The organism is Kineosporia sp. A_224, assembly GCF_002198655.1.
Taxonomy (GTDB): domain Bacteria; phylum Actinomycetota; class Actinomycetes; order Actinomycetales; family Kineosporiaceae; genus R-H-3.
The window spans coordinates 56,985-169,300 of record NZ_MWLN01000191.1 but is presented as its reverse complement, the minus strand read 5'-3'; the positions used below and the strand labels follow the sequence as shown (position 1 = coordinate 169,300).

Annotated in this window: 108 protein-coding genes (2 of these 108 cut by a window edge); 67 read left to right on the top strand and 41 right to left on the bottom strand. The window is 72.2% G+C overall.

What is annotated here, in order from left to right; all coding sequences use genetic code 11:
- Together EDJALFJO_RS21105 and EDJALFJO_RS21100 are read left to right on the top strand one after the other, a co-directional pair.
- Positions 1-1,347: the 3' portion of an ATP-binding cassette domain-containing protein gene (locus EDJALFJO_RS21105; protein ID WP_088288276.1), read on the top strand. The gene continues 390 nt to the left of window position 1, outside the view; the window shows 1,347 of its 1,737 coding nt (coding positions 391-1,737); the start codon falls outside the window, past its left edge; the stop codon is at positions 1,345-1,347.
- Positions 1,344-2,192: an ABC transporter ATP-binding protein gene (locus EDJALFJO_RS21100; protein WP_088288275.1), complete on the top strand. Its 849-nt coding sequence runs from the start codon at positions 1,344-1,346 to the stop codon at positions 2,190-2,192. The genes EDJALFJO_RS21105 and EDJALFJO_RS21100 overlap by 4 nt, the downstream gene beginning before the upstream one ends.
- 58 nt (positions 2,193-2,250) lie before the next feature.
- Here the strand turns inward: EDJALFJO_RS21100 and EDJALFJO_RS21095 are convergent, their stop codons facing one another.
- Positions 2,251-3,255 carry a serine hydrolase domain-containing protein gene (locus tag EDJALFJO_RS21095; RefSeq protein WP_088288274.1) on the bottom strand — a complete coding sequence of 335 codons (1,005 nt, stop codon included), beginning with the start codon at positions 3,253-3,255 and terminating at the stop codon, positions 2,251-2,253.
- Between the two features lie 86 nt (positions 3,256-3,341).
- Entirely contained in the window at positions 3,342-3,605 is a 264-nt protein-coding gene (locus tag EDJALFJO_RS21090; protein WP_198950511.1) for a hypothetical protein, read from the bottom strand.
- 242 nt (positions 3,606-3,847) lie between these two features.
- Here EDJALFJO_RS21090 and EDJALFJO_RS21085 point away from each other — a divergent pair, with 242 nt between their 5' ends.
- The 4 genes from EDJALFJO_RS21085 to EDJALFJO_RS21070 all read left to right on the top strand — a co-directional run bounded on the left by EDJALFJO_RS21085 (position 3,848) and on the right by EDJALFJO_RS21070 (position 8,529).
- Positions 3,848-4,573: a DUF4386 family protein gene (locus EDJALFJO_RS21085; protein ID WP_088288273.1), complete on the top strand. Its 726-nt coding sequence runs from the start codon at positions 3,848-3,850 to the stop codon at positions 4,571-4,573.
- A 362-nt stretch (positions 4,574-4,935) separates the two neighbouring features.
- A complete protein-coding gene (locus EDJALFJO_RS21080) occupies positions 4,936-7,557 on the top strand; it encodes a LuxR family transcriptional regulator (RefSeq protein WP_088288272.1) in 2,622 nt (873 codons plus the stop codon).
- A 162-nt stretch (positions 7,558-7,719) separates the two neighbouring features.
- Complete coding sequence (locus EDJALFJO_RS21075; RefSeq protein ID WP_088288271.1) at positions 7,720-7,971, top strand: DUF4242 domain-containing protein; 252 nt, start codon at positions 7,720-7,722, stop codon at positions 7,969-7,971.
- 3 nt (positions 7,972-7,974) lie between these two features.
- The gene (locus EDJALFJO_RS21070; protein WP_088288270.1) at positions 7,975-8,529 is read left to right on the top strand and encodes a hypothetical protein; all 555 of its coding nucleotides are present in this window, start codon (positions 7,975-7,977) and stop codon (positions 8,527-8,529) included.
- 224 nt (positions 8,530-8,753) lie between these two features.
- Here EDJALFJO_RS21070 and EDJALFJO_RS21065 read toward each other — a convergent pair whose 3' ends face one another.
- The 6 genes from EDJALFJO_RS21065 to EDJALFJO_RS21040 all read right to left on the bottom strand — a co-directional run bounded on the left by EDJALFJO_RS21065 (position 8,754) and on the right by EDJALFJO_RS21040 (position 14,852).
- Positions 8,754-9,380 (bottom strand): basic secretory protein-like protein, encoded by a 627-nt coding sequence (locus EDJALFJO_RS21065; RefSeq protein ID WP_088288269.1) that lies wholly within the window; start codon positions 9,378-9,380, stop codon positions 8,754-8,756.
- A gap of 63 nt (positions 9,381-9,443) precedes the next feature.
- A complete protein-coding gene (locus tag EDJALFJO_RS21060; RefSeq protein WP_088288268.1) occupies positions 9,444-10,352 on the bottom strand; it encodes a hypothetical protein in 909 nt (302 codons plus the stop codon).
- 159 nt (positions 10,353-10,511) lie between these two features.
- Complete coding sequence (locus tag EDJALFJO_RS21055; RefSeq protein WP_088288267.1) at positions 10,512-11,813, bottom strand: MFS transporter; 1,302 nt, start codon at positions 11,811-11,813, stop codon at positions 10,512-10,514.
- 71 nt (positions 11,814-11,884) lie between these two features.
- The gene (locus tag EDJALFJO_RS21050) at positions 11,885-12,904 is read right to left on the bottom strand and encodes an NAD(P)/FAD-dependent oxidoreductase (protein WP_088288266.1); all 1,020 of its coding nucleotides are present in this window, start codon (positions 12,902-12,904) and stop codon (positions 11,885-11,887) included.
- A complete protein-coding gene (locus EDJALFJO_RS21045) occupies positions 12,901-13,875 on the bottom strand; it encodes an NAD(P)-dependent alcohol dehydrogenase (protein ID WP_088288405.1) in 975 nt (324 codons plus the stop codon). The genes EDJALFJO_RS21050 and EDJALFJO_RS21045 overlap by 4 nt, the downstream gene beginning before the upstream one ends.
- 200 nt (positions 13,876-14,075) lie before the next feature.
- Positions 14,076-14,852 (bottom strand): HD domain-containing protein, encoded by a 777-nt coding sequence (locus EDJALFJO_RS21040; protein ID WP_158220511.1) that lies wholly within the window; start codon positions 14,850-14,852, stop codon positions 14,076-14,078.
- Between the two features lie 149 nt (positions 14,853-15,001).
- Between EDJALFJO_RS21040 and EDJALFJO_RS21035 the strand changes: the two genes are divergently transcribed.
- From EDJALFJO_RS21035 to EDJALFJO_RS21020, 4 genes are all read left to right on the top strand, one after another.
- Positions 15,002-17,767: a helix-turn-helix transcriptional regulator gene (locus tag EDJALFJO_RS21035; protein WP_088288264.1), complete on the top strand. Its 2,766-nt coding sequence runs from the start codon at positions 15,002-15,004 to the stop codon at positions 17,765-17,767.
- 115 nt (positions 17,768-17,882) lie between these two features.
- Positions 17,883-19,268 (top strand): alpha/beta hydrolase, encoded by a 1,386-nt coding sequence (locus EDJALFJO_RS21030; RefSeq protein WP_088288263.1) that lies wholly within the window; start codon positions 17,883-17,885, stop codon positions 19,266-19,268.
- Between the two features lie 4 nt (positions 19,269-19,272).
- The gene (locus EDJALFJO_RS21025) at positions 19,273-20,073 is read left to right on the top strand and encodes a CPBP family intramembrane glutamic endopeptidase (protein WP_088288262.1); all 801 of its coding nucleotides are present in this window, start codon (positions 19,273-19,275) and stop codon (positions 20,071-20,073) included.
- Positions 20,074-20,157: 84 nt separating this feature from the next.
- The gene (locus EDJALFJO_RS21020) at positions 20,158-21,624 is read left to right on the top strand and encodes an MFS transporter (protein WP_088288261.1); all 1,467 of its coding nucleotides are present in this window, start codon (positions 20,158-20,160) and stop codon (positions 21,622-21,624) included.
- 67 nt (positions 21,625-21,691) lie between these two features.
- Here EDJALFJO_RS21020 and EDJALFJO_RS21015 read toward each other — a convergent pair whose 3' ends face one another.
- Both EDJALFJO_RS21015 and EDJALFJO_RS21010 read right to left on the bottom strand, forming a co-directional pair.
- Positions 21,692-22,603 (bottom strand): VOC family protein, encoded by a 912-nt coding sequence (locus EDJALFJO_RS21015; protein WP_088288260.1) that lies wholly within the window; start codon positions 22,601-22,603, stop codon positions 21,692-21,694.
- Positions 22,604-22,663: 60 nt separating this feature from the next.
- Positions 22,664-23,440 (bottom strand): GntR family transcriptional regulator, encoded by a 777-nt coding sequence (locus tag EDJALFJO_RS21010; RefSeq protein ID WP_088288259.1) that lies wholly within the window; start codon positions 23,438-23,440, stop codon positions 22,664-22,666.
- Positions 23,441-23,540: 100 nt separating this feature from the next.
- Here EDJALFJO_RS21010 and EDJALFJO_RS21005 point away from each other — a divergent pair, with 100 nt between their 5' ends.
- The 9 genes from EDJALFJO_RS21005 to EDJALFJO_RS20965 all read left to right on the top strand — a co-directional run bounded on the left by EDJALFJO_RS21005 (position 23,541) and on the right by EDJALFJO_RS20965 (position 30,001).
- A complete protein-coding gene (locus tag EDJALFJO_RS21005; protein WP_088288258.1) occupies positions 23,541-23,906 on the top strand; it encodes a YciI family protein in 366 nt (121 codons plus the stop codon).
- Positions 23,907-23,986: 80 nt separating this feature from the next.
- Entirely contained in the window at positions 23,987-24,883 is an 897-nt protein-coding gene (locus EDJALFJO_RS21000; RefSeq protein ID WP_088288257.1) for an NAD(P)-dependent oxidoreductase, read from the top strand.
- Positions 24,880-25,776, top strand: a complete 897-nt coding sequence (locus EDJALFJO_RS20995; protein WP_198950506.1) for a fumarylacetoacetate hydrolase family protein — start codon at positions 24,880-24,882, stop codon at positions 25,774-25,776. The genes EDJALFJO_RS21000 and EDJALFJO_RS20995 overlap by 4 nt, the downstream gene beginning before the upstream one ends.
- A gap of 53 nt (positions 25,777-25,829) precedes the next feature.
- Complete coding sequence (locus EDJALFJO_RS20990) at positions 25,830-26,291, top strand: SRPBCC family protein (RefSeq protein ID WP_088288256.1); 462 nt, start codon at positions 25,830-25,832, stop codon at positions 26,289-26,291.
- 49 nt (positions 26,292-26,340) lie between these two features.
- The gene (locus EDJALFJO_RS20985; protein WP_088288255.1) at positions 26,341-26,748 is read left to right on the top strand and encodes a nuclear transport factor 2 family protein; all 408 of its coding nucleotides are present in this window, start codon (positions 26,341-26,343) and stop codon (positions 26,746-26,748) included.
- The gene (locus tag EDJALFJO_RS20980) at positions 26,745-27,488 is read left to right on the top strand and encodes an SDR family NAD(P)-dependent oxidoreductase (RefSeq protein ID WP_088288254.1); all 744 of its coding nucleotides are present in this window, start codon (positions 26,745-26,747) and stop codon (positions 27,486-27,488) included. Before EDJALFJO_RS20985 ends, EDJALFJO_RS20980 begins: the two co-directional genes overlap by 4 nt.
- Positions 27,489-27,501: 13 nt before the next feature.
- Positions 27,502-28,239 carry a class II aldolase/adducin family protein gene (locus tag EDJALFJO_RS20975; protein WP_198950505.1) on the top strand — a complete coding sequence of 246 codons (738 nt, stop codon included), beginning with the start codon at positions 27,502-27,504 and terminating at the stop codon, positions 28,237-28,239.
- A gap of 13 nt (positions 28,240-28,252) precedes the next feature.
- The gene (locus EDJALFJO_RS20970; protein WP_088288253.1) at positions 28,253-29,149 is read left to right on the top strand and encodes a VOC family protein; all 897 of its coding nucleotides are present in this window, start codon (positions 28,253-28,255) and stop codon (positions 29,147-29,149) included.
- A 255-nt stretch (positions 29,150-29,404) separates the two neighbouring features.
- On the top strand, positions 29,405-30,001 hold the full coding sequence (locus EDJALFJO_RS20965) for an HdeD family acid-resistance protein (protein WP_088288252.1): 597 nt from the start codon (positions 29,405-29,407) through the stop codon (positions 29,999-30,001).
- Between the two features lie 32 nt (positions 30,002-30,033).
- On the opposite strand, the gene EDJALFJO_RS20960 is transcribed toward EDJALFJO_RS20965, so the two are convergent.
- On the bottom strand, positions 30,034-31,155 hold the full coding sequence (locus EDJALFJO_RS20960) for a hypothetical protein (protein WP_088288251.1): 1,122 nt from the start codon (positions 31,153-31,155) through the stop codon (positions 30,034-30,036).
- Positions 31,156-31,253: 98 nt separating this feature from the next.
- Between EDJALFJO_RS20960 and EDJALFJO_RS20955 the strand changes: the two genes are divergently transcribed.
- Positions 31,254-32,516 carry an amidohydrolase gene (locus EDJALFJO_RS20955; protein WP_088288250.1) on the top strand — a complete coding sequence of 421 codons (1,263 nt, stop codon included), beginning with the start codon at positions 31,254-31,256 and terminating at the stop codon, positions 32,514-32,516.
- Positions 32,489-33,502, top strand: coding sequence for an FUSC family protein (locus EDJALFJO_RS20950; RefSeq protein ID WP_088288249.1), 1,014 nt, complete (start codon positions 32,489-32,491; stop codon positions 33,500-33,502). The genes EDJALFJO_RS20955 and EDJALFJO_RS20950 overlap by 28 nt, the downstream gene beginning before the upstream one ends.
- A gap of 14 nt (positions 33,503-33,516) precedes the next feature.
- Here the strand turns inward: EDJALFJO_RS20950 and EDJALFJO_RS20945 are convergent, their stop codons facing one another.
- From EDJALFJO_RS20945 to EDJALFJO_RS20910, 8 genes are all read right to left on the bottom strand, one after another.
- The gene (locus EDJALFJO_RS20945) at positions 33,517-35,205 is read right to left on the bottom strand and encodes an AarF/ABC1/UbiB kinase family protein (protein WP_088288248.1); all 1,689 of its coding nucleotides are present in this window, start codon (positions 35,203-35,205) and stop codon (positions 33,517-33,519) included.
- A gap of 62 nt (positions 35,206-35,267) precedes the next feature.
- Positions 35,268-36,326, bottom strand: a complete 1,059-nt coding sequence (locus tag EDJALFJO_RS20940) for an asparaginase (RefSeq protein WP_088288247.1) — start codon at positions 36,324-36,326, stop codon at positions 35,268-35,270.
- A 39-nt stretch (positions 36,327-36,365) separates the two neighbouring features.
- Positions 36,366-36,719 (bottom strand): SHOCT domain-containing protein, encoded by a 354-nt coding sequence (locus EDJALFJO_RS20935; RefSeq protein ID WP_198950504.1) that lies wholly within the window; start codon positions 36,717-36,719, stop codon positions 36,366-36,368.
- Between the two features lie 183 nt (positions 36,720-36,902).
- Positions 36,903-38,000 (bottom strand): mechanosensitive ion channel family protein, encoded by a 1,098-nt coding sequence (locus EDJALFJO_RS20930; protein WP_088288246.1) that lies wholly within the window; start codon positions 37,998-38,000, stop codon positions 36,903-36,905.
- 679 nt (positions 38,001-38,679) lie between these two features.
- On the bottom strand, positions 38,680-39,369 hold the full coding sequence (locus EDJALFJO_RS20925) for a gamma-glutamyl-gamma-aminobutyrate hydrolase family protein (protein WP_158220510.1): 690 nt from the start codon (positions 39,367-39,369) through the stop codon (positions 38,680-38,682).
- A 37-nt stretch (positions 39,370-39,406) separates the two neighbouring features.
- Entirely contained in the window at positions 39,407-40,072 is a 666-nt protein-coding gene (locus EDJALFJO_RS20920; protein ID WP_088288244.1) for a DsbA family protein, read from the bottom strand.
- A gap of 26 nt (positions 40,073-40,098) precedes the next feature.
- The gene (wrbA, locus tag EDJALFJO_RS20915) at positions 40,099-40,719 is read right to left on the bottom strand and encodes an NAD(P)H:quinone oxidoreductase (protein WP_088288243.1); all 621 of its coding nucleotides are present in this window, start codon (positions 40,717-40,719) and stop codon (positions 40,099-40,101) included.
- Between the two features lie 41 nt (positions 40,720-40,760).
- On the bottom strand, positions 40,761-42,239 hold the full coding sequence (locus EDJALFJO_RS20910; RefSeq protein WP_088288242.1) for an aldehyde dehydrogenase family protein: 1,479 nt from the start codon (positions 42,237-42,239) through the stop codon (positions 40,761-40,763).
- Positions 42,240-42,399: 160 nt separating this feature from the next.
- On the opposite strand from EDJALFJO_RS20910, the gene EDJALFJO_RS20905 reads away from it, so the two are divergent.
- The 12 genes from EDJALFJO_RS20905 to EDJALFJO_RS20850 all read left to right on the top strand — a co-directional run bounded on the left by EDJALFJO_RS20905 (position 42,400) and on the right by EDJALFJO_RS20850 (position 55,920).
- Positions 42,400-43,107: an IclR family transcriptional regulator gene (locus EDJALFJO_RS20905; protein ID WP_088288241.1), complete on the top strand. Its 708-nt coding sequence runs from the start codon at positions 42,400-42,402 to the stop codon at positions 43,105-43,107.
- A 270-nt stretch (positions 43,108-43,377) separates the two neighbouring features.
- On the top strand, positions 43,378-44,955 hold the full coding sequence (locus tag EDJALFJO_RS20900; RefSeq protein ID WP_088288240.1) for an acetolactate synthase large subunit: 1,578 nt from the start codon (positions 43,378-43,380) through the stop codon (positions 44,953-44,955).
- Complete coding sequence (locus tag EDJALFJO_RS20895) at positions 44,952-46,469, top strand: aldehyde dehydrogenase (protein ID WP_088288239.1); 1,518 nt, start codon at positions 44,952-44,954, stop codon at positions 46,467-46,469. Before EDJALFJO_RS20900 ends, EDJALFJO_RS20895 begins: the two co-directional genes overlap by 4 nt.
- Complete coding sequence (locus EDJALFJO_RS20890; protein WP_198950502.1) at positions 46,466-47,272, top strand: SDR family NAD(P)-dependent oxidoreductase; 807 nt, start codon at positions 46,466-46,468, stop codon at positions 47,270-47,272. Before EDJALFJO_RS20895 ends, EDJALFJO_RS20890 begins: the two co-directional genes overlap by 4 nt.
- Positions 47,273-47,290: 18 nt before the next feature.
- On the top strand, positions 47,291-48,316 hold the full coding sequence (locus EDJALFJO_RS20885; protein ID WP_088288237.1) for a glycosyl hydrolase: 1,026 nt from the start codon (positions 47,291-47,293) through the stop codon (positions 48,314-48,316).
- Between the two features lie 43 nt (positions 48,317-48,359).
- Complete coding sequence (locus EDJALFJO_RS20880) at positions 48,360-48,860, top strand: VOC family protein (RefSeq protein WP_088288236.1); 501 nt, start codon at positions 48,360-48,362, stop codon at positions 48,858-48,860.
- Between the two features lie 28 nt (positions 48,861-48,888).
- Positions 48,889-49,491: an amino acid synthesis family protein gene (locus EDJALFJO_RS20875; protein WP_088288235.1), complete on the top strand. Its 603-nt coding sequence runs from the start codon at positions 48,889-48,891 to the stop codon at positions 49,489-49,491.
- 2 nt (positions 49,492-49,493) lie between these two features.
- The gene (locus EDJALFJO_RS20870) at positions 49,494-50,363 is read left to right on the top strand and encodes an alpha/beta fold hydrolase (protein WP_198950501.1); all 870 of its coding nucleotides are present in this window, start codon (positions 49,494-49,496) and stop codon (positions 50,361-50,363) included.
- The gene (locus EDJALFJO_RS20865) at positions 50,360-51,973 is read left to right on the top strand and encodes a bifunctional 3-(3-hydroxy-phenyl)propionate/3-hydroxycinnamic acid hydroxylase (protein ID WP_088288234.1); all 1,614 of its coding nucleotides are present in this window, start codon (positions 50,360-50,362) and stop codon (positions 51,971-51,973) included. Before EDJALFJO_RS20870 ends, EDJALFJO_RS20865 begins: the two co-directional genes overlap by 4 nt.
- A complete protein-coding gene (locus EDJALFJO_RS20860) occupies positions 51,970-52,380 on the top strand; it encodes a carboxymuconolactone decarboxylase family protein (protein ID WP_088288233.1) in 411 nt (136 codons plus the stop codon). Before EDJALFJO_RS20865 ends, EDJALFJO_RS20860 begins: the two co-directional genes overlap by 4 nt.
- A 106-nt stretch (positions 52,381-52,486) precedes the next feature.
- The gene (locus EDJALFJO_RS20855) at positions 52,487-53,956 is read left to right on the top strand and encodes an APC family permease (RefSeq protein WP_088288232.1); all 1,470 of its coding nucleotides are present in this window, start codon (positions 52,487-52,489) and stop codon (positions 53,954-53,956) included.
- The gene (locus tag EDJALFJO_RS20850; RefSeq protein ID WP_198950500.1) at positions 53,953-55,920 is read left to right on the top strand and encodes a primary-amine oxidase; all 1,968 of its coding nucleotides are present in this window, start codon (positions 53,953-53,955) and stop codon (positions 55,918-55,920) included. The genes EDJALFJO_RS20855 and EDJALFJO_RS20850 overlap by 4 nt, the downstream gene beginning before the upstream one ends.
- Positions 55,921-56,615: 695 nt before the next feature.
- On the opposite strand, the gene EDJALFJO_RS20845 is transcribed toward EDJALFJO_RS20850, so the two are convergent.
- The 6 genes from EDJALFJO_RS20845 to EDJALFJO_RS20820 all read right to left on the bottom strand — a co-directional run bounded on the left by EDJALFJO_RS20845 (position 56,616) and on the right by EDJALFJO_RS20820 (position 63,901).
- Positions 56,616-57,803, bottom strand: a complete 1,188-nt coding sequence (locus EDJALFJO_RS20845; RefSeq protein WP_369812562.1) for an agmatine/peptidylarginine deiminase — start codon at positions 57,801-57,803, stop codon at positions 56,616-56,618.
- 79 nt (positions 57,804-57,882) lie between these two features.
- The gene (locus tag EDJALFJO_RS20840) at positions 57,883-58,536 is read right to left on the bottom strand and encodes a TetR/AcrR family transcriptional regulator (RefSeq protein ID WP_088288230.1); all 654 of its coding nucleotides are present in this window, start codon (positions 58,534-58,536) and stop codon (positions 57,883-57,885) included.
- A gap of 133 nt (positions 58,537-58,669) precedes the next feature.
- The gene (locus EDJALFJO_RS20835; RefSeq protein ID WP_088288229.1) at positions 58,670-60,496 is read right to left on the bottom strand and encodes an ABC transporter permease subunit; all 1,827 of its coding nucleotides are present in this window, start codon (positions 60,494-60,496) and stop codon (positions 58,670-58,672) included.
- Complete coding sequence (locus EDJALFJO_RS20830; RefSeq protein WP_088288228.1) at positions 60,493-61,668, bottom strand: spermidine/putrescine ABC transporter substrate-binding protein; 1,176 nt, start codon at positions 61,666-61,668, stop codon at positions 60,493-60,495. The genes EDJALFJO_RS20835 and EDJALFJO_RS20830 overlap by 4 nt, the downstream gene beginning before the upstream one ends.
- Positions 61,665-62,906, bottom strand: a complete 1,242-nt coding sequence (locus tag EDJALFJO_RS20825) for an ABC transporter ATP-binding protein (RefSeq protein WP_088288227.1) — start codon at positions 62,904-62,906, stop codon at positions 61,665-61,667. Before EDJALFJO_RS20825 ends, EDJALFJO_RS20830 begins: the two co-directional genes overlap by 4 nt.
- A complete protein-coding gene (locus tag EDJALFJO_RS20820) occupies positions 62,903-63,901 on the bottom strand; it encodes an agmatine/peptidylarginine deiminase (RefSeq protein WP_198950499.1) in 999 nt (332 codons plus the stop codon). The genes EDJALFJO_RS20825 and EDJALFJO_RS20820 overlap by 4 nt, the downstream gene beginning before the upstream one ends.
- Positions 63,902-64,153: 252 nt before the next feature.
- On the opposite strand from EDJALFJO_RS20820, the gene ureB reads away from it, so the two are divergent.
- Both ureB and EDJALFJO_RS20810 read left to right on the top strand, forming a co-directional pair.
- Complete coding sequence (ureB, locus tag EDJALFJO_RS20815; RefSeq protein WP_088288226.1) at positions 64,154-64,927, top strand: urease subunit beta; 774 nt, start codon at positions 64,154-64,156, stop codon at positions 64,925-64,927.
- Positions 64,924-66,618: an urease subunit alpha gene (locus EDJALFJO_RS20810; RefSeq protein ID WP_088288225.1), complete on the top strand. Its 1,695-nt coding sequence runs from the start codon at positions 64,924-64,926 to the stop codon at positions 66,616-66,618. The genes ureB and EDJALFJO_RS20810 overlap by 4 nt, the downstream gene beginning before the upstream one ends.
- A gap of 497 nt (positions 66,619-67,115) precedes the next feature.
- On the opposite strand, the gene EDJALFJO_RS20805 is transcribed toward EDJALFJO_RS20810, so the two are convergent.
- The 3 genes from EDJALFJO_RS20805 to EDJALFJO_RS20795 form a co-directional block, all read right to left on the bottom strand.
- Entirely contained in the window at positions 67,116-67,577 is a 462-nt protein-coding gene (locus EDJALFJO_RS20805) for a hypothetical protein (protein WP_088288224.1), read from the bottom strand.
- Positions 67,578-67,617: 40 nt separating this feature from the next.
- A complete protein-coding gene (locus EDJALFJO_RS20800; RefSeq protein ID WP_088288223.1) occupies positions 67,618-68,241 on the bottom strand; it encodes a winged helix-turn-helix domain-containing protein in 624 nt (207 codons plus the stop codon).
- A 143-nt stretch (positions 68,242-68,384) separates the two neighbouring features.
- Positions 68,385-68,732, bottom strand: coding sequence for a hypothetical protein (locus EDJALFJO_RS20795; protein WP_143448684.1), 348 nt, complete (start codon positions 68,730-68,732; stop codon positions 68,385-68,387).
- Positions 68,733-68,867: 135 nt separating this feature from the next.
- Here EDJALFJO_RS20795 and EDJALFJO_RS20790 point away from each other — a divergent pair, with 135 nt between their 5' ends.
- Positions 68,868-69,320 carry a hypothetical protein gene (locus EDJALFJO_RS20790; RefSeq protein WP_088288221.1) on the top strand — a complete coding sequence of 151 codons (453 nt, stop codon included), beginning with the start codon at positions 68,868-68,870 and terminating at the stop codon, positions 69,318-69,320.
- A gap of 1 nt (position 69,321) precedes the next feature.
- Here EDJALFJO_RS20790 and EDJALFJO_RS20785 read toward each other — a convergent pair whose 3' ends face one another.
- Positions 69,322-69,939 (bottom strand): mismatch-specific DNA-glycosylase, encoded by a 618-nt coding sequence (locus EDJALFJO_RS20785; RefSeq protein ID WP_158220509.1) that lies wholly within the window; start codon positions 69,937-69,939, stop codon positions 69,322-69,324.
- Between the two features lie 45 nt (positions 69,940-69,984).
- Between EDJALFJO_RS20785 and EDJALFJO_RS20780 the strand changes: the two genes are divergently transcribed.
- Genes EDJALFJO_RS20780 through EDJALFJO_RS20770 form a run of 3 tightly spaced genes read left to right on the top strand, consistent with a single transcriptional unit; the run spans position 69,985 to position 71,280 of the window.
- Positions 69,985-70,671 carry an RNA polymerase sigma factor gene (locus EDJALFJO_RS20780; RefSeq protein WP_198950498.1) on the top strand — a complete coding sequence of 229 codons (687 nt, stop codon included), beginning with the start codon at positions 69,985-69,987 and terminating at the stop codon, positions 70,669-70,671.
- Complete coding sequence (locus EDJALFJO_RS20775) at positions 70,668-70,940, top strand: hypothetical protein (RefSeq protein WP_088288219.1); 273 nt, start codon at positions 70,668-70,670, stop codon at positions 70,938-70,940. The genes EDJALFJO_RS20780 and EDJALFJO_RS20775 overlap by 4 nt, the downstream gene beginning before the upstream one ends.
- A 37-nt stretch (positions 70,941-70,977) precedes the next feature.
- Positions 70,978-71,280 (top strand): hypothetical protein, encoded by a 303-nt coding sequence (locus tag EDJALFJO_RS20770; RefSeq protein ID WP_088288218.1) that lies wholly within the window; start codon positions 70,978-70,980, stop codon positions 71,278-71,280.
- Between the two features lie 6 nt (positions 71,281-71,286).
- Here EDJALFJO_RS20770 and EDJALFJO_RS20765 read toward each other — a convergent pair whose 3' ends face one another.
- Entirely contained in the window at positions 71,287-71,973 is a 687-nt protein-coding gene (locus EDJALFJO_RS20765; RefSeq protein ID WP_088288217.1) for an MOSC domain-containing protein, read from the bottom strand.
- Between the two features lie 158 nt (positions 71,974-72,131).
- Here EDJALFJO_RS20765 and EDJALFJO_RS20760 point away from each other — a divergent pair, with 158 nt between their 5' ends.
- From EDJALFJO_RS20760 to EDJALFJO_RS20750, 3 genes are all read left to right on the top strand, one after another.
- A complete protein-coding gene (locus EDJALFJO_RS20760; RefSeq protein ID WP_088288216.1) occupies positions 72,132-73,028 on the top strand; it encodes an alpha/beta fold hydrolase in 897 nt (298 codons plus the stop codon).
- Between the two features lie 363 nt (positions 73,029-73,391).
- Entirely contained in the window at positions 73,392-73,868 is a 477-nt protein-coding gene (locus EDJALFJO_RS20755; RefSeq protein WP_088288215.1) for a hypothetical protein, read from the top strand.
- Positions 73,865-74,569 carry a Crp/Fnr family transcriptional regulator gene (locus EDJALFJO_RS20750; RefSeq protein WP_088288214.1) on the top strand — a complete coding sequence of 235 codons (705 nt, stop codon included), beginning with the start codon at positions 73,865-73,867 and terminating at the stop codon, positions 74,567-74,569. The genes EDJALFJO_RS20755 and EDJALFJO_RS20750 overlap by 4 nt, the downstream gene beginning before the upstream one ends.
- A 249-nt stretch (positions 74,570-74,818) precedes the next feature.
- Here the strand turns inward: EDJALFJO_RS20750 and EDJALFJO_RS20745 are convergent, their stop codons facing one another.
- The gene (locus EDJALFJO_RS20745; RefSeq protein WP_088288213.1) at positions 74,819-75,463 is read right to left on the bottom strand and encodes a TIGR03085 family metal-binding protein; all 645 of its coding nucleotides are present in this window, start codon (positions 75,461-75,463) and stop codon (positions 74,819-74,821) included.
- 133 nt (positions 75,464-75,596) lie between these two features.
- On the opposite strand from EDJALFJO_RS20745, the gene EDJALFJO_RS20740 reads away from it, so the two are divergent.
- From EDJALFJO_RS20740 to EDJALFJO_RS20705, 8 genes are all read left to right on the top strand, one after another.
- A complete protein-coding gene (locus EDJALFJO_RS20740; RefSeq protein ID WP_088288212.1) occupies positions 75,597-76,109 on the top strand; it encodes an SRPBCC family protein in 513 nt (170 codons plus the stop codon).
- Positions 76,106-77,005 (top strand): helix-turn-helix domain-containing protein, encoded by a 900-nt coding sequence (locus EDJALFJO_RS20735; protein WP_088288211.1) that lies wholly within the window; start codon positions 76,106-76,108, stop codon positions 77,003-77,005. Before EDJALFJO_RS20740 ends, EDJALFJO_RS20735 begins: the two co-directional genes overlap by 4 nt.
- Complete coding sequence (locus EDJALFJO_RS20730; RefSeq protein WP_088288210.1) at positions 77,002-77,457, top strand: SRPBCC domain-containing protein; 456 nt, start codon at positions 77,002-77,004, stop codon at positions 77,455-77,457. The genes EDJALFJO_RS20735 and EDJALFJO_RS20730 overlap by 4 nt, the downstream gene beginning before the upstream one ends.
- Positions 77,454-77,786 carry a hypothetical protein gene (locus tag EDJALFJO_RS35120; protein WP_198950497.1) on the top strand — a complete coding sequence of 111 codons (333 nt, stop codon included), beginning with the start codon at positions 77,454-77,456 and terminating at the stop codon, positions 77,784-77,786. Before EDJALFJO_RS20730 ends, EDJALFJO_RS35120 begins: the two co-directional genes overlap by 4 nt.
- Before the next feature lie 125 nt (positions 77,787-77,911).
- Positions 77,912-78,280, top strand: coding sequence for a helix-turn-helix transcriptional regulator (locus EDJALFJO_RS20720; protein ID WP_158220508.1), 369 nt, complete (start codon positions 77,912-77,914; stop codon positions 78,278-78,280).
- Entirely contained in the window at positions 78,277-78,570 is a 294-nt protein-coding gene (locus EDJALFJO_RS20715) for a hypothetical protein (protein WP_088288208.1), read from the top strand. The genes EDJALFJO_RS20720 and EDJALFJO_RS20715 overlap by 4 nt, the downstream gene beginning before the upstream one ends.
- A 107-nt stretch (positions 78,571-78,677) precedes the next feature.
- The gene (locus tag EDJALFJO_RS20710; RefSeq protein ID WP_088288207.1) at positions 78,678-79,298 is read left to right on the top strand and encodes a maleylpyruvate isomerase family mycothiol-dependent enzyme; all 621 of its coding nucleotides are present in this window, start codon (positions 78,678-78,680) and stop codon (positions 79,296-79,298) included.
- Positions 79,299-79,412: 114 nt separating this feature from the next.
- The gene (locus EDJALFJO_RS20705; RefSeq protein WP_088288206.1) at positions 79,413-79,841 is read left to right on the top strand and encodes a VOC family protein; all 429 of its coding nucleotides are present in this window, start codon (positions 79,413-79,415) and stop codon (positions 79,839-79,841) included.
- Between the two features lie 552 nt (positions 79,842-80,393).
- On the opposite strand, the gene EDJALFJO_RS20700 is transcribed toward EDJALFJO_RS20705, so the two are convergent.
- On the bottom strand, positions 80,394-81,296 hold the full coding sequence (locus tag EDJALFJO_RS20700; protein ID WP_088288205.1) for a nucleotidyl transferase AbiEii/AbiGii toxin family protein: 903 nt from the start codon (positions 81,294-81,296) through the stop codon (positions 80,394-80,396).
- A 22-nt stretch (positions 81,297-81,318) separates the two neighbouring features.
- Positions 81,319-81,963 (bottom strand): type IV toxin-antitoxin system AbiEi family antitoxin domain-containing protein, encoded by a 645-nt coding sequence (locus EDJALFJO_RS20695; RefSeq protein WP_198950496.1) that lies wholly within the window; start codon positions 81,961-81,963, stop codon positions 81,319-81,321.
- 148 nt (positions 81,964-82,111) lie between these two features.
- On the opposite strand from EDJALFJO_RS20695, the gene EDJALFJO_RS20690 reads away from it, so the two are divergent.
- The 9 genes from EDJALFJO_RS20690 to EDJALFJO_RS20650 all read left to right on the top strand — a co-directional run bounded on the left by EDJALFJO_RS20690 (position 82,112) and on the right by EDJALFJO_RS20650 (position 93,140).
- The gene (locus tag EDJALFJO_RS20690) at positions 82,112-83,482 is read left to right on the top strand and encodes a site-specific integrase (RefSeq protein WP_158220507.1); all 1,371 of its coding nucleotides are present in this window, start codon (positions 82,112-82,114) and stop codon (positions 83,480-83,482) included.
- A 514-nt stretch (positions 83,483-83,996) separates the two neighbouring features.
- On the top strand, positions 83,997-84,791 hold the full coding sequence (locus EDJALFJO_RS20685) for an SDR family oxidoreductase (protein WP_088288203.1): 795 nt from the start codon (positions 83,997-83,999) through the stop codon (positions 84,789-84,791).
- A 33-nt stretch (positions 84,792-84,824) separates the two neighbouring features.
- Positions 84,825-85,823, top strand: coding sequence for a Gfo/Idh/MocA family oxidoreductase (locus tag EDJALFJO_RS20680; protein WP_088288202.1), 999 nt, complete (start codon positions 84,825-84,827; stop codon positions 85,821-85,823).
- Positions 85,824-85,862: 39 nt separating this feature from the next.
- A complete protein-coding gene (locus EDJALFJO_RS20675; RefSeq protein WP_088288201.1) occupies positions 85,863-87,020 on the top strand; it encodes a Gfo/Idh/MocA family protein in 1,158 nt (385 codons plus the stop codon).
- A gap of 20 nt (positions 87,021-87,040) precedes the next feature.
- Entirely contained in the window at positions 87,041-88,480 is a 1,440-nt protein-coding gene (locus EDJALFJO_RS20670; RefSeq protein ID WP_088288396.1) for an aldehyde dehydrogenase family protein, read from the top strand.
- Positions 88,481-88,532: 52 nt separating this feature from the next.
- Positions 88,533-90,494, top strand: coding sequence for a 3D-(3,5/4)-trihydroxycyclohexane-1,2-dione acylhydrolase (decyclizing) (gene iolD / locus EDJALFJO_RS20665; protein WP_088288200.1), 1,962 nt, complete (start codon positions 88,533-88,535; stop codon positions 90,492-90,494).
- Entirely contained in the window at positions 90,491-91,285 is a 795-nt protein-coding gene (locus tag EDJALFJO_RS20660) for an aldolase/citrate lyase family protein (RefSeq protein ID WP_088288395.1), read from the top strand. Before iolD ends, EDJALFJO_RS20660 begins: the two co-directional genes overlap by 4 nt.
- Entirely contained in the window at positions 91,282-92,268 is a 987-nt protein-coding gene (locus EDJALFJO_RS20655) for an NAD(P)-dependent oxidoreductase (protein WP_088288199.1), read from the top strand. The genes EDJALFJO_RS20660 and EDJALFJO_RS20655 overlap by 4 nt, the downstream gene beginning before the upstream one ends.
- Positions 92,265-93,140, top strand: coding sequence for a TIM barrel protein (locus tag EDJALFJO_RS20650; protein WP_233149959.1), 876 nt, complete (start codon positions 92,265-92,267; stop codon positions 93,138-93,140). Before EDJALFJO_RS20655 ends, EDJALFJO_RS20650 begins: the two co-directional genes overlap by 4 nt.
- A gap of 20 nt (positions 93,141-93,160) precedes the next feature.
- On the opposite strand, the gene EDJALFJO_RS20645 is transcribed toward EDJALFJO_RS20650, so the two are convergent.
- On the bottom strand, positions 93,161-94,207 hold the full coding sequence (locus tag EDJALFJO_RS20645; RefSeq protein WP_088288197.1) for a LacI family DNA-binding transcriptional regulator: 1,047 nt from the start codon (positions 94,205-94,207) through the stop codon (positions 93,161-93,163).
- Positions 94,208-94,328: 121 nt separating this feature from the next.
- Here EDJALFJO_RS20645 and EDJALFJO_RS20640 point away from each other — a divergent pair, with 121 nt between their 5' ends.
- Positions 94,329-95,342 (top strand): Gfo/Idh/MocA family protein, encoded by a 1,014-nt coding sequence (locus EDJALFJO_RS20640; RefSeq protein ID WP_233149958.1) that lies wholly within the window; start codon positions 94,329-94,331, stop codon positions 95,340-95,342.
- A gap of 13 nt (positions 95,343-95,355) precedes the next feature.
- Here the strand turns inward: EDJALFJO_RS20640 and EDJALFJO_RS20635 are convergent, their stop codons facing one another.
- Complete coding sequence (locus EDJALFJO_RS20635) at positions 95,356-96,381, bottom strand: LacI family DNA-binding transcriptional regulator (RefSeq protein ID WP_088288195.1); 1,026 nt, start codon at positions 96,379-96,381, stop codon at positions 95,356-95,358.
- A gap of 358 nt (positions 96,382-96,739) precedes the next feature.
- On the opposite strand from EDJALFJO_RS20635, the gene EDJALFJO_RS20630 reads away from it, so the two are divergent.
- Genes EDJALFJO_RS20630 through EDJALFJO_RS20600 form a run of 7 tightly spaced genes read left to right on the top strand, consistent with a single transcriptional unit; the run spans position 96,740 to position 103,227 of the window.
- Positions 96,740-97,747: a substrate-binding domain-containing protein gene (locus EDJALFJO_RS20630; protein WP_088288194.1), complete on the top strand. Its 1,008-nt coding sequence runs from the start codon at positions 96,740-96,742 to the stop codon at positions 97,745-97,747.
- A gap of 33 nt (positions 97,748-97,780) precedes the next feature.
- Positions 97,781-98,818: an ABC transporter permease gene (locus EDJALFJO_RS20625; RefSeq protein ID WP_088288193.1), complete on the top strand. Its 1,038-nt coding sequence runs from the start codon at positions 97,781-97,783 to the stop codon at positions 98,816-98,818.
- A complete protein-coding gene (locus EDJALFJO_RS20620) occupies positions 98,815-99,735 on the top strand; it encodes an ATP-binding cassette domain-containing protein (RefSeq protein WP_088288192.1) in 921 nt (306 codons plus the stop codon). The genes EDJALFJO_RS20625 and EDJALFJO_RS20620 overlap by 4 nt, the downstream gene beginning before the upstream one ends.
- A complete protein-coding gene (locus EDJALFJO_RS20615) occupies positions 99,735-100,748 on the top strand; it encodes a Gfo/Idh/MocA family oxidoreductase (RefSeq protein WP_088288191.1) in 1,014 nt (337 codons plus the stop codon). The genes EDJALFJO_RS20620 and EDJALFJO_RS20615 overlap by 1 nt, the downstream gene beginning before the upstream one ends.
- 40 nt (positions 100,749-100,788) lie before the next feature.
- Positions 100,789-101,802: a Gfo/Idh/MocA family protein gene (locus EDJALFJO_RS20610; RefSeq protein WP_088288190.1), complete on the top strand. Its 1,014-nt coding sequence runs from the start codon at positions 100,789-100,791 to the stop codon at positions 101,800-101,802.
- 5 nt (positions 101,803-101,807) lie between these two features.
- Positions 101,808-102,896 (top strand): fatty acid desaturase, encoded by a 1,089-nt coding sequence (locus EDJALFJO_RS20605; RefSeq protein ID WP_088288189.1) that lies wholly within the window; start codon positions 101,808-101,810, stop codon positions 102,894-102,896.
- Positions 102,897-102,912: 16 nt separating this feature from the next.
- Positions 102,913-103,227 (top strand): MocE family 2Fe-2S type ferredoxin, encoded by a 315-nt coding sequence (locus tag EDJALFJO_RS20600; RefSeq protein WP_088288188.1) that lies wholly within the window; start codon positions 102,913-102,915, stop codon positions 103,225-103,227.
- Positions 103,228-103,243: 16 nt separating this feature from the next.
- On the opposite strand, the gene EDJALFJO_RS20595 is transcribed toward EDJALFJO_RS20600, so the two are convergent.
- From EDJALFJO_RS20595 to EDJALFJO_RS20575, 6 genes are all read right to left on the bottom strand, one after another.
- Positions 103,244-104,422: a phytanoyl-CoA dioxygenase family protein gene (locus EDJALFJO_RS20595; protein ID WP_088288187.1), complete on the bottom strand. Its 1,179-nt coding sequence runs from the start codon at positions 104,420-104,422 to the stop codon at positions 103,244-103,246.
- A gap of 651 nt (positions 104,423-105,073) precedes the next feature.
- Complete coding sequence (locus tag EDJALFJO_RS20590; RefSeq protein ID WP_088288186.1) at positions 105,074-106,351, bottom strand: amidohydrolase family protein; 1,278 nt, start codon at positions 106,349-106,351, stop codon at positions 105,074-105,076.
- Positions 106,352-106,634: 283 nt separating this feature from the next.
- Positions 106,635-108,749 (bottom strand): hypothetical protein, encoded by a 2,115-nt coding sequence (locus EDJALFJO_RS20585; RefSeq protein WP_158220506.1) that lies wholly within the window; start codon positions 108,747-108,749, stop codon positions 106,635-106,637.
- A gap of 32 nt (positions 108,750-108,781) precedes the next feature.
- Positions 108,782-110,836 (bottom strand): CehA/McbA family metallohydrolase, encoded by a 2,055-nt coding sequence (locus tag EDJALFJO_RS34485; protein WP_158220505.1) that lies wholly within the window; start codon positions 110,834-110,836, stop codon positions 108,782-108,784.
- A gap of 54 nt (positions 110,837-110,890) precedes the next feature.
- Positions 110,891-111,952, bottom strand: coding sequence for an aldose epimerase family protein (locus EDJALFJO_RS20580; protein WP_088288184.1), 1,062 nt, complete (start codon positions 111,950-111,952; stop codon positions 110,891-110,893).
- A protein-coding gene (locus EDJALFJO_RS20575) for an aspartate aminotransferase family protein (protein ID WP_198950494.1) crosses the window boundary here: on the bottom strand, positions 111,949-112,316 show its end. 907 nt of this gene lie beyond the right edge of the window; the window shows 368 of its 1,275 coding nt (coding positions 908-1,275); the start codon falls outside the window, past its right edge — the gene reads right to left on this strand; it ends in the stop codon at positions 111,949-111,951. Before EDJALFJO_RS20575 ends, EDJALFJO_RS20580 begins: the two co-directional genes overlap by 4 nt.

Genomic DNA, 112,316 nt, shown 5'->3' with positions numbered 1-112,316 from the left:
GTCGCGTTCCCCTCGCTCGTGCTCGCGCTCGTCGTCGCGGCCGTGCTCGGCGCCGGCGCCGGCTCCGCCGTCGTCGCGATCGGTCTCGCCGGCATCCCCGGCTTCGCCCGGCTCACGTACAACCTCGCCCAGGGTGTCGCCACGCGGGACTTCGTCACGACGGCGCACCTGCTCGGCGTGCCCGGGCCGCGCGTCCTCACCCGGCACGTGCTGCCGAACGTGTCCGGCCCGCTGCTCGTGCTCCTCACGTCGTCGTTCGCGCTGTCCCTGCTCGAGATCAGCAGTCTGTCGTTCGTCGGCCTGGGCGTCCAGAGCCCGCAGTACGACTGGGGCCGGCTCCTCAACGAGGCACTGCCGTCGATCTACACCGCGCCGTGGCTCGTGCTCGCGCCGTCGCTCATGCTCGTCCTCGCCGGGGCGGGCGCGATGCTCGCCGGCGACGGCGTCGCCCGGCTCGTCGACCCGCGCCAGGTGCACGGCGCACCGGCGGCCGCCCCTGCCCCGGCCGCCCGTCGTCCCCCGGACGCGGTGGTGCTGGGGGAGGACGACGACGCGGCGGACGACGCGGTGCTCGTCGTCGACGGTCTCGTCGTCGAGGCCGGCGGCCGGCGCCTCGTCGACGACGTCTCCTTCCGGGTGCGGCCCGGCGAGGTCGTCGGTCTCGTCGGCGAGTCCGGGTCCGGCAAGTCGACGATCGCCATGGCGGTCGCCGGACTGCTCGCCGACGGTCTCGTCGCCGACGCCCGCACGCTGCGGCTGCGCGACCTCGACCTGCTCGGACGGCCGCCCGCGCGGCGCCTCGCGACCGAGCTCGGCATCGTCTTCCAGGACCCGTCCGCGACCTTCAACCCCGCGCTGCGACTGGGGTCCCAGCTCACCGAGGTGCTCCGCGTGCACCTGCGCCGCCCGCGCGCGGTCGCCCGGGACGCCGTCGTCGCGGCGCTCACCGAGATCAAGGTCACCGAGCCGCGGCGCCGTCTGCACCAGCACCCGCACGAGCTGTCCGGCGGCATGCTCCAACGCGCGTCCATCGCCGCTGCGCTGACCACGGGCCCGGCCCTGCTCGTCGCCGACGAGCCGACGACGGCGCTCGACGTCACCGTCCAGGCGGAGGTGCTGCGCCAGCTGCGCCGGCTGCAGCGCGAGCACGGCACCGCGGTGCTCTTCATCTCCCACGACATCGGCGTCGTCGGCGCGCTCTGCGACACCGTCCTCGTGCTGCGCGACGGCCGGGTCATCGACCGCACGACCGGTGCGGCGCTGCGCGCCGGCGAGGCGAACCACCCGTGGACGGCCGCTCTGCTCGCCGCCCGGCCCGGCACCCGGCAGGACCGGGCCACGGCATGAGCCCCTTCACCCCCGCCGGCGCGACGTCCCCGGAGGCCACCGAGGTGCCCACGCCACCGCTCGTCCACGTCGAGGACCTCGTCGTCGTCCTCGGCCACGGCCGCTCCGCCCGCACCGTGCTCGACCACGTGGACCTCACCGTCGAGCGCGGCGGCGTCCACGGTCTCGTCGGGGAGTCCGGGTCCGGCAAGTCGACGCTCGCCAAGGCGCTCGTCGGCGTCCACCGGCCCGCCTCGGGCCGGATCAGCCTCGGCGGGATCCCGTTGCCGCGCCGCGGGATGCGCGGGCGGCGCGCCGCGGGCCTGCCGCGGGTGCAGCTCGTGCCGCAGGACCCGTGGTCGTCCCTCGACCCCCGGCGCACCGTCGCCGAGACGATCGCCGAGGCGGTGGACCCGGTGCGGGCCCGCGTCGCCCCGGCCCGGGCCCGGATCAGCGCGCTGCTCGAACAGGTCCGGCTCGACGCGGACGCCGCCGACCGCTACCCGCACCAGTTCTCCGGCGGCCAGCGGCAACGGATCGCCGTCGCCCGCGCGCTCGCGGGGGACCCCGACCTCCTCGTCGCCGACGAGATCACCTCGGCCCTGGACCTGACGACCCAGGCCGAGATCCTCGACCTGCTCGCCGACCTGCGCGCGCGTCTCGGCCTGACGATGCTGTTCATCTCGCACGACCTCGCGGTCGTCCGTGAGATCAGCGACGAGGTGACCGTCCTGCTGCACGGCCGTGTCGTGGAACGCGGGCCGACCGAGAGCGTCTTCGCCCGCCCGTCCGACGGGTACACCCGGCGGCTGCTCGCCGCCGACCCGGGGTCGCCCGGCTTCAGCCTCGAGGCCGGGCCGGTCTGACGTCCGGGACGCCGGAGCGCCCTCAGACCCTGAGGGCCGGTCTGTGCCGCGGTCGGAGTCAGCTGTCCGGGTGGTCGTTGAGGAGCCGGATGATCGGCCAGGCGCCGTCCGACCAGTTCGAGATGACGGTGCAGATGGTCGACGTCGTGGGCCGGTGCAGGCTCGTGAACGACACGCCCGCGTCGTACCCCTCGAGCCAGACGGCGTCGCTGCTCTCGTGGAGGTGGAACCCGAGGCCGTACCGCCTGGACTCCTCCGGCCAGTCGCTGCGCGGCCGGGTCATCTCGGCGACGCGCCGCGGCGGGACGATCCGTCCGGAGAACAGGGCGTCCCAGAAGGCGCTGAGGTCGGCAGCGGTCGAGTAGATGCCGCCGTCGCCGCTGCCGCGCACCGGCAGGTGCAGCACGTTCGTCCGCAGCCCGTCCGACGACAGGTAGCCGAGCGCGGCGCGACCGGGTAGCTCGTCGGAGCGGAGGAACGCGGTGTCGGCCATGCCCGCAGGCTCGGTCACGAGGGTGCGCACGAGATCGTGGAACGGCACGCCGCAGGCCCGTTCGGCCAGCAGGGCGAGCAGCACGTAACCGGCGTTGTTGTAGGCGAAGCGTGCATCGGCGGGAGACACGGGTTCGTGCCCGTCGAGGAGCGGGAGGTACTGCTCGGTGGTGGCGAGCCGGTGCACCGGCACCGGCATCACGTAGTCGCGCACGTCGGCGACTGCGTCCTCGTCCAGATAGTCACCGATCCCGGATCGATGGGCCAGCAGGTGCTCGACCGTCACGTCGTCGCCGATGAGCGGCAGGTCCTCGCCGAGCAGCGACCGGGCGGTCGTGGCGAGCCCGAGGGTGCCCTGCTCGACCAGGCTCATGACGGCCAGTGCCGTCAGGGTCTTCGTTCCGCTGGCTGTCGCGAAGACCGTCTCGACCGTGTTGGCGATGTCGTGGGCGCGGTCGGCGAGCCCGTACGCCGTGCAGAGCTCCGTTTCCCCCGAGCGGTCCACGCGGACCACTCCCGAGAACCCCGAGCGCGCTGCCACCGCGTCCACCGTTTCCTGAAGTGATCCCATCGCCCGCAAGGTACGCCTGCCCCGCCGTTCCGGGACAGTCGTTCTGCATGTGCTGGGCCGGGGCGCGCGACGGTCCGTGAGTGTTGCTAGGCGGTGGTTCTCAGGGGTTCGAGGGCGGCCAGGACGAGGTCGAGGCCGAAGGTGAACTCTTCTGCCGGGTCGTAGCCGGTTACGAGGAGCGTGGCGGCGGACTCGTTGAGGTAGGCGAACTGGTCCGGGGGGAGCTGGGGCAGGAAGACGTCCTGGGTCATGCCGGCGAGGTCGTCGGCGGTGTCGAAGGGCAGGCTGGCTTCTTGCAGGGCGTGCCCGTAGACGTAGCTGTCGAGCGGACAGTTGGCGAGTCGGCGCATGCTCAGCCCGTCGACCCCCTCGCGGCCGGCCGGACCGCCTCGACCACCACCCGCTGCTTGCTCAGCCCCGCGTCCGACGCGACCTGGCGTGGTCCGCTCACAGACGTCGTTCCCTCACGGGCAGAGGTCTCCTCGCTCCCTCGCACGGCTTGACAATCGTACGCCGTACGCCGATAGTACGGCGTACGACGTACGGCGTACGAAACGGCATGGGTCAATTGGGGAAGCAGGAGAGGCTTCGAATGAGTGCGGCAGTGGCAACGACAGGAACCACCCCGACCTGGGCGCTCACGGAGCGGGTGGTCGGCGCGACGGCGATCGCCCTGGCAGCGTCGGTGGCGATCCAGAACGCGGTGGTGATCTGGGCGGGAGCGCCCGCCTACGGGGACCCGATCAAGGAGGTGCTCGCATTCCACGCGGAGAACCGGTCCGCGGTCGCGGTCGCGGTCGGTCTGGAGGCGCTGAACCTGCCGCTGCTGCTCGGGTTCGTGGCCGGTCTCCACGGGCTCGTCGGGCGCCGCGGGGGTGCGGGCGCGGACTGGTCGCGCCTCGCGGTCGCCGCGGGCGCGGTTCTCTCGGCGGTCTTCGCGTTGTACGCCGTCCTGTGGGACGGAGCCGTGCTGTCCGCCGACGGGCTCGCCGAGCCGAGCCCGGCGTTCGAGCTCGCCTGGCAGCTGCACGCCGCAGCGTTCGCGCTGGCACTGCCGGCGCTCGGCACCACCTTCATCGGCGCTGCGGTGGCGGCGCACGCGAGCGGGCTGACGCCCCGGTGGCAGCGCCTGCTCGCAGTGGCCGGGGGCGGCATGCTCGTCGCCGCCGGGGCGGCCAACCTCGCGATCGCGGACGGCTCGGCGTTCCTGTTCGTCGGCATGCCCGGCTACGCCGCCTGGCTCGTGTGGCTGCTCGCGACCGGCGTGCGGCTGGTGCGCGCTCGAACCGCCGACCGCCCCGACAGCGCATCGGCGTAGGCGAGGAGGCACGAAGGCCCTGAGCAAGAGCTGTCCGAGCAGGTCTTGCAGCGACGCCACGACCCCGGAGGACCTCGCCGAGCGGATCCTCGTGGTGCTCGGGCTCCCGCCGCAGGACGCCCGCGACGTGGCCCGCCGTCCGCTGCCCGTGGGTGCCTGAGACTCTGAGGGCACACGCGGCGCGGCGTCGCCCGTGCCCGCGACCCGCGCCGGTGCGGCCTCGACGAGCTGTCCCGGAGTGTCGAACCGGTGTCCGGCCGGTGCACCGGCCTGCGATGCGTCGACGTGCCGCGCGGCACGTCCGGGGCAGGACCGGGAGCCTTCGAGGTATGTGCGGGCCCGCTGCTGCCTCCTAGCATCGGATGGTGCGGCTCCTCGAACGGGACCAGCAGGCCGCGGCGGTGGATGGCTACTTCGCCGAGGCCGCGGACGGTCATGGCCGGATCGTCTTCGTCGCCGGGGAGGCGGGGGTCGGCAAGACCGCGTTCGTGGGGCGCCTCGTGCAGCGGGTGGCAGAGGTGGCCCGGGTCGCCGTCGGTGGTTGTGACGGGTCGTCGACACCGGCGCCGCTGGGCCCGCTCGTCGAGATGCTGCCGCGGCTGCCCGCACAGGTGTGGCCTCCGGAGGCGACCGGGCACGAGGTCTTCGCCCGACTGGTCACGGCGCTGAGAGAGCCCGGTCTCCGCGAGCCGTTCCTCCTCGTGGTGGAGGACGCGCACTGGGCCGACGAGGCGACGCTCGACCTGGTTCGCCATCTCGCCCGCCGCGTCCACACGTGCCGGGCGCTGGTGCTGGTCACGTACCGCCCGGAGGACGTCGTCACAGGGCACCCGCTGCGGGTGGTGCTGGGCGACGCCGCGACCGCGCCGGGTGCCCGCCGGCTGGATCTTCCGGGGCTGTCGCGCTCGGCGGTCGAGCACCTGGCCCGCGAGTACGCCCTCGCCCACCCGGACGTCGCACCGGCGGACGTCGAGCGCCTGTACCGGGTGAGCGGGGGAAACCCGTTCTTCGTCACCGAGGTGCTCTCGGCCGGCACCGGTGCAGTCCCGCCGACGGTCCGGGACGCAGTCCTGGCCCGGGTGTCCAGGCTGACCGCGCCGGCGTGCGCCGCGCTGGACGTCGTGGCCCTGTGCGGGGCGCGCGCGGACATGGATCTGCTGGAGCAGGTTCTGGACGACGACCTGGAGGTGCTCGACGAGCCCTTGCAGCGCGGACTTCTCACCGCGGCGGCCGGTGAGGTGGCGTTCCGGCACGAGCTGGCCCGGTTGGCGGTCGCCGAGCCGATGCCGGCGTTCCGGCGGGTCGCGATCCACCGGCGGATCCTCGCCGCCCTGCTGGCGCGCACGGCAGACGGCGCGGTCGACCACGCGCGCGTCGCGCACCACGCCGAGGCGGCAGGCGACGCCGCAGCCGTCGTGGACCATGCTCCTGCGGCGGCCGCGCGAGCAGCCGACCTGGGTGCGCATCGCGAAGCGGTCCATCAGTACCGCCGCGCTCTGCGATTCGCCCATGGCCCGGCGGACGGGCGCCGGGCGGACCTGCTGTGGGTGCTGGGTTACGAGTGCTACCTCACCGACCAGGTCGAGGATGCGCTGGACGCGGTCCAGGAGGCTCTGGAGATCTGGGCGGCGTCCGGTGACACGGTCAGGGTCGGCGACGCCCATCGTTGCCTGTCCCGCCTCCACTGGTTCGCCGGACGCAATGCCGTGTCCGAACGGGAGGCGGACCTTGCCGTGCAGGCGCTCCAGGGGTCGGGCACCGTCGAGCTCGCCATGGCGTACAGCAACGTCGCACAGCTTCGGATGCTGTCGTCGGACGTGCACGGCACCAGGCTCTGGGGACGACGTGCCCTGGCGGCGCTGGATCCCGTGCCGGACGGGCGGAAACGGGTCGAGGTCCGGGTGCACGCGTTGAACAACCTCGGTACGGCCGAGGTTGTCTCCGGCGACTTCGACGCGGGGATCGGGATGCTCACCGCCAGTCTGGAGCAGGCCCGGGCGGCTGACCTGCACGAGCATGCCGCGCGCGCCTACTGCAACTTGGTGTCCTGTGCCGTGGCGCAGCGCCGGCACGCCGACGCCGCGGCGCGGTTGGAGGCAGGGCTGCAGTACTGCATCGATCGCGACCTGGATGCCTGGACGCTGTACCTCCAAGGCCTGCAGGCCCAGCTCATGCTCAACCGCGGGCAGACGACCGCGGCCCGGGTCGGCGCCGAGAAGGTGCTGCAGCGCATCGAGTCTGCACCGACCAGCCAGGTCGAGCCGCTGGTCGTCCAGGCGCTGGCCCTGGCCCGGACCGGTGACGACGGGTGGCGGCATCCGATGGACCGGGTGGTCCGGCTGGCCGAGGGGATCGGGGAGATCCAGCGTCTCGGGCCTGTCACCGCCGCCCGCTGCGAGATCGCCTGGTTGTCCGGTGAGACCGAGAGGGCGCGGAGGTTCGCTGCGGAGACCTGGCCGAAGGCGACAGCGGCCGACTGCCCGTGGAACCGGGGATCCGTCGCCACCTGGCTGGGGGACCCCTCGGCCGGCGACGACGCACCGCTCGCTCCGCCGTACGCCCTCGAGGTGGCCGGTCGCTGGGTCGAGGCCGCGCAGCTGTGGCAGGAGCTCGGATGTCCCCACGAGCACGCCCTGGCCCTGGCACGCAGCGGTGAACGCGCACCGATGACCGAGGCGGTCGAGCGCTTCGACTCGTTGGCGGCGACCGGTGCGGCCGCCCGGACCCGGGCGCTGCTGCGGGCCAGCGGCTGGTCCGCGCCCCGCACCCCGCGGGCCCGCGACCGCCGGCATCCCGACGGGCTGAGCGCCCGCGAGTCTCAGGTCCTCGCTCTCCTGGCCGAAGGGCTGCCGGACGCCGCCATCGCCGAGCGCCTCGTCCTGTCGCGCCGGACCGTCGAGCACCACGTCGCCGCCGTCCTGCGCAAGCTCGGCGTGCGGTCCCGTCGCGAGGCCGCCTCGCGCGCAGAACCCCGTCAGCCCTGAACTGTCGCGGCCCCGCAGAGCCCGTCGCGACCCTCGGTAGGTACCGCGGGGGTTGGGGATGGGTAGTCCTCACCGATGTGGCGCCGTCCCGGCCGTCGGTAGACCGGAGGCGTGCGACCAGCGGTGCGTCCGCGCCGCGGCGCCACGCGGAAGGAGAACGGGATGCCTCTGTTCATGGACGTCCATCACCTCGGCGACGGGGTGACGATGGACGATGTCGCCAAGGCCCACCAGGCCGATCTGGCCGCCCAGGCGGGCCACGACGTGCGGTACCTGCGCTACTGGGTCGACGAGTCCGGCGGTCAGGTCTTCTGCCTGGTCGAGGCACCGGACGCCGAGGCCGCGAACCTGGTGCACCGCGAGGCGCACGGTCTGGTCGCCGACGCGATCTACCAGGTGCAGGAAGGGGTCTGACGGATGCCCGCCCGCCGCACGATCACGTTCACCGGTGTCACAGCAGTCCTCGCGACCACCGCCGCCTTGACCGGTGGCCTGGTCCCCGGCGTCGCAGCCGTCGGGGGCTCCGACCCGCTCGGCCAGGTCCGGCAGGCCACCCGGGAGTACCGGGACGTCGACCGCGCCGTCGCCGCCGGCTACGTGCAGTTCTTCGGCTGCGTGCACGAGCCGTTGGCCGGGGCGATGGGCACGCACTTCGTCAACCAGGCGCTGGTTGGCGACGGAGCGATCGACGCCACCCGACCCGAGGCGCTGATGTACGACGTCCGCCCCGACGGCCGGCTCGAGCTGCTGGGCGCCGAGTACGTGGTCTTCAAGGAGGCATGGGACGCCGGGCACAGTGCACCGCCACGGCTCTTCGGGCAGTCCTTCGCCACCGTCACGACGCCGAACCGCTACGGACTGCCCGCCTTCTACGAGCTGCACGCGTGGGCGTGGAGAACGAACCCGACCGGGGCGAACAAGGACTGGAACCCCAGGGTGCTGTGCGTCAGCACCGAGGGGCACGCGACGTGACCGGGCGAGGAGCGACGGTCCGCAGCCACGCGGTCGGAAGACCCGAGGTTGCCGGTCCGTGATCCGCAGGACCGGGACGTCGGTGCAAGGGCACGCGATGACCTCGATGTCGCCCATCCGGGGGTAGTACCGCATCCGGTGGGTCGTGATCGAGGCTTCGATGAGTCAGAACGCCCGTCCGCCGGCCGCACCGCGTCCGGCCCGGCCGTGATGCCGCGTCGTCATCACACGGGTCTCCATCCCTTGACGGACGCGCGGACGTACCGGGACCACAGCGCCGCGATGTCGTCGCCGGTTCGCGCTGCCCAGAACTTGTCGGTGTACGTGCCGTTGCGCAGAGTCGTGTCGAGGTCCTGAACGATGCCGTCGCCGCCGACGGCGACGGCCCAGGCCAGGAACCGGGCGGTGGCCCGGTACCCGTCGGTGAGGGCGCTGCCGCGTTCGTAGTGGGTGATCGACCATCCGGCCGCGGCGTTGTCCCTGCCGAACCGGTACCGGGCGTAGTCGGCGACGCCCTCGACCCAGTGCCACCAATCGGCATACGTACCAGGGGAATAGCCTTGGATGAGGTGGGTGACCTCGTGGGTGACGACGTCGAGGTCGCGTGGGTGGGAGCGGGCATAGGCCGCGCTCACGGTGATGACGCCGCCACCGGTGGCTGCGGGGCCGTCGGTGTAGCCAGGATCGACGACGAGGCGGATCCGGGTCGTCGTCGCGGGATTGAAGAAGTCGGTGATGGCCGGGACGACGTCGGCGAGGGTGTCGAGGTAGCCGTTGACCGTGTCGGCGGACACCTTCGGGTCCAGGACGCGGACGGTGACGTCGGGTGCTCGACGTCCCTCGGACCTCATCGCCCACCTCGCACCGCTCGATGCCGTTCACGCTTGGATGAACCATGGTGCCACCGCATCGGTTCAGAAGATCTCGTGGCGGCCGTGGGGGTACCAGCCCTCGTATCCGCACGGAAAGTGGCCCGCCAGGTAGAAGCCCGCAAGCCGGTGATAGAACGCCGGCCGCTGGACGGGCGCGTACTCGTACTCGAGACACGCCCCCAGCAGGTCCCATGAGAGGTCGTCCACGGGCGAGCGGCGGAGACGTTCCTGTTCGACCACCGTCTCGCAGATCGGGATGACGATGCTCTGGATCACGGGTCTCCACCGGCGAACGAGCTCGTTCCATGTCCCGTAGTCCTGGGGGTGGTGCCTGCTCAAGGACGTGGTGAACGCGTTGCGCGCCTCCAGGTGCTGATTCGTCTTGTGGCGGTTGCGCGTGCCGTGCAGTGCATCCTTCCAAGACGTGACGGCGACGGCATCCCAGTCGCCGGGCAACGGCTCACCCACACAGGCGAGCAGGGGCGCCTCGGCCAGGGCATCCACGAACGCCTGCGCTGTCGGGGTTGACAGGCCTTCGCTCGCGCTCGACGACGCCGGGTGGAGCAGGTCACCTGCCGGCCCGTCGGTGGCGGTCTCCCGCGGGAGATCCCAGATGGCGGTGTCGGTCGCGAGCGCCGTGCGGAGGGCGCTGGCGAAGGCGTCCAGCGACGGGAAGGCGACTTCGGCGGTCGCGTCGTGCGGGTACCAGATCACCCTTCCCGCCGCGGCCCCGCGCGTGCCGAAGCCGTACGGGTCATGCCCGGCGGTAAGGACGATGAAGCCCATCTCCTCGGGCAGGAGGTCGCCACGCGACACCGCCGAGATCCTCCACAAGTCGGCTGTCGCGCGAAGCGCCTCGTCGGGGGTGAGGGGCTCAATCCCCAGGGCCGGGTTGCGAAGGGCCGACACCCGCCTCAGGAAAGTGTCGACCTCGGAGGGGATGCGCATCACGTCGGCAGTCTGACATGAGCGAGAACGCGCGCTGCTGGAGCGAAGGTGGCTGCTGCTCGGAGCCGCCACCGCGCTGATCACGAGGCGGATGGCTGATCACGGGTGCTCGACGAGACGCGCACCGGCATGCTGCACGCTCTGTGAGCTGCGGCGAGTGCGTCACGCAGAACCGGCTTCCAGGTGCGTCGCCGGGCGGGGCAGGTGCCGGACTGCCGGCACGCAGGCGACCGCCAGGGCGGCGGTCACGCCGACGACCGTCATGGCGAGCAGGGCGTGGTGCAGGCCGATCGACACGGTGACGAAGCCGATGAGCATGTTCCCGAGCGGGATCGCGCCGGCACTGGTGAGGTAGTCGTAGCTGGAGACCCGGGACAGGGCGCGGTCCGGGACGTGTTCCTGGAGCGAGGTTGCCCAGAGCGTGAAGGTGCCCGTGACGCAGACGCCGGCGAGAAGCTCGAGCCCGGCGATGCCCCACTCGCCGAGACCGCTGCCGATGAACGCGGCCTGGCAGGAGGCGCCGACGAGCATCAGGCTCGCGACCCGCAGCGCGAACCTCGGGCGCCAGCGCAGCAGGAGGAGGTCTCCCAGCACGCAGCCGACCCCGAACCCGGCGGTGATCAGCGCCCACGACCTCGCGCCGTTCAGCTCCTCCGCGGCGAGCACAGGCCCGAGCACGAAGATCGCGGGGAGGACGACCACGTGGTAGGCGGCCATGCCGCCGAGGAAGGAGATGACCCACGGGCGGCCCCGTACTTCTGACCATCCTTCCTTCAGGCTGGACGTGAAGCGAGGCGACGTCGCTGCGAGGTCCTCCTCGCGCACCGTGTCGCCGACGATCCGGGGGCGGAGGGGGATGAGGCAGGCGATCGACACCGCGAACGTCCCGGCGTCGAAGAGGAACGCGCCACCAGGTCCGACGACCGTCACCAGGAACCCCGCCAGTACCGGGCCGAGGATCGAACCGGTGGAGAAGCTGAGACCGCGCAGGGCGTTGGCGGGCTGCAGGTTGCCCGGGGACACCGTGGCCGGCAGCAGCCCGGTGAAGGCGGGTGCGAAGAAGGCGTCGGCGGCGCCGTACACGGCTGCCAGCAGGGCGAGGTGGACGACGTGGGCGTTGCCGCTGAGGAGAAGGCTGCCGGCGACGAGCTGGCAGACGAAGCGGGTCACGTCGGAGGCGACGAGGATCTTCTTGCGGTCGAACCGGTCGGCCCACACCCCGGCCGGCAGCGAGAGCAGCGCGAAGGGAAGGAACTGGGCGGCCGACACGATCGCCACGTCGCCGACGTCACCGCCGACGGCCAGGACGGCGAACGGCAGCACGACCATCATCACCCGGTCGCCGAGGATGGAGAGCACCTGGCCGGAGAAGAGCAGTCGGTACTGCGGCTCCTCGCGAAGGACTCGCGGGAACAGCGGGCGTCGAGAGCGTGCGCGGACCGGCAGCTCGGTGTTCGGGTTCATGACTCCACGCAATCTGACACCGATGTGTCGTGCTGGATACCCCTGGCGGGGAAGAGCGCGTCGCCGGTGGGTCAGAGGGCGACGTGGGTGGGGACCTGGAGCCCGAGCCGGAAGCTGGTGACGGCCTCGGTGGTGTCCTCGTCGACGAGGTCGTTGTTGATGGCGATCGCGGCTTCCGATCCCTCGCCGGCGGCAGTGATGACCTGGGCTCGGGGGTTGACGGCGTTGCCTGCGGCCCAGACGCCGGGGATGCTGGTGCGGCCGGTGGCGTCGGTGGCGACCCAGCCGCCCGGCTGGGTGGCGCAGCCGAGCCCGGTCAGGAGCTCGTCGTGGGGGACGAGCCGGGGGCGGACGAACACCGCGGTGCGGGGGACGACCTGTCCGGTGGCGAGCTCGACGCCGGTGAGGCGGTCGTCGTCGACGACGAGTCGGGTGACGGGGTCGTCGACGATGCCGACGGCGCGGGCGACGAGCTGCTGGCGCTGGTCGGCGGTGAGTGTCTGGCCGTTGGTGAAGTAGACGACGTCGTCGGACCACTGACGCACGACGTGGGCGTGGGTGAGGGCGTCGGTGGTGCCGCCGAGAACCCCGACGGGTCGGTCACGGACCTCGTAGCCGTGGCAGTAGGGGCAGTGGAGCAGGTCGCGTCCCCAGCGTCCGCGGACCCCGGGGATGTCCGGGAGGTCGTCGCGGAGTCCGGTGGTCACCAGGACGCGTCGGGCGTGCAGGGCGGTGCGGTCGGCCAGGGCCACGGCGAACACCGCGACGGCGTCCGTGCCGTCGGCGGGGGCCCGGCGGAGGTCGGTGGCGCGGCCGTGGACGAGGTGCCCGCCGTATCCGGTGACCTCTCGGCGTCCCCGGGCGAGCAGGTCGGAGGGCGGGAGGCCGTCGGAGCCGAGGAACCCGTGCATGTGGGCGGCCGGGGCGTTGCGCGGCTGCCCTGCGTCCACGACGGCGACGCGCCGCCGCGCGCGGGCCAGGACGAGCGCTGCGGACAGGCCCGCAGCCCCGCCACCGACGACGACCACGTCCAGGAGATCGTGCACCGGTCCGCTGTCGTGCCCGTCTGCAGACGTCCTGTCGCGGCTCATGGCGTGACCACGATCTTCCCGGACACCCGGCCGTGCTCCAACGCTCGGAGCGCGTCCGCGACGTCGCTCAGGGCGCCGGTCCGGTGTACGGCGGACCTGACCTGGCCGTTCTCGACCAGCTGCGCGAGCGTCTCGAGGTCGGCGGTGTTCGGCCGGGCGACCCAGAAGGTCGCGAAGGTCTGGCTGCTGAAGCGCGAGATGAGCGTCGGCCGGACCTGACGACCGAGACCGCCGGTGATCTCATCGCCGCCCTCACCGCCGACGAACACGAGCGTCCCTTGCGGGGCGAGCAGACTGCGGAGGGTCTTGAGCGGGCGGTTGCCGGCGATGTCGAGGACGAGGTCGTAGCGGACGCCGTGGGTGGTCAGGTCGCCCGCGGTGTAGTCGATGACGTGCTCGGCGCCGAGGGAGCGGACGAAGTCGAGCTTGGCGGTGCTCGCGACGCCGGTGACCGAGCCGCCGAGGGCGCGGGCGATCTGGACGGCGAACGACCCGACACCGCCGGAGGCGCCGATGACGAGCACGCTCTGCCCGGCCTGCACGCGGCCGTGGTCCCGGACGGCCTGCAGGGCGGTGGTCCCGGACGTCGGGACGGCGCCGGCCTCGACGTGGGAGGCGCGAGCAGGCTTGCGGGCAAGGGCGGCCGCGTCTGCGACCGCGTACTGGGCGAACGTGGACCGGCCGACGCCGAAGACCTCGTCGCCGGGGCTGAGGCCGGTCACGCCCGGGCCGACGGCCTCGACCACTCCGGACAGCTCGCTGCCCAGGCCCGCCTCCTTGGGACGTCGGACGCCGTACCCGGCCAGTCGCATCAGGTACGGGCGTCCGGTGAGGATGTGGATCGCGCCGCGGTCGATGCCGGCCGCGTGGACCCGGACGAGGACCTCGCCCTCGCCGGCCGCGGGCACGGAGATCTCGCGCACGGTGAGCACGTCCGGGGAGCCGTAGGCGTCGCGGACGACGGCCCGCATCGACGTGGCGGGGCGGGCGACGGGCGCGGGCCGGTCGGAGGTGGACTGCGCGGGGTGGCTGTCGGAGTGGGACATGGTCTGCTCCTCGGTGGGTGCGGCCCGGATCGGTCCGGATCGGTGCGTGCTGACGGGACCAGCGTCGTGGGGGTCTGCCAGGGCTCGCCCCGGTCGAATGACCGGGATGCGCGGCCGGCGCCGTGTCAGTCGCCGAACGGGGCGAGCCGGACAGCGAGGTCGAAGGCGCCGTAGCGGCGCAGGAACGCGGCTCGTCCGGCGGGGACGTGGGCGGCCTCGGTGCGGAAGACATCGGTGAACTCGCGCTTGAACCCCAGCCGCGGGTGGGCCGAGGTGACGGCGGCCAGGACGTCCGGCGGCAGCGACCAGGACCGCAGTCCGACGACGTCGAGGGCGGCGCCGGCCGACAGCAGGTGGGCGACCGGGCCGTGCGCGACGGTGATTCCGGGGGAGTGGTGCAGCGTGATCGCTGTCACCATCGTGTCGGTGGCGGACGACGACAGCCCCGCGCGTGCGGCGACGTCCCGCCCGGCCCGGACGCCGGCCATCGTGAAGTCGACGTGCGGTGTCGGTGCTGCGAGCCCGAGGTCGTGGAGCATGGCCGCGGCGAAGAGCAGGTCACGGTCGACGTCGAGTCCGTGCAACCGGCCGAGCGCCGTCCCGAACGCGTACGTGCGGTAGGAGTGGTTGAGCAGCACCGGGGAGAGCCGTCGGCTCGCGAGGTCTTCGGCCGCCCGGGCCAGCCGCGAGTCGGGGACCGGAGCGGCTGCGACATCGGTGCGTCGGCCACCGTCTCCTCGGCGGAGCAGGGCGGCGACCCGACCCGCCACCGTGATGACGAGGTCCTTCGCCAAGGGCAGGACCAGCCGCCGACGGTCCCGTCGGGTGAGGGCGCCACCGGTGCCCTCGAGCCAGAGGTGGGTGCCGAGCCGTGGCGTCGGGTCTGCCGACGTGGCGAACATGAAGACCTCCGAGCGTCGCGGCATCCCGCCGCGGGGACGGCGCCGGGCGGCGCCCGGGCCACCTTGACGGCAGTCGCGCGCGCATCGCCCCGGCAGAACGGCCGGGATGACTGATCGCGTGCAGACGCCGTGAGGCGTACGGTCGCCTCGTGCTGCACGGGCGGGACGCCGAGCAGGCGCGGCTGGCGGGTGTCCTGACGGATGCGATGGCCGGTCGCGCCGGGCTCCTGCTGGTCCACGGCGAGCCCGGGGCCGGCAAGACGTCCCTGCTGGACGCCCTCGTCGCCGACGCGGGTGCCGATGTGTGCGTCCTGCGGACCCAGGGCGTGGAGTCCGAGGCGCCGCTGGCGTTCGCGGCGCTCCATCGGTTGCTGCGCCCCGTCCTCGGCCAGCTGGACCGGGTCCCGCCGCCGCAGGCGCGTGCGCTCAGAACGTCGTTCGGGCTGGAGTTCCCTGACCCGGGCTCGGTGGACGTCGGGGTTCCGCAGCCGTTCCTCGTGGCGCTGGCGACGTTGTCGCTGCTCACGGAGGCTGCCGAGGCCGGCACCGTGCTGTGCGTCGTGGACGACGCGCAGTGGCTGGACCAGGCCACGTCCGACGCGCTGCTGATCGCCGGGCGGCGGCTCGGCGCGGACCGGGTCGCGATCGTGTTCGCCGCCAGGGACGGCGAGGGCCGCGTCTTCGCGCCGGACGATGTCCCGAGTCTGGCGCTCGCCCCGCTCACGCGGGCGGCCGCGCTCGCCGTCCTCGCTGACACGGTGGGTGACGTGGCCGACGACGTGGCCGACGTGCTCATGGCCCAGACCGGCGGCAACCCGCTCGCTCTCGTCGAGCTGCCGACCACCTTCTCGCCGGCGCAGCTCCGCGGCCAGACCTCCCTTCCGGACCGTCCGCAGCTGACTCCCGGTATGGAGCGGGTCTTCCTCGACCGGTGCCGCCGCCTTCCGGCCGAGGTGCAGACCCTGCTGCTCGTGGCCGCCGCGGACGACTCCGGGCAGGTCGCGACGGTACGCCGGGCAGCCGAGCTGCTCGGTGTGCCCGCGGCGGCTCTCGAGGTGGCCGAGCGGTCGGGCCTGCTCATGGTGGAGGCCGGCTCCGTACGCGTCCGGCACCCCCTGGTCCGCTCGGCGGTCTACCAGGCGGCCACGAGCGGCGAACGACGTCAGGCGCACGCCGCCCTCGCCGACGTGGCTGACCCGACCACCGATGCCGACCGGCAGGCGTGGCACCGCGCGGCATCGGTGGACGTCCCCGACGCCGCCGTCGTCACCGCTCTCGACGACGCTGCCGCCCGCGCCGAGCGGCGGGCCGGGTACGCCGCCGCAGCGGCCGCCCACGCCCGTGCCGCCGAGCTCACCGACGGCGACCATCCGCGCGCCGTCCGGCTCTTCGCCGCCGCACGCAACGCCTGGACCGCCGGTGAGACGACCTCCGCCCGAGCGCTCGTCACGTCTGCCCGGACGCACGCCGAGACCACTGCCGACATGCTGCTGCGGGCCGACATCGACCGCCTGCGCGGGCGGATCGAGGTCAACGTCGGATCGGCCGTCGACGCCCACCGCATCTTCTCCGTCTCCGCAGCCGACGTCGCCGGGCTCGACCCTGCCCGCGCTCTCGAGCTCGCTGTCGCCGCCGCCCTCCTGCGCAGCCACGGCGCCGACAGCGGCACCGTTCTCGACGTCCGCCGGCTCGCCGTCGCGGCCTCGACGGGCGACACCGCCCACGGGCGGTGCCTGGGCCACCTCCTGCTGAGCCTCCACCAGGCCGCCGCCCACGAGTGGGCGGAAGCGCTGGCGTCCCTGCACGCCGCCCTGATCGAGGCCGCCGACCTCGACGACCCCGACGTCCTGGCCCACCTGGGCAACCAGGCCCTCCATCTCGGCGACGACGAGGCGCACCGGCGCTGCTTCACCCGCATGCTCACCAGCGGCCGGGATGCGGGCGCCGTCATGGCCGTCCTGTACGCCATGCCCCGACTGGGGTTCAGCCAGTTCACGACCAGCCGCTGGAGCGAGCTGCGGCGGGACGCCGACGAAGGCGTGTCCCTCAGCGCGAGTGCCGGCAAGCGCCCGCTCGCAGCCGTCCCGCTCGGCCAGCTCGCACTGCTCGCCGCGGTCCAGGGGCGGCCCACCCCGGACCTCGACGCCCACCTGGCCGACGTCGACGCAGCCGCCGCCCAGCCGCTCGGTGTGCTCGCCGACCCGGTCCACGACCTCGGACGGTGGGCACGCGGCGTCCGCGCGACACTGACCGGCGACACCACCACGGCACTGCACCACTTCGCCGCGATGCGGGTCGGCACCCTGCAGCGGCTCGCGGCCCTCGACCGGATCGAGGCCGCCGTCCGTGCCGACGACCGGGTACAGGCTCTGGCCTGGACCGAGGAGCTCGCGGACTTCGCCACCGGCACCGGCTGGCCGTGGGTCGCCGCCGTCGTCGAGCACGCACGGGCCCTTCTCGCCGAGCCGCCGGACGTCGCCGAGCGCTTCGAAGGTGCCCTCGCCCACCACACCCGGACGCCACGCACGGACCCCCATCACTATGAACGCGCCCGGACCCAGCTCGCCTACGGGGAGTGGCTGCGTCGCTCGCAACGCCGGGTGGACGCCCGCACTCATCTACGGGCGGCGTTGGAGACCTTCGAGGACCTGCGCGCACAGCCCCTGGCCGCGCGGGCGGCTCAGGAGCTGCGCGCGTCCGGCGAGACGGCACGCAAACGCGACGTCTCCACCGCCCTGCACCTGACGCCCATGGAACGGCAGGTGGCCCAGCTCGCCCGGCAGGGCCTGTCGAACAAGGACATCGCCGCCCAGTGCTGGGTGTCGCACCGCACCGTCGCGTTCCACCTGCGCAACGTCTTCACCAAGGTCGGCGTCAGCTCCCGCGGCGAGCTGGCCCACCTCGACCTGGCGTAGGCCGTCCGGTCCCTGCGACCCCCCGAACCTGGTCATGTGACCGGGGCGACGGGACCCACCCCACCCCGACCGTGGAGCCATCCGCAGGAGCGGCCCACGATCGAGGAGCCACACCATGACCAGCCAGACGCACCCGTCCCGCCCCGGGCCACGAACCACTGCTTCGACCACCGCTCCGGACGCCGCGTCGCCGCGGGCGACGCGTCGGCTCGGCCGGATCGTCGCCGGCTCGCTGGTCACCGGCACGATGGCGGGGGCGGTCCTCGCCACGGCACCGCTCCTCCCCGGCCACGAAGAGGGTGTCACCGGCGGCCTCCTGCTCGGGTTCGCCGCCGGCTGGGCGATGCTCGTCGTCCTGTCGACCCGGTACACGTCCGCGCCGCAGCGATGGGCCACGGCGCCGGCGGCATTCCTGACGCTCGGGGCGCTGGCCCTGCTGGCGTTCGGCCCGTCGGCCCGCCCCGCGGTCGACTGGGCCTGGCCCCCCGCCGCCCTCCTGCTCGCCGCCTGGACGGCACCGCACGTCCGCCGCCTCCCGAGCCGGGCCGGCCGCCGGCTGCTCGCCCCGGTCGTCGTCACCCTCGCCGTCGCCTCCATCGGCGCGGGCTACCAGACCATCGCCTCGGCGGTCGACTCCCGGACCGCCTCGATGCCCGGGCAGATGGTCGACGTCGGCGGCCACCGCCTGCACCTGACCTGCACCGGGTCCGGCAGCCCCACCGTCGTCCTCGAACCGGGCGCCGGGGAGATGGCCGCCAGCCTCGGATGGATCACCCCCGCTGTCGCCCGGACGACCCGCGTCTGCGCCTACGACCGCCCCGGCCGCGGCGGGAGCGACCCCACCGACACCCCGCAGAACGGCGCCCGCGTCGCCGGCGACCTGCACACCGCCCTCCACCGCGCCGGCGTCCCGGGCCCGTATGTCCTGGCGGGTCACTCGTTCGGCGGCCTCTACGTGCTCGCCTTCGCCGCCCGATACCCCGACGAGGTCGCCGGCATGGTCCTCATCGACTCGACAGCGCCCATGGCTGGTACCGCCGCCGGCACCGCGGCCGGGAGCGACTACAGCGTGGGGCCGGTGCTGCGACGGGCGTCCGTGCTGCTCTCGACGATGTCCCGCCTTGGTATCGGCCGCCTGTACGCCGACCACGCGTTCGGTGACCTTCCCCCGCAGTCCCGGGCGGACGTCCGGGCCGGCGTCGCGACGACAACCACCCTGCGCAGCACGATCGACGAGTACCTCGCCGGCTCCGCCTCCATGCAGGACGCCGCCGCCCTGACGGACTTCGGCGACAAGCCGCTCGTCGTCCTCACCGCCGGCGCCGGCCACCCCGACAGCTGGTTCACCAGCCAGGACCACCTGGCCACGCTGTCGACCCACGCCGTCCACCGCGTCGTCCACGGCGCCACCCACGAGGACCTCGTCGCCGACGCGCGCTACGCCGCCGTGTCCGCACGAGCGATCACCGACCTCGTGACGTCGGTCCGGGCCGGGCGGTGACGCGATGACATCCCGGCGGACCCTGGAAGCGACCGCCTTCGTCGCCGTCTGGGTCGCCGCCGGTTACCTGCTCCCGGTGACCAGCAACGGCTACCTGCTCCTCGGAATCCCGCTGACCGCGGCGTTCCAGGTCCTCGTCCGACGCCGGCCCCTGCGAGAGCTCTACGCCGCCGGGACCGCCCGCTTCCGGCTCGACGGACGCGGCGTCCTCCTGGCGGTCGTGCTTGCGCTCGTCCCCGCCGCCTACGCCGTCCGCTCGCTGCGGGACGACGACTGGGCCACGACCTCCTGGTACGCGGCCGCCACCGCGGGAGCGGTGTGCGCGGCCTTCGCGATCCGCGCAGGGTCCGCACGCTCCGCGCTGCGGTCAGCGGCCCTGCCGGTCGCCGTCGGGGCCGGCGGCATGGCCCTCGTCTACGGTGCCATGCACCTGGTGAACGGGACACCGCTCCCGGTCACGGACGCACTGCTGGCACTGCCGACCTACGTCGCGCTGTACTTCCCCGCCACGTTCCTGCTCGAGGAAGTGAGCTTCCGCGGAGCGGTCGACGCCCACGTGCACCACGACGGCCAGACCCGCGGCTGGACGTCGGCCGCATTCGTCTCCGCACTCTGGGGCCTGTGGCACCTGCCGGTGTCCCACGCCCTGCCGTTCCCGCTGCAGCTCGTCGAGCTCGTCGTCGTGCACGTCGCGCTCGGAGTACCGCTGTCACTCGCCTGGCGTCGCTCGCACAACCTCGCCGGCCCGGCACTCGCCCACGCCGTCAACGACGCCGTCCGCAACGCCGTGATGCTCGGCCTCTAGCCCGACCGAGCCGCATTCCCTGGGCCGGTTGCCGTTCCCTCTCTCCCGCAATGCCCTTCCTCCACCCACGACCAAGGAGCAGCCATGTCCCTGCACGCCCACCACACGGCGCACGACGCCCCGACCGGCCAGACGAGGAAGCCCTGGACCGTGATGGCGATCGCGCTCGTCGCGCAGATCCTCGTCGTCCTCGACATCTCCGTCGTCAACACCGCCCTGCCGTCCATCGGACAGGCCCTGCGCCTCGGCCCGGGCAACCTGCAGGCCGTCGTCACCGCCTACCTCATGGTCTCCGGCGGCGGACTGCTCCTCGGCGGCCGGATCACCGACCTCGCGTCACGCCGCACCGTCTTCCTCGCCGGGCTGGCCCTGTTCACCCTGGCCTCCCTCGCGAGCGGCTTCGCCACCGACGCCACCTGGCTCGTCACGACCCGCGCCGCCCAGGGACTCGCCGCGGCCGTCCTCACGCCGTCAGCGCTCTCCCTCGTCATGACCACCTACGACGGCGACCAGCGACGCAAGGGCCTGGCCGCCTGGGGCATCGTCGGCAGCCTCGGCGTCGCCGCCGGCGTCCTCGTCGGCGGCGCGCTCACCACCTGGGTGAGCTGGCAGCTCATCTTCTGGGTCAACGTCCCCATCGGCGCCGTCGCCCTCCTCGCCGGCCTCCACGCCATCGCACGCGACACCGTCGCGGACCGCACCGGAGCGCATGGTTCCCTCGTGCAGCAGCTCGACCTGCCCGGTGCCGCACTGCTCGTCGCCGGCCTCGCCACCCTCGTCCACGCCCTGTCCGTCACCAGCACCCACGGCTGGACCTCCGCCCGGACCATCGCCGAGCTCGGCTGCGCCGCAGCGTTTCTCGCGGGTTTCGTCACCTGGGAGCGGCACGCCCGCCAGCCTCTGTTCCCGCCCCACGTGTGGGGCATCCGCACCCTCGTGTCCGGCACCACGGTCATGCTCGGCGTCACAGGCCTCCTCGTCGGCACCGTCTTCCTGACCTCGATCCTCCTGCAGGCCCGGCTCGGCTACAGCGCCCTCGCCGCAGGCGTCGCGTTCCTGCCCTTCGCGGTCGCGATCACCGTGGGCGCCGTCGCCGCCCGGCACGCCCTGGCGCACCTCGCCCCGCGCACCGTCGCGTCCACCGGCCTCCTCATCGCCGGTGCGGCCGCCGTCCTGCTGTCGAACGTGCCGGACGACGCCCGCTACGCCGCCGACCTGCTGCCCGGTCTGGTGGCACTGGGCCTGGGTGTCGGGATGGTCTTCGTGCCCGTCTCCGTCACCGCGATGACCGGCATCCCCGAGAGCCACGCCGGCCTCGCCTCGGGCTTCCTCATGACCGGCCACGAGGTCGGTGCCGCTCTCGGCGTCGCAGTCCTGTCCGCGGCCGCCAACACCGCCGGCAGCCTCGTCGACCCCGCGCGGGTCGTTGACGCCTTCGACCGCGGACTGGTTGTCGGCGGCGCCGTCGCCGCCGCGCTGGGTCTGCTCGCCTGGCTGGGGCTACCCGCCAGCACGGTCGCCGGTTCCGGCAGCGCCCATATGCACCACTGACCCACCCGCCCGCTGGTCCATCACCCCCGATCTCCCCGGTGCCGGCTCCGCGTGCCCTCGGGGGCGCTCAGGCCGGGACGCCGCTGTCGCTGCGGGGGAGCGGCGACCCGAGCTGCGGCTGCGTCACGGGTCGCGATGTCGGCCCGAGCCACATGTCGATCGAGCCCAGCTCGGCGGGGTCGAACGTGCGCGGGACCCAGGCGGCGTCCTCCTCGATCCTGCGGACGCCGAAGGAGTACTCGTAGGTGAAGCCCTCGGGGCCGAGGAAGTAGATGAAGATCGCGGTGGACTGCGGGTGGCGACCCGGGCCCATCTCGATCTCGACGCCGTTGTCCACGAGGAAGTGCCAGTTGCGGAAGATGTCGTCGATGCTCTGGACCTGGAAGTTCATGTGGCAGAGGCCGGGTCCGTCGCCACGGAAGACCGCGAGCTTGTGGTGCACCGGGTCGATCCGCATGAGGCAGGCGTTGTCGCCGATCCAGTCGGAGACCCGGGCGCCGAAGGTGTCGGACCAGAACCGGTACGCCTCGTGGACGTCGGGCGCGTCCAGGCACAGGTGGCCGAACTCGGTGATGCCGGCGCCGCGGCTGAACGTGACCGGCCGCGCCACGGACTCCTGCTGCGACACCAGCTCGAGCCGGTTGCCGAAGGGGTCGTCGAAGGCGATCCCGGACCGGACGCGTCGCGACCGTGCCGCGTCCGCGTCGAGCCGGGCCACGGTGAACCCGCGCTGCTCCAGCTCCGTCTCCGCGAGCGTGAGGGCGTCCTCGTCGGCGAGGGTGAACCCGGAGGCGATGACGCCGGACGGGCCCTCGACGAGGGCGAGGCTGTGATGTCGGTGGTCGGCGCGCAGATGGACGACGCCGGGCTCGGACTCGGGCATCCGTTCGAGACCGACGACGCGAGTGGCGAAGTCCGCCGCTGCAGCGAGGTTCGAGACCCCGGAACGGACGTAGGCGATGTCCTGAAGCTTGATCATGGCAACCTCCTCCAGAAACTGTACACAGTTTCGTGAGGAGCTCAATGGGCTGTCGCTGCGTCAGCTCGCGGGCGCCTGGGCCGCCGGCGCGACCGACGTGCCGGTCGCGAGCGCGACCGCGTGCGGGACGGCGGTCGGTCGGTAGTCGGGGGCGCAGTCGGCCATGACCCGCAGGGCGGTCCGTGCCAGGTGGTTGGCGAGTCCGGCCAGGGCTGCGCGGTCGTCGCCCGCGGTCAGCGCCTCGAGGATGGCTGCGTGCTCGCCCTCGCCGGCAGACTGCCAGCCGGACGGCTCGGACTGCTGGTAGATCCTGATGTAGCGGACGCTGCGGTCCTCCAGCGACTTCAGCTGGCGCAGAAGTGGCTGCGGCGCCCCGACGGTCATCGTCCGGTGGTACTGGTGATGCGCGGCGAACCATGCGGGGAAGTCCCCGGTCCGGGCCGCGCGCCGCATCGTGGCGAGGATCTTCGCTCCCTGGCGCCGTTCCTTCTCGCCGAGCGAGTCGATGGTCATCGACAGTGCCAGGGTCTCCAGGGTGATCCGGCAGGCGTAGTCGGAGTCGAGCTCGGCGGCGTCGAAGCCGGCGACCCGCATCCGCTGGTTCGGCTCGGACTCGACGAACCCCTCTTCCTGCAGCATCCGCAGCACCTCGCGCAGTGGTGTCCGGCTCACGCCGAGCTGGTCGGCCAGCGCCACCTGCGACAGGGTCGTCCCCGGCGGCAGTCGACCGTCGAGGACGCAGTCGCGCAGGTAGGCGTGCAGATAGGGGATCGCCTGCCGGACCTCGGGCAGGTCCACGCGGTCGATGCCGGGGATGCGGGGAGCCGTGCGCGCCATGGCCCCATCATGCCGCAGCGCAGGTAAGTGCATACAGATCCCACCCTTGACACCTCGCCGTAACTGCATACAGTTTGGCTCACGCCAAAGGAGGTGACCCGTGCCGGTCGATCGGGACGCGATGCTCAACGTCGACCTGTGGGTCATCCTCTGGTCGCCCGCTCCCGCGGTGGACGCCGCGGTCGTCGAGGCGGTCCTGGACGAGCACCTGGCCTGGATGCTCGACGGCGAGGCCGCGGGCCGCGTCGTGGCGTCCGGGCCGCTCACCGCAGGCCCGCTGGCGCGACCGGGGGCGGGGATGACCGTCCTGCGGGCCACGGACGAGGACGACGCTGCCGACTTCGCCCGTCAGGACCCGTTCTACCGCAAGGGGATCCGCACGTTCGACGTGCACCGGTGGCGCGTCATGGAAGGCAGCGTCACCGTCCGGGTCTCGTTCGGGACCGGCACGTACGGCATCGCCTGACGACGCCCGTCAGCACCGTCAGCTCCGCCACATCCGTCAGATCTGTGAGCACCGGCAACGACGCCGAGAGGAGACCATCGATGACCAGCGTGGGAGTCATCGGCCTGGGCAAGATGGGCCTGCCGATCGCCCGCAACCTCCTCGAGCGCGGGTTCCCGGTCACGGGCTACCGCCGGACCCCCGTCGACGAGCTGACGGCGCTCGGAGGAACCTTCGCCGGCTCGCCCGGTGAGGTCGCCGCAGCCTCGACCGTCATCATCTCGATCCTCCCTGACGTCGATGCCCTGCGCGAAGTGGTCCTGGGCCCGGACGGGACCGCGGCCCACCTGCGGCCGGGAACGGTGCACATCGAGATGAGCACGCTGGACGTCGACGCGAAGCAGGTCCTGCGGGACGTCGTTCGGGACAGGGGCGGGGACATGCTCGACTGCCCGATCAGCGGCACCCCCGCCATGGTCGCGCCGAGAGCGGCCACCACCTTCGCGTCCGGTGAACCGGCCTGCGTCGACGCGGTCCGGCAGGTCCTCGACGCGATCTCCGGCCCCTGGGTGTACGCGGGCGCGTTCGGCTCGGGCGCCCGACTCAAGTACGTGGCCAACCTCCTCGTCGCCGTCCACACGGTCGCCACCGCTGAGGCCCTGCTCCTGGCGCACCGCAGCGGCCTGGACCTCAAGCTGGTCCAGGACGCCGTCAGCGGCTCCATCGCCGGGTCGACGATCTGGGACCGGCGCGGCCCGTTGGTCGCCGGCCGCACCTGGACGCCGGCGCCCGGCCCGATCGGCACGCTGCACCTCATCCTCGAGCAGATCGAGGCCCAGGCCGGCGCGACCGGCACGACGCTGCCGGTCTTCGCCGCCGCCAAGGACCTCTTCGACAAGGCCGTGGCCGAGGGCTGGTCAGACCTCGACATCGCGGCCGTGCACGACCAGCTCTCCGGGCAGGACCCGTTCCAGCACGACGAGGAGGACACCCCGTGAGCCCTTGGTCGCTGGTGACGGTGCGACGCGACGGCGAGGACTTCCTCGCCGTCCGGCTCGCCGACGGCAGTCTCGTCCAGCCGCCCCCGCTCAAGGCCTGGACCAGGATGACCGACCTGCTCGACGACTGGCCCGCCGCGGAGCCCGTCCTGCGCGACCTGGACGTGGAGGCTCCTGCCGCGGTCGCAGGCGCCCAGGTCCTGGCGCCGCTGCTCTACCCCCGCAAGGTCCTCTGCGCCGGCGTCAACTACCGCGACCACATCGCGGAGATGGGTGCTCAGGCACCGGACTCCGGGTGGACCCCGTTCTTCTTCCTCAAGCCGCCCACCACCACCGTCATCGGCCCCTACGACGACGTCCCCGTCGGCGACGACGTCCGGGACGGCCTGGACTGGGAGGCCGAGCTCGCCGTGGTGATCGGGCGCGGCGGCCGGGGCATCGGCGTCGACGAGGCGATGAGCCACGTGGCGGGGTACTGCGTGTCCAACGACCTCACCGCCCGCGCCCGCCATCGCCGCACCAACGTGCCGGCCCCGGCCTTCGCCTACGACTGGTTCGCCTCCAAGGCACGCGACGCCTCACTGCCGCTGGGGCCCGGCATCACCCCGGCCTGGATGGTCGAGGACCCCCAGACGTTGCGCGTCCAGCTCTGGGTCAACGACGAGCCGCAGCAGGACGGCAACACCAGGGACATGATCTGCGACATCCCCACCCTGATCTCGGCCGCCAGCGCCGGAGTCACCCTCGAGCCCGGGGACGTCATCCCCACCGGCACTCCGGCCGGGGTCGGGGTGACGCGCGGGCTGACCCTCAAGCCCGGCGACGTCGTCCGCACCCGGATCGAGGGCCTGGGTGAGCTCTCCAACCGGATCGTCGCCCGGACCTCGCCCTGACGGTTGCCCCCGACCGCGCCCGCAGCACAGACCAGCACCCCCAGGAGAACGCCATGATCTTCGTCAGCCACGCACTGCCGGTCAACGCCCCCGACCAGCCCGCCCTCACCCGCGCCGACGTGTGGGAGGGACTGGTGCGCAAGGCGAACAACGCGCTGCCGTTCGTCCCGGCCATGACCGAGTGCCAGGTCGTCGAGCGGCTGTCCGCCACCGTCTTCGATCGCGACATCGTCTTCCGCGGCCAGTCCTTCCGGGAGCGGATCACGCTCGAGGAGCCGCACCGGGTCGTCTTCACCCGGACCGCCGGACCGGTCCTCGGCACCATCGCCAACGAGGTCGAGGGCGACGGCGACGACCTGCAGCTCCGCTTCAGCTTCGCGCTCACCGTGGAAGGCGTCCCCGGTGGGAGCGCGGAGGAGGCGGCGTACGCCGACGGCATGACCGCGGACTACCTCAAGGCCGTCGCCGCCACCCTCGACGCCATGCGCCGGATCGCGCGTGGCGAGGCCGCCTGACCACCCGAACGCCGCACCGCACGGAACCCGACCCCACTTGGAGGAAGCCATGTCCCACTGGATCGACGACTACTACGCCGACGTCGACGCGATGCGGCTCGACGCCTACATCGCCCGGCACAGCGACGACGCCGTCGTCGTCTTCGGCAACAACCCGCCCGCCGTGGGCAAGGAGGCGATCGCCGGCGCGATCGGCGGCTTCTGGTCGATGATCGGCGGCCTGAGCCACCACCAGCGCAACCTCTGGTTCGTCGACGACGGCAGCACCGCCGTCCTCGAGGTCGACGTCGACTACACCACGCACGGCGGGGCGCACGTCGTCGTCCCCTGCGTCTCCCTGCTCGACAAGAACGCCGACGGCCTCGTCACCAGCCTGCGGGTGCACATCGACCTCGCCCCGCTCTTCGCCCAGATCGGCGCCGAGCAGGCGGCCGCCGAGCGGGCGGTGGCGCAGTGAGCCTCGACCACGCAGGCCGGATCGCCGTCGTCACCGGCGCGGCGACCGGCATCGGCCGCGCGTACGCTGAACGACTCGCCGCCGACGGCGCCACGGTCGCCATCCTCGACCGCGACGACGCCGCGGCGGTCGTCTCGCAGATCGAGGCCGCCGGCGGCAAGGCGGCCTCGTTCCGCGTCGACCTCACCGACCCCGACGCCGTCCTGCGGGCCCGCGACGAGGTCCAGGCGAGCCTCGGGACCGCGTCGGTCCTCGTGAACAACGCCGGCATCTACCCCAACGAGCCGTTCGAGGGGATGCCCTTCGCGAACTGGCAGACGATCTTCGACGTCAACGTCAACACGATGTTCCACACCACCCAGGCGTTCGCTCCCGGCATGCGGGCCAACGGGTTCGGGCGCATCGTCAACATGACGTCGAACTCGGTCAACCTCGTCATCCCCGGGTTCACGCACTACATCGCCAGCAAGATGGCCGTCATCGGTCTCACCCGCGGTCTCGCGACCGAGCTCGCCGACGCGGGCATCACCGTGAACGCCGTCGGCCCGAGCCTGGTCCGCACCGCCACCACCGAGGCCGGCCCGGCTGTCTTCTTCGAGGTCGTCCCGCAGATGCAGGCGATCAAGCGGGTCCAGGTCCCCGCTGACCTCACCGGGACCGTCTCGTTCCTGGCATCGGAGGACGCCGGGTTCATCACCGGCCAGACGTTCTGGGTGGACGGCGGTCTGGCGCGCTCATGAGCCGGCCGCTGCAGTGACCACGACGACCGGTCCCGGTCCGGACCCGGCGGCACCCGTCGCCGCGAGCCTCGTCGACGCGGCACGGGCGATGGCAGGACTCGGGCTCGTGTCCGCGTTTGGCCACGTCTCGTGCCGCCTCGACACCGGGTCCGGTCGGCGTCGCACGATCCTCGTCACCGGGCCGGTCCCCCTGGCCACTGTCACCACCGACGACCTCGTCACCGTCGACGTCGACACCCGGACCCTGCCGGCCGGGGCGCCGCCCGAGACCTGGGCGCACCTGGCCGTCTACCGCCAGGCAGACGCGGTCGCCGCCGTCGCCCGCGCGATGCCGCCGTCGTCCTTCGCCGTCGGTGTGGATCCGGCGACGCGGCAGCTCCCCTGCCTCCACGGGCAGGCCGCATGGCTCGGTGGCGCGGTGAACGTCCACGACCACGCCGCGCTGCTGCGTGACCCTTCCGCCGCGGCCGACGCGGCACAGGCGTTCGGTGCCGCCGCCGCTCTCGTGCTGCGGGGCAACGGGGCTTTGACCACGGGTGCCACCCCGGCGGAAGCCGTCACCCGGATGTGGCTGCTCGAGTCCGCCTGCCGGCTCGCCCTCGACGCACCCGATGCCGCGATCCCCCTGACACAGGCCGAGATCGAGTCCTGGCAGCAGGCTGCGGGACCCTTGCTGCAGCGGCTCTGGGGTTATCTGCGGACCGCTGCCACCACCGACCACCATCCCGCTCGCACCCGACCGATGGCCTAGAGGAGAACCGACGATGATCACCGGGCTGCACCACTACGCGCTCGCCGTGCCCGACCTCGGCCTCGCAGACACCTTCCTGCAAGGGTTCGGCCTCGAGACCGGCGAGAGGTCCGGCGCCCTCGTCGGCCGCTGCCCCGGCCGCGACCAGGACCAGGTGCGGATGGTCGAGGGCCCCACGAAGCAACTGCACCACCTGTCGTTCTCGGTGGCCCCCGGCGGCCTGGACGCGCTCCGCGAGCGGCTCGAGCGCGCCGGCGTCGCCGCGACCGACCCGCCCGCCGGCGCTCCGGACGAGGGGGTCTGGGTCGTCGATCCGCACGGCACCGCGGTGCAGCTCCTCGAGACCGAACCCGCCCCTGCGCGCGCCGTCCCGGACGTCCTGCACAACGTCGGCGGCACCTACCAGCGGTTCGACACCCCCGCCTGGCGCAATGTCGACGACGTGCTGCCCCGGCGTCTCGGGCACTGCCTCGTGTTCACCCCGGACCAGGCCGCCTCCACGGCCTTCTACGTCGACGTCCTCGGCTTCGCCGTCAGCGACCGGATCACCGGCAAGGTCACCTTCCTCAACGCGGGCCCCGGCGACCACCACGTCTTCGGGTTCATCACCAGCAGCCACCCCGGCTTCCACCACGCCAGCTACGAGGTCCCTTCCATCGACGCGATCGGCGTGGGTGCGCGCCGGCTGCAGCAGACCGGCTGGGCCAAGGGCTGGGGCCTGGGGCGGCACACCATCGGATCGAACTACTTCCACTACACCCAGGACCCCTGGGGCAGCTGGATCGAGTGGTTCAGCGACATCGACCAGATCCGCGACTGCTGGGTCCCCAACGACTGGGACGTCCCGCCGCACCTGTGGGGGACGCCCCCGCCCGAGGACTTCCTCACCAACCGCGAGCCACAGCGGTAAGCCCGCCCTTGCGCCGTCTTGTCGGACCGTTGCGCGCGGCGTCCTGGACAACCAGGCGCAGTTCCATCGTCCGACGACTTGGTTCCGGCTGACCGTTCCGGGCGTGTTCTGCGAGAACCGCCGCAACGTCTCGGTGCTCGCCGTGACCGGCCTGCCCGAGATGCGTAGAGTGATCACTCCTGGTCGATTGATGCTCGCCCCGCGTCGTCAGTGCCGATCACGTCTGCGTCGGGTGCCCTGACATAGGTGGTTGCCATGACCGAACGAACACAGACAGCCGCTCCCGTGAATGCCCTCGCCGGGTTGGGTCGGCACTGGGGGCTGGTCCTGGCCGTCGGGCTGGTGAACGTCGGTGCCGGCGTCCTGGCCCTGACGTGGCCCGGGATCACTCTCGTCGTTGCGGCGGTCCTGTTCGGGATCCAGCTGATCGCGACCGGGCTGTTCCGTCTGATCGCCGCGTTCTCGGACGACGCGGTCGACGGAGGGGTACGGGCGCTGCTGGCAGTGCTCGGCATCCTGTCGCTGGTCGCTGGGGTGTACGCCGTCCGGCATCTACTGGTGACGTTGACGGTCCTGGTGCTGCTGCTGGGGATCTTCTGGTTCGTCAACGGCGTGGTGGAGGTCGTCATGGGCCTCGTCGCCCCGTCGCCGCCGGGGCGGGCCTGGCAGGTCGGCTCCGGGGTGCTCAGCGTCCTCGCGGGCGTCGTCGTCCTGGCCTACCCGGAGCTGACGCTCGTGGGGCTGGCCGTGATCCTCGGCGTGTGGCTGCTCGCCTACGGCATCGTCGGGATCCTCGTCGCTGTGCGCCTGAGGTCGTACCGGCACGACGCGCCGGCCCCCTTCGCCGCGTAGCGTTCCGGCACCGTGCGGCGCCGGGCCCGCGCTCAGCCCGCCGGCTTCGTGGTCCTGCCCATCCGGAGGTCACGGACCGGCCGGTAGCGGTCGTAGAGCACGACGATCAGAGAGATCAGCAGCACGAAGAACAGCGCGTGGTCGAGATGGAAGCGTGCGCTCAGCAAGCTGCCCGCGGCGACCGTGACGACGTTCAGCCCGCAGACGGCCAGGAAGGCACGCACCGTGCCCTCGATGCTGCGCCGACGCTGGGCGAGCGCCAGGCCGACCGCGGAGTTCACGACGAGCAGGACAGCGACGGCCACCAGGGTGTGCAGCGGGGTCATGGTCGAGCCCGGCAGGATCTGCGCGAAGTCCACGCACACCAACCCGACGAGGACCACTTTCAAGGCGAGGTTCGCATCGAGCATGCGCCAGTTCACGGCGCGGAACGCGCTGCGCTCGGCCGCGGTGCCGAGCTCGTGCGGCAGCGGCGGCGCCACGAGCGTCACAGCGTGGTCCGCCGGTGGCAGCCGGTACCTGGCGGCCCACCAGGCCGTGAGGCACAGGGCGGCGACGGCCGCTGCCAGGCTCGGCAGCACCCAGGTGTGGGCGGCGGCCTCGTCGGTGAAGTCGAGCTGGGCCACGTGGATCCACCACTCCTGCGGCAGCTTCACGAACACCCAGATCACCGCGACCAACGCGACGACCAGCCGACCGGGGAGGCGCGCCGGGTCCCACCTGAGCGCGATCGCCTCGTAGGCGATGAAGAAGTACTCGAAGGTGTTGGGGAACACCAGGAGCAGCCACCGCCAGGAGGCCGGTTCACCGGCGTCGTGGACGATCTCGAAGAGGGTGACGCCGGCGAGCCGGTAGAGCCAGAGGAACTGCGCGGAGACGACGGCAGCCGGGTTGGTCCAGTTCCGCAGGGTCGCCGCGTACGCCACCGACAGGTAGTAGACGTCGAGCGCCTTGTCGTAGCCCTGGTACTCGTTCTCGACCTGGGCCCAGAAGGGCGCGGAGAGCTGGGTCTGGAAGACCGTCTGGTCGACCCCGTCGATGACCAGGCACGCGACGATGGCCGGTAGCGGGAACACGGGGATGAGCAGCGGCACGAACAGCCTCAGCGCGACCACGAGCACGACGATCCCGACGTCCCAGACAGTGCTGTCCATGCGATGTCGCCTTCCGCCGGGAACGCAGTGATCAGGGTATCTGCATGAGCGGCCCTCCGACCCTTGTCGATCACCCGAGTTACGGGGACGATGAGACGATGGCGCAACGCAGCGATCCGGATGCCCTGCTCGCCCGCCTCCATGAGCTGTACATGGACCTGCACGCACATCCTGAGTTGTCCTTCGCCGAGCACCGCACCTCCGGGATTGCCGTCAAATGGTTGCAGGACAACGGGTATGGCGTCGTCGAGGGCATCGGCGGGACCGGCGCCGCGGGCGTGCTGACGACCGGCCCGGGCCCGGTCGTCCTGCTACGGGCCGACATGGATGGCCTGCCGGTGCTCGAGGACACCGGGCTCCCGTATGCGAGCCAGGAGCGGGGCACGGACCCCGACGGGCACGACGTGCCGGTGATGCACGCGTGCGGGCACGACCTGCACGTCACGTGCCTGCTCGGTGCGGCAGCACGACTTGCCGCCGACCGCTCGTGGCAGGGGACCGTCGTCGCGCTGCTGCAGCCGGCCGAGGAGCTCGCCCGCGGTGCCGGCGCGATGGTCGCCGACGGCCTCTACGACCGTGTGCCCCGGCCGGACGTCGTCCTGGGCCAGCACGTGGCGCCGCTGCCGGCCGGCGTGATCGGTCTGCGTCCCGGTGCGGCGTTCGCCGCCACCGACAGCTTCCGGGTGACGCTCCACGGCACCGGTGGGCACGGGTCACGGCCCGAGGCCACGGTCGACCCGGTCGTGATGGCCGCCGCGACCGTGCTGCGCCTGCAGACGCTCGTGTCGCGCGAGGTCGCCGGCGCCGACACCGCCGTCCTCACCGTCGGGGCGCTGCGGGCCGGCACGAAGTCGAACATCATCCCTGACCGCGCGGAGCTGCTCGTCAACGTCAGGAGCTACGACCCCGCCGTCCGCGAGCGGATCCTGGCCGGGATCACGCGGATCGTCGACGCCGAGGCGCAGGCGTCCGGCGCCCCGCGGCCGCCCACCATCAAGACGATCGAGTCCGCCCCTCCGGTCGTCAACGACGAGACGGCCAGCGCACGCATGCGCCTGGCGCTGGAGTCGGTGGTGGGGCAAGGGCACGTCGTCGACCCCGGTCCCGTCACCGGCAGCGAGGACGTCGGGGTGCTGGCGAGTGCTGCCGGCGTGCCGTGCGTGTTCTGGCTGCTCGGTGGCGCCGACCCCGCGCTCTTCGCGCAGGCCCGCGACCTGGACGCCATCCGCTCGGTGATGGCGTCGATCCCGTCCAACCACTCACCTGCCTACGCCCCGGTCCCGGTGCCGACCATCGGCATCGGGGTGGACGCGCTCGTCGCGACCGCGCGGGCATGGCTCTCCGCCAGCCGAAGCGGTTGAGCCGCTACGACCGCCGCCAGGTCGGTCGCTGGATCACCGGGCTGGTCATCAGCGCCCTGCCGCTGGCCGCGGTCGGCCTGAGCCAGTGGCATGCCAACGCGGGACTGGTCTACGCCGGGATCCTCCCCGCGGTGACGGCGCTCCTGGTCGATGCGCGGGTCGCTGCGGGCGTCGTCCTGCTCACGCCGGCACTGATGTTCGCCGGGCTGGTGCTCGGACCGACCCCCTGGGCAGGGGCTGTGCTGCTCGCGGCCGTCGGTGCGGCCACGGGCTGGGTCGCCCGATACGGTCTTGCGACGGCCGGCACGTACGTCGCTGTCGAGGTCGCTCTCGCCACCATCGCCCAGCCGGACGCGACGTTCCTGCTCGTGCGCTCGCCCACCACGCTGCGCAACGCCGTCGAGGTCGCGGCCTACGTCCTCGTCGCGGGCATGTGGGTGGTCGTCGTCGGCACGCTCCTGCTGCACGACATCCCGCGCCGGCGGCCCGACCCCGTCCCGGCCCGGGTCGCCCGCGAGTACGGCGCCGTCCTGGCGGTGCTCGCCGGCGGCTTCGGCTGGGCGGCCCTGTCGTGGCTGCCCGGCGGCAACTCGTGGTGGGTGCTGCTCACCCTGTTCGTGGTGCTCCAACCCACCACGAAGGCGACCCGGGACCGCGCCGTGCAACGCATCCTCGGCACGGTCGCCGGAGCCGCCGCAGCCTCGGTGCTCGCACTGGCCATCCAGTCGCCGCGCGCCACCGCCCCGTTGGGGGCGGTCCTGGCGCTGCTGACCCTGGCGGCCACCCTCTCAGCACCGTACTGGCTCTACACCACCGCCCTCACCATGACGATCATCGTCACGACGTTCGCTCCGCAGACGGTGGAGGGCGGTGGCCGGGAACGGATCCTGTTCACCGTCGTCGGAGCGGTCGCAACCGCCGCGGTGTCCACGGCCGCGCACTGGCTGCTCTCACGAGCCCGCCCCGTGGTGCCGGCGGCCGGCTGACTCAACGGAACCTGTCACCCGCCGGTGGACCGCCGCGCCCGGGTGACCAGGCTCTCGTGACCCGCACGGTGCGTCGTCAGGCGGCGCCACGTCAGGACGCCGACACCCGCCGCGAGCAGCCCTGGGACGGAGATCCCGCCGAGCATGGGCCCGACGCGCCGGGAGACGAGCTGCCCGGCCGCCAGCACCGAGGCCGAGGCGAGGAGCCCGTCGACGAGACGGTCGGCGGCGCCGTCCGCGTCGTGGACCCGGAGGTCGACCCCGAGCCTGCCCGTCTTGAGCTGCTCGAGGACCGACGCGAGATCGCCCGGGAGGTCCGAGAAGAAGTGCTCCCACTCGCGTGCGGTCCGGGCCATGTGGTGTGCGAGGCGCTTCGGGTCGAAGCGTGCCGAGGCCATGGCGCCGACGCGGGGTGCGAGAAGCTCGGTGACCCGGATGTCCGTGCCGACGTTCCTGCCGAGTCCTTGCAGGCGAAGCAGCACCCGGAAGAGCAGAGCCAGGTCGGCGGGGAGCACGAGATGGTGCTTGCGCATCAGCTCCATGCCGCTGGCGATGATGCCCGCCATGTCGAGGTGTGCCACGCCCGCCAGCAGGTAGCGGTCCATCCAGGCGCCGAGGTCCGCACCCAGCGCCCGCACGTCGGTGTCCGGCGGAGGGCTCGTCAGCTCCAGGCACACGTCGGTCAGCTGCTCGGTGTCCCTGGCGACCACCGCGATGACGAGCGACTCGAGCTGGTGGCGGCGCTGGGCGCTCAGGCGCCCCACGTCACCGAAGTCGAGGATGGCCAGGTGCGAGGCATCGGGCAGCAGGAAGTTCCCGGGGTGCGGGTCCGCGTGGTAGACCCCGTCGCGGAAGATCATGTCCAGGTAGATCTCCGCGGCCCGACGGACCAACGTGTCGGGGTCCCAGCCGGTCTCCTCGATGGCGGCCCGGTCGGAGAACGTCGCGCCGGTGACCAGGCCCATCGTCACCACGCGTCGGGAGCAGAGGTCCGGGTAGACCTTCGGCACGACCACGTCGGTCTCGGCGGCGAAGTTGGCCGCGAACGCCTGGAGGTTGTCCCGCTCGTCCCGCAGGTCGATCGCCGATCGCATCATCTGCCGGAACTCGCCCACCAGGATGCTCGGGCGGTACTGCGCGATCTCCGGGTCCTTGGCCTCCAGGTATCCGGCCAGCGCGACCATCAGCTGGAGGTCACCCTCGACCCGCTCGGCGGCGCCGTCGTGCAGGACCTTGACGACGACCGCCGTCCCGTCCTTGAGCCGTGCATGGTGCACCTGGGCCACCGAACCCGAGGCGAACGCCTCGACCTCGAACGAGCCGAACAGGTCGTCGGTCGGGCCGAGCTCGGCCTCGACGCACGCGTGGGCCCGGCCGGGCGGGTCGGCGGGAACCTGCGCCTGCAACAGCTCGAGCTCGTGCGCCACGTCGGCACCGACGACGTCGGGCCGCAGGCTCAGCATCTGACCGAACTTCACCCACGTCGTGCCCAGCTCGACGAGCGCGCCGCGCAGGCGCTCACCCGGGGACAGCAGGGCCAGGTCGCGGTCGGCGACGCGGCTGAGGGCCGTGGCGACCGGAGTCCCCTCGTCGAAGATCCCACGCCGACCGAGCAGGCCGGCCCACCCGTACCTCGCCAGCACGGCGGCGACCTCCGCGAGACGGTCGCGGTTGCGGAACATCGCCAGAGCCAACTCGTCCATGCGGCACCTTCGTCTCGACTCGCTGGATCCGTGGGACCTCGGTGCTCCGCACAGAGGTGGCGCTAGACCGTGATCTCGCCGCAGAGGTCCTGCTGCATCTCGCGACGGACGTCGTCCGGGTCCGCGTGACGGTCGAGCAGGACCATGAGCTTCGTGACAGCGGCCTCGAAGGTCATGTCGCCCGCGGAGATCGCGCCCGTCGACAGCAGCGCGGCACCGCTCGCGTACAGGCCGGCCTGGACCGTGCCGGCCCGGCACTGCGTGGTGACGACGACGGTGACGCCGCGGTCGACCGCCTGCTGGAGTCCGTCGAGGAACCACCGGTGGGTCGGCCCGTTGCCTGCGCCGTAGGCCTGCAGCACGACACCGCGCAGGCCGTCACGGGAGAGCGTCGCCGTCAGGGACGCCTCGTCGAAGGCGGGGTGCAGTTGGATGACGGCGACGTCGGTGGACATACCGCCCGGGCGGCGCAGAGGGCCGGTGCCGGGGGCGCGCACCAGGTCGGTCGCGTAGTCCAGCGACACCCCGGCGGTCGCGAGCGGCGCGAGGTTCGGCGACGCGAAGCCCCGGTAGCTGCTCGCATGCACCTTGGCCGCGCGGTTCCCGCGCAGCAGGACGTCGTTGAAGAAGATCGAGACCTCCGGCACCACCGGCGCACCCGTGAACCGTGCCGCGGCCACCTCGAGGGCGGTCGTGAGGTTCTCGCGACCGTCCGAACGGATCGAGGTGATCGGCCGTTGTGCCCCGGTCAGGACGATCGGGGTGGTGATGCCCTCGAGCAGGAAGCTCAGCGCGGAGGCGCTGTACGCCATCGTGTCGGTCCCGTGGAGCACGACCGAGCCGATGTGACCCGGGCTGTGCTCGACGAGCGCGTCGGCGATCGCCAGCCAGTCGGCGACGCCGATGGTCGCCGAGTCGATGGCCTCGTCGAACGCGGCCACGGTGAGTCCGACGGGCAGCTCGTGGGCCGTGGGCACGTACTTCATGAGGCTGTGCAGGTCGAGGGGGGCCAGGCCGCCGCCTGGTCCTTCCAGCATCCCGATCGTGCCACCTGTGTAGAGCACGAAAAGTCCCGGCCCATCAGCACCGAAGTGGCCGACGTCCTGCACCGTTGCGCCCATTGATCGACTGTAACGACAATGGTGCCGGCAGGGTACCCCTCAGGCGGGCGAAGACCGAACCTGTTCCGTGTCAAGGATTTTGGCCTTGAGCGACGCGAACTCCTCAGGTGTGAGCGTTCCCGCGGCCAGTAGCGCCTGCGCGCGGTCGATCTCGTCCACCGGCCCGGACCGGGCCGCGGCGTTGCGACGGGCCATGCCGGCCCCGTTGACGACGAGGTAGACCACCATGGAGATCACCGGGAGGACGAGGAAAGCCAGCACCCACAAGGCTTTCGTGCCGCCGGAGCTGCCTGGGTCCCGGAACATGTCGACCACGACGCTGAAGAAGAGCATCAGGTACGAGATCATGAAGAAGATCACGAGCAGGCTCCAGAGGAGCTCGGCCAGTCTCACGGCACCCTCCGTCGACGGTCACGACTGCGCGTTCCCGGGAGGGAGACGACCGCGACGGCCGACAGGCCCCGTCTGATCGGCGGCCCTCTCCGGTCGGAGAGTGACGACCAAGTGCCAGCCCCTGTTCGACTTTAGGCGCGAACGTCCGCCACGTCGACGGCCCCTTGGCACCCGAAACCCGTTTCAGGCAGCAGAAGTCCCTGGACCTGTGGGGAGGTCCGGCGCCCGCCCGCCGTCCCCGGACACGGAGCGCAGTGCATCTCCGCTGATCTGCACGCGCTTCGAGGCGAACTGCACGCCGTGCTCCGCGAACGACAGGTTGATCGCCTCCAGCAGTGACCGCTGGAGCGAGAACTGCCGCCCGGCAAGTGTTCTCACGAGCAGCCGCAACGTGATCCCTTCGGAGTCCAGCGCCTGCACCCCGAGGACCTCCGGCTGGCCGATGACGTCGGCGGCGAACGCCGGGCGCGCTGTGACCGTGTCCGCGGCTTCCAGCAACCACGTCCGGGCGGCGGCCACGTCGGTGCCGTGGACGACGGCGACGTCGACGAGAGCGACCGACCAGACCTGGGAGAAGTTGCCGACCTTGTCGATCTCGCCGTTGCGGACGTGCCACACCGTGCCGTTCACGTCGCGCAGCACCGTCTCCCGCAGAGTCATCTTCTCCACCACCCCGGTGGCCTCGCCGAGCCGGATCTCGTCGCCGATGCCGAAGTGGTCCTCGAGCAGGATGAGGACGCCGTTCAACAGGTCCTTGATGAGGCTCTGGGCGCCGAACGCCAGAGCGATCCCGATGAGTCCCGCGCCGGCGATGACGGGTTCGACGTCGAGGCCGAGGACGCCCAGGACGACGACCGCGACCACCGCCCAGACCAGAGCGGAGACCGAACTCGACACCGCGATCGCCACTGCGTTCGCGCGGGTCGAACGCCGGGCCTCGTCCTGGGTCGGCACCGCGAACGTCGTGGCGACGGCGACGGGGCCGTCCGCCTGAGGGGTGAGCGGGGTCGGCGCGCCGGTGGGCGGCGCCTTGATCAGCAACCGGTTGACCGTTCGGACGACGGTGCGGTGCACGACCCAGTTGAGCAGCCACCCCAGCAGGACGACACCCAGGACGGCGAGCGGCCGGCCCACCAGCCAGTCTGCGAGCCTGGCCCAGAAGCTGCTGTCGCCGGTGTGGTGGTACACCCAGGTACAGACGACACCCGTCTTCGGGCCGCAGACGCCAGGCGGGACTGCTTGGGCCGACCAGTGACTCGCCGCGAACGCCGAAATCGTCATGCGATCAGCATGCAGGAGGGGGCAAGGACCTCCAGGCGCTCATCGACCAGCCACACGTGCCGCTCGGATCGATGGGCACACTGAACCCCGGTCTCGTGGCTGGTCCGAAGCCGCGGCGCCGCTCGGCGCCTTTCGAGGGTGCGCCGCGCCCGTGGCTGCGAGCCAAGGCGTGCCGACCGTGCCCCGCTGTGAGGCATACAGGAGAGAGGTCGATCGATCTTCCGATTGTCTGTCGGACGGTCACTTTCGGACGGCTCCGAACGATCAGGTGCATCGCTGCTGATCAGAGGCTTGCCGCCGACTCCGGCCGTGGNTCATCGGGCGACGTGGACACCGCAAAACGACGAAGGGCCTTTGAACTGGAGGAATAGGTTGCGTTTCCCCAGTTCAGAGGCCCCTTTCGGTGGCCAGGGGCGGGGTCGAACCGCCGACCTTCCGATTTTCAGAAGACCACCGTCATCACGCCAAGCAGGCGTTGACCAGCGGTGTTGCCTTCCCTTGTCGGCTGCTTCGGATCTTCTGGGCGTCTCCTGGGCGGGACTGACCGCAACCCGCTGGTGATGGTCGTGGACCTCCGGACCGCTCGACGATCCATCGCCGGCACCCTCGGCTGGATCAGACTGCGTCCGTCGGCCTGTGGCACCGCGCTGTGGCGGGCGGCGCGCAGCCCGCAGAGATGTCAGGCGCGGCGGCCCGCCCAGGCGCGCGCCATGTCCACGAAGCGCCCGATCAGGCCGTCGTGACGGGCCTCCTCGGGGTGCCACTGGACGCCCACCACGGGAAGGTCGCCCTCGAGTTCGATGCCTTCGATCGCCCCGTCCTCGGCGGTGGCCACGGCCGAGAGCCGTGCACCCAGGCGGCCGATGGCCTGGTGGTGATGGCACAACGCGAGCACGGACGCCCCGGCCAGTGCGTGCACACGACTGCCGCCGGTCACGGAGACCTTGGTGGTGTCGAACCTGCCCTGTCCGCCGTGACGGTCGAAGGCGGGGTGGTCGCCGATGTGCTGGATCAGGTCCCCGCCGGCCCAGACGTTGAGGACCTGGGCGCCCCGGCAGACGGCGAGCACCGGCACGTCGAGCGCGATGGCTGCGCTCAATGCCTGGAGCTCTGCCTCGTCGCGGTCCGCGTGGGGGTCGTCGGTCCTCGGGTGCGGGCTCTGCCCGTACCGTCGCGGGTCGACGTCCGGGCCACCGGTCAGGACGAGGCCCTGGAGGCCTGCGACGAGGAGCGCATCGACGGGGGACCGGCCGGGGATGATGACCGGGATGCCGCCTGCGTCGGCGACCGCGTCGACGTACTCGACGGGGACCATCTCGGCCTCGCGGTCCCAGATGGCCCACTGCGCTCGTCCGCGATGCGCCGTCACGCCGATGATCGGACGGGTTCTGGTCACTGATGGCCTCTCAGGTGAGGTGACCGACGTGGCGCAGGAGCTCATGGCCGGCTCGGTCCGGATCTGTGCTGCCGATCCGGACCAGGTCCCCCGACCAAGAGTGGTCCGTCATCCCGGGGTTGTGCGTCGTGGTGCCGTCCGGCCAGAAGATCTGCGGGCTGCCCTGGATGGGCAGCTCCTTGCTCCGGCGGAACGCGTGCGCCACGTCGCTGCGCGGGTTGTCGTGCATCCACACCTCCACGACGCGGTCGACATCGAGGTCCGGATCGGTCTGCGCGGCGAGGCGCAGTGCGTGCCGGAGGCCGGCGAGCACGCTGACGTCGACGCCGTCCCGGAAGAACGCCAGCCGCAGGGCGTGGTCGACGTCCTCGGCCGCCCGCAGACCGTGCACCCGTTCCGCCGCGGCCACGAGTTCGAAGGCGGGCAGGAATGTGGACGGCCAGGAGCTGTCCGCGTAGCGGTTGAACAGCCCCGGTTCGTGGCCGGCCAGTGCAGCGGTCTCGGTAGTGACGATCGCGTGCGGTGTGCCGTGCCCGTTGACCCACTCCAGCGGCCAGGGGCGCGGCGCGAACGTGACGTCGAGCCCGTGCCGGTCCCGTGCCGCACGGAGCCGGTGGACGGCGATCAGGGCCCAGGGGCAGTGGATGTCGGACCAGACCTCGACGACGGCCGTCATCTCTCCAGCCTGCCCGACCCGGCCGGTCAGTGCGCCTCGGCGCCTGCGGACGCGAGCACCCGCGCGAAGCGGGCGAGACGGCGTCCCTGGTACCGCGCGCAGGCGAGCACCGTCTCGTCCGGCATCGTCGACGGGAAGCCCGCGGGCCACGACGTCCCGTACGGGTTGCCGCCCGCCGCGTACACGACGTCGTCGGTGTAGCCGAGCGGCAGGATGACGCAGCCCCAGTGGTAGAACACGTTCGTCAGCGACAGGATCGTCGACTCCTGCCCGCCGTGCTGCTCCGCGGACGACACGAACGTCGTCACCGGCTTGTCGGCGAGCTTGCCCTCGTGCCACAGCGGGCTCGCGGTGTCCAGGAACTGCTTGAGCTGCGCGGCCGGGGCACCGTAGCGGCTCGGGGTGCCGAAGGCGTAGCCGTCGGCCCACTCGAGGTCGCCCAGCGTGGCGACGGGCACGTCGTGGGTCTGCTCCACGTGGGCGGTCCACGCCGGGTTCGAGGCGATGGCGGACGGCGGTGCCAGCTCGGCGACGCGGCGCAGACGCACCTCGGCGCCGCTCTCCTGGGCGCCGGCCTGCACGGCCTCGGCGAGGCGGTGCACGGAGCCGGTCGAGCTGTAGTACGCGACGAGCAATCGGGGGGACATGCGCTTCTCCTGGGTGGCGGTGGACGGGGGTGCCCGCGGTGTCAGAGCACGACGGTGACGGTCTTCTCCTGCGTGTTCGCGTCGAGGCCGGCGCGGCCCAGCTCACGGCCCTGGCCGCTGAGCTTCGAGCCGCCCCACGGGAGCCGGGGGTCGAGCGGCGACCAGCCGTTGACGGCCACGGACCCTGCCTCGACCCGGCCCGCAACGTCGTGCGCCCGCGACAGGTCCGTCGTCCAGATGGTCGCGGCGAGTGCGTAGGCACTGTCGTTCGCCAGGTCGACGGCCTGCGCCTCGTCGTCGAACGGGATGACCGCCCCGACCGGCCCGAAGATCTCCTCGCGCGCGACGGTCATGGAGTTGGTGGCATCGGCGAGGAAGGTCGGCTGCACGAAGTAGCCCGGCCGGTCGGGGGCGGCGCCGCCGCAGGCGACGCGCGCGCCCTCGCTGCGGCCCAGCTCGATGTACTGCAGCACACGTCGTTGCTGCTTGCTGTTGATCAGGGCGCCCATCGTGGTGCCGGCATCGAACGGGTCGCCCAGGACGACCCCGGCGGCCAGCTCGACGAGGCGTGCGACGAACTCCTCGTAGACCTCTCGGGCGACGAGGATCCTGCTGCCGGCGGCGCAGACCTCGCCCTGGTTGGCGAAGATGCCGACCGCGACCCCCTGCGCGGCCTGCGCGAGGTCGGCGTCGGCGAAGACGATCTGGGGGCTCTTGCCGCCGAGCTCGAGGGTCGTCGGCGTGAAGCGCCGGGCCGCCGCCGCGGCAACGATCCGTCCCGTCTCGGGGCTCCCGGTGAACGAGATCTTGTCGACGCCGGGATGGTCGATGACCAGGTTGCCGGTCGTCGCGCCGCGCCCGGGCACGACGTTCAGGGTTCCGGCCGGCAGGCCTGCCTCGGCGGCAAGCTGTGCCAGCAGCAGGGAGGTCAGCGGTGCGTCCTCCGGCGGCTTGAGCACCACGGCACAGCCCGCAGCCAGGGCCGGCGCCAGCTTCCAGGCGCTGATCATGGTGGGTGAGTTCCAGGGCGTGATCGCGGCGACCACGCCGACCGGGCGGCGGACCGTGTAGCTGAGCGTCCGGCGGCCCATGTAGCCCGCGGTGGGGATCGACCGGCCCTCGAGCTTGTCCGCCCAGCCGGCGAAGTGCCGGAACGTGGCCACCGTCTGGGGCAGGTCGATGACGCGCGGCTCGAAGCCCGGCTTGCCGACGTCCAGCGACTCCAGGTCGGCGAAGTCGTCGGCGCGGGCCTCGACGAGGTCGGCGAGGCGGTTCAGGGCGCGCCCGCGTTCGGTGCCGTCGCTGCGTCCCCAGTCGCCGTCGACCGCGCGGCGCGCGGCGGTGACCGCGGCGTCCACCGTGGCGGCGTCGGCCTCCGTGACGGTCGTGATCGTCCCCTCGGTGACGGGGTCGATCACGTCGAAGGTCTGCGAGGTCGCCCGCTCCTGCCAGTCGCCGCCCACGAAGGGCAGGGCGGGCAGGGCGCGGGCGAGAGTCTGTGTGGCGACTCGATCGGCCATGAACGATAACCGTCCTTCCTGGGCGATAGTCGTACGATAGGCAGTGATCGTGGGGAAGGTCAACGGATCGGTGCGAGCGGACCGGCGGCGCGCGCCGGGACGACGTCCGGCTCCGTGACCGTGTTGGACCCCGCCAGTCGGGACGGGGGAGTATTCGGTCATGAGCGCGACCACCGGCGAGACCTCGCAGACGCTGGACCGCGGGCTGACGGTGCTGTCGCTGCTCGCCGGCAGCAGTGACGGGCTGACCGCGGCCGAACTGGCGGCCGAGCTGTCGACCGCACGGGCCGTCGTCTACCGCCTGCTGCGGACGCTCGAGGCGCACCGGCTGGTGGGTCGGGTCGGGTCCCGCTACGTGCTGGGCATCGGGATCGCGGAGCTCGCCAGCCGACTCCGGCCGCGACTGCAGGCGACGGCGTTGCCGATCCTGCGCCGGCTGAGCGAGGAGACGGGCAGCACGGCCCTGCTCAGCGTCGCGGACGGCGACCAGGCGCTCGTCCTGCTCGCCGAGGAGCCGCCGCAGAGCACGCTCCACCTCGCGGTCCGCGAAGGGGCCCGGCATCCGCTGGCTGTCGGGGCCGACGGCGTCGCGATCCTCTCCGGGCGACCCGCCCAGCCGGGCGAGGGGCCGGACGTCGCGCTCGCCCGGCGGCAGGGGTATGCGTTCAGCGTGGGGGCGCTGACGCCGGGGGCGCTCGGGGTCGCGGCGCCGATCCGCACGTCGGACTGGGCGACGGCCAGCATCGGCGTCGTCCGGCTCGGGGTCGAGCTGGACGGCGATGCGTTGCCCGAGGCGGTCACGGCGGCGGCCGACGAGGCCGTCCGTCGCCTCAAGGGCGTCTTCGGGGACGCGGCGCTCACTCCCTGACGCACCGCCCGGCGGCGCTCGTGCGCCGTCCTTGCGCTGTCCGTGCGCCATCGGCCACGCGAGCGCCCTCGCTGCCCTGTGCGGCGTCCTGCCGTGCGTCGGGGCGGGTCGCGCGAGAGGTGCGCCCCGAGCCGGGGTCCGCGGCCGTCGGGCCGGTGGCGCTGCGGGCGCGTCGACGACGATTCCCGACCGGGGGCTTCCGCTGCGCGTGATCGCCGTCTATCGTCCTGATTAACGAACAGTCTGTCCGTTAATCGTACTGGAGCCTTCATGGTCACGGCGGTCCGAAGTGGCGCGGAGGCGGTGGTCGACGCTGCCGTCGCGCGAGGTGTCAGCGTGTGCTTCGCCAACCCGGGCACCACCGAGATGCCGCTGGTCGCCGCCCTGGACAGCCGCCCGGGGCTGCGGGCCGTCCTCGGCCTCCAGGAGAACGTGTGCACCGGCGCGGCCGACGGGTACGCCCGGGTCAGCGGCCGGCCGGCCGCGACGTTGCTGCACCTCGGCCCCGGCCTCGCGAACGGCCTGGCGAACCTGCACAACGCCATGCGCGCGCACAGCCCGGTGGTGAACGTCGTCGGCGACCACATGACGTGGCACCGCGCCTTCGACACCCCGCTGACGTCGGACATCGCCGCGCTGGCCCGCACCGTCGGCCAGGTCCTGACGACCCGCAGCCGCCAGAGCGTCGCGCAGGACGTCGTCGACGCCGTCGACGAGGCGCGCACCGGACGGCGCGTCGTCACGCTGATCGTGCCGGCGGACCACCAGCAGGCGGAGCTCGCGGAGCCGCCGCATGGCGGCGACGTCGCCGACCGGCCGCTGCCCGCCGTCGACGGCGACCGGGTGCGGCAGGTCGCGGACGCGTTGCGGCGGGCCGGGTCCCGCGCCGTCCTGCTGCTGGGGGCCGGCGCGCTGTCCGCCGACGGCCAGCACGCGGCCGCCCGGATCGCGGCCCACCTGGGTGCGACCGTCTACAGCGAGACCTTCCCCGCCCGCACCGAACGCGGAGCGGGCCTGCCCGCCGTCGACCGGCTGCCCTACTTCCCGGAGCGCGCCGTCGAGGCGCTGGGCGGTGCCGAGGCCGTGGTCGTCGTCGGTGCCCGGCCGCCGGTGGCGTACTTCGGCTACGCCGGGACGCCGAGCGAGCTCGCCCCCGCCGGGTCGGTGCTCTGCCTCGCGGGCCCGCTGGAGGACGCGCGGACAGCTCTCCTCGAGCTGGCGGACCTGGTGACGCCGGCCCCCGTTCCCGGACGCCGGGCCGCGGGGCCCGTGGTCGACGGGCCTGCAGCGGCACCCCCGGACGACACGGTCCTGACCGCGCACTCGGCGGTGCACGTCGTCGCCGGCGCGCTTCCCGAGGGGGCCGTGGTCTCGGTCGAGGGCGGCACGCTCGGCTACCCCTTCTTCACCGCCGGCGCCACGGCCGCTCCGCACACCGTGCTCACGAACACCGGAGGTGCGATCGGCCAGGGGCTTCCGTGCGCGCTGGGCGCGGCGGTCGCGGCGCCCGACCGGACGATCGTGGCGCTCCAGTCGGACGGCAGTGGCCTCTACACCGCACAGGCGTTGTGGACGATGGCGCGGGAGCGGGCGCGCGTGGTGGTCCTCGTCTGCGCGAACCGGGTGTACGGCGTGCTGCGCGCCGAGCTGGGCCGCCATGGCCAGTCCGTGGCCGCGACCCAGGCGGCGGCGCTCACCAGCCTGGACGACCCGGCCGTCGACTGGGTCGCGCTCGCGACGTCGTTCGGCGTCCCCGCCTCCAGCGTGCGCACCGTCGGGCAGCTGCGGGCGGCGTTCGACGACGCTGTCCGGGCCGACGGGCCGGTCCTCGTGGAGGTGGTCCTGTGAGCGCGGGGCCGGCGGGCGCCGTCCCCGCGACGGTGCGCCGGTTCCTCGGCCGTGACCACGGCCTGTTCGTCGACGGCACCTGGCGTCCCGCCCTGTCCGGCCGGACGACGGACAGCGTGGACCCGGCCACCGGCCTCCCTCTCGCGCGCCTGGCCGTCGCGTCGACCGCCGACGTCGACCTGGCCGTGGACGCGGCGCGCCGGGCACTCGCGGACCCGCGCTGGCGCGACCTCTCCCCGTTGCAGCGCGGAGACCTGCTGTACCGGCTGGCCGAGCTCGTCGAGGCCCACGCCGACGAGCTGGCGGTGATCGAGTCGCTGGACAACGGCAAACCCGTCGCAGTGGCCAAGGCCGTCGACACCGGAACGACCGCCAAGCTGTTCCGGTACTTCGCGGGCTGGCCCAGCAAGCTCGAGGGCGCCACCATCCCGGTCTCCCCGCGCGGTGGCCTGCGCATCCTCAACTACACGGTGCATGAACCCGTCGGCGTGGTCGGCGCCATCGTGCCCTGGAACTTCCCGGTGTCGATGGCCGCGTGGAAGCTCGCTCCCGCGCTGGCCGCCGGCAACACCGTCGTCCTCAAGCCCGCGCTGGAGACCTCGCTGTCGACGCTGCGGCTGGCCGAGCTGGTCGCGGAGGCCGGCTTCCCGCCCGGCGTCGTCAACGTCGTCACCGGGGACGGCGCAGAGGTCGGGGGAGCGATCGCGGCCCACCCCGGTGTCGACAAGGTGGCCTTCACGGGGTCGACGCAGGTCGGCCGGTCGGTGACGACCGCGGCGCTCGGCAACATGAAGAAGGTCTCGCTGGAGCTCGGCGGAAAGTCCCCGCACGTCGTGCTGCCCGACGCGGATCCGGTCGTCGTCGCCGAGGCCGCGTGCGACGCCATCTTCTTCAACCAGGGGCAGACCTGTACGGCCGGCTCGCGACTCTACGTGCACAGCGACCTCTACGACGCGGTGATGTCCGCGGTGGTCGAGCAGGCGCGCCGGATCGTCGTCGGGCCCGGGCTCGACCCACGGACCCAGATGGGCCCGCTGGTGTCCCGGCGTCAGCTCGGCACGGTGAGCGACTACATCAGCAGCGGCCTCGAGCAGGGCGCGACCCTGGCGACCGGCGGTGGTCGCCCGTCCGGTCTCGACGGTGCCCTCGCGGGCGGGTACTTCCTGGAGCCGACGGTGCTCACCCGGACGACGCACGCGATGCGCGTGGTGCAGGAGGAGATCTTCGGGCCCGTCCTGGTGGCCATGCCGTGGGACGACCTCGACGACCTGGTGGTCAAGGCCAACGACACGCCCTACGGCCTCTCCGCCGGGATCTGGACGAACGACCTGACCCGGGCGCACCGGGTCGCCGCCGCGATCAAGGCGGGCACGGTGTGGGTCAACTGCTACAACCTCACCGACCCCGCATCGCCGTTCGGCGGCTACAAGCAGTCCGGCTGGGGGCGCGAGATGGGCCGCGCCGTCCTGGAGCAGTACACCGAGACCAAGAGCGTGTGGGTGAACCTGTCATGAGCGCAGTCGTGGACGCCTCGGAGCTGAAGGGCCAGGTGGCCGTCGTCACCGGCGGCGGGCAGGGCATCGGCCGCGCGGTGGCGCGCGCCCTGGCGCTGCGCGGCGCGGACGTCGTGATCGCAGCACGGCGGGCCGCGGTCCTGGAACGGACCGCCGCCGAGCTGCAGGCCGACGTGCCGGGCCGTGTCGTCCCCGTCGTGGCGGACACCACGGACGACGCGTCCGTCCTCGCCCTCGCGCAGGCGGCCGACGCGCTGGGCCGGGTGGCGGTCCTGGTGAACGGTGCCGCGGCGCCGGCGGGCCTGGTGCGCAACGACATCGCGACCGCCGACCCCGACGCCCTCCTCGCGGACCTGGACACCAAGGTCGTCGGCTACTTCCGCTGCATCAAGGCACTCGCACCGGCCATGCGACGGCACGGTTACGGCCGCGTCGTCAACATCGGAGGCCTGACGGGGCGGTCGAGCCACGCGCTGTCCGGGATGAGGAACGTTGCCGTCGTGCACCTGACGAAGGCGCTGTCCGACCAGCTCGGGCCTGACGGCATCACCGTCAACACGCTGCACCCCGGCGTCGTCGAGTCCGAGCACATCCACGAGCTCTACGCCAAGAACGCGGCGGCCGAGGGCATCACGCCCGAGCAGGTCGAGCAGAACTTCATCGCCCGCACGCCGATCCGCAGGGTGCTCACCGAGGACGAGGTCGCCGAGGCGGTCTGCTTCCTGGCCGGGCCGCGCTCGGGCGGCATCACCGGCGAGTCCATCGGCATCGACGGCGGCCTGAGCCGCGGCATCTTCCTCTAGGCATCGGGAGACGACGACATGCAGGGCACCCTCCTCGTCAGCACCGCCGGTCAGGGCGTGCTGCGCAGCAACGACGACGGCGCCACCTGGCACCGGATCCCGTTGGGTCAGGACCTCGAGTTCGACGCGGTCGTCCGCTGCCTCGCGGTGCACCCGACGACACCGGAGGTCGTGTACGCGGGGGCCGACGCCGGGCTGGCCCGCAGCGACGACGCCGGCACCACCTGGCGGCGGATCGGCTCCCCCTTCGACGACCAGCAGGTCTGGTCCCTGTCCGTGGACCCGCTGGACCCGGACTCCCTGCTCGTCGGGACAGGAGCGCCGTCCCGGGCCCGGATGTACCGCACCGACGACGGCGGCAGCACCTGGCACCGCCTGCCGCCCGAGCTGCCGGAGCACTGCGCCGGCGTCAGCAAGCCGCGGATCCTGACGATCTGCCACGACCCGCTCGTCCCCGGGCAGGCCTGGTTCGGCGTCGAGGAGGGCGGCCTGTGGCGCACCGGCGACCGGGGTGACAGCTGGACCCGCGTCGACGGCACCCGGCAAGACCTGCCGTCAGGGGTGCACGTCTCCGACGTCCACTGCGTCGTGATCCTCGACGGCCCGCCCAAGACCCTGGTCTGCGTCGTCGTCAACGGCTTCTACGTCAGCCAGGACGACGGCGCCACGTGGACCCGCACCGACACCCGGGCGACGTGGGGCATCTACTACACGCGGCTGGTGGCCCGCATCCCGGGCAGCAACGCCCTGCTCCTCGGCATCGGCGACGCGACGCCCGGCACCACGACCCGCATCTTCCGGTCCGACGACCTGGCCCGGACGTGGCAGGAGTCCACGTTCGACATGCCGGCCACGTCGACGGTGTGGGCGATCGGCACGCACCCGGCGGACCCCGGGCTCGTGCTCGCCGGCACCAAGTACGGCGACCTGTTCCGCTCCGTCGACGGCGGCCGCAGCTTCACCAAGGAGTGGCGCTCGTTCCCGGAGATCACCGACGTGGCGTGGACCCCCGCGGCCTGCGCCCCGCCGCCGGCCGGGCACTGACCCCGGCCGAGACAGCCGACGTTCCCCGATCCGAGGAGTGACCATGCCCGAAACCGACGGCTCCACCGGCACACGCGGCGCACCGGGTGCCGCACCGGTGATCGCCCGGACCCACATCTCCCTGCTGGTCCGCGACCCGGAGGCCTCCGCGGCGTGGTTCGAGGACGTGCTCGGGATGAAGGTGACCGCCCGCGGCCCGCAGTGGGTCTTCCTGTCCTTCGGCCGCAAGCACCACGACCTCGCCCTGATCCGCGCCGAGGACGGCGCCGAGCAGGGCGGGCTCGGCCTGCAGCACTACGGCCTCGAGATCGAGGGCGGGGTCGACGCCCTGCGCCGGCTGTACGGCATGTTGCTCACCAAGGGCGTCACCGTGGTCAAGACCACCGACCACGCCATCGGGCTCGGCGTGTACTTCGAGGACCCGGACGGCAACCGGTTCGAGTTCTTCGCCGAGACGGTCGTCGACGACGAGGAGGCGACGCGCCTGCTGGGTGAGCACCAGGCACCGAGCCGGACGATCGACCTCGACCCGCTGTACTCCTGACCCCGCCGCATCGCGAGGAGTGTCCACCATGTTCGACGCGAACGTCGGCCGGTACCACGTCCGCGCGTGGTTCACGCACGTGGAAGAGGTGCTGGCGACCGAGGCCGGGATGCCCGCCGACGGCCCGCCGTTGCGCCGGGTCGTCGTCGCGGCCGCCGTGCGCAACCCGTTCGCCGGGACGTTCGGCGAGGACCTCGCCGCCGTCGTGGACGGGTCCGACGTGCTGGGCCACGAGTTCGGCGCCCGCGCCGTGGCCGCCATGGGCGGGGCCGGCATCCAGAGCTACGGCAAAGCGTGCCTGGTCGGCGTCGCCGGCGAGTACGAACACGGCAACGCCTTCCTGACGCAGGTGTTCGCCGACCCCGTCCGGGAGGCCGTCGGCGGCGGGAAGGCATGGGTGCCCTCGACGGGCAAGGTCGGGTGCGCCGGCGCGACGCTGGACATCCCGCTCGCGCACAAGGACGCGCTCTACGTCCGGGCCAATTACGACACCGTCACCGTCTCGTTCGGCGGCGCACCGCGGCCGGACGAGGTCGTGCTCGCCTTCGCGTTCGCCTCCCGGGGCCGGCTGCACGCGCGGCTGGGCGGGCTGTCCGCCCAGGACGTCGTGGGCCGGGACGGGCTGCGGTAGCCGTGGACCACGCGCACGACACGGTGGCGCCGCGCAGCCGCACCCTGACGCTCGACGGGCTCGCGCACCGTGTCCTCGAGTGGGGGGAGCCGGGCGCCCCCGCCGTGCTCCTCCTGCACGGGCTGCGGTCGTACGCCCGCACCTGGGACGGCGTCGCCGCCGCCCTCGCCCCGGACCACCACGTGCTGGCCCACGACTTCCGCGGGCGGGGGGAGAGCGCCTGGGACCCCCGGCGCGAGTACTTCACACGGCGCTACGTCCGGGACGTCGAGCTGCTCGCCGATGCCCGGGGCCTGTCCCGGTTCGCCGTCGTCGGGCACTCGATGGGCGGTGCCGTCGGCTACGTGCTCGCGGCACGCCGTCCCGATCTCGTCACCGCGCTCGTGGTCGAGGACATCGGTCCGGGGTCGTCGGACGACACCGCCGGCGCGGAGCGGATCCGGCGGGAGGTGGGTGCGACCCCGGCCGCGTTCGACACCGAGGACGAGGTGCGCGCCTACTGGCGGCGGATCCGGCCGGACGTCACCGACGAGGCGCTCGCGTCCCGGGTGGCCAACACCGTGCGCCGCGGCGACGACGGGCGCTGGCACTGGACGCTCGACATGGCGGGGATCGCCGCCGCGCGGCTGGCCGCGGACCCGGACGGTCCGGTCGACCTGTGGCGGTGCGTCGACGAGCTGCGGTGCCCGACGCTGGTGCTGCGCGGCGGGCGGTCCGACTTCCTGCCGGTGCGGACCTGCGAGCGGATGGCGCAGCGGCAGCCCCGCCTGCGGTGGGCCGAGGTCCCCGGCGCCGGCCACTACGTGCACGACGACCGGCCGGACGAGTTCGTCGCCCGGGTCGTGGCCTTCCTCGCGGAGGTCACCCCGTGACGGCGCCCGCGACGCGGGTGTCGGTCGCCGTCGTCGGTGCCGGCCCGGTGGGCGTCACGGCCGCGAACCTGCTGGGCGTCTACGGGATCCGCACGATCGTCGTCGACCGTGAGTGCGACGTCGTGGACTACCCGCGCGCGGCGGGCGTCGACGACGAGAGCCTGCGGGTGTTCCAGGCCGTCGGCCTGCAGGACGAGATCATGCGGCAGACGATCCAGAACGTGCCGCTGCGGCTCTTCGGCGCCGCCGGGCAGTGCCTGGCCGACGTCCGGCCGTCGTCGCGCGAGTTCGGTTGGTACAAGCGCAACATCTTCATGCAGCCCTCGGCCGAACGCACCCTGCGCCACGGGCTGGAACGGTTCTCGTCCGTCGACCTGCTGCTCGGCCACGAGCTGACCGGCCTGCGGCAGGACGGCGCCGGCGTCCGGCTGGACGTCACCGACGCCGGCGGGTGGCGTCACGAGATCCTCGCCGACTACGTGATAGCGGCGGACGGCGGTCGCAGCACCGTACGGGACCTGCTCGGCGTCCGGCTCGAAGGCGAGACGCACAGCCGGCGCTGGGTGGTCATCGACTGCGCCGAGGACCCGTTGGACGCCCCCTGGACCGGTCTCCACGGCGACCCGCGCCGTCCGTACGTCTCGGCCCGGCTGCCCGACGGCCACCGCCGCTGGGAGTTCATGCTCTTCCCGGGCGAGGACGGCGACGAGATGCTCGCCCCCGACCAGGTGCGCGCGCTGCTGCGCCCTTTCGTCCCGGACGCCGAGGCCGTGCGGCCGATCCGGGCCCGCGTGTACACCCACCACTCCCGGCTCGCCGACCGCTTCGTCGTCGGCCGGGTGGCGCTCGCTGGCGACGCCGCGCACCTGATGCCGCCGTGGGCGGGGCAGGGCATGAACACCGGCCTGCGGGACGTCGGGAACCTGTGCTGGAAGCTCGCGGCGATCGTCCGGGGCGAGGCCTCGCCCGACCTGTTGGCGACGTACGAGGCGGAACGCCGCCCGCACGCCGGGGCGATGACCGACCTCTCCACGAACCTCGGGCGCCTGCTCGGCCAGACCCGCCCGGTGGTCGCGCGGGTGCGTGACGCCGCGTTCGGGGTCGTCGGGCTCGTGCCGCCGCTGAAGCGCTGGGTGGTCGAGATGCGGTTCAAGCCGGTCCCCGACTACCGCGCGGGGTTCGCGGTCGCCGTCGAGGACGCGCGCGTCCCGACCGCCGGGCGGATGATGCCGCAGCCCGCCGTGGAGGTCCGGCCAGGCTGCCCGGTGCCGCTCGACGACGTCCTGGGCACCTGGTTCGCCCTGGTCGGGTTCGGGTGCGACCCGCTCGCCGGGCTGGACGGCGAGGCGCTGGCGGCGGTGGACCGGTTCCGGCCCGACGTCGTCAAGGTGGTCGCCTCGCGGTCGGGCCGTGCCGGCGAACCGTGCGTGCGGCCGTCCACGCTGGTCGTCGAGGACGTCGACAACCAGTTGCGCCCCTGGTTCCACGCTCGGGGTGCCGGTGTGGTGCTGGTGCGCCCGGACCGCTACGTGGCGGCCTGCGGACGCGACGGCCCCGACCTCCCCCTCGCCGTGCTCGCCGACCGCTACCGACCGAAGGACGCCGGATGAACGCCTCCCCGCCGCACGATCCCGACGGCGCCGCCAAGCAGTACCTCGACGACATGGCCGCTCGTCGCGGCTACGTCCTGGAGTACCACAAGGTGATGGCGGCCAACGACTTCCCGGTCCTGCAGGCCGCCGACGCGCTGGTCCAGGCCGCCTACCTGTCGCAGCGGCTGCTGGACCGGCGGACCAAGGAGCTGCTCTTCATCCTCAGCCTGACCGTGATGCGGTCGGACAAGGCGCACATCCAGAGCCACATCCGGGTCGCGCTCGACCTCGGCGTCAGCCCGGCCGAGATCCTCGAGGCCATCGAGATCGCCCTGCCGGAGGCCGGGGTCGTTGCGTTCCAGCACGGCTTCGACGCCTGGCGCGAGGTGGTCGACGCCCCCCGGCTGGAGCCACGCACCAGCTGACCTCCCTGCCCCACCACGTCGGTCGTCCCGGCGACCGACGGCCTCGCTGTACCCCATCCCGTTCGATTATCGGACATAGCGTCCGGTACAGACATCGGAGCAGAGCATGACCACAGCGCCAGGTGCCACCCGCCGGAACGTCTCGCTGTCCGGCGTCCTCGCCCAGTCCGTCGGCTTCATGGGTCCCGTGTTCTCGGTAGCCACCCTGCTGCCGCTCATCGTCGGGCTGTCCGCCACGGGCCGCGGCGCCGGCATCGCCACCCCGGTGGCCCTCGCGGTCGCCGGCCTCGGCATGTTCGGCGCCGGCTGGGTGATCGCCCAGTACGCCCGGCGGATCCACCTCTGCGGTTCGTTGTACGAGTACGTCAGCGACACCTTCGGCCGGCGCGTCGGCGTCGTCGCAGGCTGGCTCTACTACGGCGCGATGCTGGTCCTGTCCTCGGCGACGATCCTGGTGCTGGGCGGGCTCACCGAGGACTTCCTCCTGGCGGCGTTCGGCATCGGGGTGCGCTGGTGGCTGCTGTCCCTGCTGTACGTCGCGGTGGTGGCGACCTTCGTGATGGTCGGCGTCCACGTGTCCGTGCGCGCCCAGCTGGCGCTCGTGCTGGTGTCCGCCGTCGTCGTCCTGCTGTTCTCGCTGTACGTCATCGCCAAGGGCGGCGCCGGCGGCGACAGCCTGTCCGCCCAGCCCTTCAACCCGTTCGCGGTCAGCGGCGCCGACCTGCTGTACGGCGTGCTGTACGGGATCAACATGTTCATCGGGTACGAGTCGGCGGCGAACCTCGCCGAGGAGACCGACGACCCGAAGCGGCACATCCCGCGCGCCGTCCTGTGGTCGCTGACGATCGTCGGCCTGTACTACCTGGTCACCGCGTACGCGCAGGCCGTCGGCTTCGGGCTGGACGCCGAGGCGTGGAAGGCCAGCGTCTTCCCGCTCCAGGCGCTCGCGTCGGGCAGCGAGTTCGGCTCCACGGCCTTCGGCAACCTGGTGGCCGTCATCATCATCCTGGACGTCGTCGCGGTCGCGATCGGTGTCGGGGTGGCCGGCTCCCGTGGCATGTTCGCGATGGCCCGGTCCGGCCGCCTGCCCCGGCCGCTGGCCTCCGTGCACCCGCGGTTCGGCACCCCCGTGGTCGCGGCCGCCGTCATGGCCGTCGTCGCGGTCTTCGCGGTCGTGCTCGTCGTGGCCACCGACGGCGTCTTCTCGCGCGCCACTGCCGACCCGGCGGTCCAGCAGCCGCAGTGGGCGCCGATGTTCTCCTGGATGGCGGGCTTCGCCGGGACAGGGCTCGCCCTGATGTACCTGGCGGTCTCCCTGGCCGGTGCGCGGGGCCTGTGGGGTCACGTCCCCACCGCGAAGCTCGTCGTGGCGGCGACGGCCGGCTCGCTCGTGACCGCGGGTGCCGTCTTCGGCGCCGTCTACAAGGCGCCGAGCCCCCTCGACACCGTGCCCTGGGCGCTGGCCGTCTGGATCCTGGTCGGGGTTGGATGGTCTGTCGTGGTCGACCGCAGGTCAGAGGCCGACGAGGTCCCCGCTGCCACGCTCGGTGCGCGTGTCGGTGGTGAGGCGTCGTGACGCCGGACACCGTGCGGTCCGCCGAGCCCCCGACGAAGCAGGAGAGCGCACCCGTGGTCGACGTCCACCACCCGTACGACCCGCTGAGCCCGGACGAGATCGTCGCGGCCGTGGCGGCGATCCGCTCGTCGCACCCCGAGGTCGCCGCCCCCCGGTTCCCGATCGTGCGGCTGTCCTACCCGGACAAGCAGGTCGTCCGCTCGTGGGACCGCGTCTCGCCGACGCCCCGAGCCGCGTTCGTCGTGGTGTACGACCGGGCGCGGGGCGCCACGTACGAGTCCGAGGTCGACCTGGCGACGGGCGAGGTCGTGCGCTGGGCGCACGTTCCCGGCGTGCAGCCCCCGATCATGATCGAAGAGATCATGGACCTGGAGAACATCGTCCGGTCCGACGCGGCGTCCGTCGAGGCGCTGGTGCGGCGCGGCGTGACCGATCTCGACCTGCTGCAGGTCGACCCCTGGTCCACCGGGACGCTGCCGGTGGACGGCGTCCCGGCGGGCCGGCGCGTCATCCGGGCGAGCGCGTACGTCCGTGAGTTCGCGGAGGACAACGGGTACGCCCGTCCGGTCGGCAACCTCGTATTCGTCATCGACTGCGACGCGAAGGAAGTGGTCGCCCTCGAGGAGGGTGACCCGATCCCGCTGCCGCCCGAGAGCGGCAACTACGACCTGGCGAGCGTCGGGCCGCTGCGGGACGACGTGCGCCCGCTGGAGATCACCCAGCCCGAGGGTCCGTCCTTCCATGTCACCGGCAACGTCATCGAGTGGCAGCGCTGGCGGATGCACGTGCACGTCGACGCCGTGGAGGGGCTCGTGCTCAGCGACGTCTCCTACCACGACCAGGGGCGCAGGCGGTCGATCCTGCACCGGGCGGCGATCAGCGAGATGGTGGTCCCGTACGGCGACACGAGCATGGACTTCTTCTTCCGCAACGTCTTCGACGCCGGCGAGTACAACCTCGGCAAGACCGTGGGGTCGCTCTCCCTGGGCTGCGACTGCCTGGGCGAGATCCGGTACTTCGACGCGGTCCTGGCTGACGAGTCGGGGACGCCGCAGACGATCCGGAACGCGATCTGCCTGCACGAGGAGGACTACGGGATCCTCTGGAAGCACTGGAACTTCCGCTACCAGGAGGCGGCGGAGGTGCGGCGCTCGCGGCGGCTCGTCGTGTCCGCGATCCACACCATCGGCAACTACGAGTACGGCTTCTTCTGGTACTTCTACCAGGACGGCACGATCCAGTTCGAGGCGAAGCTGACGGGCATCGTGCAGACCCGGGCGGTCGCGCCCGGCGAGACACCGCTCTTCGGCACCCTGGTCGCGCCGCAGCTCGACGCGCCCAACCACCAGCACATGTTCAACATGCGGCTGGACCTGGAGGTCGACGGACCGCACAACACGGTCTACGAGGTGGACGCCGTCGGCCTGCCGATCGGCCCGGGCAACGAGTACGGCAACGCGATCGTCGCCCGTCCCGTCGCGATCACCAACGAGCGGGAGTCGCGGCGGGAGCTCAACGCCGCGACCGCGAGGACGTGGAAGGTCGTGAACCCCGGCGTCCTCAACCGGCTCGGGCAGCCCGTCGGCTACAAGCTCGTGCCCTTCGTCGGCCCGACGCTGCTCGCCCACCCCGACAGCGACCTCGCCAAGCGTGCGGAGTTCGCCCGGCACCCGGTCTGGGTCACGCGGTACCACCCGGAGGAGTTGCACGCCGCGGGTGACTACCCGAACCAGCACCCCGGTGACGGCATCGGGCGCTGGGTCGAGGCGGAGCGCGACCTCCTCGACACCGACGTCGTCCTGTGGCACACCTTCGGGACGTCCCACCTGCCACGGCCCGAGGACTGGCCGATCATGCCCTGCGACTACGTGGGCTTCCACCTCAAGCCCGTGGGCTTCTTCGACAGGAACCCGTCGCTGGACGTGCCGCCGCCGGCGCCGAAGGGCGGGGCTGCCTGCCACTGACCTCCGGCGGCACGAGCTCTCCGCCCCCTGGGGAACCCCGCGACGACGGCGCCGGATCGCCTCCCGTCTGTTGTGGGTGAGGCGCACGATCGTCCGATACATGGTCGGACGATCACTTTCGGGCGGGTCCGAACGATCAGGTGCATCGCTGCTGATCAGAGGCTTGCCGCCGACTCCGGCCGTGGGCGCGGCGGCCGCCTACTTGGGCAGACAATGGGCAAAATCTTGGGCGTTCGGAGGCTCTCGGGTGTTCGGCTGACCACGGTTGTCATCGGGCGACGTGGACACCGCAAAACGACGAAGGGCCTTTGAACTGGAGGAATAGGTTGCGTTTCCCCAGTTCAGAGGCCCTTTTCGGTGGCCAGGGGCGGGGTCGAACCGCCGACCTTCCGATTTTCCGAAGACGATCACTACTACACGAAACGGGGTCTGAACTGCGGTGATGCGACCTGAGGTCGCTGCTCGGGCGTGTTCTGGGCGTGCACTGGGCGAGAACGGCCGCCGTCGGCCGGGGGCGGTCGGGGACATTCGGACTGCGCGCCGGCACTACCTCCTGTGGTGGCGTGCCGTCCCGCATGGCCGATCCCGGTGGGAGCCAGACCGCGCCCTTCGAGAGGCCGGAGCTTGCGCAGGCTCGTCGGCGGAAGGCAGTGAGCAGCGGGAGAGGGTTCAGACCCGATCGTCGGGCCGGCGGGTCAGGCGTGCGGCTGCTGTTGTGTTGAGCAGTGGATCCCGCCGCCGCCGGCGGCGATGCCGTCGATCCTGACCTGGGCGACCTGCCGGTCCGGGTAGAGCCTCTGGAGAGTGGCCGCGGCCGCGGCGTCGGCGCGAGCGTCGCCGAACCTCGGGGCGATGACGGCACCGTTGCACACGTAGAAGTTCACGTATCCCGCTGCGAAGTCGTCGGTGAGGATCTCGGGGCGCAGGTCCCGCGGTGCCGGGAGCTCCGCGACCTGCAGTCGCCGTCCTGCACGGTCGCGGGCGTCGGTGAGGATCCGGAGGTGCCGCCGGGTGACGTCGTGGTCGAAGGAGGCCGGGTCGTCGTCGCGGGCTGCGACGACGACGCCTGGCCGGACGAAGCGCGCGTAGAAGTCGGTGTGGCCGTCGGTGATGTCCTGCCCGGCGATGCCGGGCAGCCAGATGACGTGATCGATTCCGAGCGTGTCGGCGAGCTCGGCCTCGACGTCCGTCCGGGACCAACCGGGGTTGCGGTTGTCGTTGAGGACGCAGCTCTCGGTGATGATCGCGGTGCCGTGCCCGTCGACCTCGAGGGCGCCGCCTTCGAGGACCAGTTCGCTGCGGTGCCGTGGGCACCCGGCGGCCGACGCGACCCGAGCGGCGACCGCGGCGTCGGCGGTGTGGGCCTGCTTGTCCCCCCAGCCGTTGAAGTTGAAGTCGACGGCTGCGACGCCGGTGCGACCGGTGACGAACGTGGGTCCGCTGTCCCTGATCCACAGGTCGTCGAGCGGGGCGTCGAGCAGCGTGACCTTGCTGCCGAGGTAGTCATGGGCCAGGTCCCGTTCGTGCGGGCGCACGAGCGCGGTGACCGGCTCGTGCCGCGCGATCGCTCGGGCTACGGCGGCCAGGTCGGATCGGACCTGCTCCAGCAGGTCCGCGCCCCAGATCTCCGCGCTGGCTCCGAAGGCCATCCAGGTGCGGGAGTGCGCGCTGCCCTCGTCGGGCATCCGGGGGCGGTCGGCCGGGGTCGGTGCCTCAGGACGGCTCAGGCTGCTGTGTCCCTCACCCTCAGCGTCGCCGTCGTTGCCCCCGGGGGAACTCGAGGGGGTCGCGCAGGCGCTGAGGCTCCCCAGCGCGGGTGCAGTGAGGAGGGCACCGATGAGCGACCGCCTGGTGAGGGGGAGGTCGCTCCCGGGTCCGGGCATGAGGGGCTCGATCCGTCGGGCAGGTCACGGGGCCTGCGGGTGTCGGGTGCGCATGTCCGCGCCGGGTGGAGCGCTCGCGTCAGCGGGCGCTGCTTCGCGGTGGTTCTGGGTGCTTCGTCGGGCTGCGCCGGGCGCCGGCTCTGCGCGGGGCCGGTGGCGGCGGAAGCTCACGGGTGATGGCGAGCTCCAGCAGATGACGCAGGTGCGGCACGTCGATCGCGCCGGTGAGCCAGCGACCGGAGAGCCCTTCGACGAGGGCGACCAGGATCTCGGCGGTCTCGTGGGGGTGGCGTCCGTCGGGGTCGGAGGTCTTCTCGTGGTCCTGGACATGTTGGATGAGTGCGGCGATGTGGTCGACCCATTCGGCGGTGAGCCGGGCGACGTCCGGCCGCAGGGTGTCGTCGAAGACGGAGGCCCAGCGCAGCTCTCCCCAGGCGCTGGAGGTGGTGTGGACCTCGGGGGTGTCCTGGAGCTCGCCGAGGAGTCGTGCGGTGAGCTCTTCTCGTGGTGTGGCTGCCGGGTGGGCCGCTTCGGTGGAGTAGCGGTCTGCCCGGTCGTTGACGGCTGCCAGGGCTGCGGTGAGCAGGCCCTCGCGGTTGCCGTAGTAGTGGTAGATGAGGGGGACCGAGACGCCGGCCTCGGCGGCGACCTCCTGGACGCGCAGGCCGCGTACGCCGCGTCGGGCGATGACGGTGATGGTTGCGTCGAGGAGCTCGCTGCGGCGGTCGGTCACGGCAGCAGCGTACGGACGCCGCGGTGCGCTCGTGGGCGGGACCACCCCTGGGCGGCGTCGCCGCTCGTGCGCGTCGACGGGGGGCCGGGCAGAGGTCTCCGTCGGGGCAGCGGGCACGGTCCTCACCGGCGGATCAGCCGCCGAGGAGGCTGCGGAACGCCGCTGCGCCTTGGCGGCGGCGGCCGAGCAGGGCGACGACGAGGGCGGTGGAGAGGGCCACGAGGCAGGTGAGAAGCACACCTGCGGCGGCAGCGTCTCCCTTCAGGCCGGTACGCAGCGTGGAGTAGATGTAGACCGGCAGGGTCGTTGTGCCGACGTTGCCGAGCATGCTCGAGGTGACGACGTCGTCCAGGGACGTCGTCGAGGCGAGCATCGCGCCGGCGGCGACGGCGGGCAGCGTGAGCGGCAGGAGGACCTTGCGCAGGACGGCGCCGGGGGCCGCGCCGAGGTCGGCGGCGGCGTCGGGCAGTCGTGGGTCCAGACCTGCGAGACGGGCCCGGACGACGAACGCGACGACGGTCACGGAGATCACCGAGTGCGCGATGACCAGTCGTGCGGTGCCGTCGGAGGCGATGGTCCCTGCCGCGACGTACAGCACCAGCAGGCCGACGGCTGTGACGATCTCCGGGGTGGTGAACACCAGGACGAGCAGTCCGTTGAGGCCGGTGCGGGTCGCACGTCCGGCACGGACCAGAGCGATGCCGGCAAGGGTGCCGATCAGAACGGCCACGACGGTCGAGAGCGCAGCGACGCGCAGCGACACGGCGATCGAGGACAGCAGCGCGTCGTTGTGCGGGACGGCTGTGTACCAACGGGTCCCGAACCCCGTCCACACCGCGAGGGTGTTGCCGGTGTTGAACGACGAGCTGACGATCGTGAGGATCGGGAGCCACAGGAAGGCGACGAGCAGCACGGTGTAGCCGCGCAGCGCCACCCCCCACAGGTCACGTTCGCGTCGCTCGGACCCGCTGCCCGCGATGGGACGTTCCGGCGTCGTGGTCCGGGCGCGCAGGCGCGCGGTGATATCGAGCGGCCGCACGATGCGTAGGACCCGGATTGCCAGCGCGGACAGCACCCAGGCCAGCGCCAGCAGGGCGGCGACGACACCGACGAGGATGACGGCTGCGGCCGCGCCGAGAGCCCAGTCCTGCCCGGCGAGGAAGGAGTCGTAGACGAAGTTGCCGACGACGGTGGCGCGGACGCCGCCGAGCACGCTCGGGGTGACGTAGTCGCCCATGAGCGGGACGAAGACCAGCAGGGCGGCGGTGATCAGGCCGGGCCGGACGGCAGGCAGCGTCACCTGCCAGAAGACGCGCCAGGGTGTGGCGCCGAGGTCGCGGCCGGCGCGGCGCACGGCGGGGTCGAGCCGGTCCAGTGCGACGAAGATCGGCAGGATCGCCAGCGGCAGGTAGTTGTAGACGACCCCGAGCTGTGCGCCGCCGCGGGTGTCGAGGAGCCCGAACCCGTCGTGGACGCCGACGGCCGTCAGGGGGCCGCGGTCGTCGAGCAGGATGCGCCAGGCGTACGTGCGCAGCAGGAACGGCGTCCAGTACGGGACGACGACAGCGGCGACCACGAGGTAGCGCCAGCGGCCGTGGATCCGGGTCGCGATCGCGTAGGCGACCGGCAGGGCCAGCAGGACGCACAGGGTGGTGCCGACCACGGACAGGCGCAGGGTGTTGGCCAGGACGATCCGGAAGGTGTCGCTGAAGGCCTCCTGGTAGCGGTCGGTCGTGGGTCGGCTGAGGTCGACCGGGCTGGAACCGAACAGGGAGCTCTCGCCCAGGCTGTAGACGGCGACGAGCCCGGCCGGCAGGACGAAGAACGCGGCGAGCCAGACGAAGGCCGGCAGCCCGGCCAGGTTCCTGGTCGGCCGTGGGCGGCCCCGTCCGGGCAGGCCCGCGGTCCGCAGGCGTCCACCAGCGGTGCGGTGGGGGCCGCGGGCGGTGGTGGTTCTCATTTGGCCGCCAGCGCCTTGAGCCGTTCGAAGGTGGCCAGAGAGAGCTTGCGGGCCGCCGGGGTGACCGTCGCCGGTTCGAAGTGGTCGGCGGGAACGCCCTCGTCGAAGAAGATGATCTCCTTGTGCGGCATGTCGGCGGGGAGCAGGTCCTTCGAGGCGGTGACCCCGGTGAAGTAGCCGTGGAAGGTCGTCTCGGCGGCCGCGTTGGCGGGTTGGAGGACGTGCTCGACGAAGGCGTGCGCGGCGGCCGGGGACTTCGTGCCGTTCGGCAGCACCCAGTGGTCGACGTACAGGTCGCTCTTGGGGCCGCCGAGAGCGAACTTCAGCGTCTTCGGTCCGTCGATGAGCGCGCCACGGGCGTCGCCGGTGAAGGCCTGCGCGAGAACGACCGTGCCCTTGGCCAGGTCGGCACGCGGGTAGGAGTTGAACTGGGCCAGGTGCGGCAGCACCTTCTCGGTGAAGTACTTCTCGGCGGCCTGGTACTGGGCCGGGTCCGTTGTCTGGTCGGAGACCGCGTGACCCCAGAAGTAGGACGAGATGAACGAGGGCGCGCCGTCGATGACCGAGGTACGGCCGTCCACGGCCGCGTCGGCGAACCGGGCGTAGAAGTCGTCCCATGTCGTGATGGCGCCGGTGACGACGGCGCTGTCCCAGACGTACCCGGTGGAGCCGCCGGACTTCGGGATGGCGTAGGTGTTCGTGGGGTCCCAGGCCTTGGCGAGGAAGGTCTGCGACAGTCCCTCCATCGACGGCAGCCGGGTCTTGTCCCATGCGAGCAGGGCGCCGGCGCTGCTGAGCTGGGGGACGTAGGAACCGTCCATGACGACCAGGTCGTACCCGCTCGTGCCCTGGGTGACGCGCAGCTTGGCCACGGCCTGCTCGGCGGAGTCGTAGGTGTCGACCTGGACGGTGACGCCGGTCTTGTCCTGGAACGACTTGATGGCGTCCGGGGAGATGTAGTCCGCCCACGAGTAGACGTGCAGCGTCGATCCCCGGGAGACGGCCGTCGGGTAGCTGGTGGCGGCCGCGGACGTGCCCTTGGAGCCGTTCGACCCGCAGGCCGACAGCAGCCCGCCGGAGAGCAGGCCCCCGGAGAGCAGTGCGAGCGAGGTGCCGAACTGGCGGCGGGTCAGGCCGGTGCTCGGCCGTCGGGGTGCGGTGGGTCCGGTCATGGCCGGTGGGCTCCGTCCTGGAGGGGGAAGATACGCACGTGCTGGGCCTGCCACGAGCACTGCACGCTCTGGCCGGCGGAAGGCAGCCGCCGGCCGTCGCGAGGGACGCGGGCGAGGACGGTGGTGTCGTGGTCCACCTGGACCAGGACGAGGGAGGACATCCCCGCGACGCTGGCCCCGCGGACGACCCCGGAGACGGTGTTGACGCCGGGGACGGCGTCCGGGACGTGGTCTGCTGCCCCGGGTTCCGGTCGCGGGTGGTGCGGTGCGGCGGCCGGGAGCTCGGTGACCCTTACGTGCTCAGGACGGACGAGTGCGAGAGCCGGGCCTGCGACGGTGGGGCTGGCGCTGATGGCGGTCACAGCCGGGTGCGTGAGTGTGCCCGTGCCGTCGCTGTGCCCGGGCAGCTCGTTGTTCTCCCCGACGAAGCGTGCCGCGAACAGGGTGGCCGGGTGGTCGTAGATCTGCTCGGCGGTGCCCTGCTGGACGATGCGGCCCTCGGACATCACGACGATCCGGTCGGCGAGGCTGAGGGCTTCCTCCTGGTCGTGGGTGACCAGGACCGTGGTGATCCCGAGTTCTTGCTGCAGCAGCCGTAGCTCGACCTGCATCGCCTGCCGCAGTGCCCGGTCGAGCGCGGAGAGCGGCTCGTCGAGCAGAAGGACGCTGGGGCGGTCGACGACTGCACGGGCCAGGGCGACGCGCTGCTGCTGCCCGCCCGACAGGCTGGTGACGGACAGCTTCGCGGCGTGGGGCAACCGGACCACGTCGAGGGCCTCCTGAACCCGCGCGGCGACCTGGGAGCGGGCCAGCCCCCGCTGCCGCAGCGGGAACGCGATGTTGTCCGCGACGTCCAGATGCGGGAACAGCGCGTACGACTGGAACACGGTGTGGATGTCCCGGCGGTGTGCCGGGGTTCTGGTGACGTCGACACCGGACACGCGCACCACGCCCGCGTCGGGCTGCTCGAGCCCGGCCAACATCCGCAAGGTGGTGGACTTGCCGCAGCCGGAGGGGCCGAGCAGGGCGACGAACTCCCCGGCGGCCACGGTCAGCGACAGGTCGTCCACCGCGGTCGTGCCCGGGTACCGCTTGGTGAGTCGCTCGAGCCGGACGGCGCCGCGCCCGCTCCCGGGCGCCTCGCCGTCCTCCGGCGCAGACCCGGCTCCCTGTCCCGTGGGTCGTCCCGCATCGCCAGGCGTGACGGTGACCACGTCGGGCGAACGGCCGCCGCTCATCGGGCCTCCGCGGCGGGGATCTGCATCGTGATGCAGTGCGGGCCTCCACCGCCGAAGGCGATGACCGCGCCGGGCACGCCGACGACCTGACGGCCGGGAAGACATCCGCCGATGACGCCCATGGCCCGCTCGTCGTCGTCGCGGTTCCCGCTGAGCGGGACGATGACCGCACCGTTGACGATGTAGAAGTTCGCGTAGGAGACGTAGTCCTCGACGCCCTCGACGGTGACGGCGGAGAACAGGTCCAAGCCGTTCACCGCGACGAACCGGTCAGACGCGTCGGGGACGTCCCGCAGGTAGCGCAGGTTGCGGGCCATCGCCTCGTGGTTGACGTTGCGGGGGTCGCCGCAGGTCTGGACCAGGACGTGTCCCGGGGCGGTGAAGGTGCACACGCCGTCGACGTGCCCATCGGTGTGCCGGTCGTCCAGGTGCCCGAACGGCAGCATCAGCACACGGCGGACACCGAGCGCCTCCTGCAGGACGGCTTCCGCGTCGCTCTGGGACAACCCCGGGTTGCGGTTGCTGTGCAGCAGACACTGGGCCGTCGTGACAAGAGTCCCCTCGCCGTCCACGCTGATGCTGCCCCCCTCGAGGACCATGTCGACACCGACCCGCTCGATGCCCAGGTGGTCCAGGACCCGGGCTGCGAGGCCCGCGTCGGCGTCGTACGGGAGGAACTTTCGGCCCCAGGAGTTGAAGCCGAAGTCGACCCCGAGGCGGTGCCCGTCCGCGCGTCGCACGACGAGCGGGCCGTTGTCCCGGATCCACGAGTCGTCGACCGGCGCCTCCAGGACGTCGACGTCCGCGCCGCACAGGTCGACGACCCGGGACCGGCGACCGGGCAGCGCCACTACCGTGACCGGCTCGAACTGCGCGACGGCCCGCACGACCGCCGCGTAGTCGTGCTCGGCGTCGGAGAACGCGCCGGCCCACAGGTCGGCTCGCGTGGGCCAGGTCACCAGCGTGCGCTCGTGGACGTCCCACTCAGCGGGCATGCGGTAGTCCGCCAGGCGAGGGTCGACGTCCGGCCGCGGGCGCCGAGGGACTGCCGAAACACCGTGCGGCGCAAGCTCTGCACGGTAGCCAGTCTGGATGCCCGTCTCCGGGTCACCGGTGGTGATCGAGCTGCTCATGGTGGACCACTGTGCCCTTGACTGAAAATTCAGTCAAGGCCTTGTTCCGAGGAGGGTGCGGCTCTACCGTGGCGTGACTGAAAATTCGGTCAATCTGTTGAGAGAGGCCTTGCCGTGCACCTCACACCGACCGAGCGCGACCGGCTGCTGCTGTTCTCCGCCGCCGAGCTCGCTCGTCGCCGGGTCGCTGCGGGCGTCCTGCTGAACGTGCCGGAGGCGACCGCTGTGGTCGCCGACGCTGTCTGCGAGGCGGCACGTCGAGGGGCTCGCCACGTCGAGGCGGTCGCTGAAGGGCGCGCAGTGCTGACCGGCTCCCAGGTGCTTCCCGAGGTGCCCTACGTCGTCCGGGCGGTATCGGTGGAGGCCGTCTTCGCCGACGGCTCGCGGCTGGTCGTGGTGAGCGAGCCCTTCGGGCCGGTGCCGGACCGTGACGACATGCCGGGCGCCATCGTGGCTGCGGCACAAGCGCCGGGCACCCGCTCGCAGGACGCCGCCGGTCGCGCGGAGCGCGTCGAGGTCGAGGTGCTCAACACGGCGTCGGTCCCCATCTCGGTGACCAGCCACTTCCACTTCTTCGAGAGCAACGCCCGGCTCAGGTTCTCGCGTGCCACGGCGTACGGGATGCACCTCGACGTCCCTGCGGGGACCCACATGCGGTTCGAGCCGGGGACGACGACGACCGTGTCCTTGGTGCCCGTGCGCGGGGCGCGGGTCGTCGTCGGCTTCTCCGGGCTCGTCGACGGGCCGCTGGATGCCCCCGGCGCACGGGACGCTGCTCTGAAGCGGGCTCGCGCCTGGGGTTTCCTCGACCTCGACCGCCCCCAGTCCGCCGCCGCCGCCGCCGCGGCCGCGGCCCACGCGATGTCCGGACCGGGGGACGTGCGATGACGCACTTCGACGCCCACGCCCGTGCCGGCGCGTACGGCCCCGGACTCGACGACCGAGTCGTCCTCGGCGACACCGGTCTCGTCGTCCGCGTCGAGCGCGACGACCGGGGACGGCACGCCGACGAGGTCCTCTTCGGCTTCGGCAAGACCGGCCGGGACGGCATCGGCCTGCAGGCCGTACGGACCGCCCGGTCCTGCGACCTGCTGGTGAGCAACGTCCTGCTCCTCGACCCCGTTCTCGGCATCCGCGCCACGAACATCGGCATCCGTGAGGGACGCGTCGTCGGCATCGGCAAGGCGGGCAACCCCGACACGATGGACGACGTCGACATCGTCGTCGGCAGCGGAACGGCGGTCGTCTCCGGGGAAGGCCTGATCGCCACCCCGGGAGGGGTCGACACGCACGTGCACCTGCTGTCCCCGCGGGTGTGCGAGGCCGAGCTCGCCTCCGGCGTCACCACCATCATCGGTCAGGAGATCGGCCCGTTCTGGGGCGTCGGCGTCGGCTCGGCCTGGGTCCTTCGCACCGGCTACGCAGCCTTCGACGACTACCCGGTCAACGTCGGGATCCTCGGCCGCGGATCCTCGAGCCGGCGTGACCCGCTCCTCGAGGCGCTCGAAGCCGGTGTCTGCGGCTTCAAGGTCCACGAGGACACCGGCGCGCACCTGCGCACCCTCGACACCGCACTCACCGTCGCGGAGGACTACGACGTCCAGGTCGCGGTCCACACCGACGGCCTCAACGAGGGGCTGACGGTCGACGACACGCTCGCCGTGCTCGACGGCCGAGCCATCCACGCCTACCACGTCGAAGGATGCGGCGGCGGCCACACACCCGACGTGCTCAGCCTCGCCGGCGTGCCCCACGTCCTGGCGTCCTCCACCAACCCGACGTTGCCCTACGGCCGCGACGCCGTGGCCGAGCACCACGCCATGATCGCCCACGTGCACGGCCTGCGTGCGGACCTGCCCGGCGACGCCGCACTCACCCACGACCGGGTTCGTGCCGTCACCATGGGCGCCGAGAACCTCCTGCACGACCTCGGGGTCATCCCCGTCACATCGTCCGACGCCCAAGGAATGGGACGGGCCGGTGAGAACTGGCGCAGCACCTTCGGGCTGGCGGGCGCCCTGACCTCACTGCAGCGTCGCACCGGCGCGGCGCCCGACCTGACGGACGACAACGCACGGGTGCTGCGGTACCTCGCCAAGCTCACCATCAACCCGGCGCGCGTCCACGGACTCGACCAGTACGTCGGCAGCCTCGAACCCGGCAAGATCGCCGACATCGTGCTCTGGCGGCCCTCGATGTTCGGCGCCAAGCCCGAGATGGTCCTCAAGTCAGGCTTCCCCGCCTGGGGAGTCACCGGCGACCCGAACGCCGCCATCGACGGCGCCCAGCCCCTCGTGCTCGGGGCGCAGTTCGGCGGTCACGGCGCCACCGCCGCCGAACTGTCCCTGCTGTTCGTCAACGGCGCAGCAGCCGCAGCCGGGGCAGTCCCGATCCCGACCCGTCGCCAGGTCGTTCCCGTCACGGGCTGCCGCACCGTCAGCCTCGGGTCCATGGCGCACCACGGCATCACCGGACCGGTCAAGGTCGACCCCGCGACCGGCGTGACGACCTTCCGCGGAGCCCAGCTGCACATGCCGCCGATCGAGCGCGCCCCGCTGCAGCAGCTCTACCACCTGTAGCGACCTTCGTGCGCCCGCGTGTCCGGCCGACGCGGGAGCCACCGGTTCGCCCGCGCCGCGATGTCAGCGCCGCGCTACGTGGGTTCAGGACGGGGTCGGATCGACCCTCCGATTCGCAAGGGCCAGCCACCGAGGCTCGCCCGCCGTGCTTCCAGCGCTGAGCAGCACGTTTGGTCTGACGGTTGGCCGACAGCAGTGATCCGTGGGCGCGTATTGGGCAAGATCTTCGATTCGCCGGTTCGGCTGTGCCCGATTAACACCGGTAAGCCATGAAATCCAGACGGGGGCGAAGGTGGGTCTTGTGGTGGCCAGGGGCGCGGTCGAACCGCCGACCTTCCGATTCTCGGCGTGCGCCTTTCGTTGCAAGGGCTGGTGATCCGTCCTCAGGTGGTGGTCTGTCGTGCGGGGGAGCGGGTTGTCGTTGTGATCTGTTGTGCTCCGTTCTCGTGGGGTCGTCGGAGTTCTGTGAGCATTGCGTGAGCAGCCTCGGGTCGCGGTCAGGGGGTGAAGTGGCCGAGGTGGGGCAGGAGCCGTTCGGCGGCGTCGATGAGTGTCTCGGCGATGTCGAGGGCCTCGACGGCCTCGTCGGGGCTGACGGTCTCGTCGGGGTGGGCGGGGTACTCGACCTCGTTGCGGCGTCGGCGGAGCCCGCCGTAGGGCGCGAACGGTGCGCCGAACTGGGCGCGGACGGCGCGTTCGACGGCGACGTGCCCGCCACCGGTGGTGGGGCGCAGTCCTTGGTGGGCGAGCAGCGCGGTGCAGGCCAGGCGGGTGGCGTCGTGGGCCAGGACGAACGCGTTCGTCGGATCCGTGTCGAGTAGGGACTGCGCGGAGGCGAGGGTCTGCCGGGCACGGGTCAGACCCGGGACGCCGTCAGCGGCCTGTCCGCGGACGACCTGGAGCTCGCGACTGGTGAGCAGCCGCTCGACGTCCGCTTCGCCGGTCTTCCAACGCGCCACGCGGTGACCCTGTCCGCGGCTGCCGACAGTCGATCTGCTGTCAGCCGGTGCTGTTGGCCTGGTCGTTGTGGTCGGGGGTGTGGTCGTCGTTGTCCTGAAGGACGAGGTGCGGTCCGGTCTGGATGGTGGCGATGAGCGGGTCGTCGCCGGCTGTCCAGCGGGCGGGGGAGCGGACGACGGGGTTGACCGGGATCGACAGCCGGGCCTCGGCGCGTTCGGCGGCGGCGTAGACGTCGGCACGCTGCGGGGTGCCGACGACCAGGACGTCGACGTCGGCTGGGGCGGGGCCGTCGACGCCGTCGTAGCGGGCGGCCCATGACCCGTACAGGACCACGGTGGAGACCCGGGGCAGGCCGGTGAACTCCTCGGTGATGACGACGTGCGGCCCGAACGTGACCAGCAGCAGCCGCGCGAGCGGCGCGAAGGCGCGGTGACCGGTGTTGGCGCGCAGCAGCCTGGCCCGGCCGACCTGCCGGCCGGTGAGCAGGCCGGCGGCCTCGAGGCGGGACAGCTCCCGGTGCGCGGTCGTCAGCGGGATGCCGAGCCGGGCCGCCAGGTCGGTGGTGGTGTGGTCGTCGTCGGGATGCAGGAACAGCACGGTGAGCAGGTCGGCCTGATGCCGGGACCTGAACACCGGCATCAACGACGGCGCATCACTACGCATAGGTGAAAGATATCATCTGCCTAAAGGGATCAACGACATCTGGCGTTGGTCGTGGTGTGCGCGACACAGACGTCAGGGCAGACCGGGCGTAGGCCGCGGGTCCTACAGCGCATCCAGGTTCGGGTGGCGAAGCAGGCGACGGGTCAGTCCTCGAACTCGAGCTCGTCGTACCGGCAGAGGTCGACGTTCTCGTAGTGCACGGTGAACCGGCTGCGACCGTGAAGGTCTTCGACGTGGTGGGCGAGCTCGACGTCGTACGTGCGGGTCGTGGCGGCCAGGATCCGGCACTTGAGGACCACTGACCTGGGGTAGTGCGCAGCCGGCGTGCACCGTGCTGCGTCGATCACGGCGGCTTTCTCCCGGATGACGACCTTGGTGCCGTCCTCTTCGTGGAACTCGACCTGGACGACGCCGGGGAAGGGCTCGTCGCTCACCCGGCCGGTCGCCGTCGCCCAGAGCGGCGCTAGGTCTGAATCCTCGGTCTCGGCCACGACGTCCATTGTCCAGACCGCCCCGGCGCTCGGTCGACGTCATGCTTGGTCCGCTGCTGCGGGGCGTCGGCAGGACGGCGGAACCGCCGACGACCGAGCGGACTGCGCAGGTGGAGCCGATGGCAGACTCCCCGCATGGCCGTCGAGGACATGGTGGAGCGGTTGCCTGGCATCGCGGTATCGCTGGAAGCGGCCGGTATGGATGTCCGTCGCTTCGCGTCTGCCCCGCCGGTGTCTGTGGATGCCGTTCGCGAGGTGGAGAAGGTCCTGAAGCACGCCGTGCCAGGCTCTTTCTGGCGAGTCCTGACCGAGATCGCCGGCGGTGTCGACTTCTTCTGGTTCGCGCCTGCCGACTGGGCCTTCACCGGCCCGTTCCGCCACATCTTCTCCGGAGAGCTGGCCTGGTCGCTGGATGCGCTCCCGAGATTGGCGCGTGACGTGCGCGAGTGGATCGACGTGGTAGGCCCGACAGGATGCCTTGGCGCGTGGTGGCTCCGCTGTTGTATGAGTCCTCAGGGGTGGTGGGGTTGCCTGATCGGCGTGGCCGGCGAGAGGCAGGTCGGCAAGTTGCTGGACGACGTCGAGTAGCTCACTCGGTTGCATCCGATCGACTCGTTGGTTGGAGGCGATTACTGGCGTGGGGCGGACCCGGTGGGCCGAGGGTGCGTGCCAGCGCCTGGTACCAGGCCAGCTTGGCGTCGAAGCCGGCGTAGGAGCGGTTGCGGCCGCTCGGGTTGGGCAGGACGAACACCCGGGATCCGGCGATGGTGGTCGGCTTCGGCCCGGGGCCGGGTGCAGGTCGGGTGGGGAAGTACTGGGGATACAGCGTCAGGCCGAGCAGCGCCACCGTCTCCGGGCGATGCGTGCGGACCAGATGTTCCACCCGGACGGCTCCGGCGCGGAGCTCGCGGACGGGTAGCTCGCCGGCGGTCCGGGTCGCGCGGCGCACGGTCGAGGTCAGGCCGATGCCGTGCTCGAGCAGCTGGTGGGCTCGCGACGCCTCGACCTCGACCGGCGTCAGGCCGGAGACGTGAAGGAGTCGCCAGAACGGGTTGCCGGGTGAGGAGAAGGGGTGGCCGATGGCGGCGGACCGGGTCGCCGGGTTGATGGCGACGATCAGCAGTCGCAGGTCGGGCGCGATGATGTCTGCGTCCGCGGAGCCACCGCGCACCGGGTCAGCGTTGACCGGGCTCACGTTGCGCGCCACGGTCGGGTCGGGCGGGCGTGGTCTCGGGCGGGGTACTGTCGCCGGGTGCAGGCACAGCAGGGCGCCGAGCAGTCGGTGGCCGCCACGAGCGCTGCCACGTCACGGGATGCCGTCTCGCAGGAGTGGGTGGATGGCCTGCAGGCGGCCGGGGCGCGGCACCATGAGTGCGTGGCCCAGTTGCACGCCCTGCTGCTGCGGGTGGCCCGGCACGAGGTGTCGCGCCGGGCGGGGTCGCTCGGTCTGTCGGGTCCGGAGCTGGACGACGTCGCGCAGCAGGCGGCTGACGACGCGTTGATGGCGATCAAGGCCAAGGTGGGTGACTTCCGGGGGGAGAGCCGGTTCACGACGTGGGCGTACCGGTTCGTGGTGCTGGAGGTGTCGTCGAAGATGGGGCGGCACTTCTGGCGCAACCGTCCCGTCGACCTCGACCAGGACGGCTGGGAACGATTGCCCGACGTGGGGTCGCCGGTGCCGCACGATGTCGTGGAGCACGGCGAGCTGTGGGACGTGCTGCGGGCGGCGATCGGGAGCGACTTGACGGATCTGCAGCGGCGAGTGTTCGTGGCGATCGCGGTGAACGGGGTGCCGATGGATGCGTTCGCCCGGGAGCTGGGGTCGAACCGGAACGCGGTGTACAAGGCGCTCTTCGACGCGCGGCGCAAGCTTCGGGCGAGCCTGGCGGCAGCGGGGTACGCGGCGCCGGTGCGATCGGGATCGGGGGAGCCGGCATGAACGGGGCGACGGACCTGGAGCACCTGCTCGGCGACGACCCGGACCAGCCGGACGGCGCGAGCGGCTCGACCGGTACGGACGCCGGGTGCGCGGCCGGGTTCGAGGTCCTGCACCGGTATGTCGAGTCCGAGCTCGCGGGGGACGCCCCGGCCCGGGAGCTGCCGGGTCTGGCGGCTCACCTGCGGCGCTGCCCGGCCTGCCATGAGGACTACCTGGGGCTGCTGGAGTCCGCCGCCCGGTTCGGCGACGTCGGCCCGGACCCCGCCTGATGGGTACCAGGCGGGCACGACGGTCGGAGGCTCCCGCGTGACGTGGGTGCGCATCCGGGAGATCTCCTTCCCCGTCGAGGACGCCGAGCGGGTGATCACGCATGTCCGGGACACCACGGTGGCCCGTTACGACGGTGAGGGGTACCGCGGGTCCCGCCTGCTCGTCGACCGGGACGGCGGGACGGCGCTCGAGGTGTCCTACTGGCGCGACGAGGAGGGCGCCCGCGGCGTCTCTGGTTCGGCGCCGGCGGCCTCGGACGACGGCGTCGACCCGACGGGGGTTCCTGGCGTCGTCGTCGTGCGGACGCGATGCTACGAGCTCGCTGTCGACGCCGGGTAGCGGATCTCAGCCCGCAGTACGTCCGCCGAGGACGCCGGCGAGCTCGGAGGTCTCGGTCGGGGTGAGGAGCCGGACCGGGTCGCCGACGCGGACGGAGCCCGGCAGGAGGACCGCGGTGTTCAGCGCGAGCGTCCCGCCGAACCGGCGGTGGATGTCACGCAGCACCTCACCGTCCCGGACGAGGGTGTCCGGGTCGAACGTCGTCATCACGCACCGCTGACGCAACGAGTCCAGGTGCACGATCACCGGACCGATCGCCATCACCCGACCCTCCCAGGTGCGTTCGGCCAGACCCTCGACGCCGCCCACCACGATATTGGGTCGCAGCCGGCGACCGTCCCGGCCGAAGGCGGACACGGCGCCGTCGGTGGCGACGAGCAGCGGTAGGACGTCGAACCGCTCCGGCCCGTCGAACGCCACGAGCCGCGCGTCCGGGCCGACCGCGCCCCGGACCAGGTCGGCCACCTGCGGGGTGTGCCACGGATGGCCGTCGACCAGGACGGTCCCCTCCGGGTCGGTCGTCGCGGTGAGCCCGAGGAGCGCACGGTGCCTGCGCGCGGTGACCGGGCCGCGGTCGTCCTCGACGTGGACGCGCCGGTCACCGGCGATGCCGTCGGCCTCGATCCTGGCCTGCGACAACGACTCGCCGCGCATCGACTTCACCGCGTAGCGCCACAGCTGCTCGACATACATGCCCCGTTGGCGGCGGCCGCCCGCCCCGTCTTACCCCGGCCGGAGGGTGACGGTCGTCTCACCCAAGGAGGCGGTGCGCGCACGTAAGACGCAGGCTCTCGCGGCCGCTCTCCTGGTGCACGGACGACGTACAGCCGGGACCACCCCAGGGAGCAGCCATGACCACCGCCACGACGTTCCACACCGCGCAGGTGCAAGCGCTCGATGTCTTCTACCGGCAGGCCGGCGACCCGGCCGCGCCCAAGCTGCTGCTGCTCGGCGGGTTCCCCGCGTCGTCGCACCAGTTCCGCAACCTCATCCCCGCGCTGGCCGACCGGTTCCATGTCCTGGCCCCCGACTACCCGGGGTTCGGCAACACCGACATGCCCGACCCCGCGACCTGGGACTACACCTTCGACCACCTCGCCGACATCGTCGAAGGGCTCCTCGTCGAAGTCGGCTTCACCGGCCCGATGGGGATCTACATGCAGGACTACGGCGGGCCGATCGGCAACCGCATCATCAGCCGGCACCCTGCCTGGCTCGACTGGCAGGTGATCCAGAACGCCAACACCTACGAGGAAGGCTTCACCGCCACCTGGGACGGCATCCGGCACGCCCTGTGGGTCGACCGCAGCCCCGAGACCGAGGTGCCGCTGCTGGGGTTCCTCGGCCCGGACGTCGTCAAGGCCGTCTACACCACCGGACACCGGGACCTGACCCGGATCAGCCCCGACAACTGGAACACCGACCTGGCGTTCCTAGCCCGCCCGCACGCCCACCGCGTCCAGCTCGACCTGTTCTACGACTACCGCACCAACGCCGCGCTCTACCCCGCCTGGCAGACGGCGCTGCGTGAGCGGCAGCCCCTCACGCTGATCTTCTGGGGCCAGGGCGACATCTTCTTCACCCCGGCCGGCGGCGAGGCCTACCTGCGCGACCTGCCCGACGCCGAGCTCGTCCGGCTCGACTCCGGCCACTTCGCCGTCGAGGACTGCCTCGACGAGATCAGCCGCGGCATCCGCACGTTCTACGACACCCGGGTCGCCGGCGCCCGGCAGCCCGTTCGCGCGTAGCGCGGGCGCCAGCGCGACCGCTGCCCGCTGACCGCCAATCACCCGGCCCCGACGGCGAGCATCGCGGGCTCCGCCGCACCGGGGCCGGGTGACGGGGACCGCCGCGATCCGTCGACGCCAGGCAGGGACGGACGCTCCCGGTAGCAGTGCGCCCGACCGGTGCACCCGACCAGCGCTCCAGACCCGGGCCGCGCTGTACCGTCCGCCAGGCCGTCCGTCTCTGCATCGCCGACCCGGGGTGCGGCCCCTCGTCGACGCCGGGGGGAGGGCCCCGTTCGGTGTGCTGGCACACAGAACTCGCGGCCCCGAGTTCCTACGGTCGTCGTGAACGCCCACCCGGGGCGCTCGTGAGGAAGGACTCCCATGACCAGCCCCGCACCGACGTCCGTACCGACCTCTAGTGCTGTCGCCGCCCGCGGCTCCCTCGTCCGACACCTTGCCGCCGGGGTCATCGGTGGCCTCGCCGGCGGGATGATGTTCGGGATGCTCATGCAGATGATGGGGATGATCGCCATGGTGGCCATGCTCGTCGGCTCGACGTCCACCGCCGTCGGCTGGTTCGTCCACCTGGCGATCTCCGCCGCCATCGGTGCCGGCTTCGGCCTAGCCGGCGGCCGGTTCCTGACCCGCACACCGGTCGCAGTCGGCGCAGGCGCGGTCTACGGCCTCCTCTGGTGGGTGCTCGGCCCGCTCGTCCTCATGCCTGCCAAGCTCGGGATGCCGCTGTTCCAGCTCGACGCCACCGCCGGGAAGAGCCTCATGGGGCACCTGGTCTTCGGGGTGGTCCTCGGGGGCGTCGCCGCAACGGTCGCTGCGACGACGGGCCGGCGCCGGGCATGACCCCCGACCCCGCACCGGTGCCGCGGTACACGACCGCCGTCCGGACCTGGCAGCTGTCGGAGCTGGACCTGTTCGCCGACCTGTCAGCGGCCGAGATGCAGGCGATCGGGGACGCGGCACCGATGCGGCAGGTCGCCCGTGGCACCCTGGTCTGGTCCCCGAGCCGGCCGGTCGAACTGCTCTTCATCGTCAAGCAGGGTCGGGTCCGGACCTACCGGACCGCCGCGGACGGCCGCAGCCTCACGACCGCGATCGTCGGCCCGGGCCAGTTGTTCGGGCAGATGCCGGTCATGGGGTTGCGGATGGACGACGGGTACGCGGAGATGCTCGACGCCGGTGTCCTGTGCGTCATGTCGACCGCGGACGTGCAGCGGTTGCTCTTCACCGATCTGCGGATCGTCGCCCGGATCACCGCGCTGCTCGGCGGTCGGCTCGCCGAGCTGGAGACCCGGCTCACCGACACCGTCCTCAAGCCGGTCGCCGCGCGGATCTGCTCCACGCTGGCCACCCTGGCGGGCAGCCCGCCGTCCCCGGTCCGGCTCACCCACGACCAGCTCGCCGACCTCGTCGGCACCACGCGGGAGACGACGACGAAGGTGCTCGGAGACCTCAAGGCACGCAGCTACGTCCGGCTGCGGCGCGGCCGGATCGACGTCCTCGACCCGGTCGCCCTGCTCGAGCTCGCCTCCCGGTCGGTGTAGCCGATGCGCTGGCTCGCCGGGGCCGCGGTCGCCCTCCCCATGACGCTGCTCGCGGTCGGAGCCCTCGCCGATCGCGTCCGAGCCGGTCCTGCTGCGCGATCGCCGACCCGCAGCGAGACCTCCGGATGCGCGCCGCGGCCGAGCCTTCGAGCGGCACCGGCACCGGCACCGGCACCAGCACCAGCACCGGCACCGGGCCCGCGGACGACGGCCCGGTGCCGCCAGGAGCCCCCTCGTGACGACGCGCCATCACATCCCCAGATGCGTGGCGCGCACGGCCTCGACGGCGTCCGGTGCGCCGAGAAGGTCGACCCGGGCGTCGACGCGGCCGAACAGGAACAGGAGCAGCTCACCCGGCGGACCGATGACGGCGACCGTCGGATCGCCCCGGCGGAGTGCCACCGTCGCCTCGGTTGCCGCCCGGCACGCCCTCAGGCCGGTGCCGCGCAGCCGCCGCGTCAGGTAGCGACCACCGACGCGGACGTTTCGCCAGAGGGCGTCATCCAGTCCCGGTGGGAGGTCTGCCCGTGGCCCGAAACCGTTGGCCCGGCGCACGTCCTCGTAGTGGACGAAGAGCTCGTTGAGGTTGGCCGTCGCACGGACCCACGGGACGCGGAACACGCCGGGCGGGGGCCCGGTGCGGACCATCTCGACGAGCCGCTCGAACCCATGCCGGCGCCGCAGCGCGTCGCGGCGACCGTCTGCGAACCGCTGGTAGCGCACGGGCAGAACGAGGGTCGGCGCGGCGAGCGGGTCGTGCTCGCGTTGGACGAGGTGGGCCGCGAGGTCGGACGCGGTCCAGCCCGCCAGAAGCGTCGGCGCGTCCGGCCCGAGGCGCTCGAGGTCGTCGCACAGACCGGCACGCTCGACGTCGTCCCACAACACCGCCTGCATCCGGCCAGGGTCCCGCACCCGTCCGCCAGCGACCAGAGCCCGACCGGAGCGTCCGCTGCCCTCCGTCTCGCACGGCTCGGCCTTCCCGGTTCGGGAATCGCGCTCGACAGGCGGCGCGGCGCAGTCTCGGTGCATGCAGATGACAGCAGAGATCCGGATCCGGGTGCCCGCCGACAAGGCCTGGCAGCTGGTCGGCACCCGCTTCGGTGAGATCGCCTCGTGGGCGGCGCCGATCGTCACCTCCTCGTTGGACCACCACGTCGCCGCCGTGGGGGCGGTGCGGACGTGCCACGTGCAGGGCTTCGGGCCGATGGGGGACATGGTCGTCCGTGAGCGACTGCTCGCGTTCGACGACGCTGCGCGGTCCCTGACGTACGACGCCGTCGACGGGATGCCGGGGTTCATCCGACGGGCGACGAACCGGTGGACGGTGACGGCGGACGGCGCTCAGGGCTGCGTCGCCCGCAGCGACGTCACGATGCGGCTCGCTTGGTGGCTGCGGCCGTTCGCGCCGGTCATGGCCGCCCGGCTGCGCAAGGAGGCGCACGGTGTCCTCGAGGAGCTGGCGCACGTGCTGGCGACCGGCCGCCCACACGCTCGCAAGGTCACGTCCTCGACAGCCGCCTCGCCTACCGTGGAGCGATGAGCGACACGCTGGCGCCGGAGGGCACCGAGACGAGCCCGTTCGGCCGGCGCCTGCGTTACTGGCGCAGCGCGCGCGGGATGTCACAGCTCGACCTCGCCTCGGCGGCCGGGACCACGAGCCGGCACCTGTCGTTCTGCGAGACCGGCCGGTCCCGGCCGGGCCGCGACCTGGTGCTGCGGCTCGCGGACGTGCTCGCCGTCCCGGTCCGGGACCGGAACGACCTGCTCGAGGCGGCCGGTCTGCCGCCGGCATACCCGGCGCGGGGACTGGACAGCCCGCAGCTCGCGCCTGTGCGGCGCGTCCTGGACCAGGTCCTCGCAGCGCACGACCCGTACCCGGCGTGGGTGCTCGGCCGCGGGATGGCCGTCGTCGACGCCAACCAGGCCGCCCGGGCACTGTTCCCCGGGGTCGTCGGGCTGACGTCGGAGCAGTTCGTCGATGTCTGGTTCGGCCCCGGCCCGCTCGCCGACCGGATCGTCAACCGCGCCGAGGTGCTGCGCGCCGGGCTGGCTCAGCTGCGGCGGGAGGCGTGGGCGACCGGTGACCCGACGATGATCGCCGTCCTCGCGCGCGCCGGAGCCCTTGCAGCACAGGCGTTCGCGGACGGCCTCGCGGGCGCGGACGTCGGTGCGGCTGACGCGTGGCACCCGGACGACAGCCCGGTCAGCTGCCCGGTCCTCGACATCGGTGGCCGCGTCGTGCGGACGGTCTCGACGGTGATGCGGTTCGACACCGCGGTCGAGGTCACCACCTCCGAGCTGCGGGTCGAGCTGATGTATCCCGCCGACCCGGACAGCGACCGGGCGCTGCGCGAGGTCGTCGCCCTCGCCGCCGGCGACGCCAGCCGGGATCGGCCGCTGGGCTGGGCGTCCGTCTCGTCGACCCGACCGTCGTGATCGCCGCCGCACCGGAGCGGGTGTACGCGCTGCTCACCACCGCGGACGGGATCGTGCGCTGGATGGCCCCGCACGCCGACCTCGAAGCCGTCGTCGACGGGGTCGTCACATGGCAGCACGCCAACGGCGACCGCGTGACCGGCCGGTTCGTCGAGCTCGTCCCGGACCGCAGGGTCGTGTTCACCTACGGCTGGGACCGCGAGGACGTCGGGCTCCCGGCCGGGTCGACCCTCGTCGAGATCACCCTGACCCCGGTGCAGGCCGTTGACGGTTCCGGCACCGGGCTCCACCTCGTGCACCGCCGCTTGTCCGGCCCGATGGCGAACGCCCATGACGGCGGCTGGGGCAACTACCTCGCCCGGCTCGCAGCCGTGGTCGAGGGGCGCGACCCAGGCCCCGACCCTGTCGCAGGTGAACGCGTCCCCGCCGCCCGAGCAAAGAGCACGCCATGACCGCACGTGATCCGCAGGCGTTGTGGGAGAGCGTCACCGGGCCACTGCTCGGACTTCCCGGCGTGACGGGCTCGACGATGATGGGGCTGCCGTGCCTCCGCCGCTCTGGGGTGTTCTTCCCGGCCTGGGACCGCCGAACTGAAGACCTGCTCGTCAAGCTCCCCGCCAGCCGGGTCGACGCTCTCGTCGACAACGGCGAAGCACACGCGTTCGCACCCGCCGGCCGCCGCTTCCGCGAATGGGCCGCCGTCGCCCCGGACGACGCCGCCCATCGCACGTGGACCGCCCTCATCGAGGAGGCGCTCGACAACGCTTCACTGAGCAGTTAATGTTTACCGCGAGGTGAACCATGAGTCCGGGTCGCGACGACAATCCCGCTCGGCACCAGCCCGGCGGTGCTGCGCAGGATGACGCGCAGGATGACAGGCGGGACGGCGCGCTGGACCGGGTCCTGGTGGCGCTGGCCAACCCGCACCGACGGGACATCGTCTACCTCGTCGGTCTGCAGCCCCGGGCGGTCAGCCAGCTCGCCCGGCACCGCGGCCTGTCGCTGCCTGCGATCCACAAGCACATCAGCATCCTCGTCGACGCCGGCCTGGTCACCCGGCACAAGCGCGGCCGCACCACCTACCTCACGCTCAACCGTCGACCCCTGGCCCACCTGCAGGACTGGGTCGGCCAGTTCCACACCTACTGGGGCGCGGACCGCGCCACCTACGACAACTACGCCCGACACCTCGGAATCGACGACCCCGACGCCGACCCGGACGCCGGCGGCGACGCCGGGGCCGGGACCGACCCCCCATCAGGGAGCCAGCCATGAAGAAGTTCCTCGTCCTCACCTACGGCTTCACCACCCCGACCCCCGAGGTCCAGAACGCCTGGGGCGCATGGTTCGCCGCCGCCGGACCCCACCTCGTCGACCCCGGAAGCCCCTTCGGGCGCGGCGTCGAACTCACCCCGTCAGGCCGCACCGACCTCACCCTGGACTCGCCCGCACCCCTGGTCGGCTACTGCATCCTCAACGCCGACAGCCTCGCCGACGCCGAGAAACTCGTCGCCACCATGCCCATCATCGACAGCGTCCGCGTCTACGAGGCGCACTCGATGTAAGCCCCGGCTGCCCCGCTTCCCGAGGAGTAGCGTTTCGCCCCTGGTCGGATCCCGAGACGCCGTCCACCCTTCGTCGGTACCTGCTTCCAGTGAGCGGAGTTCGTTCCATGGTCGTCGTCTGGCCAGCCATCCACGCCGAACGACAGGCGCTGCTCGCAGACCTCGAGTCGTTGTCCGAGCAGCAGTGGCAGACGCCGTCCCTTTGCTCGCAGTGGACGGTCAAGCAGGTCTTCGGGCACGTCATTGCCACTGCCCAGATGACCCCGCCGAAGTTCCTCGCGGGGATGCTCGGCAGCGGGTTCAACTTCGCCGGCTTCATCGGGAAGAACGCCGACCGGTTCAGCGCCGGCACCCCGGCCGAGATGCTCACCGCGTACCGCGGCATGCAGCACCGCACCAACCACCCGCCCGGCCCGAACGACACCTGGCTCGGCGAGGCCATCGTGCACGCCGAAGACATCCGCCGCTCCCTCGGCCTGCACCGCGACTACCCCGTCGACGCAGTCACCCAGATCGCCGACTCCTACAAGGGATCCAACCTCGTCATCGGAGCCAAGAACCGGATCGCCGGCGTGACCCTCAAGGCCGCCGACACGAACTGGTCGCACGGCACCGGCCCCGAGGCCACCGGCCGCGCGATCGACCTGCTCCTGGCCATGACCGGACGCAGCGCCGGCCTCGACCAGCTGACCGGCGACGGCGTCGAGCTCCTCCGCGCTCGCGCGTAGCCAGGTCCAGGCAGTCCGCTGAGGTGCGTCTCGTCGACCCACCGGCGTGCCGCTTCGGCGGTTCCCGGCGGATCGTCCCTCGGCGTACCGTGTCGATCCTCATCGGGAGGCGTCATGTCGAATCTGGTCGTCCATTTCGAGATCCACGCGTCGGACCCGCCGCGGCTCATCGACTTCTACACCCAGCTGCTGGGCTGGCAGTTCACCCAGTTCGGGGACATGCCCTACTGGTCGATCGACACCGGTGACGGCGCCATCGCCATGGACACGCCGGGTCGAGGGATCAATGGAGGGCTCACGCAGCGACAAGGCCCCTCGCCCGAACGCGGGGCGCCCGTGAACGGCTGCAACATCGTCATCGGTGTCGAGGGCGGCATCGACGAACTCTTTCGCAAGGGCATCGATCTGGGTGCCACCGAAGCGCTCCCGCTGTCCGACATGGCCGGCATCGGCCGCCTCGGATACCTCCTCGACCCCGACGGCAACGTGTTCGGCCTCATCTGTCCCCTCCTGTCCGACGGGACGGACGCCAGGAACGCCTGACCCCGGCCACCGTTCGCGCGGCCATGCGCCGGGTCACGAGCGGCCGCCGTGGTCGCGTCTGCCGAGCCGGTCCGCCTCGCGAGCAGGTTCGATCTTCCGACTGTTCGGCGGACGATCACTTTCGGGTGGGTCCGAACGATCAGGTGCATCATTGCTGATCAGGGCCTGCCGCTCTCTCACGTCATGGGCGCGGCGACCTGGCACTTGGGCAGACAATGGGCAGAATCTTGGGCGTTCGGAGGCTTTCGGGTGTCCGGCTGGCCACGGCTGTCATCGGGCGACGCGGACACCGCACAACGACGAAGGGCCTCTGAACTGGAGGAGGTTGCGTTTCCCCAGTTCAGAGGCCCTTTTCGGTGGCCAGGGGCGGGGTCGAACCGCCGACCTTCCGATTTTCAGGATGAGCCTCTGTGCCACCCGGGCCCGGGCTTGACCTGCGGTGATGTCTGTCGCTGTCGTCATGTTCGGATCTTCTGGGCGCCTCCTGGGCGAGAATGACCGCAACCTGCTGGTGCTCGTCGTGGACAACCGGACCGGGCGCTGTCGCTCATCTCATCGAGGTTGTCGGGGCCAGGCGAGCGTGATGTGGTCCCAGGTCTGGCCGCTGGCGTGGCCGGCGAGTGCCGGGTCGGCGAACTGCTGGACGCCGTCGAGCAGGTCGGCGAACTGCGCGGGGAGGCGGTCGGTGAGGTCACGGCGCTGGACCCAGGCGCGGTACCGGGTCTGGCCGAGTTGCGCGTACCCGGTCAGTGCGTCGGACAGCGGCCGGAGCGTGACGCCGCGGTACTCGGCGACCTTGGCCAGGGCGGTGGTCAGGTCGGTGCCGTCGACATCCTGCTGGGCGCGCAGGAGGTAGACGTCGGCGAAGTCACGCCAGCGAGTGTTCGCGGTCCCGCGCTGCAGTGCGGTGACGATCTTCTCCGCGTACACCGCCGGCAGCGGGTAGCCGAGCAGGTCGACGTGTCCGCTCAGGAGTCCGGGGACGGCTACGGGGCCGGGGGTGGGCCAGACGGGGTCTCCGACGTTGACGTCGACGTGGAAGGTGAGCCGGGCGCGGCCGAGGGTGGCGGTCATGCTGACCCGGACGCCGGAGTACTCGTCCTCGTCGCGGATGACGTGCGCGGCCGCGGAGGCCGGGTCGAACTCGAGGCCGTCGCCGCGGGGCAGGGCGGCGATGTCCCGGACCAGGACCAGGACAGTGTCGGTGTCGACGTGCAGGTCGGTGGCGAGTAGGTCGACATCCCGGGTCGGACGACGGGTGCCGTAGGCGGCGAGCAGGGCGCCGCCCTTGAGGACGAGGTGCGCGCTGTGCGGGCTGGCGGCGAGGCGGCCGAGAAACCCTTCGAGCAGGTACAGGTCAAGCAGCTCGGCGACGTTGCGGCCCTGCGTCTTGGCGAGGGCTCGCAGGTCGATGAACGCGGCGCCGGCGGTGGTGTCTCGGTTCGGGTTGGCCATCAGATCGCCATCATGTCGGCGGTCACAGCAGGATCTCCAACGCATTGCGTAGGGCGGTCAGGGTCCGGGGCCAGTTCTCGCACAGCGCGAGCAGCTGTGCGGGCTGGTGGGCGGGGTCGCGCAGCCACCGGCGCAAGGCCTCGATGGCTACATCGGATCCGGTGGTGCCGCGGGTGCGGAACGCGTCGATGATGCTGCGCTCGGCGCTGTAGAGGCCGATCGTCACCGGCGCTGTCGCCGTCGGCCCTGCTGCCGCTGTCCGCGAGTGCTCGGTCAGGGGCAGGTCGTGCCGGCCGATGGTGAAGGTGTCTTCGGCGAACCGGTGCCACGCCACCCGAGCAGCGACCGCCGGCTGCCAGTCCCCGCGCGGCAGCGCGACGTCGACCGCGGCGGGGATCTCGTCGGTCAGCCCGTGCCGGGCCAGTGCACTGGTCAGGCAGATCGTCGCCGTCGGCGCCCGGACCGCGATCTCGACCAGATCGGTGTCCACGCCGTCGCCGTACTCGCTGCGCAGGAACAGCCCGCGCCCGAGCCGTTCCAGGTCTCCGTCCCGGACCAGCCGGTCCAGCAGCGGCCTGGTCAGACCGGCGTCCAGTGCCGCGGACGTACTGAACGCAGCAGGCAGCATCAGGCCGTCCAGGTCCACCTGGGTCACAGGCCGCGGCATGACATGGACCTCCCTCCGAGTTACCTGCGAAAGTCTATCCATAAAAAGACTCGCGGCAAGGAAAGCGCAGGTAACCCTGACAGACGGCGATCCGCGACGGGTGCTCGAATCGCGTCGTGGATCCAGACCGAACGAAGAGGAGAGTGCCGTGATCCGAGGATCGGTGTACAAGCGGTGCCAGTGCCGCGACGCCGCTGGGCGGCGGATCAAAGACTGCGGACGTCCGCACGGATCATGGTGCTACACCTTCGACGTCGGCCCTCGCGGGGCGAACCTTCAGCAGCACCGTCTGCGCCGTCGGCAGGTGGTGCGGTCAGGGTTCGCGAGCAGGGAGACGGCCGAGCAGACGCTGGCGGGTGAGCTGTCGCGGCTTGCCACGGGGGTGTGGGTGGACGACCGGGACCTGACGCTGGGCTGGTGGCTGCAGACCTGGCTGAGCCTGCAGATGGAGGCGGGGCGGTCGGTGAAGACGCTGGCGAACTACCACGGGCATGTCCGCGACGTCTGGACGCCCGCCCTGGGCGGGGCCCGCCTGCGTGATCTGCGCCGGGCCGACGTGGTGCAGGTGCTGATGGCGGCGCTCGAGCCGACTGGCGGCAGCGGCAGCGCATGCGCAGCGCGCAGACCCGCCACGGCCAGCGGTGCGGCGCGCGGCAATGTCGGGCGCCGGGTCGAGCGTCGCTCGGTCAGCACGGTGGAGGGGTACCGGCGGACGTTGCGGTCGGCGTTGTCGGCAGCGCAGCGCCGAGGACTGATCGCGGTGAACCCGGCGATGGGACCGATCGACGGCCTGCACTGGCCGGCCGCCGGGGAGGCGGTCGAGGCAAGGGCGTGGGAGCCGGCCCAGACAGCGACGTTCCTGGAGTACGTCACCGATGCGGGCGGGCCGTTGGCGGGCCTGTTCGAGGTGGCCGCGTACACGGGCCTGCGGCGCGGGGAACTGTGCGGTCTGCGCTGGTCGGACCTGGACGCCGACGACGGCGGGCTACGGGTGCGGCACAACCTCGTGGAGGTCGCCCGCGACCGGATCCCGACCGAGCAGCGCCGCTGCGTGCTCTGCGGCCGCGAGCACGTCGGCCGGGTCCTCAAAGGCCCCAAATCGCGGGCCGGGCGACGGTGGGTTCCGCTCGCCGGGCCCGCGCAGACCGCGCTGCGCGGGCAACGCGCGACGCAAGCGGTGGATCGTCGACGGCCCTACCGCGACCATGACCTGGTGTTCGCCGCGCCGGACGGCGATCCGTTGCGGCCCAACGCCGTCAGTGCCGAGTTCGCCCGACTCGTCAGGGCGTGCGGGCTCCCGCAGATCCGGCTGCACGACCTGCGCCACAGCGCCTGTTCGCTGCTGCTCGCCGGTGGCGTCCCGCTGGAGGTCGTCCAGATGATCCTCGGGCACGCCTCACCGAACGTGACCCGACGGGTCTACGCCCACATCCTGCGCGACCCCACCGCCGAACAGGTCAACCACGCCACCGACCTGATCACCCGCCACCGGACGCCGAGATCGAAGGTGCCCCTATAGACCGCCCCGTGAGCAACGGTGAGCAACCGTGAGCAGAATGTGAGCAAGATCCACAGCTTCGACGCGTTAGCTGTTGGGCATCTGACCAGGTCAGAGGCCATTTTGGGTGGTGGCCAGGGGCGGGGTCGAACCGCCGACCTTCCGATTTTCACGCCGTCCGAACCTGGGCTCTGCCTGCGGTGATGTAGCTGGCCGTCGTCTCGTCGACATCTCCTGGGCGCCTCCTGGGCGAGGATGATCGCAGCGAGCCGGAGACGGTCGTGGCTAATCGGACCCTCGTCGGCGTCACCTCCCAGGCCATAGAGGTTCACGCGGTTCGAGCCCGCGGGCCGGGCCCTCCTCAGTTCCATGCGCCAGTTCGGGTGCGGCCCTGAGGCGTTCTTGAGGCACTTGCGCCTCAGCAGCGCCTGACAGTCGACCTTACGGTTCGTGTGTCGGCGGTCACATCGCCCGGCCCAGCGCATCGACGGCCCGCGTCGACCCGCTCCCACGAACCCGCTCGCGGAGGCCTGCCATGCCCCAGCTCGACGACGCCCTCCTAGAAGGCAAGATCGTTCTCGTCAGCGGCGGGACGCAGGGCCTCGGCGCCGCTGTCGCCGAGGCCGCCGCCCGCAACGGCGCGACCGTCGCGGTCACCGGGCGTCGCAAGGACGTCGGTGACGAGTTCGCTGCTCGACTTGCCGCGGCCTCGGGTCGCGATGCGCTGTTCGTCCCGGCGGACGCCGGCGACGTCGGCCAGGTCCTCGCTGCGGCGGCCGCCACGGTCGAGCGGTTCGGCCGCATCGACTGCGTCGTCAACTGCGCCGGCCTGACGACCCGCGGCACGATGCTCGACACGACGCCTGAGCTCTTCGACGAGCACGTCGCGATCAACGTGCGTGGGCCGTTCTTCCTCATGCAGGCAGCGATCAAGGACATGCTCGCCCGCAAGGAAGGCGGGTCGATCGTCAACATCATCTCGATGTCAGCCCACGGCGGGCAGCCCTACCTCGCGCCGTACGTCACCTCGAAGTCGGGCCTCATCGGATTGACCAAGAACGCTGCATACGCCCACCGCTGGGACCGGATCCGGATCAACGGCCTGAACATCGGGTGGACCGAGACGGACGGCGAGGACGCCACCCAGCGACGCTTCCACGGCGCGCAGGACGACTGGCTCGAGAAGGCGAACGCGAGCGTCCCGATGGGCAAGCTCGGCCAGGTCGACGAGATCGCGGACTTCGTCGTCTTCCTCCTCTCCGACCGCAGCGGCGTCGTCACCGGGTCGGTCATCGACTGGGACCAGATGGTCCCCGGCGCGCACGACTAGGCCCCGTCAGCACCCCCTGGAGAGGACCTCGTCATGCGCATCGGACTCGTCGGCCTCGGCCGCATCGGGGCGTTCCACGCCCGAACCCTCACCGACCTGCCGACGGTCGACGAGCTCGTCGTCGCCGACGCCCTGCCGGACCTCGCCCGCCGGGTCGGCGACGAGCTCGGGGCGACCGTCGTCCCCGAGCCCGCCGACGTGCTGTCGGCAGGCGTCGACGGCATCGTCATCGCCTCGTCCACGGTGACCCACCCGGACCTCATCAGGGCCTGCGTCCACGCCGGGATCCCGACGTTCTGCGAGAAGCCGGTCTCGGCGTCTGCCAAGGAGGCCGTCGCCCTGCGGGACGACCTCGCGGGCTTCGACACCCCGGTGCAGATCGGGTTCCCGCGCCGGTTCGACGCCGGCTACGTGGCCGCCAAGGCCGACCTCGACAGCGGCGTCCTCGGCTACGTGCACACCGTCCGCTCGACGACGCTCGACCCGGCGCCGCCGCCCGAGGAGTACATCCGCGGCTCGGGCGGCATCTTCAACGACTGCGCGATCCACGACTTCGACTCCATCCGGTTCATGACCGGGCAGGAGGTCGTCGAGGTCTACGCCGCCGGCGCCACCCAGGGCATCGACTACATCCGGGACGCCGGGGACGCCGAGACGGTCACCTCGGTGCTCACCCTCAGCGGCGGCACCCTCGCCGTCGTCTCGAACAGCCGGGCCAACGGCCGCGGCCACGACGTGCGGCTGGAGCTGCTGGGCAGCAAGGACTCCGTGGCCGCCGGCCTCGACGACAAGCTGCCGCTGCGGTCCGCGGACCCGGCGCTCGGCTTCCCGGCCGGCAAGCCCTGGCACTTCTTCATGGACCGGCTCGAGGACGCCTTCCGCGCCGAGCTCACCGCCTTCACCGAGGTGGTCGCCGGCACGAGGCCGTCCCCCTGCACCCTGCACGACGGCGTCGAGGCCTCGCTGGTCGCGGCCGCCGCGACCCTCTCGTGGCGCGAGCACCGACCGGTGCGCGTCGACGAGGTCCGCTGAGCGAAGGAAGGCATGCGGCCCGCGCCGCAGGTACCCACCATGACGTCGAGCACCGTCAACGTCGGCATCGTCGGCTTCGGCTGGATGGGCCAGGTCCACGCCAAGGCCCTGACCCGGGTGATGCAGCACTACCGCGACCTGGGCGCCGTCCCCCGGCTCGTCGCCGTCGCCGACCCGGCCTCGGACGGCCGCCTCGACTACGCCCGCGACGTCTTCGGCATCACGTCGTCGACCGCGGACTGGACCGAGCTCGTCGCCCGCGACGACATCGACCTCGTCTGCGTCGCCGGGCCCAACTACACGCACCGCGACGTCGCGGTGGCCGCGGCGAAGAACGGCAAGCACATCTGGGTCGAGAAGCCGGCCGGCCGCAACCTCGCCGAGACGGTCGAGATCGCCGACGCCGTCGCGGCCGCGGGTGTGGCGTCCGCGGTCGGCTTCAACTACCGCAACGCCCCGGCCGTGGAGCTGGCCCGCAAGCTCGTCGCCGAGGGCCGGATCGGCGAGGTGCGGCACGTCCGGGTCCAGATGCTCGGTGACTACTGCGCCCACCCCGACGGCGCGCTCACGTGGCGGTTCGTCCGCGAGCTCGCCGGCAGCGGCGTGATCGGCGACCTCGCCTCGCACGGCCTCGACCTCGCCCAATACGTCGCCGGTCCGATCGGGGCGGTGCTCGCCGAGGCCTCCACCTTCATCTCCGAGCGCCCGCAGGCGGCCGCCGCGGCGTCGCACTTCTCCCGCGGCGGCGACGGCCCGCGGCTGCCCGTCGAGAACGAGGACCACGTGCTGGCCCTGCTGCGCTTCACCGGCGGCGCGCGCGGCGTCCTCGAGGCCAGCCGCGCCTCGGTGGGGGAGCAGAACTCCTACGCGTTCGAGGTGCACGGCAGCACCGGCGCTCTCGCCTGGGACTTCCGCCGCACCGGCGAGCTGCAGGTCTGCCTCGACCAGGACTACCAGGGCGCGTCGTGGTCGACCCACCGCGTCGGTCCGTCCGACGGCGAGGCCGGCGCGTTCCAGCCGGACACCGCCATCCCGCTGAGCTTCGACGACCTCAAGGTCGTCGAGGCCAAGCGGCTCCTGACCTCGATCGCGACCGGGCGCCCCGAGGGCGCCACGATCGCCGACATGGTCTCCACCGCACGTCTCGTCGACGCGACGCTGCGCTCGGACGCCGAGCAGCGCTGGGTCACCCTGTGAGCAGAGAGGCCGGCACCGCCATGACCGAAGGTCTGATCCTCGTCGACGGAGACTGGGTCGCGAGCAAGGGCGGGAGGACCGAGGAGGTCCGCTCGCCGTACGACGGCCGCGTCGTCGGCCAGGTCGCCGTCGCTGACGTCGACGACGTCGAGACCGCGCTCGCCGCAGCGGAACGCGGCGCCGCGGTCTGGCGCGAGACCCCGGCCCACGCCCGGCTCGACGTCCTCATGCGAGCCGCCGCGCTCGTCGAGGAGCGCGCCGACGCCATCGCGACGCTGCTGTCCGCCGAGAACGGCAAGACCATCACCGAGGCCCGCGGCGAGGTGGGCCGCGCGAGCGACATGATCCGGCTCGCCGGCTACGAGGGCACCCAGCTCTACGGCGACACCCTGCCGCTCGACGCCAACCGCGGCACCGGGCAGGACAAGATCGGCTTCACCCTGCGCCAGCCGTGCGGGGTCGTCGTCGCCATCACGCCGTTCAACTACCCCTCGCTCCTCGTCCTGCACAAGGTCGCGCCCGCGCTCGCCGCCGGGAACGCCGTCGTCCTCAAACCGGCCCGCACCACCCCGTTGACCGCCCTCGCCCTCGCCCGCGCCTTCACCGACGCCGGGCTGCCGGCGGGCGTCCTCAACGTCCTCACCGGCCCCGGCGGCGCCCTCGGCGACGCCCTCGTCAGCGACCCCCGGGTCCGCAAGGTCTCGTTCACCGGCTCCACCGCGGTGGGCGAGCACATCGCCCGGACCGCCGGGGTGAAGAAGCTCTCCCTCGAGCTCGGCGCTTCCTGCCCGGTCGTCGTCCTGCCCGACGCCGACATCGAGGCCGCGGCCGACGCCATCGCCGCCGGCGGCTACATCAACGCCGGCCAGGTGTGCATCTCCGTGCAGCGCGTCATCACCCACCCCGACGTGCACGGCGACCTACTCGACGCCCTCGTGCCCAAGGTGCGGGCGATCGCCATGGGCGACCCGTCCTCGCCCGACACCCGGCTCGGGGCCCTCATCAGCGAGGCCGAGGCTCGCCGGGTCGAGGTTGCGCTGCAGGCCGCCGTCGACAGCGGGGCCCGGCTGCTCACCGGCGGTGAGCGCGACGGCGCCGTCCTCACCCCGGCTGTCGTCGACGGTGTCGACCTGGACGCGCCGCTCAACCAGGACGAGCTCTTCGGCCCGGCGGTCGCGGTGACGACCGCGGATGACTGGCAGTCCGCCATCGCCTACGCCAACTCGACGGCGTACGGCCTCGGCGCCGGCGTCTTCACCAGGGACGTCTCCGGCGCGATCCGGGCGATCCGGCAGATCGACGCCGGGGTCATCCACATCAACTGGACCCCGCTGTGGCGGGCGGACCTCATGCCCTACGGCGGCCTCAAGGCGTCCGGCATCGGCAAGGAGGGCTTCCGGACCGCCGTGTCGGAGATGACCGAGGAGAAGACGGTCATCCTGCACGGTCGGCCCTGGTGACCCCCGCCCCACTTGTGACCCTCGTGAAGCGTTGCAGCAGAAGGAGAACGACATGACCGGCACCGTCCGCCTGACGACCGCCCAGGCCCTCGTGCTGTACCTGTCCAAGCAGTACAGCGTCGCCGACGGCGAACGCCGCCGGCTCGTCCCGGCGTCCCTGGGCATCTTCGGCCACGGCAACGTCGCCGGCCTCGGGCAGGCGCTCGACCAGTACGCCGACGAGCTGCCGTTCGTCCAGGGCCGCAACGAGCAGAACCTCGTGCACATCGCCACCGGCTTCGCCAAGGCGTCCAAGCGGCGGGCGACGCTCGCCGTCACGGCGTCCATCGGGCCGGGCGCACTCAACATGATCACCGGCGCCGCGCTGGCCACGGTCAACCGGATCCCGGTCCTGCTGCTGCCCGGCGACTCCTACGCCACCCGCAGGCAGGGGCCCGTGCTCCAGCAGCTCCAGCACCCGGTGGAGGCCGACGCCAGCGTCAACGACGCCTTCCGCCCGGTCTCCCGGTTCTTCGACCGGATCACCCGCCCCGAGCAGCTGCTCACCGCGCTGCCCGCCGCGATGCGCGTCCTCGTCGACCCGGTGAACACCGGCGCCGTCGTCCTCTCGCTGCCGCAGGACGTCCAGTCGCACGCCTACGACTTCCCCGCCGCCTTCTTCGCCGAGAAGGACTGGGCCGTCCGGCGCCCGGTCCCCGACGAGAGCGAGGTCGCCGCCCTCGTCGAGCTCTTCGCACGGGCCCGGCGGCCGCTCGTCGTCGCCGGCGGCGGCGTCGTCTACTCCGGCGCGAGCGAGGAGCTCGAGCACCTCGCCGAGACGATCGGCGTCCCGGTCGCGGAGACGTTCGCCGGCAAGGGCGCCGTCCGGCTGCCCGCCTGGTGGCAGCTCGGCGGCATCGGCCTCGAGGGCAACCCGGCCACGAACCGGATCGCCCGCCAGGCCGACCTCGTCCTCACCGTCGGGTCCCGGCTCACCGACTTCGCCACCGCCTCGCACTCGCTCTTCGCCGACCCGGACGTCACGTTCGCGAGCATCAACGTCGACCCCCGGGACGGCGACCGGCTCGGGGCCACCTCGGTCCTCGGCGACGCGCGGCTCACCCTCGAGCTGCTCGCGGACGCCCTGCAGGCGCGCGGGATCTCGACCGACGCCGGCTGGCGCGCCGAGGTGACCGCGGCCAAGGAGGCGTGGGCCCCGGTCCGCGCCGCCGCCCTCGACGCCGACACCCCGGCGGACCTCGCCGCGATCCGCGCGCAGACGACTGACGTCGTCCCGGACACCGACGCCGTGCTCACCCAGGGCCAGCTCATCGGCCTGCTCCAGGAGCACGCCCGGGCCGGCGACACCGTCGTCGCCGCGGCCGGCGGTCCGCCCGGGGACCTGCTCAAGGTCTGGGACGCCACCGCAGGGCAGGAGTGCCACCTCGAGTTCGGCTTCTCCTGCATGGGCTACGAGATCCCCGGCGGGATGGGCGTGCGCCTCGCGGACCCCGACTCGGCGCACCGGGTCACCGTCCTCATCGGCGACGGCACGTTCCTCATGGCCCCCACCGAGCTCGCCACCGCCGCCCAGGAGGGCCTGGCGGTCACCGTGGTCATCCCGGAGAACCACGGCTACCAGGTCATCCACCGGCTGCAGATGTTCACCATGGGCCGCGAGTTCGGCAACGAGTTCCGCTACCGGCCCGACCCCCTCGCCCTGCAGCCGGACGACGCCAAGGGCGCCGGCCTGACCGGCGACTACCTGAAGCTCGACCTGGTCCAGGTGGCCGCCGGGCTCGGTGCCCGGGCGCTGCGGGCCACGACGGCGCAGGAGGTCCGGACGGCGCTCGACGAGACGCGCGACCACGCCGGCCCGGTGGTCGTCGTCGTGCCGGTCATCCCGCACGCCGACCTGCCGTCGGCGGGCTGCTGGTGGGACGTCGCACCGGCCGAGGTGTCGCAGTCCGACTCCGTGAAGGCCGCCCGCTCCCAGTACGAGGCGGGCCTGACGACGCAGCGGTGGCACGGGTGACGCCGGGCGCCGCCCCCCGGTACGCCCTCGACCGCGGTGCGTTGCGCCGCCGGCTCGCCGCGGGCGAGGTCACCTTCGGGACGTTCGTCGGCGCGGCCACCCCGATCACCGCCGAGGTCTGTGCGGCCGCCGGCGTCGACTGGGTGCTCCTCGACCTCGAGCACGGCGCCGGCGGCGAGGAGCAGGCCCGGGACGTCGTGCCGGCCGCCGCGTCCTACGGCGTCCCGACCGTCGTCCGCGTGGAGTCCACCGAGCGGATCCGGGCCGGCCGCCTGCTCGACGTCGGCGCGGCCGGGGTCATGTTCCCCCGCGTCGACACCACCGACGAGGCCGCCGCCTGCGTCCGCCACCTGCGCTACCCGCCCGCGGGCGACCGCGGCGTCGCGACGTACAACCGGATGTGCGGCTACGGCCTCGACCCGGGCGCGCTCGACCGCTCCGACGGCGACGTCCTCGGCGTCGTGCAGATCGAGACCCTCCCCGCGCTCGAGGCGGTCGAGCAGATCGCCGCCGTCGACGGGGTCGACGTGCTCTTCGTCGGCCCCCGCGACCTCAGCCACGCGCTCGAGGTGCCCGGCCAGCTCCGGGCGCCCGTCTACCTTGCCGCGCTCGACCGCGTCCTCGAGGCGGCGAAGGCGCACGGCAAGGCCGTCGGCCTTCTCGTGCCGGACGGCGCGGCCGCCGCCCGGCTCGCGGCCGCCGGGTGGCAGTTCCTCGCCATCGGCTCCGACACGACGCTGCTCGCCAACGCTGTCGTCGCCGAGCTCCGCCGGGCCGGGCAGACCCCGTGAACCTCAAAGCGTCTGCGCCGGTCGTCGTGGCGCTCGGGCTCGTCGACCCTGCGCTCGTCGTCGGCCACCTGCCCCCGGGCAGCCGGTTCGTCGCGGAGCCGTCCGACGCCGACCTGCGCGCAGCGGTCGGTGCGGTCGTCCGCGCCGACGCGGACGTCGACGTCGCACTGCTCGACCGGATGCCTGCCCTGCGGGTGCTCGCCCGCACCGGTGTCGGCGTCGAGCGGGTCGACGTCGCCGAGGCCACCCGGCGCGGGATCGCCGTCGTCGTCACCCCGGGCGCCGGCACCCATGCCGTCGCGGAAGGGGCGATGGCGATGGTGCTGCACCTCGTCAAGCGGTTGCGCGCCACCACGGAGTGCGTGGCGCAGGGCCGCTGGGCCGACCGCGGCGGGCTCGTCCTCGGCGACCTCGAGGGTGCCACGATCGGCATCGTCGGCTTCGGCCGGATCGGACGCCGGGTCGGCACGCTCGCGGCCCCGTTCGGGATGACGGTCGTCGCGCACGACCCGTACCTCGGTACCGGGACGACCCTCGACGGCGCCGAGCTCGTCACGCTCGACGAGCTGCGCTCCCGGGCGCACGTCGTGACGCTCCACCTGCCGCTGACGCCGCAGACCCAGCACCTCGTCGACGACGCGTTCCTCGCCGCCGTGCCGCCCGGCGCGGTTCTCGTCAACTGCGGCCGCGGCGGCCTGCTCGACCTCGACGCCGCAGCGGAAGCCCTTGCGGACGGGCGGCTCTCCGGTCTCGGGCTCGACGTCTTCGACCCCGAGCCGCCCGTGCACCACCCGGTCTTCGACCACCCGGACGTCGTCCTGTCGCCGCACGTCATGGGCCTCAGCGTCGGCGCCACCCGCGCCACCTTCACCGCCGCCGCGCAGGGCGTCACCGACGTCCTCGCCGGCCGGCGTCCGGCGGCCCTCGCCGACCCCGCATGGGACGTCCCCGACCGCACCACCCAGCAGCAGGAGGAACAGTGAACGACGTCGACCGGATCGCCGGAGCCCCGATCAGCTGGGGCGTGTGCGAGGTCCCCGGCTGGGGCTACCAGCTCCCCGCCGGCCAGGTGCTGCGCCAGATGAACGAGATCGGGCTGGCCGCGACCGAGCTCGGCCCCGACGGGTTCCTCCCGTCCGACCCCGACGAGCTCGCCGCGACCCTCGCCGACCACCACCTCACCGCGGTCGGCGGCTTCACCCCGTTCGTCCTGCACCGCCCCGACGTCGACCCGATGCTCGAGCTCCAGCGCCTGCTCCCCGGGTTCGTCGCGGCCCGGGCCGGCGTCATGGTGCTGTCCGCCGACTCCGGCCTGACCGGCTACGACTCGCGGCCCGACCTCGACGACGACGGCTGGAACCTGCTGCTGCGCAACGTGGACCGGGTCGCGGCCGCTGCCGCCGAGCACGGCATCCGCGCCGTCCTCCACCCGCACGTCGGCACGATGGTCGAGACCGGCACCGACGTCCAGCGCGTCCTCGCCGGCTCCGCGGTGCAGCTCTGCCTCGACACCGGCCACCTGCTCATCGGCGGCACCGACCCCGCCGTCCTCGCCGGGCAGGCGCCGGACCGGATCGCACACACGCACTTCAAGGACGTCGACCTCACCTTCGCCCGAAAGGTGCAGGCCGGGAGGCTCACCTACACCGAAGCCGTTCGCGACGGCATGTACCGCCCGCTCGGCAGCGGGGACGTCGACGTCGCCGCCATCATCGGGCACCTGCGTGGCAACGGGTACGACGGCTGGTACACCCTCGAGCAGGACACGATCCTCACCGAGGCGCCCGCGGGCGAAGGCCCCGTCGCGGACGTCCGGACGAGCGTGGAGTACCTGCGCGGGCTGCTCACCACCTGACCCGGCGGCGTGACGCCCGGTCAGGCCTCCGGGTCGCCGGCCAGGGCGGCCGGCTCGTTGTACGGCGTGACGACCTGCACCTGGGACGGCACACCCGACGGCCGTCCGGGCAGCACCCCGCGCGCCTGGAGCAGCGCCCGGCAGGCCCGGCGCATGTCCGCCCGCAGGTCGTGGTGGAGCACCGCGGAGATCCGCCGGGTGCGCAGCAGGCCGCGGTTGTCGTCGTCGAGGTCGTGGGCGACGTAGACCCGCGGCGTGACACCGACCTCCTCGAACGCGCGCAGCGTCGCGATGTTCCCGCCGCCCACGGAGTACACGGCGTTGATCGACGGACGGAGCGCCAGCGCGCCCCGGACGGCGACGAGGATGCTCGCGTCGAGCCCGTCGGTGTCGTTGACGACGTGGACGCTGCGCCGCGGGGCCAGCTCGGCAAGGGTCCGCCGGAAACCGGCCGCGCGCTCCTCCTCGCCGTGGAACGAGGAGTGGCTCACGGTGAGGAGCACGCTGCCGGACCGGCCGGCCCACTGGGTCACGAGGTAGGCGGCCGTCGCGCCCGCGGCTGCGTTGTCCATGCCGAGGTAGGCGACCCGGCGGCTGCGCGGGACGTCGGTCACGAACGTCACCGTCGGGACGCCGCGGTCGGCCAGTCGCTGGACGGCGGCGACGACCAGCGGGTGGTCGGGCGCCTTGAGGATCACCCCGTGCGAACCCTTGCGTGCCAACGTGTCCAGCACGGCCGCGGCCGCTGCCGGGTCGCTGTGCTCGGCGAGGTGCGACCGCGCACGGAGCACCGCCGGTCGCAGCGAGCGCAGCTCCGTCTCGAGCGCGCTGCGGGACGCCGTGGCGAACCGCTCGGGGGTCTGCATGACGAGGTCGAGGATGAGCGTGCGCCCTGACAGGAGCACCTGCTCGCGCTGGCGCTCGAGCTCGTCGACAGCGCGGGCCACCTGGGCCACGGTCTCCGGCCTGACGCCGTCCCGGCCGTGCAGGACGCGGTCGACCGTCGCGCGGCTGAGGCCCGACTGCGCGGCGATGTCGACGACGCGGTGGTCGCGGCGGGCACCCATCCGGCCACCTCCTGAGGTCGCGGGCCGTGAGGCGTTCTTGAGGCACTTCGCCGACGTCGCAGGGCGCGGCGCCGACCTAGTGTGGCACGCGTCACTCTCAACGCCGAGGAGGCCACCACCCGTGGACACGCCCGTAGAACCGCTCCGGATCGGCGTTCTCGGCGCCGCGCGGATCTCCTCGCTGTCGATCGTCTCTCCTGCGAAGGCCACCGGGCACCGGCTCGTCGCCGTCGCCGCCCGCGACCGCTCCCGGGCGCAGGCCTGGGCGGCAGACCACGGGGTCGAGCGGGTCGTCGACTCGTACGAGGACCTGCTCGCCGACCCCGAGGTCGACGTCGTCTACAACCCGCTGCCGAACGGCCTGCACGGCCCGTGGAACGTGCGCGCGCTGCGGGCCGGCAAGCATGTGCTGTCGGAGAAGCCGTCCGCGAGCAACGCCTCCGAGGCGGCGGAGGTCGCGGCGGAGGTGGCGAAGGCCGGGACCACGTTCATGGAGGCCTTCCACTACCTCTTCCACCCGGTGACCCGGCGCGTGCTCGAGGTCGTGGCGTCCCGTGAGCTCGGCGCCGTGCAGCACATCGCGACGATGGTCGCGATCCCGGCGCCGCCGGACGCCGACCCGCGGTGGTCGCTGGAGCTCGCGGGCGGCGCGGTCATGGACCTCGGCTGCTACAGCCTGCACGCGCAGCGGATCCTGGGCCCCCTCGTCGGCGGCGCCCCGGAGGTCGTGGCCGCACGCGCCGGCACCCGGGCGGGCCACCCCGGCGTCGACGAGTGGCTCGACGCCGACCTCGCGTTCCCCGGCGGGGTCACCGGGTCCGCCCGCTGCCACATGGCCCACGACGACGTGGAGATGACGCTGCGGGTCGTGGGGACCGAGGGCGAGGTCGTCGCGCACAACTTCGTCCAGCCGCACCTCGACGACCGGGTCACCGTGACGACCCCCGCCGGGTCGCGGACCGAGTCGCTCGGGCCGCGGTCGTCGTACACCTACCAGCTCGAGGCGTTCGCCGCTGCGGTCCGTACCGGAGCGCCGCTGCCGATCGACGCGGCAGACGCCGTGGCGAGCATGGAGACCATCGACGCGGCGTACCGGGCGGCCGGCCTGCCGCCGCGGCCGTCGAGCGTGCTGTGACGAGCGGGCGGGTCTACTGCCGGCACGGGCCGGTGGTGCCGCGGACGACGAGGTCGGGGACGACGACGCCGTCGCGGTGCATCTCGGGGTCGTCCTTGCGCTCGACGAGGCTGATCGCGCGGCCGACGGCCATCCGGGCCATCTGCCCGGCGTCCTGCCGCACGGTCGTGAGGCCGATGTGGGAGAACCCGGCGAGGTGCGTGTCGTCGAACCCGACGACCGAGACCTCCTCCGGCACGGAGATCCCGGACCGTTGCAGGGTGCTCAGGACGCCGTTGGCGCAGGGGTCGTTGAACGCGAGGATCGCCGTCGGCAGGTCGCCCTCGGCGAGCAGCTGCTCGACGGCCTGCGAGCCGTTGATCTCGGCCCAGCCGCCCCGGACGATCCGGGGCTCCAGTCCGTGGCGCGCCATCGCCGCGCGGTACCCCCGGCGGCGCTGCTCGGCGCTGGGGGAGCCGGCGCCGTCGACGTGGACGATCCGGCGGTGCCCCAGCCCGACGAGATGGTCGACAGCGAGCCCGAGGCCCTTCATGTCCGCCGCCCGGACGACGGACAGGTCGGGGTGGCGGACGTGGCGGACGAGGACGACGGTGGGCAGCCGGCCGCCGACCTCGGCGAGCCACTCCCGGCTCGACTGCGGGGCCACGAGGATGACGGCCTCGCAGCGGTCGGCGAGCAGCGTGCCGATTGCCTTGTCCTCGCTGCGGGAGTCGGTGACGGCGCTCAGCACGACGTCGTAGCCGGCCGCCTCGGCGGCCTCGTACACGCCCTCGATGACGTCCGCGTGGAAGGGCTGCTGGACGTGGAACATCACGCCCAGCAGCTGGGACCGGCCCTGGCGCAGGGCCCGGGCCCGCGAGTCCGGCACATAGCCGAGCTCGCGGGCGACCCGGAACACCTTCTCGCGGTTCGCGGGGCTGGCGCCCGGGGCACCACGCATCACCAGCGACACCAGGGCCGTCGAGACGCCTGCCTGTCGGGCGACGTCCGCCAGCGTCGTCCGGCGGGCGGGGGCCGTCCCGGCGTCCTCGATCGTCATGGCGACATCCTCGCGGAACCTGGTGGGAGCGACGCAACGATACAAGAACGTTATAGGCCGGGTAGCCAAGAAGGGCTTGACGTGTGCCCTGCGTCACGTTCATAGTTCCACACGCGACCTAAAACGTTCTAGGGGTCAAGGCCTAGAACGTTGTATGGCAGATCGCCGAACGGTTCCACAGCAGTCGGACACGGCACGTCGCCGTCGTCGGCACATCGCTCCCGTTCCAGCCAGTCAGGCAGTCACTCCAGTCAGGCCAGCCAGGCCGGTCAGGCCGGCGAGTCAGGCCGGCCAGACAGTTCTCCCTCATCCCAGGACACCGCCTCGTCGTAGCGGTGATGTCGAAAGGCAACCGATCATGATTCGCTCCAAGCGTGCGGTGGGTGCGGTCGTCGCCCTCTCCGCGGCCCTCGCCCTCACCGCCTGCTCGTCCTCCGGCGGCAAGGACGCGGCGGACTCCTCGTCCGCTGCGGCCGCCCCCGCCGCAGGTGCTGCGGCCGGCCCGAAGAAGACCATCGCGATGATCACCCACGCGGCACCGGGTGACACGTTCTGGGACCGGATCCGCAAGGGCGCCGACGCGGCCGCGGCCAAGAACAACTACGAGGTCCAGTACTCCTCGGACCCGGACGCCACCAAGCAGGCCCAGCTCATCCAGGCCGCGATCGACAAGAAGGTCGACGGGATCGCCGTCACCGACCCGAACACCCCTGCGCTCGGTGACGTGATCAAGAAGGCCATCGCGGCCGGGATCCCGGTCTCGATGTTCAACGCGGGTGGTCCGGACGCTCTCGGCCTCGGCGCGATCGGCTACTTCGGCCAGGGCGAGAAGGACGCCGGCATCGCCGTCGGCGCGAAGGCCAAGGCCGACGGCGCCACGAACATCATCTGCGTCAACCAGACCCAGGGCCAGCAGCAGCTCGTCGACCGCTGCGACGGCGTCACGGAGGGCGCGGCCGGCGCCAAGGTCAAGATGATCTACGTCAACGGAACCGACGACTCGGCCGTGACGACGACCATCCAGGCCACGCTGACCCAGGACAAGACCGTCGACTACGTCGTGACCCTCGGCGCGCCGATCGCGCTCGACGCGGTGAAGGCGGTCAAGGCAGCCAGCAGCTCGGCGAAGATCGGCACCTTCGACACCAACGAGCAGCTGGTCGCGGCGATCAAGGACAAGTCCGTCCAGTTCGCGGTCGACCAGCAGCCGTACATGCAGGGCTACCTGTCCGTCGACTCCATCTGGTGGTACACCACGAACGGCAACACCCTCGGTGGCGGCCAGAACGTCGCGACCGGGCCGGCGTTCATCGACCAGTCCAACATCGCGGCCGTCGAGAAGTTCGCCGCGAACGGCACCCGGTGACCCGGCAGCTGACGCTCTGGAGAGTGATCTGAGATGACGACCGTCACGGCCACACCTACCGACGACCGGGTCGCGACCCGATCGGCCACCGCAACCATCATGGGCCGCCCCGAAGTCGGGGCCCTGATCGGAGCCGTTGCCGTCGCCGCGCTGTTCCTGCTCGTGGCGCCTGCGTTCCGCAGCGTCGGGAACATCGGGACGATCCTGTACGGCTCCTCGACGATCGGCATCATGGCCGTCGCCGTCGCGCTGCTCATGATCGGCGGGGAGTTCGACCTGTCGGCGGGTGTGGCCGTGACGACGTCCGGCCTGGCGGCGGCGCACCTGGCCTGGTTCTTCAGCCTCAACGTCTGGGTCGGGATCGTGTTCGCGCTCGCGCTGTCCCTCGGCGTCGGGGCGTTCAACGGCTGGCTCCTGCACGTGACCGGGCTACCGAGCTTCCTGGTCACCCTCGGTACCTTCTTCGTCCTGCAGGGCGTCAACCTCGCCCTGACCCGCGTCGTCGCCGGCGGGGTCTCGTCGAACTCGCTCAACGACCTCGACGGCTTCGCCAGCGCCAAGGCTGTGTTCGCCTCGAGCTTCCAGCTCGGGTCGGTCGAGATCAAGGTCCCGATCATCTTCTGGGCCGCTCTCACCGTGATCGGCGGGATCGTCCTGCTGCGCACCCACTACGGCAGCTGGATCTTCTCTGCCGGTGGCGACTCGGCGGCCGCCCGCGCGGTCGGGGTGCCGGTGACCGGCACCAAGATCGCGCTCTTCATGGGCGTCGGGTTCTGCGCCTGGCTGCTCGGGATGCACAACCTGTTCAACTACAACAACGTGCAGTCCGGCGCAGGTGTCGGCAACGAGTTCATCTACATCATCTCGGCCGTCATCGGCGGCTGCCTGCTCACCGGTGGCTACGGCTCCGTCGTCGGCGCGACCGTCGGGTCGCTCATCTTCGGCATGACCCAGCTCGGCATCTTCTACGCCGGCTGGGACCCGGACTGGTTCAAGACATTCCTCGGGGTCATGCTCATCGCCGCGACCCTGGTGAACCTCTACGTCAAGCGGAAGGCGGACGCCCGATGAACGCGGCCAGGACGAACGCGGCCCGGACCGCGACCACCCACGCGGGGGAGTCCAGCAGCTACGACGGTCCGGTCCTCGAGCTGGAGAACATCGGCAAGAGCTACGGGAACGTGCACGCGCTGCGCGGAGTGAACATCACCGTCCGGCAGGGTGAGGTCACCTGCGTCCTCGGCGACAACGGCGCCGGCAAGTCGACGTTGATCAAGATCGTCGCCGGTCTGCACGAGTACAGCGAAGGCACCATGAAGCTGCGCGGCATCGTCCGCCAGTTCGGCTCCCCGCGGGTGGCGCAGGCGTTCGGCATCGCCACCGTGTACCAGGACCTCGCCCTGGCGCCGCTCATGTCCGTGTGGCGCAACTTCTTCCTCGCCAACGAGCTCCGCAAGGGGCCGTTCCTCGACATCCCCACCATGAAGCGGATCTGCGCCGAAGAGCTAACGAAGATGGGGATCGTCATCCCTGATCTCGACCGCGCCGTCGGCAGCCTGTCCGGCGGCCAGCGCCAGGTCGTCGCGATCGCCCGCGCCATCTACTTCGGGGCCCGGGTCATCATCCTCGACGAGCCCACCGCCGCCCTCGGCGTCAAGCAGTCCGGCGTGGTCCTGAAGTACATCGCCAAGGCCCGCGACGCCGGGCTCGGCGTCATCTTCATCACCCACAACCCGCACCACGCGTACCTGGTGGGCAACCATTTCGTGGTCCTCAAGCTCGGGCACGTCGCCCTCGACGCTCACCGCGACGAGCTCACCCTCGAGCAGCTCACGGCGGAGATGGCCGGCGGACAGGAGCTCGCCGAGCTCAGCCACGAGCTGCGCAGCGTCCACCCGGAGAAGGTCGTGCTCCCGCACGACGCCCCGGGCGGCATCGAGGCCCCGGAGCTCGACCCGAACGAGCTCGCGGGCATGGAAGACGTCTGATGCGCATCGGTCTCATCGGGCTCGGCCGGATCGGCTCCTTCCACGCGGACACGCTCGCCGCCCTGCCGCAGGTCGACGAGCTCGTGGTCACCGACCCGGTGGCGGCCGCGGTCACGGCCGTCACCGGGCGGCTCCCGAAGGCCCGGGCGGTCGCGACGCCTGACGACCTCATCGCCGCAGGCCTCGACGGCGTCGTCATCGCCGCGGCGACGAACGCGCACGCCGACCTGCTGCTCGCCGCCGTCAAGGCGGGCGTCCCGGTGTTCTGCGAGAAGCCGGTCGCGGGCACCGCCGACGAGGCGGTTTTGGTCCGCGACCGGCTTGCCGGCCGCGGCGTCCCGGTCCAGATCGGCTACCCGCGCCGCTTCGACCCCGCGTTCGTCGCCGCCCGGGACGCCGTCCGGGACGGCAGCCTCGGGCGGGTCCACACGGTCCGCTCGACGACGCTCGACCCGGCTCCGCCGCCCGCGGCGTATCTCGCCGTCTCCGGCGGCATCTTCCGGGACTGCTCGGTGCACGACTTCGACGCCGTCCGTTGGGTCACTGGTCGGGAGGTCGTCGAGGTCTACGCGGTCGGCGCCGTCGACCCTGCCGCGGCGCAGGAGCTGTACGCCGCCAACGGTGACTGGTCGACCGTCTCGACCCTGCTCACCATGGACGACGGCAGCATCGGCGTCGTCTCCAACACCCGCGCCAACGCGCGCGGCTACGACGTCCGGCTCGAGGTGCACGGTACGGACGACGCCGTTGCCGCCGGTCTCGACGAAGGCCTTCCGCTGCGGGCCACCCAGCCGGGCGTCGCCTGGCCTGCCGGGCCTGCGCACACGTTCTTCATGGACCGGCTCACAGAGGCGTTCCGGCGCGAGCTCGCCACCTTCTGCGACGTCGCGGCCGGCATGACGCCGTCGCCGTGCACCGTCGAGGACGCGATGGGCACCGCGTGGACCGCCGAGGCCGCCACCCTGTCCGCCCGCGAGCACCGCCCTGTCCGGATCGACGAGGTCGCCCGCTGACCTGCGCCGTCGGCGACCCCAGCACGAGAGGCAGGACCAGATGACCCTGAGAGTCGGCGTCATCGGCACCGGGATGATCGGTGCCGACCACGTCACCCGCCTGACGACCCTCGTCGCCGGCGCCACGGTGACCGCGGTGTTCGACGTCGCGACCGAGCGCGCGCATCAGGTCGCCGCGACAGCCGGCGCGACCGCGCACACGTCGTGGGAGGCGGTCGTCGCCGCCGACGACGTGGATGCGGTCGTCATCGCCTCACCCGGGCACCTGCACCCCGACCAGGCGATCGCGTGCATCGCGGCCGGCAAGCCGGTGCTCTGCGAGAAGCCGCTCGCGACGTCGTCCGCCGAGGCGCTGCGGGTGCTCCAGGCGGAGGCCGCCGCCGGTCGCCGGCTCGTCCAGCTCGGGTTCATGCGCCGCTACGACGCCGGTTACCTCGACGTGAAGAAGGCCATGGCGGACGGGGTCATCGGCGAGCCGCTGCTCGCGCACGCCATCCACCGGAACGCCACCGTGCCGGACTTCTTCCGCGGCGAGATGTCGCTCACCGACTCCCTCGTCCACGAGTTCGACATCTTCCGCTGGCTGTTCGGCGCCGAGATCGCGAGCGTCACCGTGCTCCCGGTGAAGACGAGTCCGCTCGCCGCGAACGGGATGCGCGACCCGCAGATCGCCGTCCTGCGGATGGCCGGCGGCGAGGTCGTCACCGTCGAGTCGTTCGTCAACTGCCAGTACGGCTACGACGTCCGCTGCGAGATCGTCGGGTCGCTCGGCACCGTGAGCCTCGACAACCCGCGCACCACCGTCGTCATCACGGCCGGCCACCGCAGCGAAGGCGTGCCCGCGGACTGGCAGGAGCGGTTCGAGCCGGCCTACACCCGCGAGCTGCAGACCTGGGTCGACGGCCTCGCCGTCGGCCGGGTCGGCGGCCCGAGCACCTGGGACGGCTACGCCGCGACCGCCGTCGCCGAGGCCGCCGTCGTCTCGTACGCCAAGGGCGAGCCGGTCGACGTCGTGCTCGCCGACAAGCCTGCCCTGTACGCGGGCGAGGACTGAGTCCGGTGGGCCGGGAACGACTGGCGCAGTACGCCCTCGACAGTCCGGCCGGGCGGCAGGCGCTGGACTCCGGGCTCTCCGGGGCGCAGTGGTTCCACAGCGAGGTGCCGCGCAAGCGGCTCAAGGAGCTCATGGCACGCAGCGACGGGCCGGCGATCCGAGACACCGTCATCTGGGTCGGGCTCATGGTCGTCTGCGCCGCTGCCGGGGGCGTGCTGTGGGTGCACGGGCACCCATGGGCCGCCGTACCGCTGCTGCTCGTCTACGGCGTCCTCTACGGCTCCGGCGGCGACTCGCGCTGGCACGAGGCCGGGCACGGGACGGCGTTCCGGACCCGGTGGATGGACACCGCCGTCTACCAGCTGGCCTGCTTCATGATGATGCGCGACCCCACGGCCTACCGCTGGGGCCACACCCGGCACCACACCGACACCCTCATCGTCGGCCGCGACCCGGAGATCCAGGCGATGCGACCGGCCCGGCTCGTGCGCATGCTCGCCAACCTCTTCGGCCTCTACGACGTCCCGGTGTCGTTGGGGAAGATGCTGCTCCACGCCGCCGGGCGGCTCACCACCGACGAAGCCGACACTATCCCGGAACAGGAACGCTTCCGCACCTACCGGACCGCACGACTCTGGTCGCTCGTCTACGCCGCGACCCTGGCGACCGCGGTGGTGACGTCGTCGTGGCTGCCGCTGCTGCTCGTCGGCGGACCGCGGATGTACGGGACGTTCATGCACATCGTGTACGGGCTCACCCAGCACGCCGGCCTGGGGGAGAACGTCCTCGACCACCGGCTCAACACCCGCTCGGTCCGGATGAACGTCGTCAACCGGTTCCTCTACTGGAACATGAACTTCCACGTCGAGCACCACATGTTCCCGATGGTGCCCTACCACCGGCTGCCCGAGCTCCACGAGCAGATCAAGGGCGACCTCGCCCCGATGTACCCCTCGATCTGGGCCGCGTACCGCGAGCTCGTCCCGGCGGTCCTGCGCCAGCTCAAGGACCAGAGCTACTACGTCCGCCGCGACCTGCCGCCCGGCGCCGCGCCCTACTACGAGCCAGCCGTCGCCGTCCCGCCGTCCCTCTGACCGTCGAGGAGCCCTCGTGCCCAGCTGGATCCCCACCGTCAAGGCCGACGACGTCGAGGCCGAGGACGTCGCGCCGTTCACGCACGGCGGCACCGAGTACGCGATCTACCGCTCGCCTGACGACGAGTACTTCGCCAGCGACGGCTTCTGCACCCACGAGGCGGAGATGCTCTGCCGCGGCTTCGTCATGGGCCACGAGATCGAGTGCCCGCGGCACAACGGCCGCTTCGACTACCGGACCGGCAAGGCCCTCGGGGCGCCGGTCCTCGTGGGCCTGAGGACCTACCCGACCCGCGTCGTCGACGGGGTCGTGGAGATCGACCTCGACTGAAGGCCCGGCTCGTGGCTCACAGGTCGCGGCGGCGGGCGAGCGCGTCGAGGACAGCGCCCAGCTCCTCCGGGGAGCTGCCCGCGGCGAGCGCGGCCCGCACGAGGTCGGCCTGGGACGCCGGCGCGAGACCACCGACCGGCGGGTCACGGTCGAGGTCGGTCGGGAACGCGTACCCCTCGGCCGATGCCGCGACGACGTTCTCGACCGCCTGCGCCGACCAGCCGGACGCCATGTGCGCCAGCAGGGCCGGGTACAGGGCGCGGCACATGGCGTCCCGGTCGACGGTCTCCATCGCGCGCCCGAAGGGGGAGGAGATCTGCAGCAGGTTGGCGGTGCGGCGCACCGTCGCCGAGCGGTTCGTGCCCGCGCCGTGGAAGAGCGCCGGACTGAAGAAGACCGCGTCGCCGGTGGCGAGCGGGAGCTGGACGTGCCGTTCCTGGAAGTAGGCGGCGAACTCCGGCTGCTGGTAGGCGACGTAGCCCGCCGGGTACTTCTGCGAGTTCGGCAGCAGCATCGTCGGGCCGGTCTCGACGGGCATGTCGCAGTGCGCGACGGCGCCCTGGAGAGTGAGCAGCGGCGAGACCCCGTGGACGTGGGCGGGGAACTCCTCGCACTGCCGGTCCGACATGAAGCCCAGGTGGTAGTCCCGGTGCGGCTCCTGGGCCTTGCCGCCGGGGTTGACGACGTTGACCTGGCTCGTGATCTGGTAGCCGCGGCCGAGCCAGGCCTGCGCGACGATCGCGACGGCGTCCGTGGCGTAGTAGGCCGCGAACGCCTCCGGGTCGCGGAGGGCGAGCTTGTCGAGGGCACGCCAGACCCGGTCGTTCTCACCGGTAGGTGCGAAGAAGTCGCCGTCCCGGGCACCGGCCGCGCGCTGCTCGGCGACCATCGCCTCGAAGACCACCGAGACCCGGTCCACGACCGCACGGTCGAAGGCGCCGGCCAGAACGACGACGCCGGGTCCCTCGAGCAGCGCCCGGCCGAGCTCGGCCTGGACCGCCCGCCGGCCGTCCGTCGTCCGCGCGGCCTCGTAGGCGCGCGGGCCGTACACCAGGATGTTCTCGCGGACGTCGTCGGCGAACGGGTACGCGGCCAGGTCGGTGGGGGTCTCGACCAGGGCCCGGAAGTCGTCGAGGCTGCAGTCCGCCGGGGAGAACCAGCCGGGTGTCCGCTGCTGCGCGGTGGGCGTCGTCATGGCGCGCACTCCTCTTCGAGCCGGCGGCCGTCCCGGAAGGGAGCGCCGACTCACACGCTAGGTCGGTGTCGCAGGGCCGGGAGGCCGCAGACGCCTCACCAACGCCTCAACGTTGGTCGTGGCGATGTCAGCAGCGGGGTCAACCTTCGACCTTCCGATCGATCGTCGGACCATCACTTTCGGGCGGGTCCGAACGATCAGGTGCATCGCTGCTGATCAGGGGCCTGTCGTTCTCTCACGTCTGGGCGCGGCGACCTGGCACTTGGGCAGACAATGGGCAAGTCTTGGGCGTTCGGAGGCTCTCGGGTGTCCGGCTGGCCACGGCTGTCATCGGGCGGCGCGGACACCGCAAGACGACGAAGGGCCTTTGAACTGGGGGAATAGGTTGCGTTTCCCCAGTTCAGAGGCCTTTCGGTGGCCAGGGGCGGGGTCGAACCGCCGACCTTCCGATTTTCACCCGCTTCAGGATCGTCCGTCGCGGTGTGGGCCGAGCTTCTGACTAGGGTGATTTCGCTCGCGTCGTCCCGCGTGGTGCGCCGCGAATGCAGCCTCGTTGCTGTCAGCCGCGCTCTCAACGGGACGCCCCTGACAGGGACGGTCAAGTCCAGAAGTCGGCGTCGGAGGTGCTTCGGGTCCTCGATGGTTCTGGTCTCAGATGCCGAGGTGTGGTGGGTCGAGGTCGGCTCCGGCGACCGGGACGCCGTTGCGGAGTACGAGGCGGATCCGGTCGGGGTCCTGGAGGGCGTGCGGCTGCTGGACGGGGTCGGCGTCGAGGACGACGAGGTCAGCCCAGCGGCCGGGGCGGACGGTGCCGAGCAGGTCCTCGGCGCCGAGGGCGACGGCGCCGCCGAGGGTGGCGGCGCGCAGGGCGTCCGTGCTGGGCAGACCGTGCTCGATGAGACGGACCAGCTCGTCGGCGGCGCGTTCGGGTGCGGGTCCGTCCTGGCCGAGGGCTATGGTGACGCCGGCCCGGTGGGCTGCTTGGAGGGTCTCGTGGGCCTCCTCGACGTTGAACTTGCCCTGCTCGACGAGCTCGGGGGTCCAGGTGCCGTTCTCGGCCACCGCGTGCAGGAACGTCAGCGTGGGCACGAGGACCTGCCCTTGCCGGGCCATCGCGTCGAGCAGGTCCGGGCGGCGGTGGAGGTACATCCCGTGCTCGATGCTGTCGGCGCCGGCGAGGATCGCCAGCTCGGAACCGGCCAGGCCCTCGCAGTGCGCGGCGACCCGGTAGCCGAGGCGGTGCGCCTCGTCGACGACGGCGGCGACCTCCGGCGGGGTCAGCTGCGCCGGGTCCGGGTCCTCGATCTCGACGGACCGGGCGCCGGTGGTCATGAGCTTGATGAAGTCGGCGCCGCGGCGGAACTGCTCCCGGACGGCCCGGCGCAGGTCGTCCGGTCCGTCGGCCTCGCGGTACATGCCGTCGAAGAAGCGGCCGCCGGGCGCGGTTGCGGAGACGATCCGGCCGCAGGCGTACAGCCGCGGGCCGGCGAACACCTCGTAGCGCATCGCCTGCCGGGCCTCCAGGACGGTGTCGCCGTACGCCCCGACGTCCCGGACGGTGGTCACTCCCATCCGAAGGCTGCGGCGTAGGGTCTGCGCCACGATGTGCCCGGTGAGGTTTGGCAGCAGCGGTTCTGCACCGTGCTCCGGCCTGGGGAAGCTGTCGACGTGCTCGAGGATCGACAGGTGGGTGTGGACGTCGACCAGCCCCGGCATCAGGTACCGCCCGGCGAGGTCGAGCCCGGGCACGTCGGCGGGCACGGGCTCGGCGACGTCCTGCACACGCTCGATGCGCCCGTCACGCAGGACGACGGTGACGGGGCCGCCGACACCGCTACCGGTGCCGTCGAACAGGCGCGCCCCGACGAGAGCGGCCATCCCGGACGCCGGGCGGTGGTCGGCGAGGATCGCGGGCAGCCTGAGCGCCATGCGCGGACTCTAGCCCGTGTCTTCGACGGCACGTGTGCTCGACGGCGACTCGCTTGGTCGACTGGGACAGGTGCTGTCGGTCGTCCGTGTAGTGCGTCACGTCCAGGCGAATAGTGCGTCACGTCAAGGCGAACCGCCCCTGTTTGTCTGGAGCCAAGTCGGAATCCGACGCGACAGATGGCCACCGTCGCTGGTCACGGCCGTGCGTCTTGCCGGCGAGGTCTGGCGCTTGGAAGTCACGGGTAGGAGTCGCTTGGGCGTTTTGAACTGGTGTGCGGTCGCCTCAGGCGGTCGGCGGTAGGACAGTTTCGATTCCGAACGGTGCCAGGGTTGTTGACGATCCGCCAACCGTGACGTGGAGCTCATCGGGACTCTGGTTCCAGAGGCGCACCTCGAGCTCGCCGTCGACGCGGCGAACCGACGACAGATGCGCGCCGTCGACGCGCAGCAGCTGTCCGGACCGTGCGACGCCGCCGCCGCGTGAAGTCGTCTCGAGTAACGGGAGCGCGAATCGCTCCCACTGCTCCACGAGCTCGCCGGGCACCGCCTCCGGCAGTACCGCGAGCTCGTACCTCGACTCACCGCGGCACTGGCCCTCCGGTGCAGGCACGGAGGGCCCGGCCCAGATCGGTCGCGTGGCGAGCATCGGCTTCGCGATGACACCGACCGAGCGCAGCAGCGTGACACCGAGCCGGTCGCCGTCGACCTCGTACTCCACCACCCCCTCGGTGAGCAGTGCGGTCCCGCCGGCCAGCACCGCACCTCGCGCGGGCCAGGTGGGGGAGCCGATCTCGCTCGCGAAACCCTCGCCGACCAACGGACGCTCGACGATCTCGTACGGCGAAAGGGCGACGGACCCGGTCGCCGTCTCGCCCAGACCGACCCAGAGCCGCAGACGGTGGTCGTCGCGCCGGTTGTCGACGCGGACCGAGAGCCGGATGAAGCGCTCGCCCTCCCTACGTGCCGCGTCGAGCTCCAGTGCGACCCCGTCAAACTGGAAGCGCGCACCCGTCGCTGTCGACGTCACGCCCGTCGGCTGTCTCGGAGTCCCGCCTTCCGGTGCGCAGAAGGTGAACAGGTCGCCGTCGTCGTCCTCGTCCGTGACGAATAGCGCGGTGCCGTCGTCGAGGACGACGTGCCCGTCGACGACCGTGAGAACCACCGGCTCGGCCAGGGGGATCTCGTCGCGGGCCACGACCCCCCACCCGAGCCCGGGCACGCCCTCGCGTTCGAAGGGGGAGGGGTTCCAGCGCAGCACACCGGGCGCCGCGTCGGCGGCGAGTGCAGTCGCAGCCTCGAAGATCAGGCCCTCGGTGATGCCCTCAACGGCGTCGAAGCGGGCGTCCACGTCGTGCGCGACGGCGTCGGCCGCGGCGCCGTACGCGCAGTCGTGGCCGGCGTTGAGCATCATGTCGCGCCAGGCCACTGCCAACCGCTCCGCGGGCCAGGGGACGCCGGGCACGAGCGCCGAGAGCGGTTCGGCGTACCGCTCGAGGCGCGACTCGAGCAGGCCGCGCCGCCGCTTCTGGTAGGCGCGGCTGGCGACTGTGTTCGGCAACAGGACCCACGTCGACGCGGCCCGGAGCTCACCGGTCCACACCTGCGCTTCAGAGGGTCGGCCGGCGAGCTCCAGGAAGCGCGCCAGCGATCCCACCTCGACGTCGTACGGCGCGTGCTGAGCGAGCTCCAGGACGCGGTCGAAGCTGCCCGGCACGGGCGTGGAGTGGTCGGCCCCGACCGGCAGCAGCAACACGTCGCGATCGCTGACCGACGCGACGCGCTCCATCGCCTGGTCGAGGGAGAGGTAGTCGGGGTCGATACCGGCCTTCGGGTGGCCGACGTCGGCCCCCACGTAGTAGCCGTTGATCAGGTAGTCGGTGAGCACCTCGCTGCCGTTCGGCGAGCGCCACACGAACTCGGAGCGGTGGAGCGAGGCGGGTGCGCCGCGCAGGATCACCGCCCGCTCGATGCCGAACATCCGCAGGATCTGCGGGAACTGCCCGATGTGCCCGAACTGGTCGGGCATGTAGCCCGCCCACGGTCCGTCGACGGGGGTGTCGATGCCATAGGCGGCGGCCTGCTCGAGCCCCTTCTCCAGGTTGCGGATGATGCCCTCGCCGGACACCAGGAACTCGTCGGACAGCGTGTAGAAGGGGCCGATGCTCAGCCTCCCCGCGCGAACGTGGCCGGCGACCTCCTCGGCACGCTCGGGCCGCATGCCGAGGTAGTCCTCGAGCATCACGCTCTGGCCGTCGAGGTGGAAGTGCGTGAACCCGGTCTCGCTCCCGAGCAGGTCGAGGACCGAGTCGAGCGTGTCGCGCAGCCTGAGCTTGAAGACCGCGAACGGCTCGTACCACTCCCTGTCCCAGTGGCTGTGCGGGACGAGGACGGCCTTCATGCGGGCTCCGATCTCGGTGAAAAGTATGATGTTTACTCTAGCGAGTTCGGCGGCCGCCGCAACCAGCTGCGGGCAGCGTCGATCTCGGCGTCGAACCGCGCCAGGTGCTCGTGCACACCGCGGCCGTGCTGGGCCACGAAGACGCGAAGCCGTTCGAGCCAGAGCAGGCACCAGTCGACGTCGTCGGCCCGTCGCACGCGCTGCCCTGCCACGACGAGGTGCACCGGACTGCTGTGGGCGTAGGCGAAGTCGTCGAGGACCAGTGGGTCGGCGCCACCGACCAGCTCCGCGGTGACGGCGTCGGGCGACGTGACGGGCAGCCGCACGTCGGCCGACCATCCGTGCGTCGCCTCGCCCTCGGCGACGTGCCACTCGTGGGCGAGGTCAGACCCTCGGTGCAGGCGCACGGTGAACGGCCCCTCGGTGGTGGCCCGGACGGTGGCGAGCACGGTCGTCGGCGCGACGACGTCGAGGTCGTCACCCGGCCCGTGCCCGTCGACGTCGAGCATGAGCCACGGCCCGTTGGTGGCGACCGTGCGGCCTGCCCGGATCGCCGCCTGCAGCGAGCCCAGCGAGACCGAGTCGCCGGTCCTCGCGTACATGCGCACCCAGCCGGGTGGGTTGGAGTGCACGCCCATGTGGCGCAGGGACAGCATCGCGTCGCTTCCTGCGGTGGCTGCCACGCGCAGGCCTGCGCCGACCATCCGCCGGTAGAGCTCGGCGGATGCGAGGTCGTCGGCGTTGGACAGTACGTCGACGGAGTCGACGACGCCGAGCGTGGCGTCGAGCACCGAGCAGCGGGCCTCGCTGTTCCTCGGATCGGTGCGGCCCATCACTCGCTCGAGGACGTCCTGCGGCGCCTCGCCCCAGACGGGGAACACGGGGTGGCAGTAGCCGACCACCGCTCCGACGGAGCGGAAGTCGGCGGCAGCCTCGTGGTTGAACGGCACGTCGACAGACACGGCGCCCTGCGCGTGCCCGGTCTGGTAGCGACCGACGTCACGACGAGCGCCGGTCACGTGGACGTGACCGTACAGATCGTTGCGGTACTCCAGGCCCGCGTGCGCCGGCATCTCGTTCGAGCCGGGCAGCTGGTGGTCCAGCGCCGCACGGAACAGGCCGACGTCGTGCACGTGCGCCGTCAGCTGGTTGGCGGCCACGAGGTTCATGAGGTCCAGGCCCTCGCCGCGCTGCATCGCCATCGCGTGGTCGGCGCCGACGGCGTGCTCTCCGCCGTAGTTGGCATGCACGTGCAGGTCGGCCGACCACCAGCCCTCGGCGTGCGGGTCGAACCGGCGCACGAGGTCCGCGACGACGTCGGCCGTGCCTCCAGCCTTGACGCGGAGGACCGACTCGTGGGGCACGTACTCCGCCCCCCGGACGGCGCGCACTCGGTACTCACCCGGAGGCACGACCACCTGGAGGTCGTCGCCGTGCGCGTAGCCGCGGCCGTGGACGTCCCACTTGCGCAGTGCGCCGTGCGGGAAGTGCGCGGCGCCGTCGTCGTCGGTCACCGACCACCGACAGGTCGCCTCGGCGGTGAGGCGCAGCACCGCGCCCGCGACGCGCTCGACGGCGTCGGGGGAGGCGTGGGGTGCACCGTCGACCTCGACGACCACCACCCTCGCGTCGTCATGGAGGTGATCCTCGAGCAGCGCGTGCTCGCCCGCCGAGAGCACGAGCGACTCGTCACCGATGCTCACGCGAACGGGGACGGTGGAGACGCAGGACACCAGGACCGGGACGTCCACGACGACGCCCACGGCGGCGACCGCACGAGCGTGGCTGTTCCAGGTGACCCCTGCGTCGGACAGACTCAGGCGCACGAGACCAGGAATGGCGTCGAGGTCGCTCGCACCGACCAGCGCGGCAGCGACGTCCTGCGTGGTGAGCACGCGGTCGTCCGCGAAGCCCGACCACAGCGTCTCCAGAGCCGCGTCACCTGCGTGGTGCAGCGGCCGCGCGACGATTGCGCTGTTCCACACGTCGGCGCCCCACGACTGCGGCGATCGCAACCGCTGTCGCGCGCTCGCCACCATCTGCGCGACCACCGCCGGGAAGTCGGCGACCTCGTCCTCGCAGCACATCGGGGCTCCTTCGTTGCACCGGTCGTCGGATGCGCCAGGGCGTGCGCCGTGCGATCAGACCGGCGTGAAGTCGAACTCCATCACCTGCCGGTAGGTGTCGCCCGCTCCCACCGTTGTACTCGGGAAGTGCCCGAAGTTCGGCGAGTCGGGGAACTTCTGCGTCTCCAGGGTGAATCCGGCGTACTGGCAGTATGGGACCCCACCCTTGCCGATGATGCTCTCGTCGAGGTAGCCGCCGGTGTACATCTGCAGACCGGGCTCCGTCGACCAGAGCCGGATCCGTCGGCCCGACCCCGGGTCGACGATATCCGCCGCCTCGATCAGTCCCCGCGAGTCGGGGATCCCCAGGCACCAGTTGTGGTCCCAGCCCCCACCGCCCTCGAAGACGTCCGCGCCGACGGCCGGGAGGTCGTGCAGGTACTGGCCGATCGGGTGGGCATCGCGGAAGTCGTACGGCGTCCCTGCGACGGCGAGCACCTCACCGGTCGGCATCAGCTCGCTGTCGACCGGGATGTAGAAGTCGCCGGCGAGGCGCATCCGCTGGGCGAGCACGTCGCCCATGCCGTGCCCGGCGAGGTTGAAGTACGAGTGGTGCACCATGTTGATGACGGTGGTCGCATCGGGCACCGCCTCCATGGTGATGCGCAGCCGCTCCCCCGAGAGGCTGTAGGTGCTCCTGACCGTGCACGAGCCGGGGAACCCCATCTCGCCGTCCGCGCTGCTGGTGCGGAACGTGATCGAACTGCTCGCCGGGTCGACGGTGTCGACGTCCCAGATCCGGCTGTCCCAGCCGTGCCTGCCACCGTGGAGATGGTTGTTCTTCTCGTTCACGTCGACCTGATGATCGCTGCCGAGCAGGGTGAAGCGGCCTCGGGTGATCCGGTTGCCGAACCGTCCGACCGTCGCGCCGAAGTATGCAGGTGACTCGACGTAGGACTGGGCGTCGTCGAAGCCGAGCACGACGTCGGCCGTCGTCCCGTCGCTGCCCGGTACGTGGAGCTCGGTCAGGCGAGCGCCGTAGTCGGTGAGCCGGAGGCTCACCGACCCACCGTCGCTGATGCCGAACGCCCGCGCGGGTTGTCCGTGGACGTGCCCGAACGGCTCGGTGGTGATCATGCGCGGACGGCTCCAGTCTCCGCGACGGCGATCGCACGGGCGAGGCGTTCGAGGGTGTCCGCGGTGGTCGTGCGGTCGTGGGCAGCCGAGACGTACCAGATGCCACGCCCCGTGAGCCACAGGCCGTGGTCGCGAGCAGCGTGTACGAGACGGCCGTATCGTGCCGCGTCGCCGCGCAGCAGGTCGGCGTAGTTCCGCACCGGCAGGTCGTCGTCGTACGACAGGTGGAAGGCAGCGGGAAGGCCGCGCACCTGGACGGGCAGATCCCGTTCGGACAGCAGCGACCGGATCTGGTCCATGAGGTCCGAGCCGGTCGCCTCGACGGTCGCGTGGACCTCGCCGTCGGCCATGACCTCCATCGCCG

Bases quoted from the DNA above. Each gene is read 5' to 3' on its own strand.
- EDJALFJO_RS21100 (WP_088288275.1), top strand. From the start codon at position 1,344: ATGAGCCCCTTCACCCCCGCCGGCGCGACGTCCCCGGAGGCCACCGAG.
- EDJALFJO_RS21095 (WP_088288274.1), bottom strand. From the start codon at position 3,255: ATGGGATCACTTCAGGAAACGGTGGACGCGGTGGCAGCGCGCTCGGGG.
- EDJALFJO_RS21090 (WP_198950511.1), bottom strand. From the start codon at position 3,605: ATGCGCCGACTCGCCAACTGTCCGCTCGACAGCTACGTCTACGGGCAC.
- EDJALFJO_RS21085 (WP_088288273.1), top strand. From the start codon at position 3,848: ATGAGTGCGGCAGTGGCAACGACAGGAACCACCCCGACCTGGGCGCTC.
- EDJALFJO_RS21080 (WP_088288272.1), top strand. From the start codon at position 4,936: ATGGTGCGGCTCCTCGAACGGGACCAGCAGGCCGCGGCGGTGGATGGC.
- EDJALFJO_RS21075 (WP_088288271.1), top strand. From the start codon at position 7,720: ATGCCTCTGTTCATGGACGTCCATCACCTCGGCGACGGGGTGACGATG.
- EDJALFJO_RS21070 (WP_088288270.1), top strand. From the start codon at position 7,975: ATGCCCGCCCGCCGCACGATCACGTTCACCGGTGTCACAGCAGTCCTC.
- EDJALFJO_RS21065 (WP_088288269.1), bottom strand. From the start codon at position 9,380: ATGAGGTCCGAGGGACGTCGAGCACCCGACGTCACCGTCCGCGTCCTG.
- EDJALFJO_RS21055 (WP_088288267.1), bottom strand. From the start codon at position 11,813: ATGAACCCGAACACCGAGCTGCCGGTCCGCGCACGCTCTCGACGCCCG.
- EDJALFJO_RS21050 (WP_088288266.1), bottom strand. From the start codon at position 12,904: ATGAGCCGCGACAGGACGTCTGCAGACGGGCACGACAGCGGACCGGTG.
- EDJALFJO_RS21045 (WP_088288405.1), bottom strand. From the start codon at position 13,875: ATGCGGGCCGTCGTCCGCGACGCCTACGGCTCCCCGGACGTGCTCACC.
- EDJALFJO_RS21040 (WP_158220511.1), bottom strand. From the start codon at position 14,852: ATGTTCGCCACGTCGGCAGACCCGACGCCACGGCTCGGCACCCACCTC.
- EDJALFJO_RS21030 (WP_088288263.1), top strand. From the start codon at position 17,883: ATGACCAGCCAGACGCACCCGTCCCGCCCCGGGCCACGAACCACTGCT.
- EDJALFJO_RS21025 (WP_088288262.1), top strand. From the start codon at position 19,273: ATGACATCCCGGCGGACCCTGGAAGCGACCGCCTTCGTCGCCGTCTGG.
- EDJALFJO_RS21020 (WP_088288261.1), top strand. From the start codon at position 20,158: ATGTCCCTGCACGCCCACCACACGGCGCACGACGCCCCGACCGGCCAG.
- EDJALFJO_RS21015 (WP_088288260.1), bottom strand. From the start codon at position 22,603: ATGATCAAGCTTCAGGACATCGCCTACGTCCGTTCCGGGGTCTCGAAC.
- EDJALFJO_RS21010 (WP_088288259.1), bottom strand. From the start codon at position 23,440: ATGGCGCGCACGGCTCCCCGCATCCCCGGCATCGACCGCGTGGACCTG.
- EDJALFJO_RS21000 (WP_088288257.1), top strand. From the start codon at position 23,987: ATGACCAGCGTGGGAGTCATCGGCCTGGGCAAGATGGGCCTGCCGATC.
- EDJALFJO_RS20990 (WP_088288256.1), top strand. From the start codon at position 25,830: ATGATCTTCGTCAGCCACGCACTGCCGGTCAACGCCCCCGACCAGCCC.
- EDJALFJO_RS20985 (WP_088288255.1), top strand. From the start codon at position 26,341: ATGTCCCACTGGATCGACGACTACTACGCCGACGTCGACGCGATGCGG.
- EDJALFJO_RS20970 (WP_088288253.1), top strand. From the start codon at position 28,253: ATGATCACCGGGCTGCACCACTACGCGCTCGCCGTGCCCGACCTCGGC.
- EDJALFJO_RS20965 (WP_088288252.1), top strand. From the start codon at position 29,405: ATGACCGAACGAACACAGACAGCCGCTCCCGTGAATGCCCTCGCCGGG.
- EDJALFJO_RS20960 (WP_088288251.1), bottom strand. From the start codon at position 31,155: ATGGACAGCACTGTCTGGGACGTCGGGATCGTCGTGCTCGTGGTCGCG.
- EDJALFJO_RS20955 (WP_088288250.1), top strand. From the start codon at position 31,254: ATGGCGCAACGCAGCGATCCGGATGCCCTGCTCGCCCGCCTCCATGAG.
- EDJALFJO_RS20950 (WP_088288249.1), top strand. From the start codon at position 32,489: ATGGCTCTCCGCCAGCCGAAGCGGTTGAGCCGCTACGACCGCCGCCAG.
- EDJALFJO_RS20945 (WP_088288248.1), bottom strand. From the start codon at position 35,205: ATGGACGAGTTGGCTCTGGCGATGTTCCGCAACCGCGACCGTCTCGCG.
- EDJALFJO_RS20940 (WP_088288247.1), bottom strand. From the start codon at position 36,326: ATGGGCGCAACGGTGCAGGACGTCGGCCACTTCGGTGCTGATGGGCCG.
- EDJALFJO_RS20930 (WP_088288246.1), bottom strand. From the start codon at position 38,000: ATGACGATTTCGGCGTTCGCGGCGAGTCACTGGTCGGCCCAAGCAGTC.
- EDJALFJO_RS20920 (WP_088288244.1), bottom strand. From the start codon at position 40,072: ATGACGGCCGTCGTCGAGGTCTGGTCCGACATCCACTGCCCCTGGGCC.
- wrbA (WP_088288243.1), bottom strand. From the start codon at position 40,719: ATGTCCCCCCGATTGCTCGTCGCGTACTACAGCTCGACCGGCTCCGTG.
- EDJALFJO_RS20910 (WP_088288242.1), bottom strand. From the start codon at position 42,239: ATGGCCGATCGAGTCGCCACACAGACTCTCGCCCGCGCCCTGCCCGCC.
- EDJALFJO_RS20905 (WP_088288241.1), top strand. From the start codon at position 42,400: ATGAGCGCGACCACCGGCGAGACCTCGCAGACGCTGGACCGCGGGCTG.
- EDJALFJO_RS20900 (WP_088288240.1), top strand. From the start codon at position 43,378: ATGGTCACGGCGGTCCGAAGTGGCGCGGAGGCGGTGGTCGACGCTGCC.
- EDJALFJO_RS20890 (WP_198950502.1), top strand. From the start codon at position 46,466: ATGAGCGCAGTCGTGGACGCCTCGGAGCTGAAGGGCCAGGTGGCCGTC.
- EDJALFJO_RS20885 (WP_088288237.1), top strand. From the start codon at position 47,291: ATGCAGGGCACCCTCCTCGTCAGCACCGCCGGTCAGGGCGTGCTGCGC.
- EDJALFJO_RS20880 (WP_088288236.1), top strand. From the start codon at position 48,360: ATGCCCGAAACCGACGGCTCCACCGGCACACGCGGCGCACCGGGTGCC.
- EDJALFJO_RS20875 (WP_088288235.1), top strand. From the start codon at position 48,889: ATGTTCGACGCGAACGTCGGCCGGTACCACGTCCGCGCGTGGTTCACG.
- EDJALFJO_RS20860 (WP_088288233.1), top strand. From the start codon at position 51,970: ATGAACGCCTCCCCGCCGCACGATCCCGACGGCGCCGCCAAGCAGTAC.
- EDJALFJO_RS20855 (WP_088288232.1), top strand. From the start codon at position 52,487: ATGACCACAGCGCCAGGTGCCACCCGCCGGAACGTCTCGCTGTCCGGC.
- EDJALFJO_RS20845 (WP_369812562.1), bottom strand. From the start codon at position 57,803: ATGCCCGGACCCGGGAGCGACCTCCCCCTCACCAGGCGGTCGCTCATC.
- EDJALFJO_RS20835 (WP_088288229.1), bottom strand. From the start codon at position 60,496: ATGAGAACCACCACCGCCCGCGGCCCCCACCGCACCGCTGGTGGACGC.
- EDJALFJO_RS20830 (WP_088288228.1), bottom strand. From the start codon at position 61,668: ATGACCGGACCCACCGCACCCCGACGGCCGAGCACCGGCCTGACCCGC.
- EDJALFJO_RS20825 (WP_088288227.1), bottom strand. From the start codon at position 62,906: ATGAGCGGCGGCCGTTCGCCCGACGTGGTCACCGTCACGCCTGGCGAT.
- EDJALFJO_RS20820 (WP_198950499.1), bottom strand. From the start codon at position 63,901: ATGCCCGCTGAGTGGGACGTCCACGAGCGCACGCTGGTGACCTGGCCC.
- EDJALFJO_RS20810 (WP_088288225.1), top strand. From the start codon at position 64,924: ATGACGCACTTCGACGCCCACGCCCGTGCCGGCGCGTACGGCCCCGGA.
- EDJALFJO_RS20800 (WP_088288223.1), bottom strand. From the start codon at position 68,241: ATGCGTAGTGATGCGCCGTCGTTGATGCCGGTGTTCAGGTCCCGGCAT.
- EDJALFJO_RS20790 (WP_088288221.1), top strand. From the start codon at position 68,868: ATGGCCGTCGAGGACATGGTGGAGCGGTTGCCTGGCATCGCGGTATCG.
- EDJALFJO_RS20775 (WP_088288219.1), top strand. From the start codon at position 70,668: ATGAACGGGGCGACGGACCTGGAGCACCTGCTCGGCGACGACCCGGAC.
- EDJALFJO_RS20765 (WP_088288217.1), bottom strand. From the start codon at position 71,973: ATGTATGTCGAGCAGCTGTGGCGCTACGCGGTGAAGTCGATGCGCGGC.
- EDJALFJO_RS20760 (WP_088288216.1), top strand. From the start codon at position 72,132: ATGACCACCGCCACGACGTTCCACACCGCGCAGGTGCAAGCGCTCGAT.
- EDJALFJO_RS20755 (WP_088288215.1), top strand. From the start codon at position 73,392: ATGACCAGCCCCGCACCGACGTCCGTACCGACCTCTAGTGCTGTCGCC.
- EDJALFJO_RS20750 (WP_088288214.1), top strand. From the start codon at position 73,865: ATGACCCCCGACCCCGCACCGGTGCCGCGGTACACGACCGCCGTCCGG.
- EDJALFJO_RS20745 (WP_088288213.1), bottom strand. From the start codon at position 75,463: ATGCAGGCGGTGTTGTGGGACGACGTCGAGCGTGCCGGTCTGTGCGAC.
- EDJALFJO_RS20740 (WP_088288212.1), top strand. From the start codon at position 75,597: ATGCAGATGACAGCAGAGATCCGGATCCGGGTGCCCGCCGACAAGGCC.
- EDJALFJO_RS20735 (WP_088288211.1), top strand. From the start codon at position 76,106: ATGAGCGACACGCTGGCGCCGGAGGGCACCGAGACGAGCCCGTTCGGC.
- EDJALFJO_RS35120 (WP_198950497.1), top strand. From the start codon at position 77,454: ATGACCGCACGTGATCCGCAGGCGTTGTGGGAGAGCGTCACCGGGCCA.
- EDJALFJO_RS20715 (WP_088288208.1), top strand. From the start codon at position 78,277: ATGAAGAAGTTCCTCGTCCTCACCTACGGCTTCACCACCCCGACCCCC.
- EDJALFJO_RS20710 (WP_088288207.1), top strand. From the start codon at position 78,678: ATGGTCGTCGTCTGGCCAGCCATCCACGCCGAACGACAGGCGCTGCTC.
- EDJALFJO_RS20705 (WP_088288206.1), top strand. From the start codon at position 79,413: ATGTCGAATCTGGTCGTCCATTTCGAGATCCACGCGTCGGACCCGCCG.
- EDJALFJO_RS20700 (WP_088288205.1), bottom strand. From the start codon at position 81,296: ATGGCCAACCCGAACCGAGACACCACCGCCGGCGCCGCGTTCATCGAC.
- EDJALFJO_RS20695 (WP_198950496.1), bottom strand. From the start codon at position 81,963: ATGCCGCGGCCTGTGACCCAGGTGGACCTGGACGGCCTGATGCTGCCT.
- EDJALFJO_RS20685 (WP_088288203.1), top strand. From the start codon at position 83,997: ATGCCCCAGCTCGACGACGCCCTCCTAGAAGGCAAGATCGTTCTCGTC.
- EDJALFJO_RS20680 (WP_088288202.1), top strand. From the start codon at position 84,825: ATGCGCATCGGACTCGTCGGCCTCGGCCGCATCGGGGCGTTCCACGCC.
- EDJALFJO_RS20675 (WP_088288201.1), top strand. From the start codon at position 85,863: ATGACGTCGAGCACCGTCAACGTCGGCATCGTCGGCTTCGGCTGGATG.
- EDJALFJO_RS20670 (WP_088288396.1), top strand. From the start codon at position 87,041: ATGACCGAAGGTCTGATCCTCGTCGACGGAGACTGGGTCGCGAGCAAG.
- iolD (WP_088288200.1), top strand. From the start codon at position 88,533: ATGACCGGCACCGTCCGCCTGACGACCGCCCAGGCCCTCGTGCTGTAC.
- EDJALFJO_RS20645 (WP_088288197.1), bottom strand. From the start codon at position 94,207: ATGGGTGCCCGCCGCGACCACCGCGTCGTCGACATCGCCGCGCAGTCG.
- EDJALFJO_RS20635 (WP_088288195.1), bottom strand. From the start codon at position 96,381: ATGACGATCGAGGACGCCGGGACGGCCCCCGCCCGCCGGACGACGCTG.
- EDJALFJO_RS20630 (WP_088288194.1), top strand. From the start codon at position 96,740: ATGATTCGCTCCAAGCGTGCGGTGGGTGCGGTCGTCGCCCTCTCCGCG.
- EDJALFJO_RS20625 (WP_088288193.1), top strand. From the start codon at position 97,781: ATGACGACCGTCACGGCCACACCTACCGACGACCGGGTCGCGACCCGA.
- EDJALFJO_RS20620 (WP_088288192.1), top strand. From the start codon at position 98,815: ATGAACGCGGCCAGGACGAACGCGGCCCGGACCGCGACCACCCACGCG.
- EDJALFJO_RS20615 (WP_088288191.1), top strand. From the start codon at position 99,735: ATGCGCATCGGTCTCATCGGGCTCGGCCGGATCGGCTCCTTCCACGCG.
- EDJALFJO_RS20610 (WP_088288190.1), top strand. From the start codon at position 100,789: ATGACCCTGAGAGTCGGCGTCATCGGCACCGGGATGATCGGTGCCGAC.
- EDJALFJO_RS20595 (WP_088288187.1), bottom strand. From the start codon at position 104,422: ATGACGACGCCCACCGCGCAGCAGCGGACACCCGGCTGGTTCTCCCCG.
- EDJALFJO_RS20590 (WP_088288186.1), bottom strand. From the start codon at position 106,351: ATGGCGCTCAGGCTGCCCGCGATCCTCGCCGACCACCGCCCGGCGTCC.
- EDJALFJO_RS20585 (WP_158220506.1), bottom strand. From the start codon at position 108,749: ATGAAGGCCGTCCTCGTCCCGCACAGCCACTGGGACAGGGAGTGGTAC.
- EDJALFJO_RS34485 (WP_158220505.1), bottom strand. From the start codon at position 110,836: ATGTGCTGCGAGGACGAGGTCGCCGACTTCCCGGCGGTGGTCGCGCAG.
- EDJALFJO_RS20580 (WP_088288184.1), bottom strand. From the start codon at position 111,952: ATGATCACCACCGAGCCGTTCGGGCACGTCCACGGACAACCCGCGCGG.